This window comes from Streptomyces sp. NPDC058052 (genome assembly GCF_042885515.1).
Classification (GTDB): domain Bacteria; phylum Actinomycetota; class Actinomycetes; order Streptomycetales; family Streptomycetaceae; genus Streptomyces.
Genome location: NZ_JBHVRX010000001.1, coordinates 106,924 through 219,691, shown reverse-complemented (window position 1 = coordinate 219,691; position 112,768 = coordinate 106,924). Strand labels below are relative to the sequence as shown.

General features: G+C 73.0%; 103 protein-coding genes and 1 tRNA gene (2 of these 104 running past the window's edge). 51 read left to right on the top strand and 53 right to left on the bottom strand.

Annotated features, from left to right (window positions below; all coding sequences use genetic code 11):
- Positions 1-657, top strand: the 3' portion of a protein-coding gene (locus ACFVU3_RS01175; RefSeq protein ID WP_390062576.1) for an AIM24 family protein. It extends 129 nt beyond the left edge of the window; only the last 657 of its 786 coding nucleotides appear in the window; its start codon lies off the left edge, out of view; its stop codon occupies positions 655-657.
- A gap of 123 nt (positions 658-780) precedes the next feature.
- The gene (locus ACFVU3_RS01170; protein ID WP_030492580.1) at positions 781-1,257 is read left to right on the top strand and encodes a MarR family transcriptional regulator; all 477 of its coding nucleotides are present in this window, start codon (positions 781-783) and stop codon (positions 1,255-1,257) included.
- Positions 1,258-1,318: 61 nt separating this feature from the next.
- On the opposite strand, the gene meaB is transcribed toward ACFVU3_RS01170, so the two are convergent.
- Together meaB and ACFVU3_RS01160 are read right to left on the bottom strand one after the other, a co-directional pair.
- Positions 1,319-2,275 carry a methylmalonyl Co-A mutase-associated GTPase MeaB gene (meaB, locus tag ACFVU3_RS01165; protein ID WP_390062574.1) on the bottom strand — a complete coding sequence of 319 codons (957 nt, stop codon included), beginning with the start codon at positions 2,273-2,275 and terminating at the stop codon, positions 1,319-1,321.
- 24 nt (positions 2,276-2,299) lie between these two features.
- Complete coding sequence (locus ACFVU3_RS01160; RefSeq protein WP_390062572.1) at positions 2,300-3,502, bottom strand: acetyl-CoA C-acetyltransferase; 1,203 nt, start codon at positions 3,500-3,502, stop codon at positions 2,300-2,302.
- A 137-nt stretch (positions 3,503-3,639) separates the two neighbouring features.
- Between ACFVU3_RS01160 and mce the strand changes: the two genes are divergently transcribed.
- The 7 genes from mce (at position 3,640) to ACFVU3_RS01125 (ending at position 13,717) form a co-directional block, all read left to right on the top strand.
- On the top strand, positions 3,640-4,092 hold the full coding sequence (gene mce, locus ACFVU3_RS01155) for a methylmalonyl-CoA epimerase (protein ID WP_390062570.1): 453 nt from the start codon (positions 3,640-3,642) through the stop codon (positions 4,090-4,092).
- Between the two features lie 211 nt (positions 4,093-4,303).
- A complete protein-coding gene (gene scy, locus ACFVU3_RS01150) occupies positions 4,304-8,596 on the top strand; it encodes a polarized growth protein Scy (RefSeq protein ID WP_390063002.1) in 4,293 nt (1,430 codons plus the stop codon).
- A gap of 114 nt (positions 8,597-8,710) precedes the next feature.
- Positions 8,711-9,646 carry a cellulose-binding protein gene (locus ACFVU3_RS01145; RefSeq protein WP_030492585.1) on the top strand — a complete coding sequence of 312 codons (936 nt, stop codon included), beginning with the start codon at positions 8,711-8,713 and terminating at the stop codon, positions 9,644-9,646.
- Positions 9,647-9,730: 84 nt separating this feature from the next.
- Positions 9,731-10,738: an ABC transporter ATP-binding protein gene (locus ACFVU3_RS01140; RefSeq protein ID WP_390062568.1), complete on the top strand. Its 1,008-nt coding sequence runs from the start codon at positions 9,731-9,733 to the stop codon at positions 10,736-10,738.
- A gap of 3 nt (positions 10,739-10,741) precedes the next feature.
- Positions 10,742-11,521, top strand: coding sequence for an ABC transporter permease (locus ACFVU3_RS01135; RefSeq protein WP_390062566.1), 780 nt, complete (start codon positions 10,742-10,744; stop codon positions 11,519-11,521).
- Positions 11,522-11,732: 211 nt separating this feature from the next.
- On the top strand, positions 11,733-12,884 hold the full coding sequence (locus ACFVU3_RS01130) for an ATP-binding cassette domain-containing protein (protein WP_390062564.1): 1,152 nt from the start codon (positions 11,733-11,735) through the stop codon (positions 12,882-12,884).
- Positions 12,881-13,717, top strand: coding sequence for an ABC transporter permease (locus ACFVU3_RS01125; RefSeq protein ID WP_390062562.1), 837 nt, complete (start codon positions 12,881-12,883; stop codon positions 13,715-13,717). The genes ACFVU3_RS01130 and ACFVU3_RS01125 overlap by 4 nt, the downstream gene beginning before the upstream one ends.
- A 10-nt stretch (positions 13,718-13,727) precedes the next feature.
- On the opposite strand, the gene ACFVU3_RS01120 is transcribed toward ACFVU3_RS01125, so the two are convergent.
- Positions 13,728-14,054, bottom strand: coding sequence for an ATP/GTP-binding protein (locus ACFVU3_RS01120; protein WP_390062560.1), 327 nt, complete (start codon positions 14,052-14,054; stop codon positions 13,728-13,730).
- 197 nt (positions 14,055-14,251) lie between these two features.
- On the opposite strand from ACFVU3_RS01120, the gene ACFVU3_RS01115 reads away from it, so the two are divergent.
- Positions 14,252-15,286: an LLM class flavin-dependent oxidoreductase gene (locus ACFVU3_RS01115; protein ID WP_390062558.1), complete on the top strand. Its 1,035-nt coding sequence runs from the start codon at positions 14,252-14,254 to the stop codon at positions 15,284-15,286.
- A gap of 128 nt (positions 15,287-15,414) precedes the next feature.
- Here ACFVU3_RS01115 and ACFVU3_RS01110 read toward each other — a convergent pair whose 3' ends face one another.
- On the bottom strand, positions 15,415-15,807 hold the full coding sequence (locus tag ACFVU3_RS01110; protein WP_031006219.1) for an SCO5389 family protein: 393 nt from the start codon (positions 15,805-15,807) through the stop codon (positions 15,415-15,417).
- A 227-nt stretch (positions 15,808-16,034) separates the two neighbouring features.
- Here ACFVU3_RS01110 and nucS point away from each other — a divergent pair, with 227 nt between their 5' ends.
- On the top strand, positions 16,035-16,706 hold the full coding sequence (gene nucS, locus ACFVU3_RS01105) for an endonuclease NucS (RefSeq protein WP_362106134.1): 672 nt from the start codon (positions 16,035-16,037) through the stop codon (positions 16,704-16,706).
- A 70-nt stretch (positions 16,707-16,776) separates the two neighbouring features.
- On the opposite strand, the gene ACFVU3_RS01100 is transcribed toward nucS, so the two are convergent.
- The 3 genes from ACFVU3_RS01100 to ACFVU3_RS01090 form a co-directional block, all read right to left on the bottom strand.
- Positions 16,777-19,497, bottom strand: coding sequence for an ATP-binding protein (locus tag ACFVU3_RS01100; RefSeq protein WP_390062556.1), 2,721 nt, complete (start codon positions 19,495-19,497; stop codon positions 16,777-16,779).
- Between the two features lie 217 nt (positions 19,498-19,714).
- Complete coding sequence (locus ACFVU3_RS01095) at positions 19,715-20,038, bottom strand: STAS domain-containing protein (protein WP_390062554.1); 324 nt, start codon at positions 20,036-20,038, stop codon at positions 19,715-19,717.
- Positions 20,039-20,165: 127 nt separating this feature from the next.
- Complete coding sequence (locus ACFVU3_RS01090) at positions 20,166-21,014, bottom strand: 3-hydroxyacyl-CoA dehydrogenase family protein (protein WP_390062552.1); 849 nt, start codon at positions 21,012-21,014, stop codon at positions 20,166-20,168.
- 297 nt (positions 21,015-21,311) lie between these two features.
- Between ACFVU3_RS01090 and ACFVU3_RS01085 the strand changes: the two genes are divergently transcribed.
- Positions 21,312-21,884 carry a cob(I)yrinic acid a,c-diamide adenosyltransferase gene (locus ACFVU3_RS01085; RefSeq protein WP_390062550.1) on the top strand — a complete coding sequence of 191 codons (573 nt, stop codon included), beginning with the start codon at positions 21,312-21,314 and terminating at the stop codon, positions 21,882-21,884.
- Here ACFVU3_RS01085 and ACFVU3_RS01080 read toward each other — a convergent pair.
- On the bottom strand, positions 21,804-22,436 hold the full coding sequence (locus ACFVU3_RS01080) for a hypothetical protein (protein ID WP_390062548.1): 633 nt from the start codon (positions 22,434-22,436) through the stop codon (positions 21,804-21,806). The genes ACFVU3_RS01085 and ACFVU3_RS01080 overlap by 81 nt on opposite strands.
- Positions 22,437-22,608: 172 nt before the next feature.
- On the opposite strand from ACFVU3_RS01080, the gene ACFVU3_RS01075 reads away from it, so the two are divergent.
- The 3 genes from ACFVU3_RS01075 to ACFVU3_RS01065 all read left to right on the top strand — a co-directional run bounded on the left by ACFVU3_RS01075 (position 22,609) and on the right by ACFVU3_RS01065 (position 26,421).
- Positions 22,609-23,805, top strand: coding sequence for a sensor histidine kinase (locus tag ACFVU3_RS01075; RefSeq protein ID WP_390062546.1), 1,197 nt, complete (start codon positions 22,609-22,611; stop codon positions 23,803-23,805).
- On the top strand, positions 23,802-24,458 hold the full coding sequence (locus ACFVU3_RS01070) for a response regulator (RefSeq protein ID WP_390062544.1): 657 nt from the start codon (positions 23,802-23,804) through the stop codon (positions 24,456-24,458). The genes ACFVU3_RS01075 and ACFVU3_RS01070 overlap by 4 nt, the downstream gene beginning before the upstream one ends.
- A 205-nt stretch (positions 24,459-24,663) precedes the next feature.
- Positions 24,664-26,421, top strand: a complete 1,758-nt coding sequence (locus tag ACFVU3_RS01065; RefSeq protein WP_390063000.1) for a glycosyl hydrolase family 18 protein — start codon at positions 24,664-24,666, stop codon at positions 26,419-26,421.
- Between the two features lie 66 nt (positions 26,422-26,487).
- Here the strand turns inward: ACFVU3_RS01065 and ACFVU3_RS01060 are convergent, their stop codons facing one another.
- The 25 genes from ACFVU3_RS01060 to ACFVU3_RS00940 form a co-directional block, all read right to left on the bottom strand.
- Complete coding sequence (locus tag ACFVU3_RS01060; protein ID WP_031006238.1) at positions 26,488-26,934, bottom strand: DUF2550 domain-containing protein; 447 nt, start codon at positions 26,932-26,934, stop codon at positions 26,488-26,490.
- Between the two features lie 147 nt (positions 26,935-27,081).
- A complete protein-coding gene (locus ACFVU3_RS01055) occupies positions 27,082-27,456 on the bottom strand; it encodes a F0F1 ATP synthase subunit epsilon (RefSeq protein ID WP_351104736.1) in 375 nt (124 codons plus the stop codon).
- Between the two features lie 113 nt (positions 27,457-27,569).
- Positions 27,570-29,012, bottom strand: a complete 1,443-nt coding sequence (gene atpD / locus ACFVU3_RS01050; protein WP_390062542.1) for a F0F1 ATP synthase subunit beta — start codon at positions 29,010-29,012, stop codon at positions 27,570-27,572.
- Positions 29,012-29,929 (bottom strand): F0F1 ATP synthase subunit gamma, encoded by a 918-nt coding sequence (locus tag ACFVU3_RS01045; RefSeq protein WP_390062541.1) that lies wholly within the window; start codon positions 29,927-29,929, stop codon positions 29,012-29,014. The genes atpD and ACFVU3_RS01045 overlap by 1 nt, the downstream gene beginning before the upstream one ends.
- 20 nt (positions 29,930-29,949) lie before the next feature.
- A complete protein-coding gene (gene atpA / locus ACFVU3_RS01040; RefSeq protein ID WP_351104742.1) occupies positions 29,950-31,548 on the bottom strand; it encodes a F0F1 ATP synthase subunit alpha in 1,599 nt (532 codons plus the stop codon).
- 137 nt (positions 31,549-31,685) lie between these two features.
- Positions 31,686-32,501: a F0F1 ATP synthase subunit delta gene (locus ACFVU3_RS01035; protein ID WP_390062540.1), complete on the bottom strand. Its 816-nt coding sequence runs from the start codon at positions 32,499-32,501 to the stop codon at positions 31,686-31,688.
- On the bottom strand, positions 32,498-33,043 hold the full coding sequence (locus tag ACFVU3_RS01030) for a F0F1 ATP synthase subunit B (protein WP_390062538.1): 546 nt from the start codon (positions 33,041-33,043) through the stop codon (positions 32,498-32,500). The genes ACFVU3_RS01035 and ACFVU3_RS01030 overlap by 4 nt, the downstream gene beginning before the upstream one ends.
- 44 nt (positions 33,044-33,087) lie before the next feature.
- Complete coding sequence (gene atpE / locus ACFVU3_RS01025; RefSeq protein ID WP_006346597.1) at positions 33,088-33,318, bottom strand: ATP synthase F0 subunit C; 231 nt, start codon at positions 33,316-33,318, stop codon at positions 33,088-33,090.
- 90 nt (positions 33,319-33,408) lie between these two features.
- Positions 33,409-34,218, bottom strand: coding sequence for a F0F1 ATP synthase subunit A (atpB, locus tag ACFVU3_RS01020; RefSeq protein WP_043219694.1), 810 nt, complete (start codon positions 34,216-34,218; stop codon positions 33,409-33,411).
- A 228-nt stretch (positions 34,219-34,446) separates the two neighbouring features.
- Entirely contained in the window at positions 34,447-34,860 is a 414-nt protein-coding gene (locus ACFVU3_RS01015; RefSeq protein WP_390062536.1) for a hypothetical protein, read from the bottom strand.
- Between the two features lie 284 nt (positions 34,861-35,144).
- Positions 35,145-36,458, bottom strand: a complete 1,314-nt coding sequence (locus tag ACFVU3_RS01010; protein ID WP_390062535.1) for an MraY family glycosyltransferase — start codon at positions 36,456-36,458, stop codon at positions 35,145-35,147.
- Between the two features lie 119 nt (positions 36,459-36,577).
- Complete coding sequence (glyA, locus tag ACFVU3_RS01005) at positions 36,578-37,825, bottom strand: serine hydroxymethyltransferase (protein WP_390062533.1); 1,248 nt, start codon at positions 37,823-37,825, stop codon at positions 36,578-36,580.
- A 93-nt stretch (positions 37,826-37,918) separates the two neighbouring features.
- Positions 37,919-38,563, bottom strand: a complete 645-nt coding sequence (locus ACFVU3_RS01000) for a protein-tyrosine-phosphatase (RefSeq protein ID WP_390062532.1) — start codon at positions 38,561-38,563, stop codon at positions 37,919-37,921.
- The gene (locus ACFVU3_RS00995) at positions 38,560-39,207 is read right to left on the bottom strand and encodes an L-threonylcarbamoyladenylate synthase (protein WP_390062530.1); all 648 of its coding nucleotides are present in this window, start codon (positions 39,205-39,207) and stop codon (positions 38,560-38,562) included. Before ACFVU3_RS00995 ends, ACFVU3_RS01000 begins: the two co-directional genes overlap by 4 nt.
- Positions 39,208-39,244: 37 nt before the next feature.
- Positions 39,245-40,090 carry a peptide chain release factor N(5)-glutamine methyltransferase gene (prmC, locus tag ACFVU3_RS00990; RefSeq protein ID WP_189847941.1) on the bottom strand — a complete coding sequence of 282 codons (846 nt, stop codon included), beginning with the start codon at positions 40,088-40,090 and terminating at the stop codon, positions 39,245-39,247.
- 105 nt (positions 40,091-40,195) lie between these two features.
- A complete protein-coding gene (prfA, locus tag ACFVU3_RS00985; RefSeq protein WP_030761594.1) occupies positions 40,196-41,272 on the bottom strand; it encodes a peptide chain release factor 1 in 1,077 nt (358 codons plus the stop codon).
- A gap of 97 nt (positions 41,273-41,369) precedes the next feature.
- Positions 41,370-41,594 carry a 50S ribosomal protein L31 gene (gene rpmE, locus ACFVU3_RS00980; protein WP_390062528.1) on the bottom strand — a complete coding sequence of 75 codons (225 nt, stop codon included), beginning with the start codon at positions 41,592-41,594 and terminating at the stop codon, positions 41,370-41,372.
- 157 nt (positions 41,595-41,751) lie between these two features.
- Entirely contained in the window at positions 41,752-42,849 is a 1,098-nt protein-coding gene (locus ACFVU3_RS00975; RefSeq protein WP_390062526.1) for an LCP family protein, read from the bottom strand.
- Between the two features lie 218 nt (positions 42,850-43,067).
- A complete protein-coding gene (gene rho / locus ACFVU3_RS00970) occupies positions 43,068-45,086 on the bottom strand; it encodes a transcription termination factor Rho (protein WP_390062524.1) in 2,019 nt (672 codons plus the stop codon).
- Between the two features lie 429 nt (positions 45,087-45,515).
- A complete protein-coding gene (thrB, locus tag ACFVU3_RS00965) occupies positions 45,516-46,433 on the bottom strand; it encodes a homoserine kinase (protein WP_390062523.1) in 918 nt (305 codons plus the stop codon).
- Between the two features lie 321 nt (positions 46,434-46,754).
- Positions 46,755-47,825 carry a threonine synthase gene (gene thrC / locus ACFVU3_RS00960; RefSeq protein ID WP_376596040.1) on the bottom strand — a complete coding sequence of 357 codons (1,071 nt, stop codon included), beginning with the start codon at positions 47,823-47,825 and terminating at the stop codon, positions 46,755-46,757.
- A 6-nt stretch (positions 47,826-47,831) separates the two neighbouring features.
- A complete protein-coding gene (locus ACFVU3_RS00955) occupies positions 47,832-49,130 on the bottom strand; it encodes a homoserine dehydrogenase (RefSeq protein ID WP_390062999.1) in 1,299 nt (432 codons plus the stop codon).
- A 138-nt stretch (positions 49,131-49,268) separates the two neighbouring features.
- Positions 49,269-50,660, bottom strand: a complete 1,392-nt coding sequence (gene lysA / locus ACFVU3_RS00950) for a diaminopimelate decarboxylase (RefSeq protein WP_390062521.1) — start codon at positions 50,658-50,660, stop codon at positions 49,269-49,271.
- Positions 50,661-50,675: 15 nt separating this feature from the next.
- On the bottom strand, positions 50,676-51,662 hold the full coding sequence (gene nrtL / locus ACFVU3_RS00945; protein ID WP_390062520.1) for an ArgS-related anticodon-binding protein NrtL: 987 nt from the start codon (positions 51,660-51,662) through the stop codon (positions 50,676-50,678).
- A 136-nt stretch (positions 51,663-51,798) separates the two neighbouring features.
- Positions 51,799-52,269 (bottom strand): response regulator, encoded by a 471-nt coding sequence (locus ACFVU3_RS00940; RefSeq protein ID WP_390062518.1) that lies wholly within the window; start codon positions 52,267-52,269, stop codon positions 51,799-51,801.
- Between the two features lie 160 nt (positions 52,270-52,429).
- On the opposite strand from ACFVU3_RS00940, the gene ACFVU3_RS00935 reads away from it, so the two are divergent.
- A tRNA-Arg gene (locus ACFVU3_RS00935) sits at positions 52,430-52,501 on the top strand.
- A 236-nt stretch (positions 52,502-52,737) separates the two neighbouring features.
- Positions 52,738-53,328, top strand: a complete 591-nt coding sequence (locus ACFVU3_RS00930) for a hypothetical protein (RefSeq protein ID WP_390062517.1) — start codon at positions 52,738-52,740, stop codon at positions 53,326-53,328.
- A gap of 92 nt (positions 53,329-53,420) precedes the next feature.
- On the opposite strand, the gene ACFVU3_RS00925 is transcribed toward ACFVU3_RS00930, so the two are convergent.
- The 3 genes from ACFVU3_RS00925 to ACFVU3_RS00915 form a co-directional block, all read right to left on the bottom strand.
- Complete coding sequence (locus ACFVU3_RS00925) at positions 53,421-54,401, bottom strand: MASE1 domain-containing protein (protein WP_390062515.1); 981 nt, start codon at positions 54,399-54,401, stop codon at positions 53,421-53,423.
- Positions 54,402-54,494: 93 nt separating this feature from the next.
- Positions 54,495-55,340, bottom strand: a complete 846-nt coding sequence (locus ACFVU3_RS00920; protein ID WP_390062514.1) for a PP2C family protein-serine/threonine phosphatase — start codon at positions 55,338-55,340, stop codon at positions 54,495-54,497.
- A 115-nt stretch (positions 55,341-55,455) separates the two neighbouring features.
- Positions 55,456-56,553, bottom strand: coding sequence for a Ku protein (locus ACFVU3_RS00915; RefSeq protein ID WP_390062512.1), 1,098 nt, complete (start codon positions 56,551-56,553; stop codon positions 55,456-55,458).
- 50 nt (positions 56,554-56,603) lie between these two features.
- Here ACFVU3_RS00915 and ligD point away from each other — a divergent pair, with 50 nt between their 5' ends.
- The 8 genes from ligD to ACFVU3_RS00875 all read left to right on the top strand — a co-directional run bounded on the left by ligD (position 56,604) and on the right by ACFVU3_RS00875 (position 67,010).
- Positions 56,604-57,488: a non-homologous end-joining DNA ligase gene (gene ligD, locus ACFVU3_RS00910; protein WP_390062511.1), complete on the top strand. Its 885-nt coding sequence runs from the start codon at positions 56,604-56,606 to the stop codon at positions 57,486-57,488.
- Positions 57,485-58,426: a DNA ligase gene (locus ACFVU3_RS00905; RefSeq protein WP_390062510.1), complete on the top strand. Its 942-nt coding sequence runs from the start codon at positions 57,485-57,487 to the stop codon at positions 58,424-58,426. Before ligD ends, ACFVU3_RS00905 begins: the two co-directional genes overlap by 4 nt.
- A gap of 444 nt (positions 58,427-58,870) precedes the next feature.
- On the top strand, positions 58,871-61,132 hold the full coding sequence (locus tag ACFVU3_RS00900) for a PBS lyase (RefSeq protein WP_390062508.1): 2,262 nt from the start codon (positions 58,871-58,873) through the stop codon (positions 61,130-61,132).
- Positions 61,129-61,590 (top strand): NUDIX domain-containing protein, encoded by a 462-nt coding sequence (locus ACFVU3_RS00895; protein WP_390062507.1) that lies wholly within the window; start codon positions 61,129-61,131, stop codon positions 61,588-61,590. The genes ACFVU3_RS00900 and ACFVU3_RS00895 overlap by 4 nt, the downstream gene beginning before the upstream one ends.
- Before the next feature lie 220 nt (positions 61,591-61,810).
- Positions 61,811-62,629, top strand: coding sequence for a hypothetical protein (locus ACFVU3_RS00890; RefSeq protein ID WP_390062506.1), 819 nt, complete (start codon positions 61,811-61,813; stop codon positions 62,627-62,629).
- Entirely contained in the window at positions 62,626-63,939 is a 1,314-nt protein-coding gene (locus ACFVU3_RS00885; RefSeq protein WP_390062505.1) for an ATP-binding protein, read from the top strand. The genes ACFVU3_RS00890 and ACFVU3_RS00885 overlap by 4 nt, the downstream gene beginning before the upstream one ends.
- 75 nt (positions 63,940-64,014) lie before the next feature.
- A complete protein-coding gene (locus ACFVU3_RS00880; RefSeq protein WP_390062503.1) occupies positions 64,015-65,406 on the top strand; it encodes an FtsW/RodA/SpoVE family cell cycle protein in 1,392 nt (463 codons plus the stop codon).
- On the top strand, positions 65,403-67,010 hold the full coding sequence (locus tag ACFVU3_RS00875; protein WP_390062501.1) for a penicillin-binding transpeptidase domain-containing protein: 1,608 nt from the start codon (positions 65,403-65,405) through the stop codon (positions 67,008-67,010). Before ACFVU3_RS00880 ends, ACFVU3_RS00875 begins: the two co-directional genes overlap by 4 nt.
- 122 nt (positions 67,011-67,132) lie before the next feature.
- Here ACFVU3_RS00875 and ACFVU3_RS00870 read toward each other — a convergent pair whose 3' ends face one another.
- Positions 67,133-68,248, bottom strand: coding sequence for a ferritin-like domain-containing protein (locus tag ACFVU3_RS00870; RefSeq protein ID WP_390062500.1), 1,116 nt, complete (start codon positions 68,246-68,248; stop codon positions 67,133-67,135).
- A gap of 171 nt (positions 68,249-68,419) precedes the next feature.
- Here ACFVU3_RS00870 and ACFVU3_RS00865 point away from each other — a divergent pair, with 171 nt between their 5' ends.
- The 4 genes from ACFVU3_RS00865 (at position 68,420) to ACFVU3_RS00850 (ending at position 71,942) form a co-directional block, all read left to right on the top strand.
- The gene (locus ACFVU3_RS00865; protein WP_390062498.1) at positions 68,420-69,355 is read left to right on the top strand and encodes a diiron oxygenase; all 936 of its coding nucleotides are present in this window, start codon (positions 68,420-68,422) and stop codon (positions 69,353-69,355) included.
- Between the two features lie 61 nt (positions 69,356-69,416).
- Positions 69,417-70,139, top strand: a complete 723-nt coding sequence (locus ACFVU3_RS00860; protein ID WP_390062497.1) for a TetR/AcrR family transcriptional regulator — start codon at positions 69,417-69,419, stop codon at positions 70,137-70,139.
- Positions 70,140-70,176: 37 nt separating this feature from the next.
- Positions 70,177-70,470, top strand: a complete 294-nt coding sequence (locus tag ACFVU3_RS00855; RefSeq protein WP_390062495.1) for a hypothetical protein — start codon at positions 70,177-70,179, stop codon at positions 70,468-70,470.
- Between the two features lie 86 nt (positions 70,471-70,556).
- Positions 70,557-71,942, top strand: coding sequence for a C40 family peptidase (locus ACFVU3_RS00850; RefSeq protein WP_390062493.1), 1,386 nt, complete (start codon positions 70,557-70,559; stop codon positions 71,940-71,942).
- On the opposite strand, the gene ACFVU3_RS00845 is transcribed toward ACFVU3_RS00850, so the two are convergent.
- From ACFVU3_RS00845 to ACFVU3_RS00825, 5 genes are all read right to left on the bottom strand, one after another.
- Complete coding sequence (locus tag ACFVU3_RS00845; RefSeq protein ID WP_390062492.1) at positions 71,915-73,150, bottom strand: styrene monooxygenase/indole monooxygenase family protein; 1,236 nt, start codon at positions 73,148-73,150, stop codon at positions 71,915-71,917. The genes ACFVU3_RS00850 and ACFVU3_RS00845 overlap by 28 nt on opposite strands.
- A 58-nt stretch (positions 73,151-73,208) precedes the next feature.
- Entirely contained in the window at positions 73,209-73,835 is a 627-nt protein-coding gene (locus ACFVU3_RS00840) for an ATP/GTP-binding protein (RefSeq protein ID WP_390062998.1), read from the bottom strand.
- Between the two features lie 67 nt (positions 73,836-73,902).
- Positions 73,903-74,310: a DUF742 domain-containing protein gene (locus ACFVU3_RS00835; protein WP_390062996.1), complete on the bottom strand. Its 408-nt coding sequence runs from the start codon at positions 74,308-74,310 to the stop codon at positions 73,903-73,905.
- Between the two features lie 5 nt (positions 74,311-74,315).
- Complete coding sequence (locus ACFVU3_RS00830) at positions 74,316-74,789, bottom strand: roadblock/LC7 domain-containing protein (RefSeq protein WP_390062995.1); 474 nt, start codon at positions 74,787-74,789, stop codon at positions 74,316-74,318.
- A gap of 62 nt (positions 74,790-74,851) precedes the next feature.
- Positions 74,852-77,899 carry a nitrate- and nitrite sensing domain-containing protein gene (locus tag ACFVU3_RS00825; protein WP_390062491.1) on the bottom strand — a complete coding sequence of 1,016 codons (3,048 nt, stop codon included), beginning with the start codon at positions 77,897-77,899 and terminating at the stop codon, positions 74,852-74,854.
- Positions 77,900-78,260: 361 nt separating this feature from the next.
- Between ACFVU3_RS00825 and ACFVU3_RS00820 the strand changes: the two genes are divergently transcribed.
- Entirely contained in the window at positions 78,261-79,043 is a 783-nt protein-coding gene (locus tag ACFVU3_RS00820; protein ID WP_390062489.1) for a hypothetical protein, read from the top strand.
- A gap of 22 nt (positions 79,044-79,065) precedes the next feature.
- Here ACFVU3_RS00820 and ACFVU3_RS00815 read toward each other — a convergent pair whose 3' ends face one another.
- Complete coding sequence (locus ACFVU3_RS00815; protein ID WP_390062487.1) at positions 79,066-79,656, bottom strand: MarR family winged helix-turn-helix transcriptional regulator; 591 nt, start codon at positions 79,654-79,656, stop codon at positions 79,066-79,068.
- A 204-nt stretch (positions 79,657-79,860) separates the two neighbouring features.
- Between ACFVU3_RS00815 and ACFVU3_RS00810 the strand changes: the two genes are divergently transcribed.
- The 3 genes from ACFVU3_RS00810 to ACFVU3_RS00800 all read left to right on the top strand — a co-directional run bounded on the left by ACFVU3_RS00810 (position 79,861) and on the right by ACFVU3_RS00800 (position 83,338).
- Positions 79,861-80,697: a lysozyme gene (locus tag ACFVU3_RS00810; protein ID WP_390062486.1), complete on the top strand. Its 837-nt coding sequence runs from the start codon at positions 79,861-79,863 to the stop codon at positions 80,695-80,697.
- 365 nt (positions 80,698-81,062) lie between these two features.
- On the top strand, positions 81,063-81,944 hold the full coding sequence (locus ACFVU3_RS00805; protein ID WP_390062485.1) for a lytic polysaccharide monooxygenase: 882 nt from the start codon (positions 81,063-81,065) through the stop codon (positions 81,942-81,944).
- A 242-nt stretch (positions 81,945-82,186) separates the two neighbouring features.
- Complete coding sequence (locus tag ACFVU3_RS00800) at positions 82,187-83,338, top strand: glutamate--cysteine ligase (protein ID WP_390062484.1); 1,152 nt, start codon at positions 82,187-82,189, stop codon at positions 83,336-83,338.
- 63 nt (positions 83,339-83,401) lie between these two features.
- Here ACFVU3_RS00800 and lon read toward each other — a convergent pair whose 3' ends face one another.
- Entirely contained in the window at positions 83,402-85,813 is a 2,412-nt protein-coding gene (gene lon, locus ACFVU3_RS00795; protein WP_390062483.1) for an endopeptidase La, read from the bottom strand.
- A gap of 337 nt (positions 85,814-86,150) precedes the next feature.
- Between lon and ACFVU3_RS00790 the strand changes: the two genes are divergently transcribed.
- The 11 genes from ACFVU3_RS00790 (at position 86,151) to ACFVU3_RS00740 (ending at position 98,151) form a co-directional block, all read left to right on the top strand.
- A complete protein-coding gene (locus ACFVU3_RS00790; protein WP_390062482.1) occupies positions 86,151-86,765 on the top strand; it encodes a hypothetical protein in 615 nt (204 codons plus the stop codon).
- Between the two features lie 54 nt (positions 86,766-86,819).
- Positions 86,820-87,449: an RNA polymerase sigma factor gene (locus tag ACFVU3_RS00785; protein ID WP_390062480.1), complete on the top strand. Its 630-nt coding sequence runs from the start codon at positions 86,820-86,822 to the stop codon at positions 87,447-87,449.
- Positions 87,446-88,333, top strand: a complete 888-nt coding sequence (locus ACFVU3_RS00780) for a zf-HC2 domain-containing protein (protein WP_390062479.1) — start codon at positions 87,446-87,448, stop codon at positions 88,331-88,333. The genes ACFVU3_RS00785 and ACFVU3_RS00780 overlap by 4 nt, the downstream gene beginning before the upstream one ends.
- Complete coding sequence (locus ACFVU3_RS00775; RefSeq protein WP_390062477.1) at positions 88,330-89,124, top strand: ABC transporter ATP-binding protein; 795 nt, start codon at positions 88,330-88,332, stop codon at positions 89,122-89,124. Before ACFVU3_RS00780 ends, ACFVU3_RS00775 begins: the two co-directional genes overlap by 4 nt.
- Entirely contained in the window at positions 89,121-90,449 is a 1,329-nt protein-coding gene (locus tag ACFVU3_RS00770; RefSeq protein ID WP_390062475.1) for a hypothetical protein, read from the top strand. The genes ACFVU3_RS00775 and ACFVU3_RS00770 overlap by 4 nt, the downstream gene beginning before the upstream one ends.
- Complete coding sequence (locus tag ACFVU3_RS00765; RefSeq protein WP_390062473.1) at positions 90,446-91,015, top strand: hypothetical protein; 570 nt, start codon at positions 90,446-90,448, stop codon at positions 91,013-91,015. Before ACFVU3_RS00770 ends, ACFVU3_RS00765 begins: the two co-directional genes overlap by 4 nt.
- Positions 91,016-91,248: 233 nt before the next feature.
- Positions 91,249-91,932 carry a spermidine synthase gene (locus ACFVU3_RS00760; RefSeq protein WP_390062472.1) on the top strand — a complete coding sequence of 228 codons (684 nt, stop codon included), beginning with the start codon at positions 91,249-91,251 and terminating at the stop codon, positions 91,930-91,932.
- A 60-nt stretch (positions 91,933-91,992) separates the two neighbouring features.
- Positions 91,993-92,727: a response regulator transcription factor gene (locus tag ACFVU3_RS00755; protein WP_390062470.1), complete on the top strand. Its 735-nt coding sequence runs from the start codon at positions 91,993-91,995 to the stop codon at positions 92,725-92,727.
- Positions 92,724-93,818: an ATP-binding protein gene (locus tag ACFVU3_RS00750; protein ID WP_390062468.1), complete on the top strand. Its 1,095-nt coding sequence runs from the start codon at positions 92,724-92,726 to the stop codon at positions 93,816-93,818. The genes ACFVU3_RS00755 and ACFVU3_RS00750 overlap by 4 nt, the downstream gene beginning before the upstream one ends.
- A 269-nt stretch (positions 93,819-94,087) precedes the next feature.
- Complete coding sequence (locus tag ACFVU3_RS00745) at positions 94,088-97,882, top strand: multifunctional oxoglutarate decarboxylase/oxoglutarate dehydrogenase thiamine pyrophosphate-binding subunit/dihydrolipoyllysine-residue succinyltransferase subunit (protein WP_390062466.1); 3,795 nt, start codon at positions 94,088-94,090, stop codon at positions 97,880-97,882.
- A gap of 83 nt (positions 97,883-97,965) precedes the next feature.
- On the top strand, positions 97,966-98,151 hold the full coding sequence (locus tag ACFVU3_RS00740; protein ID WP_030190019.1) for a DUF6104 family protein: 186 nt from the start codon (positions 97,966-97,968) through the stop codon (positions 98,149-98,151).
- Positions 98,152-98,340: 189 nt separating this feature from the next.
- On the opposite strand, the gene ACFVU3_RS00735 is transcribed toward ACFVU3_RS00740, so the two are convergent.
- A complete protein-coding gene (locus ACFVU3_RS00735; protein ID WP_390062465.1) occupies positions 98,341-99,156 on the bottom strand; it encodes a hypothetical protein in 816 nt (271 codons plus the stop codon).
- Between the two features lie 187 nt (positions 99,157-99,343).
- Between ACFVU3_RS00735 and ACFVU3_RS00730 the strand changes: the two genes are divergently transcribed.
- Together ACFVU3_RS00730 and ACFVU3_RS00725 are read left to right on the top strand one after the other, a co-directional pair.
- The gene (locus ACFVU3_RS00730; protein WP_390062463.1) at positions 99,344-100,252 is read left to right on the top strand and encodes a DUF4097 domain-containing protein; all 909 of its coding nucleotides are present in this window, start codon (positions 99,344-99,346) and stop codon (positions 100,250-100,252) included.
- A gap of 1 nt (position 100,253) precedes the next feature.
- Entirely contained in the window at positions 100,254-101,174 is a 921-nt protein-coding gene (locus ACFVU3_RS00725) for a helix-turn-helix transcriptional regulator (RefSeq protein WP_390062462.1), read from the top strand.
- A gap of 18 nt (positions 101,175-101,192) precedes the next feature.
- On the opposite strand, the gene ACFVU3_RS00720 is transcribed toward ACFVU3_RS00725, so the two are convergent.
- The 6 genes from ACFVU3_RS00720 to ACFVU3_RS00695 form a co-directional block, all read right to left on the bottom strand.
- Entirely contained in the window at positions 101,193-102,611 is a 1,419-nt protein-coding gene (locus ACFVU3_RS00720) for a cellulase family glycosylhydrolase (RefSeq protein WP_390062993.1), read from the bottom strand.
- An 86-nt stretch (positions 102,612-102,697) separates the two neighbouring features.
- Positions 102,698-103,663 (bottom strand): zinc-binding dehydrogenase, encoded by a 966-nt coding sequence (locus ACFVU3_RS00715; RefSeq protein WP_390062460.1) that lies wholly within the window; start codon positions 103,661-103,663, stop codon positions 102,698-102,700.
- A 76-nt stretch (positions 103,664-103,739) separates the two neighbouring features.
- Positions 103,740-104,348, bottom strand: a complete 609-nt coding sequence (locus tag ACFVU3_RS00710) for a GNAT family N-acetyltransferase (protein WP_390062458.1) — start codon at positions 104,346-104,348, stop codon at positions 103,740-103,742.
- A complete protein-coding gene (locus tag ACFVU3_RS00705; RefSeq protein ID WP_390062457.1) occupies positions 104,345-104,995 on the bottom strand; it encodes a hypothetical protein in 651 nt (216 codons plus the stop codon). The genes ACFVU3_RS00710 and ACFVU3_RS00705 overlap by 4 nt, the downstream gene beginning before the upstream one ends.
- Positions 104,992-105,684, bottom strand: coding sequence for a TetR/AcrR family transcriptional regulator (locus ACFVU3_RS00700; protein WP_390062455.1), 693 nt, complete (start codon positions 105,682-105,684; stop codon positions 104,992-104,994). Before ACFVU3_RS00700 ends, ACFVU3_RS00705 begins: the two co-directional genes overlap by 4 nt.
- A gap of 213 nt (positions 105,685-105,897) precedes the next feature.
- The gene (locus ACFVU3_RS00695; RefSeq protein ID WP_390062454.1) at positions 105,898-107,109 is read right to left on the bottom strand and encodes an NADP-dependent malic enzyme; all 1,212 of its coding nucleotides are present in this window, start codon (positions 107,107-107,109) and stop codon (positions 105,898-105,900) included.
- A 548-nt stretch (positions 107,110-107,657) separates the two neighbouring features.
- Between ACFVU3_RS00695 and ACFVU3_RS00690 the strand changes: the two genes are divergently transcribed.
- Genes ACFVU3_RS00690 through ACFVU3_RS00680 form a run of 3 tightly spaced genes read left to right on the top strand, consistent with a single transcriptional unit; the run spans position 107,658 to position 110,370 of the window.
- Entirely contained in the window at positions 107,658-108,617 is a 960-nt protein-coding gene (locus ACFVU3_RS00690; protein ID WP_390062452.1) for an ABC transporter substrate-binding protein, read from the top strand.
- Positions 108,618-108,658: 41 nt separating this feature from the next.
- On the top strand, positions 108,659-109,606 hold the full coding sequence (locus ACFVU3_RS00685) for an amino acid ABC transporter permease (RefSeq protein WP_390062450.1): 948 nt from the start codon (positions 108,659-108,661) through the stop codon (positions 109,604-109,606).
- On the top strand, positions 109,603-110,370 hold the full coding sequence (locus ACFVU3_RS00680; RefSeq protein WP_390062449.1) for an amino acid ABC transporter ATP-binding protein: 768 nt from the start codon (positions 109,603-109,605) through the stop codon (positions 110,368-110,370). The genes ACFVU3_RS00685 and ACFVU3_RS00680 overlap by 4 nt, the downstream gene beginning before the upstream one ends.
- A 65-nt stretch (positions 110,371-110,435) precedes the next feature.
- Here ACFVU3_RS00680 and ACFVU3_RS00675 read toward each other — a convergent pair whose 3' ends face one another.
- Positions 110,436-111,185: a class I SAM-dependent methyltransferase gene (locus ACFVU3_RS00675; RefSeq protein WP_390062992.1), complete on the bottom strand. Its 750-nt coding sequence runs from the start codon at positions 111,183-111,185 to the stop codon at positions 110,436-110,438.
- A 115-nt stretch (positions 111,186-111,300) separates the two neighbouring features.
- On the opposite strand from ACFVU3_RS00675, the gene ACFVU3_RS00670 reads away from it, so the two are divergent.
- Positions 111,301-111,930, top strand: a complete 630-nt coding sequence (locus tag ACFVU3_RS00670) for a CGNR zinc finger domain-containing protein (protein WP_390062447.1) — start codon at positions 111,301-111,303, stop codon at positions 111,928-111,930.
- Here ACFVU3_RS00670 and sodX read toward each other — a convergent pair.
- Positions 111,834-112,259, bottom strand: a complete 426-nt coding sequence (gene sodX / locus ACFVU3_RS00665) for a nickel-type superoxide dismutase maturation protease (protein WP_390062446.1) — start codon at positions 112,257-112,259, stop codon at positions 111,834-111,836. The genes ACFVU3_RS00670 and sodX overlap by 97 nt on opposite strands.
- Before the next feature lie 142 nt (positions 112,260-112,401).
- Between sodX and sodN the strand changes: the two genes are divergently transcribed.
- A protein-coding gene (sodN, locus tag ACFVU3_RS00660; RefSeq protein ID WP_030207400.1) for a superoxide dismutase, Ni crosses the window boundary here: on the top strand, positions 112,402-112,768 show its 5' portion. Its footprint extends 29 nt past the window's final position; the window shows 367 of its 396 coding nt (coding positions 1-367); it begins with the start codon at positions 112,402-112,404; its stop codon lies off the right edge, out of view.

Genomic DNA, 112,768 nt, shown 5'->3' with positions numbered 1-112,768 from the left:
GGGCGGATCGAGTTCAACGGCATCGGGCACGGCCGGCTCGACCGGCTGGTGCGGACCGCCTTCCACTCGCCGCTGCACGCGAGCGACTGGGTGGTGGCCGAGGGCACCGGCAAGATGCTGCTGGCGGACCGGGCCTTCGACGTGAACTCGTACGACCTGGACGAGGGCAATCTGACGATCCGCTCGGGGAACCTGCTGGCCTACCAGCCGACGCTGGCGCTGAAGCAGTCGATCGTGCCGGGGTTCGTGACGCTGATCGGCACCGGAAAGTTCGTCGCCGCGTCCAACGGGCCGGTGGTCTTCATGGAGCCGCCGCTGCGGGTGGACCCGCAGGCGCTGGTCGGCTGGGCGGACTGCCCCTCCCCCTGTCACCATTACGACCACGCCTACCTGACGGGCGTGATGGGCGGCGTACGGGCCCTGACCGGCATCGGGGGCTCCTCGGGCGAGGAGCACCAGTTCGAGTTCGTGGGCGCGGGCACGGTGCTGCTCCAGTCGACGGAGCTGCTGATGGCCGACCGGAACACCGGCGGACCGCCGGCCCAGGCCGGGGTGCCGGGCGGGCACGGTGCGCACGGTTCCGGCCAGGCGGCGCAGGGGGCGGTGCCGCGCCTTCCCGGCCAGCTCGGTGACCTGCAGCGACGCTTCGGGCTGTGAGCGGTAGTCTGCGGAGCGTGACGCCTCGAACGGCCGCGCGGGGACCGCGGCCGGTCCGGCGGGTGCCGAGCGTCACCCCGCAGATTTCGTCAAGTATTCAACTTCTTAGGTAGAATCCACATCATGGACACCGAGACGGCCACACCCTGGCTCACCGACGCCGAGCAGTGCGCGTGGCGCACCTTCCTCGACGTCCAGAGAATGCTGACGCATCAGCTGGAGCGCGACCTCCAGCCCTTCGGCCTGACGATGAACGACTACGAGATCCTCGTCAACCTCTCGGAGTCCGCCGACCGCAGGCTCCGCATGAGCGACCTCGCGGCCGCCACCCTCCAGTCCAAGAGCCGCCTCTCCCACCAGATCACCCGGATGGAGAACGCCGGCCTGGTGGAGCGGGTCAACTGCGAGTCCGACCGGCGCGGCCTCTACGCCGTCCTCACCGACCACGGCATGGAGACCATGCGCAAGGTCGCCCCGCACCACGTGGAGTCCGTCCGCGACCACTTCATCGACCGGCTCACCCCGGAGGCGCTCGGCGACCTCCACGAGTCGCTGAAGCCGGTCGCCGAACGGCTCCGCGGCAAGCGCGGGAAGCCGTGACCTGACAGAGATGCGCCGAAGGGCCTCCCCGGACGGGGAGGCCCTTCGGCGTTCCGGCCGCTCAGTTCCCGGTCAGGCTCGCCAGGAGCTCGTCGGAGGCCGCGTACGGGTCGAGCGCGCCGGTCGCGATCCGCTCGGCCAGCGCGTCGAGCCGCCGGTCCCCGTGCAGGTCGCCGATCCGCTCGCGCAGCGCCGTGATGGTGATGGTCTCCACCTCGCGGGCCGCACGGGCCCGCCGGCGCTCCGCCAGGACCCCGTGCTCCTCCATCCAGGCCCGGTGCTTCTCCAGGGCCTCCACGACCTCGTCGACGCCCTCGCCGCGCGCCGCCACCGTCTTCACGATCGGCGGCCGCCAGTCGCCCGGCCCGCGGGCCTCGCCGAGGCCCAGCATGTGGTTGAGCTCGCGCGCGGTGGCGTCGGCGCCGTCCCGGTCCGCCTTGTTGACCACGTACACGTCGCCGATCTCCAGGATGCCCGCCTTGGCGGCCTGGATCCCGTCACCCATGCCCGGGGCCAGCAGCACCACGGAGGTGTCGGCCTGCCCGGCGATCTCCACCTCGGACTGGCCGACGCCGACGGTCTCCACCAGGACCACGTCGCAGCCGGCCGCGTCGAGGACGCGGATGGCCTGCGGGGCGGCCCAGGCGAGGCCGCCCAGGTGCCCCCGGGTGGCCATCGAGCGGATGTAGACGCCGGGGTCGGAGGCGTGCTCCGACATCCGCACCCGGTCGCCGAGGAGCGCACCGCCGCTGAACGGCGAGGACGGGTCGACGGCGAGCACGCCGACCCGCTTGCCGGCCCGGCGGTACGCGCTCACCAGCGCCGAGGTCGACGTGGACTTGCCGACCCCGGGCGAGCCGGTCAGGCCCACCACGTAGGCGTTCCCGGTGAGCGGGGCCAGCGCCGCCATCACCTGGCGCAGCTGCGGGGACGCCCCCTCCACCAGCGAGATGAGCCGGGCCACGGCGCGCGGCCGGCCCTCCCGGGCCTGGGCGACCAGAGCGGGGACGTCCACCATGCTGCGTTCTCCTGTCGGAAGTGCTTACTTGCCGGCCACGCGGATGATCAGCGCGTCGCCCTGACCGCCGCCGCCGCAGAGCGCGGCCGCGCCGATGCCGCCGCCGCGCCGCTTGAGCTCCAGGGCGAGGTGGAGCACCACACGGGCGCCGGACATGCCGATCGGGTGGCCGAGCGCGATGGCGCCGCCGTTGACGTTCACCTTTTCCGGGGACACGCCGAGGTCCTTCATGGACTGTACGGCGACCGCGGCGAACGCCTCGTTGATCTCGATCAGGTCGAGGTCGTCGACGGACAGGCCGTCCTTCTTCAGGGCGTGCCGGATGGCGTTGGACGGCTGCGACTGGAGCGAGTTGTCCGGGCCGGCCACGTTGCCGTGGGCGCCGATCTCGGCGATCCACTCCAGGCCCAGCTCCTCCGCCTTGGCCTTGCTCATCACGACCACGGCGGCGGCGCCGTCGGAGATCTGCGAGGAGGTGCCGGCGGTGATGGTGCCGTCCTTGGCGAAGGCCGGGCGGAGCTTGCCGAGGGACTCGACGGTGGTCTCGGCGCGGACGCCCTCGTCCTTGGCGAAGATCACCGGGTCGCCCTTGCGCTGCGGGATCTCGACCGGGGTGATCTCGGCCTCGAAGACGCCGTTCTTCTGGGCGGCGGCGGCGCGCTGGTGCGAGAGGGCGGCGATCTCGTCCTGCGAGGCGCGGTCGATGCCGAGGCGGGTGTTGTGCTTCTCGGTCGACTCGCCCATCGCGATGTTCTCGAAGGCGTCGGTGAGGCCGTCGTACGCCATCGCGTCGAGCATCTCGATCGCGCCGTACTTGAAGCCCTCGCGGGACTTCGGGAGCAGGTGGGGGGCGTTGGTCATCGACTCCTGGCCGCCGGCGACGACGATGTCGAACTCACCGGCGCGGATCAGCTGGTCGGCCAGCGCGATGGCGTCCAGGCCCGACAGACACACCTTGTTGATGGTGAGGGCGGGGACGTTCATCGGGATGCCGGCCTTGACGGCGGCCTGGCGGGCGGGGATCTGACCGGCGCCCGCCTGGAGCACCTGGCCCATGATCACGTACTGCACCTGGTCGCCGCCGATGCCGGCCCGGTCCAGGGCGGCCTTGATGGCGAAGCCGCCGAGGTCGGCGCCCGAGAAGGACTTGAGCGAGCCGAGCAGGCGACCCATGGGCGTGCGGGCGCCCGCGACGATCACTGAGGTGGTACCGGTCGTTCCAGACATGAGGCACGGCCCCTTGGGATGAGGAGTGAACGAGGGTTTACCGCCAATGTACTGAGCGGTGCGGCGCCGGGTCACCGGCCTGCCGGTGTGACGGCGCGCACGTTGCGTAACCATCCCGGCGGGGGTGCACTGGAGCCATGCTGACGCGTATCGACCACATCGGGATCGCCTGCTTCGACCTGGACAGGACCGTCGAGTTCTACCGTGCCACGTACGGCTTCGAGGTCTACCACTCCGAGGTCAACGAGGAGCAGGGCGTCCGCGAGGCCATGCTGAGGATCAACGCCACCGACGACGGCGGCGCCTCCTACCTCCAGCTCCTGGAGCCCACCCGCGAGGACTCCGCGGTGGGCAAGTGGCTGGCCAAGAACGGCGAGGGCGTCCACCACATCGCCTTCGGCACCGCCGACGTCGACGGGGACGCCGAGGCCATCCGCGGCAAGGGCGTCCGGGTCCTCTACAACGAGCCCCGGATCGGCTCCATGGGCTCCCGGATCACCTTCCTCCACCCCAAGGACTGCCACGGCGTCCTGACCGAACTCGTCACCTCCGCACCCCCTTCCGCTGACCACTCCTCAGCGGAGCACTGACCTCCGTATTCCCGGCCCGGTAGAGTGGGCGACTCCGGGCCGGGGCCGGTCGGGGCCGCTTCGCGCGGCGCCGAAGTCGGGATGTCGGGGTCGTCCGATCTGCCACGATTCCCCGGGGGGCCGTTCTGTCGGGTGAACGGTCTCGTCGGAATGTTGCGACCAGGTTGGGGTCTCCCCTGCTCGCAGAGCTCGGGGAAGGATGGACCGCGCAGTGCGGGGCTACGAACGCCAGGAGAGCCACCGAGCTGAAGACGACCATCTCTCGCGGTTCGAAGCCGAGATGGACCGGCTGAAGAAGGAACGCGAGAAGGCCGTCCAGCACGCCGAGGACCTCGGGTACCAGGTCGAGGTCTTGCGTGCCAAGCTCCACGAGGCCCGGCGCACCATCGCGTCCCGGCCCGCCTACGACAGCGCGGACATCGGCTACCAGGCCGAGCAGCTGCTGCGGAACGCGCAGGCGCAGGCCGAACAGCTCCGCCAGGACGCCGAGCGGGAGCTGCGCGAGGCCCGGGCGCAGACCCAGCGGATCCTCCAGGAGCACGCCGAGCACCAGGCGCGCCTCCAGGCCGAGCTGCACACCGAGGCCGTGCAGCGCCGCCAGCAGCTCGACCAGGAGCTGAACGAGCGCCGCCAGACCGTCGAGGCCCACGTCAACGAGAACGTGGCCTGGGCCGAGCAGCTCCGCGCCCGCACCGAGTCCCAGGCCCGCCGCCTGATGGAGGAGGCCCGCGCCGAGGCCGAGCAGTCGCTCACCGCCGCCCGCACCGAGGCCACCCGCGTCACCGAGGAGACCGGCCGCCGCGTCGGCGCCGAGGCGGAGGCCGCCCGCGCCGAGGCCGAAGCGATTCTGCTGCGCGCCCGCAAGGACGCCGAGCGGCTGATGACGGCCGCCTCCACCCAGGCCCAGGAGGCCACCGGTCACGCCGAGCAGCTGCGGACCACCGCCGTCGCCGAGACCGACCAGGCCCGCCGCCAGGCCACCGAACTCTCCCGCGCCGCCGAACAGCGGATGCAGGAGGCCGACGAGAAGCTGCGGCAGGCCCGCGCCGAGGCCGACAAGGCGCTCGCGGAGGCCAAGGAGTCCGCCGCCAAGACCCTCGCCTCCGCCGACTCCGTCAACGAGCAGCGCACCCGTACCGCCAAGTCCGAGATCGCCCGCCTCGTGGGCGAGGCGACCGAGAAGGCGGAGCAGCTCAAGGCCGAGGCCGAGGAGAAGCTCCGCGAGGCGACCGCCCACTCCGAGAAGCTGGTCGCCGAGGCCACCGAGAAGGCCCGCACCGCCGCGGCGGAGGACTCGGCGGCGGCGCTGGCCAAGGCCGCCCGCAGCGCCGAGGAGGTCCTCAGCAAGGCGTCCGAGGACGCCGCCGAGACCACCCGCAAGGCGTCCGAGGAGGCCGAGCGGATCCGCCGCGAGGCCGAGACCGAGGCCGACCGGCTGCGCTCCCGCGCCGAGGAGCAGGCCGACGAGCTGCTCGGCTCGGCGAAGGACGACACCAAGGAGTACCGGGCCAAGACCGTCGAGCTCCAGGAGGAGGCCCGGCGGCTGCGCGGCGAGGCCGAGCAGCTGCGCGCCGAGGCCATCGCCGAGGGCGAGCGGATCCGCGGCGAGGCCCGCCGCGAGGCCGTCCAGCAGATCGAGGAGGCGGCGAAGACCGCCGAGGAGCTGCTGGCCAAGGCGAAGGCCGACGCCGACGAGCTGCGCACCCACGCCGGCGCGGAGAGCGAGAAGGTCAAGTCGGAGGCGATGGAGCGCGCCCAGACGCTCCGGACCCAGGCCGAGGAGACCCTGGAGCGGACCCGGGCCGAGGCGGAGCGGCTGCGCGCCGAGTCCGAGGAGCAGGCGGAGTCGGTCCGGGAGGCCGCCGAGAAGGCCGCCGAGGGGCTGCGCGCGGACGCCGAGCGGGCCGCCGAGGCCCGTCGCGCCGAGGCCGCCGAGGAGCTGACCCGGCTGCACACCGACGCCGAGGCGAAGGTCGCCGCGGCCGGGCGGGAGCTGACCGACGCCCGTGCGGAGGGCGAGCGGATCCGCCGCGAGGCCGCCGAGGAGACCGAGCGGCTGCGGACCGAGGGCGCCGAGCGGATCCGGACGCTGCGGGAGCAGGCCGAGACCGAGGCCGAGCGGCTGCGGACCGAGGCCGCGGCGGACGCCTCGGCGGCGCGTTCCGAGGCCGAGACGACCGCGCAGCGGCTCACCTCCGAGGCGGAGGCCGAGGCCGAGCGGCTGCGGTCGGAGGCCCAGGAGAACGCCGACCGGGTGCGGGCCGAGGCCGCGGCCGCCGCCGAGCGGGTCGCCGCCGAGGCCGCCGAGGCGCTGGCCGCCGCGCAGGAGGAGGCCGTACGGCGCCGCCGCGAGGCCGAGGAGACCCTGGAGTCGGCGCGTTCCGAGGCCGGCCGGGAGCGCGAGCACGCCCGCGAGCAGTCCGAGGAGCTGCTGGCCGCCGCCCGCAAGCGGGTGGAGGAGGCGCAGGCCGAGGCGCAGCGCCTGGTCGAGGAGGCGGACGCGCGGGCGACCGAGATGGTCGGCGCCGCCTCGCGGGCCGCCCAGGAGGTCCGCGACTCGGTCGCCGGGCTGCGCGAGCAGGCCGAGGAGGAGATCGCCGGGCTGCGCTCGGCCGCGGAGCACGCGGCGGAGCGGACCCGCACCGAGGCGCAGGAGGAGGCGGACCGGGTCCGCGCCGACGCGCACGGGGAGCGGGAGCGGGCGTCCGAGGACGCGGCCCGCACGCGGGCGCGTGCCCAGGAGGAGTCCGAGGCCGCGAAGGCGCTGGCCGAGCGGACGGTCGGGGACGCGATCGCGGAGGCGGAGAAGCTCCGCGCGGACACCGCCGAGTACGCGCAGCGGGTGCGGACCGAGGCGACGGACTCGCTGGCGTCGGCCGAGCAGGACGCTGCCCGTACCCGGGCGGACGCCCGGGACGACGCCAACCGGATCCGTTCGGAGGCGGCCGAGAAGGCCGAGGGCGTGGTCGGCGAGGCGACGGCGGAGGCCGGGCGGATCGCCGCCGAGGCCGAGCTGGTGCTCGACGAGGCCCGGCAGGCCGCCGACAAGCGCCGCCAGGACGCGGCCGAGCAGGCCGACGCCCTGGTCGGCGAGGCGACCTCCGAGGCCGAGCGGATCGGCGCGGAGGCCGCGCAGGTCCTGGACGAGGCCCGGCAGGCCGCGGACAAGCGCCGCCAGGACGCGGCCGAGCAGGCCGACGCCCTCGTCGGCGAGGCGACCTCCGAGGCCGAGCGGATCGCGGCCGAGTCGGCCGAGCTGCGCGAGACCACCGAGCGGGACGCGACCCGGCTGCGGGCCGAGGCCGAGCAGGTCAAGACGGACGGCGAGGCGCACGCCCAGGCGCTGCGGACGGCGGCCCTGGCCGACGCCGAGCAGATCCTGGACGAGGCCCGGCAGGCCGCCGACAAGCGCCGCCAGGACGCGGCCGAGCAGGCGGACGCCCTGGTCGGCGAGGCGACGACGGAGGCGGGCCGGATCACCGACGAGGCCATCGAGCTGGCCGACGCGGTGACCGCCGACGCCCGGACCGAGGCCGAGCGGACCCTGTCCGACGCGGCCGGCGAGGCCGAGCGGCTGCGGGCCGAGGGCGCCGGGGAGCGGGAGTCCGCCCTTCAGGACGCCGAGCGGATCCGTGCGGAGTCGGCGCGGGTCGAGGAGGAAGCCGGGGCGGCGGCCGAGCAGATGCGCTCGGACGCCCGCGCGGAGGCCGACCGGACCCTGGACGAGGCCCGCGAGGCGGGCGCGAAGAAGCGCGCGGACGCCGCCGAGCAGGCCGACCAGCTGGTCGCCAAGGCCCAGGAGGAGGCGCTGCGCGCCACCGCGGAGGCGGAGACGCAGGCGGACACGATGGTCGGCGCGGCCCGCAAGGAGGCCGAGCGGATCGTCGCCGAGGCGACCGTGGAGGGCAACGCGCTGGTGGAGAAGGCGCGGACCGACGCGGACGAGCTCCTGGTCGGGGCGCGGAAGGACGCGACCGACATAAGGGAGCGGGCCGAGGAGCTGCGGGGCCGGATCGAGGGCGAGATCGAGGAGCTGCACGAGCGGGCGCGGCGCGAGTCGGCCGAGCAGATGAAGACGGCCGGCGAGCGGGTCGACAAGCTGGTGAAGGCCGCCGAGGAGCAGCGCGCCGAGGCCGAGGAGAAGGCCAAGGAGATGGTCTCCGAGGCGAGTTCGGAGGCGAGCAAGGTCCGGATCGCGGCCGTGCGGAAGGCGGACGCGCTCCTCAAGGAGGCCGAGCAGAAGAAGAGTTCGCTGGTGTCCGAGGCGGAGCGGATCAAGGCGGAGGCGGAGGCCGAGGCGGAGCGGCTGGTCGAGGAGGGCCGGCGCGACCTGGAGGTCCTGACCCGTCGCCGGACGGACATCAATGCCGAGATCTCCCGTGTCCAGGACGTGCTGGAGGCGTTGGAGTCATTCGAGACTCCGTCGGCGGGGACCAAGGACGGGCTCAAGGCGGGCGCTTCCTCGGGTTCCACTCGTTCGAGTGGCAAGTCCCAGGACGGCTAGCCACTCAAAAGGCTGGACATTCTCCAGATCAAACGGGCATACGCTCGATGACACGCCGCTTCGGCCCCTAGGATTCCCTCTAACACCTCACCGGTCTCATTCGACAGGAACCCCATGAGCGACACTTCCTCCCCCTTCGGCTTCGAGCTCGTGCGGCGTGGTTACGACCGCGGTCAGGTGGACGACCGCATTACCAAGCTCGTCGCCGACCGTGACAGTGCTCTGGCCCGGATCACCTCCCTGGAGAAGCGCATCGAGGAACTCCACCTCGAGACGCAGAACGCCCAGGCGCAGGTGAGCGACGCGGAGCCGTCGTACGCCGGTCTCGGCGCGCGCGTCGAGAAGATCCTCCGTCTCGCCGAGGAGGAGGCGAAGGACCTGCGCGAGGAGGCCCGTCGCGCCGCCGAGCAGCACCGCGAGCTGGCCGAGTCGGCCGCCCAGCAGGTGCGGAACGACGCGGAGTCGTTCGCGGCGGAGCGCAAGGCGAAGGCCGAGGACGAGGGCGTCCGGATCGTCGAGAAGGCGCAGGGCGAGGCGAACTCGCTGCGTGCCGAGGCGCAGAAGGACGCGCAGTCGAAGCGCGAGGAGGCGGACGCCCTCTTCGAGGAGACCCGCGCCAAGGCCGCCCAGGCCGCCGCGGACTTCGAGACCAACCTGGCCAAGCGCCGCGAGCAGTCCGAGCGCGACCTGGCCTCCCGTCAGGCCAAGGCCGAGAAGCGCCTCGCCGAGATCGAGCACCGCGCCGAGCAGCTCCGCCTGGAGGCCGAGAAGCTCCGTACGGACGCCGAGCGCCGGGCCCGCCAGACGGTGGAGACCGCGCAGCGCCAGGCCGAGGACATCGTGGCCGACGCGAACGCCAAGGCCGACCGGATCCGCTCGGAATCGGAGCGCGAGCTCGCCGCCCTGACGAACCGCCGCGACTCCATCAACGCCCAGCTGACCAACGTCCGCGAGATGCTGGCCACGCTGACCGGTGCCGCGGTCGCCGCGGCCGGCTCCCCGCTGGACGAGGAGCGCTCGGCGGGCGTCCCGGCCCAGCAGACCCGGTAAGCCCCGGCGGAGCCGGTAGCGCGTGTTCCCAGCCCCCCGTCACTCCGGTGGCGGGGGGTTTCGCACGCCCTTAGCTTGGTACGCATGATCGAGCTTGACGGACTGACGAAACGGTACGGGTCGAAGACGGCGGTCGATCATCTCTCCTTCCAGGTCCGGCCGGGCATGATCACCGGCTTCCTGGGGCCCAACGGGGCGGGGAAGTCGACCACGATGCGGATGATGCTCGATCTGGACAACCCGACGAGCGGGACGGTGCGGATCGACGGCCGGCACTACCGCGAGCTGGACGAGCCGCTGAAGTACATCGGGGCGCTCCTCGACGCCAAGGCGATGCACGGGGGCCGGTCGGCCTACAACAACCTGCTGTGTCTCGCGCAGTCGAACCGGATCCCGGAGCGCCGGGTCTCCGAGGTGCTGGACCTGGTGGGTCTGACGGCGGTGGCGCGGAAGAAGTCGAAGGGTTTCTCCCTCGGGATGGGGCAGCGGCTCGGCATCGCGTCGGCGCTGCTCGGCGATCCCGAGATCCTGATGTTCGACGAACCCGTCAATGGTCTGGACCCCGAGGGAATTCACTGGATCCGCAATCTGATGAAGTCCCTGGCGGCGGAAGGCAGGACGATCTTCGTCTCCAGCCATCTCATGAGTGAAATGGCGCTGACGGCAGATCATCTGATCGTGATCGGGCAGGGAAAGCTGCTGGCCGACACGTCGATGGCGGATTTCATCCAGCAGAATTCACGGAGTTTCGTCCGGCTGCGCTCTCCGCAGCAGGAACGGCTGCGGGACGTGCTCCAGGCCAACGGATTCGTGGTGGTCGAGGCGGGCAACGGGACCCTGGAGGTCGATGGGGCCACCACCGAGAAGCTGGGCGAGCTGGCGGCGGAGCACCAGCTGACGCTGCACGAGCTGAGCGCCCAGCGCGCCTCCCTGGAGGAGGCGTTCATGCAGATGACGGCGAGCGCGGTGGAGTACCACGCGCACGGCACCGACGTGCACGGCGGCGGGCCGCGGGCCCCCGGCCCCGCGTGGGGCGCGAACTCCGGCTGGGGTCCCGCCCCGGGCTCCGGCTCGACCACCGAGGGGATCTGACAGATGGCAGCGGTACCGGCGGTCCTCCAGTCCGAGTGGACCAAGATCCGGACGGTCTCGTCGACGGTCTGGACCCTGGCGAGCGCGCTGATCGTCACGGTGGCGATGGGCGCGGCGCTCTCGGCGGTCCTGAAGGCGAGCTTCGACGACCTGTCCGACCTGGAGCGGGCGACCTTCGACCCGACCTTCGTCAGCTTCTCCGGGATGGTGCTGGGGCAGCTGGCGATGGTGGTCTTCGGCGTGCTGGTGGTGGGGACCGAGTACTCCTCGGGCATGATCCGCACCTCGCTCGCCGCCGTCCCCCAGCGGGCCACCTTCCTCTTCTCCAAGGTCATGGTGGCCGGGGTGCTCGCCCTCGTGGTCGGCCTGGTGACGAGCTTCCTGTCGTTCTTCCTCGGGCAGGCGCTGCTCGGCGAGCACCGGACGACGATCGGCGCGGACAACGTGCTGCGCGCGGTGGTCGGCGGCGGGATCTACATGGGGCTGATCGCGATCTTCTCGATGGGCGTGGCGACGATGCTCCGCTCCTCGATGCTGTCGCTCGGCATCCTGGTGCCGTTCTTCTTCCTGATCTCCCAGATCCTGTCGGCGGTGCCGAAGGCGAAGGAGGTGGCCAAGTACTTCCCCGACCAGGCCGGCTCCAAGATCATGCAGGTGGTGCCGGACGCGCTCGGCACGGAGAAGGCGCCCTACGGGCCCTGGGGCGGGCTCGGGATCATGCTCGTCTGGGTGGCTGCCTCGCTGCTCGGCGGCTATCTGGTGCTGAAGCGGCGGGACGCCTGAGCCGCCGCCCGTACGGTCCCCGGACGCCCCGGAACCCCCGAAGCGGGGTCCGGGGCGTCCCGGATTTCTCCCGGAGGTTTCGCTTCGGTCTCGCTTCACCCGAGCGGGAACCGTCAACGGCTGGATAAGCTCCTGACTCGTACGGGGGCCTTCCGGCCGCGCGCCGTCATGCCCCGATCGCACACCACCGAGCTGTCGATGGGGCTGGAGAATGATCGAGGCAGTCGGCCTGACCAAGCGCTACGGCGCCAAGACGGCCGTGTACAACCTTTCCTTCCAGGTGAGGCCGGGTGTCGTCACCGGCTTCCTGGGACCGAACGGCTCCGGCAAGTCGACCACCATGCGCATGATCCTGGGCCTGGACCGGCCCACGGCCGGCCAGGTGACGATCGGCGGCCACCCGTTCCGGCAGCTGCCGAACGCGCCCCGGCAGGTCGGCGCGCTCCTCGACGCCAAGGCGGTGCACGGCGGCCGCAGCGCCCGCAGCCACCTCCTGTCGCTCGCCCAGCTGGCCGGCATCCCGGCCCGCCGGGTGGACGAGGTGCTGGGCGTGGTGGGCCTCCAGGACGTGGCGAAGCGCCGTTCCAAGGGCTTCTCGCTCGGCATGGGGCAGCGGCTCGGCATCGCGGCGGCGCTGCTCGGCGACCCGCAGGTGCTGCTCTTCGACGAGCCGGTCAACGGCCTGGACCCGGAGGGCATCCTCTGGGTCCGGAACCTGATGAAGAAGCTGGCCGCCGAGGGCCGCACGGTCTTCGTCTCCAGCCACCTCATGAGCGAGATGGCGCTGACGGCGGACCACCTGATCGTCATCGGCCGGGGCCAGCTGCTCGCCGACATGCCGGTGAAGCAGTTCATCTCGGCGAACTCGGCGGACTTCGCGCGGGTCCGCACCCCCGCGGGCGACCCCGGGCTGCGGGACAAGCTGTCCGGCGTGCTCGCCGAGGCCGGCGGCCAGGTCCTCTCCGAGCCGGACGGGGCGCTGCGCGTCACCGGGCTGCCGCTGCCGAGGATCAGCGACCTGGCGCACGAGTCGGACGTACGGCTCTGGGAGCTGTCCCCGCACCAGGCGTCGCTGGAGGAGGCGTACATGCGGCTGACGCAGGGCGCGGTGGACTACCGCTCCTCCGACGACAAGCTGGCCCACCTCCAGGCCCCGGCGCAGCCCGGTCAGCCGGGGTACGGGATGCCGCCGCAGCCACCGGTCCCGGCGGACGTGCCGCAGCAGGGCTGGTACGCCCCGCCGCCGCCCGGCCAGAACCCGTACGCCGCCCCGCAGCCCCCCGCGGCCCCTGCCGCGCCTCCGCAGAGCACTCCGCAGCCGAGCCTCCAGAAGCCGAGCGACACCACCGAGGACGCCCGATGACCGCCCCGACGCCGACCCCGACGCCTGCCCCGCCGTACGGCTACGTCTCCCCCATCCCGGTCCGCCGGGCGCATCTGGGGGACGCGCTGGCCTCGGAGTGGACGAAGATCCGCTCGGTGCGGTCGACGATGTGGACGCTGGGCACCATGGTCCTGCTGATGCTCCTCATCGGCCTGGGCGTGGCCGCGGTCGCCGCCGGCGAGGGCGGGAACATGGGCGACGAGTCGGCGCTGCCGCTGGGCTTCTTCGGGATGCTGCCGGCCTCGATCTGCGTGATCACGCTGGGCGTGCTGACCATCTCGTCCGAGTACGGCACCGGGATGATCCGGACCACGCTGACGGCGTGCCCGAGCCGGGCCCGGGTGCTGACGGCGAAGGCGATCGTCTTCTTCCTGCTGGTCTTCACGGTGACCCTGGTGGTCGCGTTCGTGGTGGCGACGGCGCAGGTGGCGATGGTCGAGGCGGCGGAGCCGACGGGCGCGGAGTGGGCGCGGGCGACGGTCGGCGCGGCCGGGTTCCTGGCGGTGCTGGGCCTGCTGTCGATGGCGGTCGGGGCGCTGGTGCGCCACTCGGCCGGGGCGATCACGCTGATGATCGGCGTGCTGCTGCTGCCGCTGGTGGCGGCCCTGTTCATGTTCGCGCCGGCGCTGAAGGGGATCCAGGAGGCGCTGTTCACCTACTCGGTGCCCTCGCAGATGATCGCGCTGTACAGCGCGCAGCCGCCGTTCAGCGAGAGCGGTCCGGCGGGCTGGGAGGCGCTGTTCATCCTGACGGGCATCACGGCGGCGGTGCTGGCGGGCGCGTACGCGCTGCTGAGCAGCCGGGACGTGTGAGCCGGCCGGTCTAGTACTTCGGCGCGTTGCGGGACCGCTGCACCCGGGAGGTGCGGCGGTCCTTCGCGTTCCAGCACGCCTTGTGCCAGTGGCGGCGGTCGTCGACGCCGCCGAACTCGGGCCAGGCGACGACGTGCGGGGCGCCGGCCGGGATCTCCTGGTCGCAGCCGGGGCAGCGGTAGCGCTTGCCCGGCGAGCTGGCGCCGGCGACGAGGCGTACGTACCATTCCTCGCCCTGCCAGCTCTCGGTGCGCTGCGAGCCGCCGTACCGGTCGTCGCGGTCGTCCTGCGCCTCGGGCTTGGCGCCGCGGCGGGAGCGGTGGTGACGCGGGGACACAGCACACCTCACGGGGTCGGGGAACACGGACCGTTCCTTCCAGCGTACGGGCCGCGACACGGTGGCCGGGGCCCCGATCCCGGCGCCCGGGCCGAAAATCGCAAGAACTTCATGTTCGGCCGTTGCCTTTGGCACGTGTCAGGCGTTGTTGCCGTACGAGGGGGATGAACGCGTCGGCCGCGAGGAGGCAGAAGGCGATGCGCGTAGGAACGTTCGTACTGGCGGCTCAGTTTCCGGGCCAGGGGCAGGGAGAGGCGCTGCACCGTGCGGTGCGGACCGCCGAGGTGGCCGAGGAGGCGGGCCTGGACTCGGTCTGGCTGGCCGAGCACCACTTCGTGCCGTACGGGGTGTGTCCGTCGGCGGTGACGCTGGCGGCGCTGCTGCTGGGGCGCACCCGGCGGCTGCGGGTGGGGACGGCGGTGAGCGTGCTGCCGAGCGTCCACCCGGTCGCCCTCGGCGAGCAGGCGGCGCTGCTGCATGTGGCCTCCGGCGGCAGATTCACCCTCGGGGTGGGCCGCGGCGGGCCCTGGGTGGACCTGGAGGTGTTCGGCGCGGGTCTGGAGGCGTACGAGCGCGGCTTCCCCGAGGCGCTGGACCTGTTGCTGCGCTGGCTGACCGAGGCCCGTGTGGGCGCGGAGGGAGAACGGTTCTCCTTCCGTGAGGTGGCGGTGGTGCCGCGGGCCGGCGAGCTGATCGGCGGCGAGCCGTCGCCGGAGGTGGTCGTCGCCTGCACCTCGCAGAAGAGCGTGCGGCTGGCGGCCGAGCGCGGGCTGCCGATGCTCCTCGGCATGCACTGCGGCGACGAGGACAAGGCGGAGATGGTCACGGCCTGGGCCCGCTGGGCGCGGGAGGCCGGGCGGGATCCCGGCGAGATCGCGCGGATCGGCGCCGGGCACGTCTCCGCGGGCGTGGTGCAGCTCGCGGACCGCACGCAGGAGGCGGCGGAGACCCTGGTGAAGGCGATGCCGGGCTGGCTGAGACAGGGCCTCGACGCGCATGTGACGGTGGACGGCCGGCACCGGGCGATGCGGGACCCGGTGGCCTACACCGAACTGCTCTGTGCGCTCCATCCGGTCGGCACCCCGTCGCTGGCGGCCGACCGGCTGGCGGCGACCGCCGAGCGCACCGGCATCACCCGCTTCGCCCTGCTCGCCGAGGGCTCCGGCGATCTCGCCGGCACCGAGGAGAACCTGCGGCGGCTCGGCGCCGAGGTCCTCCCCCGGCTGGGCTGAGCGACGGGACACGCCGCCGCACCCGCGTCCCCGCGTGGCGGTGCGCGTCGACACGCACCGATCGCGGCTCCCGCGACGCGGAGCGGCGGCGTTCGGGTCCCGGCGGATCCCGGTGGCGACGGCCGGGCTCAGCAGTCGCGGAGTTCCGGAGACTGGTTGAGCAGCTGGCCCCGTATCGAGGTGAAGCGGGCGAGCCGCTCGTCCACCGCCGGGTCCAGCGGGAAGACCGCCACGCGGTGGCAGTTCTGGAAGGCGAGACGCACCCCGAAGTGGCGCTGGAGCGCACCGCGGATCGCGTCGCTCGCCAGTGCGCGCAGCAGCTGACCGCGTGCCTGCTCGTTCGGCGGGGGCGTCTGGTTGTCGGCGAACTCTCCGCCTTCCACCTCCAGCTGGGCCACCAGAGAACTGATCATCTCCCACGCGAAGGGCAGGGAGGTCCGGACGCAGTCGACGAAGGCGGCTTCGTCGACCTCGCCTCGCTCGGCCTGTTCCAACAGTGCCGGTGAGACGTCGAGCGACATGGGTTCTCCTCTCGCGACCCCGCGGACGGGGTCTGTGCGGGCAGGGACGAGGGCCGACGTACGCCACGCAGCGTGCACGGACGACGACCTCCAGCTTCCACGGTAAGCGCGCGGTGCTGCCCGCACCAGGAGAATGGGCACACAACAGGCCGATAACCGACGGGTGTTCGGCTCATGCCGATGCCCGAATCGCGTAGAAGGGCGCTCCTCTTGTAGCGTTGGCGACCATGCGTCTCGTCATTGCCCGTTGCTCCGTGGACTACGCGGGCCGGCTCACGGCCCATCTGCCCTCCGCGCCCCGTCTGATCCTGATCAAGGCAGACGGCAGCGTCTCGATCCACGCGGACGACCGGGCGTACAAACCGCTCAACTGGATGTCGCCGCCGTGCACCCTGAAGGAAGGCGCCGACGGTGAGGCCGGCGTCTGGACCGTGATCAACAAAGCGGGCGAGAAACTGATCATCACGATGGAGGAGATCCTCCACGACTCGTCCCACGAACTGGGTGTGGACCCGGGTCTGATCAAGGACGGCGTCGAGGCCCACCTCCAGGAGCTGCTCGCCGACCGCATCGAGACGCTGGGCGAGGGCTGGACCCTGGTCCGCCGCGAGTACCCGACGGCCATCGGCCCGGTCGACATCCTCTGCCGGGACGCGGACGGCGCGACGGTGGCGGTCGAGATCAAGCGGCGCGGCGAGATCGACGGCGTCGAGCAGCTGACCCGCTACCTGGAGCTGCTCAACCGCGACCCGCACCTCGCCCCGGTGAAGGGCATCTTCGCGGCGCAGGAGATCAAGCCGCAGGCGCGGGTGCTCGCGACGGACCGCGGGATCGGCTGCGTGGTGCTGGACTACGACGCCCTGCGCGGCATCGAGGACGACAAGCTGCGGCTGTTCTAGCCGGACGGTACGACGAGGGGGACGGCCCCGGGCGCGACGCGCGCCCGGGGCCGTCCCCCTTTCCGTGGTCTCAGCTGATCGTGGGGGTGCCGGAGGCGGTGGGGGCGCCGTCGAGGGTGGCCGAGGCCGAGTTGCTCGGGGCCTGCTCCTCCGTGGACGGCTCGGTCGTCGGCGGCTCGGTCGTCGGGGTCGTCGGCGGCGTGGTGGGCGGGGTCGTCGGAGGGGTCGTCGGCGTCGTCGCCGTCGGCTTGGTCGGCGAGGGCGGCGTGGTCGTCACCGTGGGCGAGGACGGCGGCCTGGTGGTCGTCGGCCGTCCCGGCGCGGTCGTCGCCGGCGGCGTGCCCGCCGGGTCCGTCTCCGTCCCCGGGGCGCTCGTCGCCGTCGGGTCCGGCTCGCCGGAGCCGGTGGCCGACGGGGAGCCGGTCGCCGCCGGGTCCGTACCGGTCGCCGAGGGCGTCGTGCCGGGGGTGGTGGCGCCGGGCGAGCCGGAGGTGGTGGGCGTGCCGGTCTCGGCCGGGTCGTCGCCGGTGTCGCCCTCCGCGGGGGCGCCGTCGTCGGTGTCCGGGGCCTCGCCGGCGCCGTCCTGGCCGGCGGTGCTGTCGGTGGTGACGGTGCCGGAGGTGGGGGTGTCGTCGGTGCCGGAGGTGGCGCCGAGGGTGACGACGGTGCCGAGGACGGCGACGAGGAGGGCTCCGGCGCCGACGGCCGCGAGGTTGCGGCGGGTGCCGTCGAGGATGCCCGCCTTGAGGCTCCTGCGCGGTCCGTCCGCCGGTGCGGCGGCCCGCGAGACGACCGTGGGGCCCTGCTCCGCGAAGTCCGGGAAGGCCGGGAAGGCGGGCGGCGCGGCGGCGGGGACCGGCGGCAGCAGCTCGGTCGGCGGCTCGGCGGGGGCCGGGTGGGCGGCGGCGCGGGCCACCGGCAGGCCGCGGGGCGGGGAGTCGGTGCGGGACGGCAGGGGGGCCGCCGGGGGCTCCTGTCCGCGGGCGAGGTCGGCGACGAGGGCGAGGGCCCGGCGGCCGGCGACGGTGCCGCGCTTGTCGGCGAGGACGCCGCGCAGTCCGATGGACGCCTCCAGTTCGGCGCGGGCCCGGCCGAGGTTGCCGGCGCAGACGGCGAGGACGCCGAGTTCGTGGTGGAAGTACGCCTCCTCGGCGACGTCCCCGGCGAGCCGGGCGGCCTCCTGGCCGGAGCGCAGGGCACGCTCCCAGGCGCCCCAGTGGAGGCCGGCGGCGAAGGCGGGCGCGGCGGCCCGGGCGAGGGCGACGGCGGTGGCGCGGGGGTCGACCCCGGGCTCGCCGCCGGTGTCGCCGGCCGGGCCGTGCGGCGGGCCGCCGGCCGTGGCACCGGTGTCGCCGCCGACGAGGGCGCCGAGGGCGGCGAGCAGGGCGTCGGACTCGGCGGCGGCCCGCTCGGGCCCGACCGAGGGGTGTCCGGCCCACCAGGCGTAGTGCTGGGCGGCGGCGTGGACGCGGTCGGCGGCGTCGTGGCCGTAGCCGTGGGCGAGGAGCTGGGTGAGGACGCCGCCGGCGAGCCGGTGCCGGGCGCCGACGGGGGTGAGGAGGCCGCAGGCGCGGAGCTCGCCGAGGGCGGCGTCGGCGTGGGTGTCGCCGACGAGCGCCGGGAGGTGGGCGTGGTGCGGGACCTCGCCGCCGAGGGCGACGGCGAAGCGGAGGGTGGTCTGGGCGGAGCGGCTGAGCCGGGAGGCGAGCAGCGCGGCGGGGGCGGCGCCCTCGCCGAGGCTGGGCAGCGGCACCTCGTGGAGCTCGACGTCGGGGTCCTCGTACGGGTCGAGGCCGGGGGCGGCGTCGGCGGGGCCCGTCCCCGGTGCCGTACCGGAGGGGCCGAACGCCTCCTCCAGGGCGCCGAAGGCGTCGAACTCGGCGGGCGTGACGCGCAGCCGGTCGCGCTGCCGGAGCAGGGCACCGGCCTGGACGAAGCGGAGCGGCAGGCCCTCGGACTCGAACCAGAGGTCGCCGGCCCAGTTGGCCTCCTCCTCGCCGAGGCGGCGGCCGACGGCGGCCTCCAGGAGGGCGAGGGAGGCGGCGCGGCCGAGGCCGGGGAGGGGGACCTCCTCGATCGGGGCCTCGGCCGAGGGGGCGGCGACGCCGGGGGCGGCGGCGAAGAGGAAGGCGCACTCGGGGGCGGCGGAGAGGAGCTCGTCGAGGGCGGCGCCGCCGAACTCCAGGTCGTCCACGATGACGACGGCGCCGACGGTGGCGAGGTCGGCGCGCAGTCCGTCGCGGTCGGGCCGGTGGCCGGGGGCGTGCAGCACGGCGGCGCGGAGCTCCTGGAGGAGTTCGCCGGCGGTGCGGTGGTGGCCGGAGAGGCGGACGACGCCGTCGGGGGCGAGCGAGGCGCAGTCGGCGGCGACGGCGTCGAGGAGGGCGGTGCGGCCGGAGCCGTCGGGGCCGGTGAGGCGGGCGCTGCGGCCGCGGGTGAGGGTCTCGGTGAGCCGGGCGCGCTGCTCCTCGCGTTCGAGGAGGGGCAGCTCGGGGGCGGCGGGGCCGGGCGGCGCGGGCACGGCGGCGGCGGCGCGGGCGGCCTCGGCGCGTTCCTCGGGGGTGCGGCGGCGGGCGGGCGGGGGTTCCTCGCCGGGCGGGCATGCCTCGATCTCGCTGCCGTCGACGGGGTTGACGGTGAGCAGCAGCTCGCCGGAGACGATCCGGGTGACGCGGGCGCGGGCGGGCGTCGCGGCGGCGCGCTCGGGCAGGACGGCGGGCTGTGCGGGGCGGGCGTCCTCGGCCGCTGTGTCGTGACCGGACTCGTCCGGCCCCCGGTGTATCGGGTCCATGGTCAAAGCCCCCAAGAGCGGTGGTGCGGAGCCCGCCGGGTGGGTCCGTCGTCGGGTGCGGGCGACCGAACCCTAGACGGTCGCGGGACCCCCGGGAACAGGCGGGGTGCCGTGGAGACCAAGACGTCACGGTCTTGTGAGGATTGAGCGTGACGCCTGGTTCGCACAGGGGCTTCACAGACGGTTCACCCGGAGAGGGCGTACGCGGAGCGCCGGTTCAGACGCGGGGCAGGGACTCCAGGGGGAGGCCGCCCTCGATGGCGAGGATGCGGTGGAGGCGGGTGGCGACGAGGAGCCGCTGCATCTGCGGCGGCACCCCGCGCAGGACGAGCCGGCGGCCGCAGCGGCCGGCCCGTCGGTGCGCGCCCATGATCACGCCGAGGCCGGTGGCGTCCCAGGAGTCGAGTCCGGTCAGGTCGAGCACCAGGTCGCCGACTCCGTCGTCGACGGCCGAGTGCAGGACCGTACGGGCGTCCGCCGCGCTCCGGACGTCGAGGCGGCCCCCGACGACCAGCTCGGCATGGTCGCCCCTGATGTGCATAGTCGCTCCCCGGGAAATGCTCCGTCTTCGCAACAACTGACTGCTGCCTCGGCAGATACGTTGCGCCTTGTCGTCGAACCGATACCTGAATTCACTCCATGGAGTGAGGTGGTGTGGCCGAACGCGATCAGTACGTGTAGAAGCCCTGCCCGCTCTTGCGGCCGATGTCACCCGCGTCCACCATCCGGCGCATCAGCTCCGGCGGCGCGAACTTCTCGTCCTGGGTCTCGGCGTAGATGTTGCCCGTGGCGTTGACGAGGATGTCGACACCGGTGAGGTCGGTGGTGGCGAGGGGGCCCATGGCGTGGCCGAAGCCCAGCCGGCAGGCGAGGTCGATGTCCTCGGCGGTGGCGACGCCCGACTCGTACAGCTTGGCCGCCTCGACGACGAGGGCGGAGATGAGGCGGGTGGTGACGAAGCCGGCGACGTCGCGGTTGACGACGATGCAGGTCTTGCCGACGGACTCGGCGAAGGAGCGGGCGGCGGCGAGGGTGGCGTCGCTCGTCTTGTAGCCGCGGACGAGCTCCACCAGCTGCATCATCGGGACCGGCGAGAAGAAGTGGACGCCGACGACGGCCTCGGGGCGCTCCGTCACCGCGGCGATCTTGGTGATCGGGATGGCGGAGGTGTTGGAGGCGAGGACCGCGCCGTCCTTGGCGATCTTGTCGAGGGAGCGGAAGATCTCGTGCTTGACCTCGATCTTCTCGAAGACGGCCTCGACGACGATGTCGGCGTCGGCGACGGCGTCGAGGTCGGTGGTGGCGGTGATGCGCCCGAGGGCGGCCTCCGCCTCGGCGGCGCCGAGCTTGCCCTTGGCGACGAACTTCTCGTACGAGGACCTGATGCCGTCGGTGCCGCGGGTCAGGGCGGCGTCGGTGACGTCCCGCAGGACGACGTCCCAGCCGGCCTGGGCCGAGACCTGAGCGATGCCGGCTCCCATGAGTCCGGCACCGATGACGGCGAGCTTTCCGGCCACGAATTCCACCCCTTAACACCTGTTCACTTCTGGCTCTCCGGCGGAGATTAGCGGGCGCGGGGCGTCATGTGACCGCGAAGTAATGCGCGTCACGCTCTCTTTGACGGACGTCACACTCGCGACACTCCCCCCGGACTCCTCCGGGCTCCGGGAGCGGTTCCCGGCGACGCCGGAGCGGGGGCCGGGAGCGCGAGACCGGGGCCCGGGCCGGACGGCGGCGGCCCCCGCGCGGCGACGCCGCCGTGACGGTCGGCACACGCGCGGTGCGGAAGGCCCGTGGCTCACTAGGCTGGCCCCATGGTCAATCTGACGCGCATCTACACCCGCACCGGCGACCAGGGCACGACGGCCCTGGGCGACATGAGCCGCACCGCCAAGACCGACCTCCGGATCGCGGCCTACGCGGACGCCAACGAGGCCAACGCCGTCATCGGCACCGCGCTCGCGCTGGGGCGGCTGGAGGAGGAGGTCGCCTCGGTCCTCACCCGCGTGCAGAACGACCTCTTCGACGTGGGCGCCGACCTCGCCACCCCCGTCGTGGAGGACCCGGAGTACCCGCCGCTGCGGGTGGAGCAGTCGTACGTCGACAAGCTGGAGGCGGACTGCGACCGCTTCCTGGAGGAGCTGGAGAAGCTCCGCTCCTTCATCCTGCCCGGCGGCACGCCCGGTGCGGCGCTGCTGCACCAGGCGTGCACGGTGGTCCGGCGGGCCGAGCGGTCGACCTGGGCGGCCCTGGAGGTCCACGGCGAGACGATGAACCCGCTCACGGCCACGTACCTCAACCGCCTGTCAGACCTGCTCTTCATCCTTGCCCGGACGGCGAACCGTGAGGTCGGGGACGTGCTCTGGGTCCCGGGCGGGGAGCGCTGAGGAGTCACCGGACGTGGGCTCGGGGCCCTTCTGCGGCCAGAGCGCGTAGCTGAGGGCGATCAGGCCGTGGATGCCGACGGCCTTCCAGACGCCGTTGATCCAGCCGCTGAGCCCCGAGGTGTCGCCGTCGTCGCCCACGTACCAGACGGCCGCGAGGAGCAGGACGGAGGCGACGGCGCCCGCGACCAGCGAGCCGAGCCAGATCGCGCCCTCGTGCCGGGCCCGGCCCTTGCCGTAGCGGGGCGGCTTCGGGGGCGGCGGGGCGTCGCCGAAGCGGTGGGCGGCGTGGCCGTCGAGCCACTTCACGGTGCGGTGGCCGTGTCCGACGGTGTAGCCGATGTACACGGCGGCGAGGCCGTGCCGCCAGCTCGGTTCGGCACCGTTCTTGAGATCCATCGCGGTGACGACGAGGAGCAGCACCTCCAGGAGCGGCTCGCACAGCAGCAGCGCCAGGCCCAGCCTGGGCATCCGCAGGACGTAACGGGCGCCGAGCCCGGCGGCCAGCAGGACCCAGAATCCCACCTCGCAGACCACGATCAGCGTGACGATCACGACGCTTCCCCTTTCGCTTCCCCCTTCGGTGCTCCCAGCCTCCCGTGCGGACGGCGCCGGATCGTCGTCGCCGGTGACGAATCGCGACTACATCCTTCGGCGGAGGCACGGACGGGCGCGGATCGGCCCCGGCGCCGAGGCCCGGGGGCCGCCGGGCGTGTTGGATGAGGACGTGACCCTCCCCCGTCCGCACCGCGTCGATCTGCTCATCGCCCTCGCCGGGCTGGCCGCCGGACTGCTCCTGTGGTCGTTCGGGCTCTACACCACGGGCGACCGGCTCTTCGACCAGCGCTGGGCGGCGCTCGTCCCGCTGACCGTGATGGCCGCGGCGGAGGCGCTGCGCCGGGTGGCCCCGCAGACCGCGCTGGTCACGGGGACGCTGGCCATCGTGGCCGACCAGTTCACCAACGGGAACCTGGCCACGGTGCTGATGTTCACGGACATCGTCTACGCGGCGGTCGTCTACGGCACCCCCGCGCAGGCCCGCCGCATCCCGTACACCACCGCGCTGGTCACGGCCGGCACCACGGTGGCCTTCCTGGTCTGGTGGCAGAACGCGTTCGCGCTGCTCGTCGGGATGATCACCGGCATCGTCGCGTTCCTGCCCGCCGTCACCGGCTCCATCGTGCGCAACCACCGCGAGGCCGCCGAGTCCGCCCGCCTGCGGGCCGAACAGACGGCGCTGCTGGCCGAGATCGACCGGGCGCAGGCGGTGGTGGCGGAGCGGGCGCGGATGGCGCGGGAGCTGCACGACATGGTGGCCAACCACCTCTCCGCGATCGCGATCCACTCGACGGCGGCGCTCTCCCTCGACGACCCCGGCACCACCCGGCAGGCGCTCACCGTGATCCGCGAGAACAGTGTGGCGGGCCTCGCGGAGATGCGGCGGCTGATCGGGCTGCTGCGGGACAGCGGCGCGGAGACGGAGCCGGCCGCGACGGCGACCCTGGCGGGGCTCGACGCCCTGGTGGAGCAGGCGCGGACGAACGGTGCCGGAAGCGGGCTGCGCTTCGCCCTGGACGACGGCCGCCGGGACGGCCCCGGGCTGCCGGCGCCGGTGGAGCTGGCCGCGTACCGGATCGTGCAGGAGTCGCTCACCAACGCGCTGAAGCACGCGGCGCCCGGCGAGGTGCGGGTGGTCCTGGCGCACCAGGACGGGGCGCTGTGGGTGACGGTGACGAGCCCGTACGGGGAGCGGCCCGGGCCGCGCGCGCCGGGTTCGGGGGCGGGGCTGGTCGGCATGCGGGAGCGGGTGGCGCTGCTCGACGGGTCGCTGGACGCCGGTCCGGTGGCCGTGGACGGGGGCACGAAGGTGTGGCGGGTACGGGCGGAACTGCCCGTGGGAGCGAGCGAGGAGGAGCGGGCATGACGGTGCGGGTGGTGGTGGCCGAGGACCAGGGCGCGGTACGGGCCGGTCTGGTGCTGATCCTGGGCAGCGCCCCGGACATCGAGGTGGTCGGCGAGGCCGAGGACGGTGAACGGGCGGTGGAGCTGGCCCGGGAGCTGCGGCCGGACCTGGTGCTGATGGACGTGCAGATGCCCCGGATGGACGGGGTGACGGCGACCCGGCTGGTGGTGGCGGAGGGGCTCGCGGACGTGCTCGTGCTGACCACCTTCGACCTGGACGAGTACGTCTTCGGGGCGCTGCGCGCGGGGGCGTCGGGCTTCCTGCTGAAGAACGCGGACGCCCGGGAGCTGATCGAGGCGGTGCGGACGGTGGCGAGGGGCGAGGGGCTGATCGCGCCGGCGGTGACCCGGCGGCTGATCGCGGAGTTCGCGACGGCGGGCGCGGCTCCCCGGCCGGCCCCGGGGCGGGACGCGTCCTGTCTGGAGCCGCTGACGCCGCGGGAGCGGGAGGTGCTGGCGGCGCTGGGCGCGGGTCTGTCGAACGCGGAGGTGGCGGTCCGCCTGGACATGGCGGAGACGACGGTGAAGACGCACGTCAGCAAGGTGCTGGGGAAGCTGGGGCTGCGCAGCCGGGTCCAAGCGGCCGTGCTGGCCCAGGAGTTGGGGCTTCGGTAGAACGGAACCGACGTTGGTCTGGACCTCTTGACGATTGGTCCAGACCTTCCTACGCTCGCGGGGCGCGCAACTCTCACGGACCACCCCCACCAGAACGTCCGCAACTTGAGGAGCACCGTTGAGCACTCAAGCACCGACGCGCCGAAGAGGATTCAGGGCACGGGCCGCGGCCGCCGTGACCGCCCTCGCCCTCCCGCTCGCCGCCATGGTCGGTCTCGCCACCCCCGCGGAGGCGGCCACCTCCGCCACGGCGACCTACACCAAGACCCAGGACTGGGGCAGCGGCTTCGGCGCCAGCTGGACCATCAAGAACACCGGCACCACCACGATCAGCTCGTGGAACCTGGAGTGGGACTACCCCTCCGGCACCCGCGTCACCTCCGCGTGGGACGCCACCGTCACCAACACCGGTGACCACTGGACCGCCAAGAACGTCGGCTGGAACGGCACCCTGGCCCCCGGCGCCTCCGTCTCCTTCGGCTACAACGGCGCCGGATCCGGCGCCCCCACCGGCTGTAAGATCAACGGCGCCTCCTGCGACGGCTCCACCGTGCCGGGCGACAACCCGCCCTCGGCCCCCGGCACCCCGGTCGCCTCGGACATCACCAACACCTCGGTGAAGCTCACCTGGGGTGCGGCCACCGACGACAAGGGCGTCAAGAACTACGACGTCCTGCGCGACGGCACCAAGGTCACCACCACCACCGCCCTGAACTGGACCGACCAGGGCCTCACCGCCGGCACCGACTACACCTACTCGGTCGTCGCCCGCGACACCATCGACCAGACCGGCCCCGCCGCCGGCCCGACCCCGGTCCGCACCACCGGCGGCGACACCCCGCCCCCGCCGAAGGCCGTCAAGCTGGGCTACTTCACCAACTGGGGCGTCTACGGGCGCAACTACCACGTGAAGAACATCGTGACCTCGGGCTCCGCGTCCAAGATCACCCACATCAACTACGCCTTCGGCAACGTCCAGGGCGGCAAGTGCACCATCGGTGACGCCTACGCCGACTACGACAAGGCGTACACCGCCGACCAGTCCGTCGACGGCGTCGCCGACACCTGGGACCAGCCGCTGCGCGGCAACTTCAACCAGCTGCGCAAGCTGAAGAAGGCGTACCCGAACATCAAGATCCTCTGGTCCTTCGGCGGCTGGACCTGGTCCGGCGGCTTCGGCCAGGCCGTGCAGAACCCCGCCGCCTTCGCCCAGTCCTGCTACGACCTCGTCGAGGACCCGCGCTGGGCCGACGTCTTCGACGGCATCGACCTCGACTGGGAGTACCCGAACGCCTGCGGTCTCACCTGCGACACCAGCGGCGCCGCGTCCTTCAAGAACATGATGCAGGCCATGCGCGCCAAGTTCGGCGCGAACAACCTGGTCACCGCGGCCGTCACGGCCGACGCCTCCGCCGGCGGCAAGATCGACGCCGCCGACTACGCGGGCGCCGCGCCGTACTACGACTGGCTGAACGTGATGACGTACGACTTCTTCGGCGCCTGGGCGGCGAAGGGTCCGACGGCGCCGCACTCCCCGCTGACCTCGTACGCCGGCATCCCGCAGGCGGGCTTCAACTCCGCCGAGGCGATCGCCAAGTTCAAGGCCAAGGGCGTCCCGGCCAACAAGCTGCTGCTCGGCATCGGCTTCTACGGCCGCGGCTGGACCGGCGTCACCCAGTCCGCGCCCGGCGGCACGGCGACCGGCCCGGCGACCGGCACCTACGAGCAGGGCATCGAGGACTACAAGGTCCTCAAGGCCACCTGCCCGGCCAACGGCACCGTCGCCGGCACCGCCTACGCCCACTGCGGCACCAACTGGTGGAGCTACGACACCCCCGCCACCGTCAACTCCAAGATGGGCTGGGCCAAGAACCAGGGCCTCGGCGGAGCCTTCTTCTGGGAGTTCAGCGGTGACACCACGAACGGCGAGCTCGTCAACGCCATCAACGGCGGCCTGAGCTAGCACCCCGGGAACGACGGAGCGGGGGACGGTGCAGCACACCGTCCCCCGCTTCCGTACGTACAGCCGTCAGGCCACATTCACCCTCTGGCCGGGAGGCGCCGCCTCCAGCCAGGCCATGAAGCCGGTCCGGGCGTCCTCGCTCATCGCGAGCTCCAGCCGGACCCCGTTGTACATGCAGGGCTGGATCACCGAGTCGGAGAGGAGCGCCAGCTCCTCCTCGCCCTCCGGCATCCGGCGCTCCAGGGCCACGATGGCCGAGCGCTCCAGGAAACGGCGCGGTCGGGGCGCGTACGAGAAGACCCGGAACCAGGCGATCTCGTCACCGCTGTACCGGGCCACGCCGTACACCCAGCCCTTGCCGGACAGGTCCGGCTCCTCCGGGACGTCCCAGCGCAGCGAACAGTCGAAGGTGCCGCCGGCCCGCTGGATCAGCCTGCGGCGCAAGCCGAAGACGAAGAGCCCGATCACCACCAGTGCGACGACCAGGCCGCACACGAGCAGCGTGAGGAACATCTTCACCGACCTCCTCGCTGCGTCCCGTGACCGGCGCCGCCGGCCTCACCGAATACAACCTGCATCTGCATCGCCTCAGCCGCGGCACGGTCTGGAACATTCCAGCCGTGCCGCGGCTGAGGGCACTACTCTTCGGTCGCGGGTCCGCTAGCGGACCGCTACCGCGCGCAGCCGGACCTCGGCGCGCCGCTCGGCGGCGGCGTCCTCGCCCGACTTGGCACGCTCCAGCGCGCGCTCGGCGCGCTGGGCGTCGATCTCGTCCGCCAGCTCGGCGATCTCCGCCAGCAGCGACAGCTTGTCGTCCGCGAAGGAGATGAAACCGCCGTGGACGGCGGCCACGACGGTGGCGCCCTCGCTCGTACGGATGGTCACCGGGCCCGACTCCAGCACACCGAGCAGCGGCTGGTGACCGGGCATGACGCCGATGTCGCCGGAGGTGGTACGCGCGATGACCAGGGTGGCCTCGCCGGACCAGACACTCCGGTCCGCGGCGACCAGCTCGACGTGCAGCTCAGCAGCCAAGGGTGGCTCCTCGGGTCACCACCCGGCGGTGCTGCCGGGTGTTGGGATCAATTCTAGGGGGCGTGGTGGAGAGGGCGGGAACGGCTCCCGCCCTCTCCGGGCGAGCACGGGGCTCAGGAGACGCCGAGCTCCTTGGCGTTCTTCTTGAGGTCCTCGAGACCACCACACATGAAGAACGCCTGCTCCGGGAAGTGGTCGAACTCACCGTCGCAGATCGCGTTGAACGCGGCGATCGACTCGTCGAGCGGAACGTCCGAACCGTCCACACCGGTGAACTGCTTGGCGGCGTGGGTGTTCTGCGACAGGAAGCGCTCGACACGACGCGCACGGTGCACGACGAGCTTGTCCTCCTCGCTGAGCTCGTCGATACCGAGGATCGCGATGATGTCCTGGAGGTCCTTGTACTTCTGCAGGATGCCCTTGACGCGCATGGCGGCGTCGTAGTGGTCCTGCGCGATGTAGCGCGGGTCCAGGATCCGGGACGTGGAGTCCAGCGGGTCCACGGCCGGGTAGATGCCCTTCTCGGAGATCGGACGGGAGAGAACCGTCGTCGCGTCGAGGTGGGCGAAGGTGGTCGCCGGCGCCGGGTCCGTGAGGTCGTCGGCGGGGACGTAGATCGCCTGCATCGAGGTGATCGAGTGACCACGGGTCGAGGTGATGCGCTCCTGGAGGAGACCCATCTCGTCGGCCAGGTTCGGCTGGTAACCCACCGCGGAGGGCATACGGCCGAGCAGGGTCGACACCTCGGAACCGGCCTGGGTGAAGCGGAAGATGTTGTCGATGAAGAACAGCACGTCCTGCTTCTGCACATCGCGGAAGTACTCCGCCATGGTCAGACCGGCGAGGGCCACACGGAGACGGGTGCCCGGGGGCTCGTCCATCTGGCCGAAGACCAGCGCGGTCTTGTCCAGAACGCCGGACTCTTCCATCTCCGCGATGAGGTCGTTGCCCTCACGGGTGCGCTCGCCGACGCCGGCGAAGACGGAAACGCCCTCGTGCAGCTTGGCCACACGCATGATCATTTCCTGGATCAGAACGGTCTTGCCGACACCGGCGCCACCGAACAGACCGATCTTTCCACCCTTGACGTACGGGGTGAGAAGGTCGACGACCTTGAGGCCGGTCTCGAACATCTCGGTCTTCGACTCGAGGTCCGCGAACGCCGGGGCCTTGCGGTGGATGGACCAGCGCTCGCCGACCTCCGCCTCCGCCTCGGGCTCGTTCAGGATCTGACCCAGCGTGTTGAACACGCGGCCCTTGGTGACGTCGCCGACGGGCACGGTGATGCCGTCGCCGGTGTCGACCACGGGGGCCTGGCGGACCAGACCGTCGGTGGGCTGCATCGAGATGGTGCGGACGACGCCGTCACCCAGGTGCTGCGCGACCTCGAGGGTCAGCGTCTTGAGCGCGCCCTCCTCGGCCGGGTCGGCGACCTGGACGTGCAGGGCGTTGTAGATCTCCGGCATCGCGTCGACGGGGAACTCCACGTCGACGACCGGGCCGATGACCCGGGCGACGCGGCCCGTGGCGGCGGCCGTCTCAACAGTGGTCGTCATTACTTGTCACTCCCCGCGGTCGCGTCGGCCAGGGCTGCGGTGCCACCGACGATCTCGCTGATTTCCTGGGTGATTTCGGCCTGGCGGGCCGCGTTGGCAAGTCGGGAGAGGTTGTTGATCAAGTCTCCCGCGTTGTCGGTCGCCGACTTCATCGCACGCCGCGTCGCGGCGTGCTTCGACGCCGACGACTGGAGCAGCGCGTTGTAGATGCGGCTCTCGACGTAGCGCGGCAGGAGGGCGTCCAGGACGTCCTCCGCCGACGGCTCGAAGTCGTACAGCGGACGGAGCGTGTCCGACTCGCCGGCCTCCTTCGCCACCTCGTCGAGGCTGAGGGGCAGCAGCCGGGCCTCGACCGCCGTCTGCGTCATCATCGAGACGAACTCGGTGTAGACGATGTGGAGCTCGTCCACGCCGCCCTCGGCCGTGACCTTCTCGATCGCCTCGATCAGCGGCTCGCCGACCTGCTTGGCGTCCGCGTACGACGGCTCGTCCGTGAAGCCGGCCCACGTGCCGGCCAGCTTGCGCTCACGGAAGTTGAAGTGCGCGATGCCACGGCGGCCGACGACGTACACGTCGACCTCCTTGCCCTCGCTCTCCAGCCGCTTGATGAGCTGCTCCGCCGCCTTGATGGCGTTGGAGTTGAAGGCGCCGGCCAGACCGCGGTCGCTCGACAGGAGCAGAACCGCGGCGCGGGTCGGGTTCTCGGCCTCGGTGGTCAGCGGGTGCTTGTCGTTGGCGCCCGTGGCCACCGCGGTCACCGCGCGGGTGAGCTCGGTGGCGTACGGGGTCGACGCCTGCACCTTGCGCTGAGCCTTGACCACGCGCGAGGCGGCGATCATCTCCATCGCCTTGGTGATCTTCTTCGTCGCGGTGACGGATTTGATGCGACGCTTGTAGACCCGGAGCTGCGCTCCCATGAGTCAGGTCCCTTCCGTCGTCACTTCGAGACGTTGACGGCGGCAGGGGCGTCCTCGCCGAGCAGCTTGCCGTCAGAGGTCTCGAACTGCTTCTTGAACTCCGCGATGGCGTCGGCGACGGACGTCAGGGTGTCGTCCGACATCTTCTTGCCCTCACGGATGGAGGTCATGAGACCGGAGTGGTTCTGGCGGAGGTACGCCAGGAGCTCGGCCTCGAAGCGACGGATGTCGGCGACCGGGACGTCGTCCATCTTGCCGGTGGTGCCGGCCCAGACCGAGACGACCTGGTTCTCCGTGGGCATCGGCTGGTACTGAGCCTGCTTGAGCAGCTCGACCATCCGCTGACCGCGCTCCAGCTGCGCCTTCGAGGCCGCGTCCAGGTCGGAACCGAAGGCCGCGAAGGCTTCCAGCTCACGGAACTGGGCGAGGTCCACGCGGAGGCGACCGGCGATCTGCTTCATGGCCGGGTGCTGGGCGGAGCCACCGACACGGGAGACCGAGATACCGACGTTCAGGGCCGGGCGCTGGCCGGCGTTGAACAGGTCGGACTCCAGGAAGCACTGGCCGTCGGTGATGGAGATGACGTTGGTCGGGATGAACGCCGAGACGTCGTTCGCCTTGGTCTCGACGATCGGCAGACCGGTCATCGAACCGGCACCCAGCTCGTCCGAGAGCTTGGCGCAGCGCTCGAGCAGACGGGAGTGCAGGTAGAAGACGTCACCCGGGTACGCCTCACGGCCCGGCGGGCGACGCAGCAGCAGCGACACGGCGCGGTAGGCGTCGGCCTGCTTCGACAGGTCGTCGAAGATGATCAGGACGTGCTTGCCGTCGTACATCCAGTGCTGGCCGATGGCCGAGCCGGTGTACGGGGCGAGGTACTTGAAGCCGGCCGGGTCGGACGCCGGGGCCGCGACGATCGTCGTGTACTCGAGCGCACCGGCCTCCTCCAGCGCGCCGCGCACGGACGCGATGGTGGAGCCCTTCTGGCCGACGGCGACGTAGATGCAGCGGACCTGCTTGTTCACGTCGCCCGAGCGCCAGTTGTCGCGCTGGTTGATGATCGTGTCGACGGCCAGGGCGGTCTTGCCCGTCTGGCGGTCGCCGATGATCAGCTGACGCTGACCACGGCCGACCGGGGTCATGGCGTCGACGGCCTTGTAGCCGGTCTCCATCGGCTCGTGCACCGACTTACGGGCCATGACGCCCGGGGCCTGCAGCTCGAGGGCGCGGCGGCCCTCGGTCGCGATCTCGCCGAGACCGTCGATCGGGTTACCGAGCGGGTCGACGACGCGACCCAGGTAGCCCTCGCCGACGCCGACGGAGAGGACCTCGCCGGTGCGCTGCACCGACTGACCCTCCTCGATGCCGCTGAACTCGCCGAGGACGATCGCGCCGATCTCGCGCTCTTCCAGGTTCAGCGCGAGACCGAGGGTGCCGTCCTCGAACTTCAGCAGCTCGTTCGCCATGGCCGAGGGAAGACCCTCGACCTTGGCGATGCCGTCGCCTGCCAGGCTGACCGTGCCGACCTCCTCGCGCGAGGCCGCGTCCGGCTGGTACGACTGGACGAAGGTCTCCAGTGCGTCCCGGATCTCCTCCGGCCGGATCGTGAGCTCCGCCATCTGGGTTCCCTGCTCTCCTTGTTGGGCCCGAAGTTTCTTAAGGGGTCTGGGGGCCGACCCCCAGGAATCTTCTGCAATCTCTGCACGGCCCAACCGGGCCGCTGTGATGCGTGTTGTGTTGCCGGCGGCTGCTGCCGTCAGCCGGCCAGCCGCCGCTTCGCCTCGCCGAGGCGCTCGGAGACCGTGCCGTCGATGACCTCGTCGCCGACCCGCACCGAGATCCCGCCGAGGACCGCGGGGTCCACGTCCAGGTTCAGGTGCATCGCACGGCCGTACAGCTTCGCCAGTACGGCGCCGAGGCGCTGCTTCTGCTGGTCGGTGAGGGGCACCGCCGAGGTGACGACGGCGACCATCCGGTCCCGGCGCGCCGCGGCGAGCTTGGACAGGGACTCGAGTCCCGCTTCCAGGCTACGTCCCCGGGGCTGGGTCACCAGACGGACGACCAGGCGCTCGGTGGTGGTGTGGGCCTTCCCGCCGAGCAGGCTGCGCAGCAGCTCGCCCTTGGCGGCGGTCTTCGCGGCCTTGTCCGTCAGCGCCGAGCGGAGCTCGGGGCTGGAGGACACGATCCGGCCGAACCGGAACAGCTCGTCCTCGACGTCGTCGAGCGATCCCGCCTTCTGGGCCGCGGTGAGGTCGGCGATGTTCGCCAGCTCCTCGACCGAGTCGACCAGGTCGCGCGAGCGCGACCAGCGGGACCGGACCATGCCGGAGACCAGGTCGACGGTCTCCCCGCCCACCTGACCGTTCAGGAGTCGCTGCGCGAGCGCGGCCTTGGCCTCACCCGACTGAGCGGGGTCGGTCAGAACCCGGCGCAGCGACACCTCGCGGTCCAGCAGGACGGTGACTGCGGCCAGCTCGTCCGCCAGCTTCGCCGCGTCGACCGAGGTGTTGTCGGTCAGTGCGTCGAGGGACTCGCGGGCGGCAGCCAGTGCCTCACGGCTCGCTCCGTTCATCGGACGGCCTCAGCCTTCTCCTCGAGCTCGTCGAGGAAGCGGTCGATCGTGCGGCTCTGGCGGGCGGTGTCCTCGAGGGACTCGCCGACCAGCTTGCCGGCCAGGTCAGTGGCGAGCTTGCCGACGTCCTGGCGCAGCGAGGCGGCCGCGGCCTTGCGGTCGGCCTCGATCTGCGAGTGACCGGCGGTGATGATCTCCTCGCGCTGGCGCTGGCCCTCCGCCTTCATCTCCTGGATGATCGCGGTGCCCTGCTCCGTCGCCTCCTGGCGGAGACGCGCGGCCTCGTGGCGGGCCTCGGCAAGCTGTGCCTTGTACTGCTCCAGCACACTCTGAGCCTCGATCTGGGCCGACTCGGCCTTCTCGATGCCACCCTCGATGGCCTCGCGGCGCTCGACCAGAACCTTGTTGATGTTCGGGAGGAGCTTCTTGGCGAGGAAGCCGAAGACGATGACGAAGGCGATCAGGCCGATGACGAGCTCGTCAAGATGCGGGAGGAGGGGGGGCTGGGGCTCCCCCTCGGCCGCAAGAAGCAGAGCGTTCACATCAGTGCCTTCCGTGAAAATGTGGCTGTCGTCGAAAAACAGGCTTAGTAGACGAAGCCCATGACGATGCCGATGAGGGCGAGCGCCTCACAGAAGGCGAAACCCATGATCTGGTTGGTACGGATCAGGCCGGCCGCCTCGGGCTGGCGGGCGAGGGCCTGGGTGCCGTTACCGAAGATGATGCCGACGCCGACGCCGGGGCCGATCGCGGCGAGGCCGTAACCGATGGCGGCGACGTTGCCTTCGACAGCAGCAAGGGTCTGGAGAGCGGACATGCCGGTTCTTCCTTCTCTTTCAAGGACCCGGTGGGGGTTGGCCACCGGAGACTGCGGGGTGGGTGGTGGAGCTGGTCCGTGGCAGGGGGCTCAGTGGTGCTCGGAGAGCGCGCCCTGGACGTAGCTGCAGGCCAGGAGGACGAAGACGTACGCCTGGACGGCCTGGATGAAGAGCTCGAAGGCCGTCATGACCAGCACCATCACGAAGGACGTGCCGGCGTAGATGACGCCGATGCCGTTGAGCAGGTACCAGGAGGCCAGCGAGAACATCACGATCAGCAGGTGACCGGCGAACATGTTCGCGAACAGTCGGACCGCGTGCGTGAAGGGCCGGATGATCAGGTTCGAGAAGAACTCGAGGACGACGACCAGCGGGAGGATCGGGCCGAGGGACTTGTCCCAGCCGACGATGTTCTTCCAGCCGCCGACGAAGCCGTGCTTCTTGAAGGTCAGCGAGACCCAGAGCACGTAGACGATCAGCGCGAGGGCCGCCGGGAAGGCGATCAGCGACGTGACCGGGAACTGGGCCAGCGGGATGATCGACCAGAGGTTCATCATCCAGACGAGGAAGAACATCGAGACCATGAAGGGGACGTACTTCTCGCCGTCCTTCTTGCCGATGATCTCGTAGACGATGCCGCGGCGCACGAAGTCGTAGCCGGCTTCGCCGATCATCTGCATCTTGCCGGGGACCAGCTTCGGCTTGCGGAAGGCCGCCCAGAAGAAACCGACCACCACGACGGAGCTCAGGACCGCCAGCAGCATGGGCTTGGTCAGCTCGAAGCTGCCCCACGTCGCGATCGGCTCGTAGATGAACGTGTGCAGGCCCGGAGCCGGGAAGCCGCATCCGGTGAAGATGTGGCAATCCGGGTCGAAGGCAAGCGTCTGGTCAGCACTCACCGCGGGCTCCTTCAGCGTGGCGCATAGGTACGGCAACCTCGTTGTGTCGGCGCGGCGCGCAGCCGCGGGTCGGCACTGGACTGGTGGTCTTACGGATAAGGGGGCGGCGGTTCGGCATCGAGCCTCGCGCTGGGACAGGCGCCTCTTCGGATGCCCGCGCCCGCAGTGCCGCAGTTGGCACCGGACGATAGCAGGAAGCCGAACGCGTCTTTATCCCGGCCCTACCCTTCACGACTTCGAACCCGTTTTCTCGGGCTCGACGTACGCGATCTTGGCCTTCATGTAGGCACGGGCCTGGGCCGCGACCCACACCACGGTCGCCGCGAGCAGCGTGAAGGCGAAGGCCTTGAAGTCGAACACCGTGGTGCTCTTCAGCAAGGCCAGGAAGACGAAGAGAACCAGCAGCTGGGTCGTGTAGAGCAAGAGCCCCATGGCCTGGAACAGCTGCGGAAGTTTCTTTGCCGTCCGCTGCAGCACCAGCATCCCGATGCCCATGAAGAGGAGCACGACCAGGGTGCCGAGAACGGCGCCGACAGCTCCCTTCCCGCCGGCGACGATGCCGCTGATCACCGTGGCGATGGCGCCGACGGCGGCAGTGGGTACGACGGCCGAGAGAAGAAGGCGTGCGTCGCTGGAAGGCATGGCGGTGTCTCCGCTGTGATGGAGGGGGCGATGGTGTCGTCAGGGACGAGCGTAAGCCCGGTCCGAGGTGGGTCTCGGGGCCAACAGACCGTCGCACTACGGTCTTTCGGCACTGTCGCCGGGTCTCGTGAACCGTATCACAAACTATTTGAATAGGTCTTTACTCATGGGGTGTGCCAACTGTCACACATGAGGGTTACAACGCGCGGTTGTGCGCGACAGCGGGGCGTCTTGTCTGGTATTGGCCCCGACTGAGGCATTCGGAATCCGTCAGTGACGTGGCGTCAACTGGGCGTTCCGGCCTTCCTCCGGTCGGAGAAGCGCGAACGGTGACCGATGGCCGTGGAACCGTGCAGTCCGGCCGGCACCGGCACCCGCTCCTCCTCCTCCGCCGCCATCGCGTGCTCCGGCTCCGGCTCCGGGACCGGCTTGCGGCGCCGGTAGCGCGGCGGGACGACGGCCTCCGCCCAGCGGGGCGCCCGCGGCGAGAAGCGCGGCAGCAGGAGCAGCACCAGACCGATGGCGCTCAGCACGGTGATGACCAGCACGATCCACATCGACGTCGAGTGCACCGAGTACGCGAGCGTGCCGAAGGCGATCAGCGCCGACCAGAAGTACATGATCAGCACGGCCCGGCTGTGCGAGTGGCCGATCTCCAGGAGCCGGTGGTGCAGGTGGCCGCGGTCGGCCGCGAAGGGCGACTGGCCCTTCCAGGTGCGCCGCACGATCGCCAGGACCAGGTCGGTCATCGGGATCGCGATGATGGTCAGCGGCAGAATCAGCGGGATGAAGACCGGCAGGGCCGCGTGGGTCGCCTCCCGGGTCGAGCCCTCGAAGATCTTCAGGGTGTCGGGGTCCACCTGGCCGGTGATCGAGATGGCGGAGGCGGCCAGGATCAGGCCGATCAGCATCGAGCCGGAGTCGCCCATGAAGATCCTCGCCGGGTGCATGTTGTGCGGCAGGAAGCCCAGGCACATGCCCATGAGGATCGCGGCGAAGAGGGTCGCGGGGGCCGCGGCCTCGATCGTGTAGCCGTACCAGAGCCGGTACGCGTACAGGAAGAAGGCGCCGGTGGCGATGCAGACCATGCCGGCGGCGAGACCGTCGAGGCCGTCGACGAAGTTGACCGCGTTGATCGTGAGGACGACCAGGGCCACCGTCAGCAGCGTGCCCTGCCACTGGGTCAGCGCGACCGTCCCGACGCCGGGGATCGGCAGCCACAGGATCGTCAGACCCTGCGCCACCATCACGCCGGCCGAGATCATCTGGGCGCCCAGCTTGATCAGCGCGTCCAGCTCGAACTTGTCGTCCAGGACGCCGATCAGCCAGATCAGCGCGGCGCCGGAGAGCAGCGCCCGCGGCTCGTTCGACTGCTCGAAGACGCTGTTGAGGTTCTGGAGGTGGTCGGCGACCAGCAGGCCCGCGCACAGCCCGAAGAACATGGCGATGCCACCGAGCCGCGGAGTCGGTTCTCGGTGTACGTCACGCGCGCGGATCTCGGGCATCGCGCCGGTCGCGATGGCGAACTTCCGCACCGGACCGGTCAGCAGATAGGTCACCGCGGCCGTGACACAGAGCGTCAGCAGGTAATCACGCACGGGCTGTCCCCACAGGAATCGCTGGCCATCTCAGCCCCACACCCTAGCCGTGCCGTCCATGTGGTTGGAGACACCAGGGGCCCCGGAACGGTTGCGGCCGCTCCACGGCCGTCTTCCGTTCACCGTCCATACGGGGGAAAACTCCTGGTCAGCTCCCGTACCTCGGCCCGTACCCGAGCCGTCTCCTCCGGTTCGTCGCGCAGTGCCGCGGTGAAGAGCGCGGCGATCCGCGCCATCTCCGGGGCGCCCATCCCCTGGGTGGTGACCGCCGCGGTGCCGAGCCGGATGCCGCGCCCGTCCCCGTACGGCAGGGCGCAGGTGTCCAGGACCATCCCGGCCGCGGAGAGCCGGGCCCGGGCGGTGCGGCCGTCGACGCCCAGCGGCGAGGGGTCGGCGGTGATGAGGTGGGTGTCGGTGCCGCCGGTGGTCAGCACGAAGCCCTCGGCGGAGAGCGCGGCCGCCAGCACGCGCGCGTGCTCGACCACCCGATGGGCGTACGCGGTGAAGACCGGAGTGGACGCCTCCCCCAGCGCCACCGCCTTCGCCGCGATGGTGTGCATCTGGGCGCCGCCCTGGGTGAACGGGAAGACGGCCCGGTCCACCCGCGCGGCCAGCTCCTCCGTGCACAGCACCATCCCGCCGCGCGGACCGCGCAGCACCTTGTGGGTGGTGGCGCAGACGATGTCGGCGTACGGGACCGGGTTCGGCGCCGCTCCCCCGGCGACGAGCCCGATGGGGTGCGCCGCGTCGGCGATCAGATAGGCGCCGACCTCGTCGGCGACGGCCCGGAAGAGCGCGTAGTCGGGGTGGCGGGGGTAGGAGATCGAGCCGCAGACGATCGCCTTCGGCCGGTGGTGGCGGGCGAGCGCGGCGAGCTGCTCGTAGTCGATGAGCCCGGTCTCGGCGTCGACGCCGTACGGGACGAAGTCGAACCAGCGGCCGGAGAAGTTCGCCGGCGAACCGTGCGTGAGGTGCCCTCCGTGGTCCAGGCCCATGGCGAGGACCGTGTCACCGGGCCTGAGAAGGGCCGCGTACGCCGCCAGGACGGCCGAGGAGCCCGAGTGCGGCTGGAGGTTCGCATGATCGGCTCCGAAGAGCGCGGTGGCCCGTTCCACGGCGATCCGCTCGGCGGCGTCGGCGTACTCGCAGCCGCCGTGGTGCCGGGCGCCCGGATACCCCTCGGCGTACTTGTTGGCGAGCGGCGAGCCGAGGGTGGCGAGCACCGCCGGCGAGGTGAAGTTCTCCGCCGCGATCAGCTGGAGCGTCTCCGCCTGGCGCCGCCCCTCCCCGAGCAGCACGTCGGCGATCTCGGGATCCTGCCGCCGCAGGACGTCGAGGACCTCTTCGGGGGGCGCGCTGACCGACATGGCTGACTCCGTGCCTGGAGGGACGTAGCACCAATGTAGGCGCGCCCTCCCCCGCACGCCCCCCGGACGCCGCCGGCCGCGCCGGGACGCCCGTCAGTCCTTCGTCGGGACGCCCGTCAGGGCCGTGACGACCGGGTCCAGGGCTTCCTGGATCTCGTCGCCGATGGAGCGGAAGACGGTGATGGGGGCGCCGTAGGGGTCGTTGACCTCGTCCGCTTCGGCGGAGGGGGCCAGGAGCCACCCGCGTAGAGCGGCGGCCGCCCGGACCAGGGCGCGTGCGCGTTCGACCACGCCGTCGCGCGGATCCGGGAGGGTGGCGGGGTCGATGGCGCGGACCAGCCGGGTGAACTCCTTCAGGGTGAAGGTGCGCAGGCCGGCCGAGTGGCCCATCGAGATGACCTGCGCGCGGTGGTCGCGGGTCGCGGTGAGGACGAGGTCGGCGCGGATGACGTGCTCGTCGAGGAGCTCGCGCCCGACGAAGCCGCTGTGATCGGCGCCGAAGTCGGCGAGGACCAGCTCCGCGTTGGTCTCCATGGGGGCGCCCTCGTGCCCCCAGGTGCCGGCGCTCTCCACGATGAGGCCCCGGCCGAGCCCGTCGCCGAGCCGCTCGCCCAGGGCGTGGCGGGTCAGCCGCTCGGTGATGGGCGAGCGGCAGACGTTGCCGGTGCTGACGTGGAGGATGCGGAAGGTGCCGACGTGCTCGTACCCCGCTATGCCACGCCCCTCAGGGGCGGTCAACTGGCCACCTCGAGGTCGGGTACGACCTTGCGGAGCTCCTCCGGTGACAGCGCGCCCTCGCGCAGCAGCACCGGGATCTTGCCCGTGACGTCGACGATGGAGGAGGGGACGATGCCGGGCGTCGGGCCGCCGTCGAGGTAGACGGAGACGGCGTCGCCGAGCATCTGCTGGGCGGCGTCGCAGTCCTCCGGCGCGGGGTGCCCGGTGAGGTTGGCCGAGGAGACGGCCATGGGGCCGACCTCGGTGAGCAGCTCGATGGCGACCGGGTGCAGCGGCATGCGGATGGCGACGGTGCCGCGGGTGTCGCCGAGGTCCCACATGAGGGACGGCTGGTGGCGGGCGACCAGGGTGAGCGCGCCGGGCCAGAAGGCGTCGACGAGCTCCCACGCGTGCTCGGAGAAGTCGGTGACGAGGCCGTGCAGGGTGTTCGGGGAGCCGATGAGGACGGGGGTGGGCATGGTGCGCCCCCGGCCCTTGGCGGTGAGCAGGTCGGCGACGGCCTCGCCGGAGAAGGCGTCGGCGCCGAGCCCGTACACGGTGTCGGTGGGGAGCACGACGAGCTCGCCGCGGCGGACGGCCGACGCGGCTTCGCGCAGGCCGGTCGCGCGATCGGTCGACTCGTTGCAGTCGTATCGGCGTGCCATCAGTCGCGCTCCTCCTCGGTGGTGGTGCGGTGCCGGCTCATGGCATCGCCTTGCGGGCGGTCGCGAAGCGCGGCCGGTTGTTCAGGTCGGGGTGGTCGGCGGCGTCCGCCCAGCCGGCCTCCTCGTTGAAGATCCACGGGACCTGGCCGCCCTGGGTGTCGGCGTGCTCGATGACGACGAGGCCGCCGGGGCGGAGCAGCCGGTGGGCGGTGCGCTCGATGCCGCGGATGGTGTCGAGGCCGTCCTCGCCGGAGAAGAGCGCCATCTCGGGGTCGTGGTCGCGCGCCTCGGGGGCGACGTACTCCCACTCGGTGAGGGGGATGTACGGCGGGTTGGAGATGACCAGGTCGACCTGGCCGTTCAGCTCCGGGAGCGCGGTGAGCGCGTCGCCCTGGTGGACGGTGACGCGGGAGCCCTCGGCGTTCTTCCGGGTCCAGACGAGCGCGTCGTCGGAGAGCTCGACGGCGTGGACGCGCGAGCGCGGCACCTCCTGGGCCATCGCGAGGGCGATGGCGCCGGAGCCGGTGCAGAGGTCGACGATGAGCGGCTCGACGACGTCCATGGCGCGCACGGCGTCTATGGCCCAGCCGACCACGGACTCGGTCTCCGGGCGCGGCACGAAGACGCCGGGGCCGACCTGGAGCTCCAGGTAGCGGAAGAACGCCCGGCCGGTGATGTGCTGGAGCGGTTCGCGCGCCTCGCGGCGGGCGATGGCCTCCCAGTAGCGGGCGTCGAAGTCGGCGTCCTTGACGTTGTGCAGCTCCCCCCGCTTGACGCCGTGCACGAACGCGGCGAGCTCCTCGGCGTCGAAACGCGGTGAGGGAACGCCGGCGTCGGCCAGCCGCTGGGTGGCCTGGGCCACCTCGGCAAGCAGCAGGTTCACGCTGGTCCTCCGTGGTGCGGGGTGGGGCTGGAGAGGGGCCTTACGCGGGCGCCGGGGCGCCGGGGCGCCGGGGCCCCGGTCGGGGGTCCCGGCGGCGCGGACGGCTCAGGTGGCGGCGAGCTTCGCCGCCGAGTCGGCGTCGACGCACGCCTGGATGACGGCGTCGAGCTCGCCGTCGAGGACCTGGTCGAGGTTGTACGCCTTGAAACCGACGCGATGGTCGGAGAGGCGGTTCTCCGGGAAGTTGTACGTCCGGATCTTCTCGGAGCGGTCGACCGTGCGGACCTGGCTGCGGCGGGCGTCGGCGGCCTCGGCCTCGGCCTTCTCCTGGGCGGCGGCGAGAAGGCGGGAGCGCAGGATGCGCATCGCCTGCTCCTTGTTCTGGAGCTGGCTCTTCTCGTTCTGGCAGGAGGCGACGATGCCGGTCGGCAGGTGGGTGATGCGGACCGCGGAGTCGGTGGTGTTGACCGACTGGCCGCCGGGGCCGGACGAGCGGTAGACGTCGATGCGCAGGTCGTTGGCGTGGATCTCGACGTCGACCTCCTCGGCCTCGGGCGTGACGAGCACGCCGGCGGCGGAGGTGTGGATGCGGCCGGCCGACTCGGTGGCGGGCACACGCTGCACGCGGTGGACGCCGCCCTCGTACTTGAGGCGGGCCCAGACGCCCTGGCCGGGCTCGGTGGCGCCCTGGCCGCCCTTGGTCTTCACGGCGACCTGGACGTCCTTGTAGCCGCCGAGCTCGGACTCGGTGGCGTCGATGATCTCGGTCTTCCAGCCGACGCGCTCGGCGTAGCGGAGGTACATGCGGAGCAGGTCCCCGGCGAAGAGGGCGGACTCGTCGCCGCCGGCGCCGGCCTTGATCTCCAGGATGACGTCCTTGTCGTCGCTGGGGTCGCGCGGGACCAGCAGGAGGCGGAGCTTCTCGGTGAGCTCCTCGCGCTGCTTCTCCAGCTCCTTGACCTCGGCGGCGAAGTCGGGATCGTCGTGCGCGAACTCGCGCGCGGTCTCGATGTCGTCCCCGGTCTGCTTCCAGGAGCGGTACGTGCCGACGATCGGGGTCAGCTCGGCGTAGCGCTTGTTCAGCTTGCGCGCGTTGGCCTGGTCGGCGTGGACCGACGGGTCTGCGAGCTTCTTCTCGAGATCGGCGTGTTCGCCGACCAGTTCCTCGACCGCCTCGAACATCTTCGGGCTCCTGGTTTCGTCAGTTGCTACGGGGACGCCAAAGCGCCGGTCCCGGCCGCCCCGCGCGGGGGCGGCCGATGACCGGCGCGGGGGCTCGCTACTTCGTGGCGGAGCCGGCGGCCTTGCCGAAGCGGGCCTCGAAGCGGGCGACGCGGCCACCCGTGTCGAGGATCTTCTGCTTGCCCGTGTAGAACGGGTGGCACTCGGAGCAGACCTCGGCACGGATGGTGCCCTCGGTGAGGGTGCTGCGGGTGGTGAACGACGCGCCACAGGTGCAGCTGACCTGGGTCTCGACGTACTCGGGGTGGATCTCGCGCTTCAAGGTGTCTCCTAGTTCCGGGAGGGCTCCGGGTCGTCGCCGCGGGTTGCGGCGGACGTGAACCGGGGCCGACGTACCAGTCTGCCAGGACCGGCCGCATCTCCCCAAACCGGGGTGGGGCCGCCGGTATTCCCCGGCGCCCGCGCGCCGCGTCCCGCGGCTACCGCACGACGCCCTCGGCCTTGCCTGTGGCGGTGTCCTCGGTGGCCGCGGCGGGGATCGGCAGATCGCCCTCCAGGGCCTTCCAGACCTGCTTCGCCTTCGCCTCGACGGGGACGACCCGGTTCGGGTCCTGGGGGTCGTACCGGACGGGCAGGGTCACCATGTGGACCTCGTCGGCGGAGATGCCGGTGAGGCCCTGGGCGAAGCCCATCAGCTCCTGGACGGAGTCGAGCTCGGAGTCGGGCCTGATGGCCTTGGTGGCGGCGTCGGCGAGGTCGAGGAGCTTCTTGGGGTTGGTCCCGACGCCGACGTCCTTGATCTGGTCGATGAACGCCTTCATGAACGCCTGCTGGAGCTGGATGCGGCCGAGGTCGCTGCCGTCGCCGACGCTCTTGCGGGTGCGGACGAGGCCGAGGGACTGCTCGCCGTCGAGGGTGTGGGTGCCGGGCTCCAGGTCGAGGTGGCTCTTGGAGTCCTTGATGGCCTGGGTGGTGGTGATCTCCACGCCGCCGAGGGTGTCGATGAGCTTCTTGAAGCCGGTGAAGTCGACCTCGATGTAGTGGTCCATGCGGATGCCGGACATGGCCTCGACGGTCTTCACGGCGCAGGCGGGGCCGCCGACCTCGTACGCGGTGTTGAACATGGCGCGGGTCTCGCCGGCGGCCTCGGTCCCCTGTTCGCCGGCGCAGGCGGGGCGGTCGACGAGGGTGTCGCGCGGGATGGAGACGACGCTCGCCTTCTTGTGGCCCTCGTAGACGTGGACGACCATCGCGGTGTCGGAGCGGGCGCCGCCCTCGTCCTTGCCGTAGGCGCCGTTGTCGCCGGAGCGGGAGTCGGAGCCGAGGACGAGGATGTCCAGGGAGCCGTTGTCGACGTTCTTGGGGCGGTCGGTGCCCAGCTGGGCGTTGATGTCGACGCCCTGGATGTTGCCGTCGAGCTTGAGGTACACGTAGCCGAGTCCGGCGCCGGCCAGGACGAGCACGGCGGTGGCGCCGGACACGGCTATGCCGATCCGGCGGCGGCGTTTGGCGGGCGGTTTGCGGCGGCGTCCGGTGGCGCCTCCGCGTGCGCGCCCGCTGCTGTTCTGCTCGGTCATCGTCTTCCCTCGGCCTATGGTTCACCTTTTGTGACGGCGAAGCATCCGAAAGGGTTGCATAGCGACCTGTGAGGTTTCGGTGGGCACACTGGCGACAACGCACTGTGCCCACCGCTCGGGGAGCGGTGGGCACAGTGTTTGCGCAGGTCACGAACGGATTACGGCGCGAGGGCCGTCACCCGCGGTGTGACACGGGTCTCCCCGCGTCACCGACGACGTCAGTCGTTGTTGCCGCCCGGCGTCGTCTTCTGGATCTGCAGCAGGAACTCGGCGTTCGACTTCGTCTGCTTGAGCTTGTCCAGGAGCAGCTCGATCGCCTGCTGCTGGTCGAGCGCGTGCAGCACGCGGCGGAGCTTCCAGGTGATGGCGAGCTCGTCGCTGCCGAGGAGGATCTCCTCCTTGCGGGTGCCCGAGGCGTCGACGTCGACGGCCGGGAAGATCCGCTTGTCGGCGAGCTTCCGGTCGAGCTTGAGCTCCATGTTGCCGGTGCCCTTGAACTCCTCGAAGATCACCTCGTCCATGCGCGAGCCGGTGTCGACCAGCGCGGTGGCCAGGATGGTCAGCGAGCCGCCGTCCTCGATGTTGCGCGCCGCACCGAAGAAGCGCTTCGGCGGGTAGAGCGCGGTCGAGTCGACACCACCGGACAGGATGCGGCCGGAGGCGGGCGCCGCGAGGTTGTACGCGCGGCCCAGGCGGGTGATGGAGTCCAGCAGGACGACCACGTCGTGACCCAGCTCGACGAGACGCTTGGCGCGCTCGATGGCCAGCTCGGCGACGGTGGTGTGGTCCTCGGCCGGGCGGTCGAAGGTCGAGGAGATGACCTCGCCCTTGACCGACCGCTGCATGTCGGTGACCTCTTCCGGACGCTCGTCGACCAGGACGACCATCAGGTGGCACTCGGGGTTGTTGTGGGTGATCGCGTTGGCGATCGCCTGCATGATCATGGTCTTGCCGGTCTTCGGCGGGGCCACGATCAGACCGCGCTGGCCCTTGCCGATCGGCGACACGAGGTCGATGATCCGCGTGGTCAGCACACCCGGGTCGGACTCCAGACGGAGCCGGTCCTGCGGGTAGAGCGGGGTCAGCTTGTTGAACTCGGGGCGGCCGCGGCCGGAGTCCGGCGCCATGCCGTTGGTCGAGTCGAGGCGGACCAGCGCGTTGAACTTCTCGCGGCGCTCGCCCTCCTTCGGCTGGCGGACCGCACCCGTGAGGTGGTCGCCCTTGCGCAGACCGCTCTTGCGGACCTGGGCGAGGGAGACGTACACGTCGTTCGGACCGGGCAGGTAGCCGGAGGTCCGGATGAACGCGTAGTTGTCGAGGATGTCGAGGATGCCCGCGACGGGGATCAGGACGTCGTCGTCGGAGACCTGCGGCTCGCCGGCGGCGAACTCGTCACGCCCGCGGCGCCCGCGGCGGTCGCGGTAGCGGCCGCGACGGCCACGGCGACCGCCGTCGAAGTCGTCGTCGTCCTGCAGACCGCCCTGCGGACCCTGGCCCTGGCCCTGGCCCTGGCTCTGCTGGCCCTGACCCTGGCCCTGGCGCTGCTGGTCCTTGCGCTGGCCGCCGCCCTGCTGCTGGTCGTCGCCCTTGCCGCGCTCGCGCTGACGGTCACGGCGATCCCGGCGGTCCCGGCGGCTGCGGCCCTCGGCGCCGTCCACGGCGGCCTCGGCCTTGTCGCCCTGCGGCTCGCCCTTGGCCTCGGTGCGCGGCTCGGTCTTCACGGCCTGCGCGGCGCCCTCGGCACCCTCCGGCGAACCGGCGGGGGCGGTGGCACGGCGGCGGCGGCGCTCGCCGGCCGGCTGCTCGTCGGCCTGCTCGGCGGCGGGCGACTTCGACGGCTGGCCCGGGATGTCGATCTGCTGCTGGGCCGGGGCCTGCTCGGTCTTCTCCGCCTTGGGCTCAGCGGCCTCGGCGGTCTCGCCCGTGCGGGCCTTGGAGGTGGCGCGGCGCTTCGGCTTGGTCTCGGCGGCGGCCTCGGTCTTGGCGGGGGCCGCGGCACCGCCGCCGGCCTGCGCCTCCTTGATGACCTCGATCAGCTGGCTCTTGCGCATCCGCGCGGTGCCCCTGATGCCGAGGCCGGACGCGACCTGCTGCAGCTCGGCCAGGACCATGCCCTCGAGGCCGGTGCCGGAGCGGCGGCGCCGTGCGGTGCCGCCACTGGCAGCACCTGCGGCGGGCGCGGTGGCGTCGACGGTGTCGTCGGCAGTCACGCCCATCAGATCGGTGGTGTCGCTCACGAAGGGTCCTTCCCTGGAGCGGACGTCGGCCCTGTGGCTCGGCGACCGGTTGTGCTGTCCGGCAGCGGTCCTGGTTGGCGGACCGTGTCCGGGGCGGTGGTCCCGCCGGGATGCGGCGAGAGGAGTGAAACGTGCTGTGGGTCCGGCCCGAGCGCCCCCTGCTCGGCCCTCGCATGGAATGAGCGAGGGGTGTCGTGCCGGTTCCGGAGCGTGCTCGAAACTGCTCAGGCAGGCTGCTCAGGCAGTTGGGGAGGCTCCCGGAAGAATGGGTGGTCCCTGAGGGGACACTCCGCACCGCTCCACAAAGAGGTCGGGTGCAGACTTGAGGTTAACACTACCGGCTCCAACAAACATTCCCCCTCTCACTCACCGGCAATCGCGTGTTCAGGACGCTGCCCGGCGTCCCGTACGGCGTCCGCCGCCGCGCCGTCAGGGCGCCAGCGGCAGCACGCTCGCTCCGGACTCGTCGAGGTCGAGCCGGTTGGCGGCCCAGCCCTCGCCCGCGAGCAGGGCGACCTTGTCGGCCGTCCCGTTGTCGGCCAGCGCGAGGACCGTGGGGCCCGCGCCGGAGATGACCGCGGGCACTCCGTCCGCCCGCAGCCGGTTCACGAGGGCGATGCTCTCCGGCATCGCGGGGGCCCGGTACTCCTGGTGCAGCCGGTCCTCGGTGGCCGCGAGCAGCAGCTCGGGGCGGCGGGTCAGGGCCTCGACGAGGAGGGCGGCGCGACCGGCGTTGGCGGCGGCGTCCACGTGCGGGACGGTGCGCGGCAGCAGGCCCCGGGCGGTCTCCGTCAGCACCGGCTTCCCGGGGACGAAAACCACCGGAACGATGGAATCCGAGGGCTCCATCCTGATCGCCCTGGCGGCGCCGGCCTCGGTCCACGCGAGGGTGAAGCCGCCGAGCAGACAGGCGGCGACGTTGTCGGGGTGGCCCTCGATCTCGGTGGCCAGCTCCAGCAGGGCGGCCTCGTCGAGCTTGGCGTCCCCGCCTATGGTCACGGCGCGGGCGGCGACGATGCCGGCGCAGATGGCGGCGGAGGAGGAGCCGAGTCCGCGGCCGTGCGGGATGCGGTTGGCACACACGACCTCCAGGCCGCGCGGCTGCCCGCCGAGCAGGTCGAAGGCCGTACGCAGCGAGCGTACGAGCAGGTGGCTCTCGTCGCGCGGGAGCGTCTCGGCGCCCTCTCCGGCGATGTCGACGTGCAGCCCGGAGTCGGCGACCCGGACGACGATGTCGTCGTAGAGGCCCAGCGACAGGCCGAAGGCGTCGAAGCCCGGGCCGAGGTTGGCGCTGGTGGCGGGGACGCGCACCCGTACGGCGGCGGCGCGGAACGCGGGACCGGCCATCGCTCGATGACTCTCCTTGACTGCGGCAACGGGGTGTTCAAGAGAAGTGCTGGAGAACCCGGGGGACCGTTTCGGCCGTTCGGTCGCGAGGAGGCGACAACGGCAACGACACCGCGCATATGCGCCGGGGCGGGTTCGGTACAGCCTATCGAAGGAAGGTTCTGTGGCGACATAGGGCGCACGGGAGGCGCACGATGCGTGTCGCGCGCCAACCTGTGCGCCTATGTACGTTCCTGATCGGGTTTCGACCAGGAGCCTCACCCCGTCGGGGGAGTTTCCGCTCGTTCCCGAGCATCCGCTCCCCCGTCCGGGGCATCGGGATCAGGCCAGTCCGAGCCGCTCCGCGGCGGCCGCGGCGTCCACCGGGACGGTGACCGGCTGCGGGGCGCCGGCGACGGCCCAGTCGGGGTCCTTCAGGCCGTTGCCGGTGACGGTGCAGACGATCCGCTGGCCCGGGTCGACCTTGCCCTGCTCGGCGGCCTTCAGCAGACCGGCGACCGAGGCGGCCGAGGCGGGCTCCACGAAGACGCCCTCCTGCGCGGCCAACAGGCGGTAGGCGCGCAGGATCTCACGGTCCGTCACCTCGTCGATGAAGCCGCCCGACTCGTCCCGCGCGGCGATCGCGTACTGCCAGGAGGCCGGGTTGCCGATGCGGATCGCGGTGGCGATGGTCGACGGGTCCTTGACGACCTCGCCGCGCACCAGCGGGGCCGAACCGGACGCCTGGAAGCCCCACATGCGCGGCCGGCGGGTCGCCAGACCGTCGGCGGCGTACTCGGTGTAGCCCTTCCAGTAGGCCGTGATGTTGCCGGCGTTGCCGACGGGCAGCACGTGGATGTCGGGGGCGTCCCCGAGCATGTCCACGATCTCGAACGCGGCGGTCTTCTGGCCCTCGATGCGGACCGGGTTGACCGAATTGACCAGCGCCACCGGGTAGTTCTCGGAGAGCGACCGGGCCAGCGTCAGGCAGTCGTCGAAGTTGCCGTCGACCTGGAGGATCTTCGCGCCGTGCACGAGGGCCTGGCCCATCTTGCCGAGCGCGATCTTGCCCTGGGGCACCAGGACCGCGGAGACCATCCCGGCCCGCACCGCGTACGCGGCGGCGGAGGCGGAGGTGTTGCCGGTGGAGGCGCAGATGACCGCCTTGGCGCCCTCCTCCTTGGCCCGGGTGATGGCCATGGTCATGCCCCGGTCCTTGAAGGAGCCGGTGGGGTTGGCGCCCTCGACCTTGAGGTGCACCTCGCAGCCCGTGCGCTCGGAGAGGACCTGAGCGGGGACGAGCGGCGTACCGCCCTCACGGAGCGTGACGACCGGCGTCGTGTCCGTGACCGGAAGACGGTCCCGGTACTCCTCGATGATGCCGCGCCACTGGTGGGTGCCCTTGTTGGTCATGGGTCCTTACTCCCCTTCAACACGCATGATGCTGGCGACACCGCGCACGGTGTCGAGCTTGCGCAGCGCCTCGACCGTCCCGGAGAGGGCGGCGTCGGGCGCGCGGTGGGTGACGACGACGAGGCTGGCCTCGCCGTCTCCGTCCTGTCGACCGTGCTGGCGCACGGTGTCGATGGATACACCGTGCTCAGCGAAGACCGTCGCGACCTGGGCGAGGACGCCCGGCTTGTCGGCCACGTCGAGACTGATGTGGTACCGCGTCACCACGTCGCCCATGGGGCTCACGGGCAGCTGGGTGTACGCGGACTCGCCGGGGCCCGTCGCCTCGTTGAGACGGTTGCGGCAGACGGCGACGACGTCGCCGAGAACGGCCGAGGCGGTCGGCGAGCCGCCGGCGCCGGGGCCGTAGAACATGAGCCGGCCCGCGGCCTCCGCCTCGACGAAGACCGCGTTGTACGCCTCGCGGACGGAGGCCAGCGGGTGGCTCAGCGGGATCATCGCCGGGTGCACGCGCGCGGTGACGGACTCGCCGTCGGCGGCCCGCTCGCAGATGGCGAGCAGCTTGATGGTGCAGCCCATCTGCCTGGCGGAGGCGAAGTCGGCGGCGGTGACCTCGGTCATGCCCTCGCGGTAGACGTCGTCGAGGCGCACGCGCGTGTGGAAGGCGATCCCGGCGAGGATGGCGGCCTTGGCGGCGGCGTCGAAGCCCTCGACGTCGGCGGTCGGGTCGGCCTCGGCGTAACCGAGCGCGGTGGCCTCGTCCAGGGCCTCCTGGTAGCCGGCGCCGGTCGAGTCCATCTTGTCGAGGATGAAGTTCGTGGTGCCGTTGACGATGCCCATCACGCGGTTGATCTTGTCGCCGGCGAGGGACTCGCGGAGCGGGCGGATCAGCGGGATGGCGCCGGCGACGGCGGCCTCGTAGTAGAGGTCCCGGCCGTGCTGCTCGGCGGCGGCGTAGAGGGTCGCGCCGTCCTGGGCGAGCAGCGCCTTGTTGGCGGAGACCACCGAGGCGCCGTGCTCGAAGGCCGTGGTGATGAGGGTGCGGGCCGGCTCGATCCCGCCGATGACCTCGACGACGACGTCGATGTCCCCGCGTTTGACCAGGGCGGTGGCGTCGGTGGTGATCAGCTCGGCGGGGATGCCGCCGCGGACCTTGTCGGGCCGGCGGACGGCGACGCCGGCGAGCTCGATCGGCGCGCCGATGCGCGCGGCGAGGTCGTCGGCGTGCGTCGTCATGATGCGCGCCACCTCGGAGCCGACAACTCCACAGCCCAGCAGCGCCACCTTCAGCGGACGCGTACGCATCATCCGACCTCGTTTCTCGTACTTCTGATTCGTATCTCTACGGTTCTGACGGGGGTGGAACAAGTCTCACTCACCGGACGGAGTATGCAGCCCTCTGTCCGGATCCTGAGACATTGATTCCACCACCCGACTATTTCATCAGCCGACGTCGAGACGCAGGAGATCTTCCTCCGTCTCGCGCCGGACGATGACCCTTGCTTCGCCGTCCCGGATCGCCACGACGGGCGGCCGGAGGGCGTGGTTGTAGTTGCTCGCCATGGAGCGGCAGTAGGCGCCGGTGGCGGGCACGGCGATCAGGTCGCCGGGCGCCAGGTCGGCGGGGAGGAAGGCGTCGCGCACGACGATGTCGCCGCTCTCGCAGTGCTTGCCGACGACCCGGGAGAGCATCGGCTCGGCGTCGCTGACGCGGGAGACCAGGCTGACGCTGTACTCGGCGTCGTACAGGGCGGTGCGGATGTTGTCCGACATGCCGCCGTCCACGCTCACGTACGTGCGCAGCCCGTCCAGGGGCTTGATCGTGCCGACCCGGTACAGCGTGAACGCGGTCGGTCCGACGATGGCGCGGCCCGGCTCGACCGAGATCCGGGGGGTGCGCAGCCCGGCGGACTCGCACTCGCGCGTGACGATCTCGCTGAGCGCCTTGGCGATCTCGTGCGGCTCGCGCGGGTCGTCCTCGGAGGTGTACGCGATGCCGAGGCCGCCGCCGAGGTCGATCTCGGGCAGCTCCACGCCGTGCTCGTCGCGCACCTCGGCGAGGAGCTGGACGACGCGGCGGGCCGAGACCTCGAAGCCCGCCATGTCGAAGATCTGGGAGCCGATGTGCGAGTGGATGCCGATGAGCTCCAGGCCGTCGAGCTTCAGCGCCCGGCGCACGGCCTCCGCGGCCTGCCCGCCGGCGAGCGCGATGCCGAACTTCTGGTCCTCGTGGGCGGTGGCGATGAACTCGTGGGTGTGCGCCTCGACGCCGACGGTCACGCGGATCTGGACGCGCTGCCGCTTGCCGAGCGAGTGGGCGATGTGGGCGACCCGGACGATCTCCTGGAAGGAGTCGAGGACGATCCGCCCGACGCCGGCCTCGACGGCCCGCCGGATCTCGCCCTCGCTCTTGTTGTTGCCGTGGAAGGCGATCCGCTCGGCGGGCATCCCGGCGGAGAGGGCGGTGGCGAGCTCGCCGCCGGAGCAGACGTCGAGGTTGAGCCCCTCCTCGTGGAGCCAGCGGACGATGGCGCGGGAGAGGAACGCCTTGCCGGCGTAGAAGACGTCGGCGTCCGGGCCGAACGCCTCGGCCCAGGCGCGGCAGCGGGCCCGGAAGTCGGTCTCGTCCAGGAAGTAGGCGGGGGTCCCGAACTCCTCGGCGAGGTCGGTGACGCGGAGTCCGCCGACGGTCGCGATCCCCTGCTCGTCCCGGTCGACGGTCCGCGCCCACACCTTGGGGTCGAGCGTGTTCAGGTCGGCGGGCGGCGCGGTGTAGTGCCCCTCGGGGAGGACGTCGGCGTGGCGGGGGCCGGCGGGGTGGGCGGAACGGCTCATGTCTGGTCAGCTCTTTCAGATCCGGTCGGGTGCGCTGATGCCGAGCACGGAGAGGCCGCCGGCGAGCACCGTCCCGGCGGCTTCGGCGAGCGCGAGCCGGGAGCGGTGGGCGGCCGAGGGTTTCTCGTCGCCGAGCGGCAGAACGGTGTGCTGGAAGCCGAGCAGCGCGTCGGCGACGGCTTCGAGGTGCCGCGCGACCCGGTCGGGGGCGCGGTGGCGGGCGGCGGCGAGAAGGACGTCGGGGTGGTCGCGGAGCAGCGCGGAGAGCGGGTCCTCGGCGTCGGTGCCGTGCGCGGCGCCGGCGCCGGTCCCGTACGCGGGGAGGACGCCGAGCTGCGCTCCGTTGACGAGGAGGCGCCGGGCGCGGGAGTGGGCGTACTGGACGCGGAAGAGCGGATTGCGTTCGTGCCGTACGAGGAGCGGGGGTCCGTCGAGGGGCCGGTCGTGGGGGGCGGCCCGCAGCAGCCGCCACCGGGCGGCGTCGGTCCCGAGCAGCGCGGTCTCGTCGGCGCCGGGGTGGACGTACGGCCGCTCGCCGCCGGCCTCGACGCCGGCGTCGGCGCCCTGTCCGCGCAGCAGCCCGGTCAGGCAGTCGACGACGACGGAGGCGCGGGCCTCGGACGGGGGGTCGAACCGCACGGTCTGTCCGGCGAGGGCGTCGCCGCGTCCGTACGCGAGCCCGGCGGCGCGGACGGCCCGGACGAGTCCGGCGCCGCTCTCCGGCCGCAGGGTGAAGTTCAGGAAGCCGGGTCCGGTGATGTCCACGGCGAGGATCCCGGCGGCGCCCTCGAGACGCGCCTTCAGCACGGAGGCGACGTCGAGCGCGGGCCGTCCGGCGGGCCGGGCGAGGGAGAGGGCGACGCTGCTGGCGTACTCCCCCACCCCTCCGGGCCTGGCCCTCTCGACCTTGACGCGCGGAGGGACGTCGACCCGCAGCGCACCGTCGTCGACCGCACGGCGCACGGCGTGCTGCACGGTGAGGGAGAGGTCCGCGGGGGTCACGGTCCCAGCCTAGGGGAGGAGGGGGGTCGGAACGCGAACCGGTTTCGCCATCCGGGCACCCGCGCCGACGCCCTGGGAGAACCCCCAGGTCAGATGGGCCCGGCGAAACGCCGCCGCACCGGGCGCGGGCCCTCCCTCACCACCCGGGGCGCATGCTCCCGGCGGCCGGTCTTCCTGAGGTCCCGTCCCCTGCGGACGGCTCCTCTCCCGCGTCGGGCCCACCGGCCTGGCGCCGCTGCCGGGGCTCCCGGTGCAGCAACTGCCGGACGACCCGGACGAGCTCCGCCGGCTCGAACGGCTTGGCGAGGAACGCGTCCGCCGCCGGAGCGGCCTCGCCCTCCCCGCAGGCACTGATGATCGCCACGGGCAGATGCCGGGTCCGCGGATCCTCCCGCAGCCGCTGGGCGGTCTTGATGCCGTCGAGCCGCGGCATGACGACGTCGAGCGTCACGACGTCGGGCCGCACCTGATGCACGACGTCCAGACACTCGGCACCATCGGCCGCGGTCACGACCTCGAACCCCTCGAGTTCGAGATTGACCCTGATCAACTGCCGGATGACCTTGTTGTCGTCGACAACGAGCACCCGCCCGGACACTCCTGACACGTGAACGAGAGTAGGCCGCCCCGAGAGGCTGCGTCCGGGTTTTGCCCACTTCCGACCCGTGCGAGCGAACACCCCCCTGGTGACGCCCCGGAAATACCTGTTCACAGGCACCCCGAGAGAGCTGGTAAGGTTTCACCCGTCGCCGCCGATCAACGGCGAAGCCCCCGTAGCTCAGGGGATAGAGCAACGGCCTCCGGAGCCGTGTGCGCAGGTTCGAATCCTGCCGGGGGCACTTCGCAGGAAGTGCCACACAGACCCCGTGATCAGCGGAAACGCTGAGCACGGGGTCTTGTTGTATGTGCGGGCGTGTGCCGGGGTGGGCGGCCGTATGGCAGGGGTCGCGGCCTATTCGCGGCCTGGGCCGTGGGGTGTCGGCGCAGGTCAGGGCCGGGGGTCGGGCCGACGAACGAGGGGAAGCAGCGGATGGGTTCGGGAGCCGGGGAGAGAACGACGGAGCCGGTTCGACCGGTGTGGGTGCTGACCCCGCTGGAGAGCGTCGGTCCGCTGCGCTTCGGCATGTCCGCCGACGAGGTCCGGGGCGCTCTTCCGGAAGCCGTCGAGTTGAGCCGTTTCTCCGCCGAGCCCTTCCACCCGGAGATCTACGGCCTCCAGCTCGGCTTCCATCCAGCGGTGCCGGCTGTCTACGCGTACTTCGAGGGCACCGGCCGCCTCTTCTGCGTGGCTGCCGACGCCGCCCATGGACCGCGCGTGACTCTGGACGGGCTGGAGCTGACCGGACGCGTGCCTGCCGTACTCCAGGAGACCGTCCTGGACCTTCATTCCTCGGGCACTCACCACGTGTCGTACGGTCCGCGAGGCAACCCGGGGATCAACGACGTCGGCATGGTCCTGCGCGTCCAGGACACCGAGGACGGGATCCTGACCCGGCCCGTTCTCGTGGGCCGCGAGTGGGCGGACCGCTGCACCGACGACTGGGAGGGATCCATTCCCGAGTGCGAGTGGCTGGGCCGTCAGTGGTACGTGCACGAGGGCTCGGACATGTACCCCCATCCCCGATACGCGACGAACTGGCCGGCCGGGTGGACTGCCCCGTTCTAGGCGGAGACGGCGTGGAGGAACGACCGGGCCTGCTCGGGATTGGCTGCGACCCGCGGGTCCACCTCGGGGAGCCTCCGCAGGTGCGGGGGCGGTCAGGGGGGTGGGGGGCGGGACGATCCCGCGGTGAGGTGCTCCAGGACTTCGAGGAGTTCCTCGCAGGCCCGTTCCACCGAGCGGCGCATGGTGAGCTGCTCGGTGATCACGGCGGAGAGCAGGAGGGCCGTGAGGGCCGTGGTGCCGTTGAAGGTCTGGAGTTTGATCATGACTTCGACCTGGGTCAGGCCCGTGAAGGGACCGGTCCGGTCCGTCGCGGCGACGGTGGCCATGACGGAGGCGTACAGGGCGCACAGTGTGCTGCCGACGAGCTGGAAGCTGAGGGCGGCCCAGATGAGGAGGGGGTAGACGAGGTAGAGGAGGCTCATGCGCCCGTGGGTGGCGATCCAGACGCCCACGAGGGTGACGGCCGCGAGACCCACGGCCTCCTTCCAGCGCCCGACGCGGAAGGGGGGCCTGACGTCCTTCAGGAGGAGCAGGACCGGGGTGACGATCAGGACGCCCATGGCGTCGCCCACCCACCAGGCGAGCCAGACGGCCCAGAAGTCGTCGGCCGGGAGGCGGTCGGTGAGGACCTGGACGCCGACGCCGGCGGTCGCGCTGATCGTCATCGCCGCGAACGCGCCGAGGAAGACCAGGGCCAGGCCGTCGCGGAGCCGTTCCAGGCGGGTGCTGAAGCCGACCCCGCGCAGCATGAGGCAGGCGCACACCGGGGCGGCGGTGTTGCCGAGGACGTTGACCAGGGCCACGGGGCGGAGCGTGGCGATCGACGCGATCACGAGGAGGGCGCCCAGGGCCACGCCGCCCCAGACCCGGAGGCCGAGGATCAGGAAGGCCGCGAGCGCGACACCCGTGGGCGGCCAGATCGGGGTGTAGATGGCGCCTTCGACGACGAGCTGCCGGGTGAGCCCCAGCCGGCCGGCGGCGAAGTAGACCGCGGCGACCGCGAGGGTCTGGACGGCCACCAGCGCCGCCCGGCGACGCGGATCGAGCTCCTTGGCAATCGGCACATCAGCCATCAGACAACGGCCCGGGCCCGGCGGCGAGGGGAGAAGCCCTTCCGTCCCCCTGCCCGGGTGAAAACCCGTCGGCGAGGGCGGTCGCGGCAGGCGCTACGACCACGCGTACGCGGGGGGTTCGCCGCGTTCGTCGTGGCCCACGACCAGGACCGCCGCGTCGTCCTCCTGGCCCACGCGTTCGGCACCCCTGATCACGGCGGCGGCGACGGAGTCCGGCGGCAGACCCGCGACGGCGGCGATGCCGGCGAGCCGGACGGCCTGGTCGAGGCCCTCGTCGACGGGGAGCGAGGGGCCCTCCACGACGCCGTCCGTGAGCAGGACGAAAATCCCGCCCTGGGTGAGGCGGTAGCGGGTGACCGGGTACTCGGCGCCCGGCAGGATGCCGAGCGGGGGCCCGCCGGCGTCCTGCGACGTCCCGGATCTGCCGTCGGCCGTCGCCCAGACGAAGGGGAGGTGGCCGGCCCGCGCGCTCTCCAGGAGGCCGCTGTCGGGGTCGAGGCGCATGAACGTGCAGGTGGCGAAGAGGGTGCCGCCGAGGGAGAGGAGGAGGTCGTTGGTGCGGGCGAGCAGTTCGCCCGGTTCGCCGCCGACCGACGCGAGCGCGCGCAGGACGACCCGCACCTGGCCCATGAGCGCCGCGGCCTCGATGTTGTGGCCCTGGACGTCGCCGATGGAGAGCCCGAGGCGGCCGTCGGGCAGGACGAAGGCGTCGTACCAGTCGCCGCCGACGTTGAGGCCGGTGCAGGCAGGGGCGTACGCGACGGCGAGCCGGAATCCGGGCACCTCGGGCAGTTCCGAGGGCAGCATGTCGCGCTGGAGGGCGAGCGCCAGCTCGACCTGGGAACGCTGCAGTTCCGCGTGCCTGCGCGCCTGGGCGGTCAGCGAGCCCAGGCGGGCGAGCAGCTCGTCACCGTTGCCCGAGTGGTGCTTGTGGGACATCGCTCGCGACCTCAAGGTGGGCAAGTCACCTGAAAAGGGGTATTTCCCGCTTCTACACCGTAGTACATGAAACGTTTCCGCGGCGGGTGAGGGGTGCGGGTGGGGAACAGCGGGGTCAGGCGGGGCGCTTGCGGGGGGTGCTCTTCCGGGCGGCCGCCGTCCGCTTCTTCGCGGGCTCCTTCCCGGCCGCCGACCGACTCGTCGTCCCCTTCTCCGCCCTCCCCTTGCCCGTCGTCCCCTTCTCCGTCGTCCCCTTCTCCGTCGTCCCCTTCTCCGTCGCCCCCTTCTCCGCCGGGGACGTCTCCGCCGCCTTCTTCGCCGCGGTCCTCTTCGCCGTCGTCTTCTTCGCCGCGGTCTTCTTCGCGGACGACTTCGACGCCGCCCTCTTCGCCGGGCGGCTCTTGATGTCCGTGACCTCCGCCGGCTCGCCCCGGGCCTCCTTGGCCTCGCGGACGCTCTTCTCCAGCGCCGCCATCAGGTCGATCACCTGACCGCCGCCGCCCTCCTCGCCGGGCTCCGGTGGCGCCACGCCCTCGCCGCCCGCCGCCTTCGCCGCGATCATCTCCTCGACCGCCTCGCGGTAGTCGTCGTGGAGGGTGCCGAGGTCCACCTCGCCGAGGGTGGCCATCAGGGCGTCGGCCAGGTCGAGTTCGGCGTCGCGGACCGTCACCGGGGTCTCCGGGGCCACGCCCTCCGGAGCGCGGATCTCGTCAGGCCAGAGCAGTCCGTGCATGGCGATCACGTCGTCCACGACCCGGAGCATGCCCAGCCGTTCACGGCCGCGCAGGGCGAACTTGGCGACGGCCACCTTCTCGCTGCGCTTCAGGGCCTCGCGCAGGAGGGTGTACGGCTTGGCGGCCGGCACCCCGTTCGCCGAGAGGTAGTACGCGGCGTCCATCTGGAGCGGGTCGATGTCGCCCGCCGGGACGAAGGCGACGATCTCGATCGTCTTGGCCGTGGGCAGCGGCAGCGCGGCCAGGTCCTCGTCGGTGATCGGGATCATGGTCCCGTCGGCGTCCTCGTACGCCTTCCCGATCTCGGCCGGCGCGACCTCCTCGCCGTCCAGCTCGCAGACCTTGCGGTAGCGGATCCGGCCGCCGTCCTCGACGTGGACCTGGCGGAAGGAGACGGACCGGCTCTCGGTGGCGTTCACCAGCTTGATCGGGATGCTGACCAGGCCGAAGGATATGGCGCCGTTCCAGATAGATCGCACGCTTCATTCCCTTCGTACCGGTATGGCGGGAAACGTGGGAATCTCATCGTATGACGCCCCTCACGGAGGTGGCGGGGCGGCTCATCACGCTCCGCAACCTCGGCAAGGTCATCCACCCCGCCACGGGCACCACCAAGGGCGAGCTGCTCCACTACTACGCCACCGTCGAGGCCGCGATCCTGCCGCATCTGCGCGACCGGCCGGTCTCCTTCCTGCGCTATCCGGACGGGCCCGGCGGGCAGCTCTTCTTCACCAAGAATCCCCCGCCAGGTACGCCCGCCTGGGTGGCGACGACGCCGGTGCCGCGCACCGAGGACCCCCGCGCCCGGCAGGTGATGGTGCAGGACCTGCCGTCGCTGGTGTGGGCGTCCAACCTGGTCGTGGAGTTCCACACCCCGCAGTGGACCGCCGCCTCCCCCGCCGTCGCCGACCGGCTCGTCCTCGACCTCGACCCGGGGCCGCCCGCGACGGTCGTCGACTGCTGCCGGATCGCCCTCCACCTGCGCGAACGGCTCGCGCGGGACGGCCTGGACGCCTTCGCCAAGACCTCCGGCGCCAAGGGGCTCCATCTGCTGGTGCCCGTGGTGCCGACACCGTCCGAGCGGGTCTCGGCCTACGCGAAGCGGCTCGCCGTCGAGGCGGAGGCCGAGCTGCCGCGCCTGGTCACGCACCGGATGGCGAAGGCCCTGCGCGCCGGGAAGGTCTTCGTCGACCACAGCCAGAACGCCGCCGCCAAGACCACCGCCACCCCGTACACCCTGCGGGCCCGCGAGCGGCCCACCGTCTCCGCGCCGGTCACCTGGGAGGAGGTCGGTGCGTGCGCCGACCCCTCCGACCTCGCCTTCGTGATGGACGACATCGCGCCACGTCTGGAGCGGTACGGGGAGCTCCTGGGGCCCCTGTTCGACGCGGGGCGGGCAGGGGAGGTGCCGTGAGCGGCGGCCGGGGCGGGGGGAACGGCCGGAACGGTGAGGACGGCGGGGTCGTGCTCCGGCCGCCGGTGGACGTCATGCGGCCGCGGGCCGCGGAGGCGATTCCCGGCCAGGCGCCGCCGCCGCGCGAGCTGCAGTACTCCCTCAAGCTGGACGGCTTCCGGGCGCTCGCGTTCGTCCTGGAGGGCGGGCGGGTGGTGCTCCAGTCGCGGTCGCGGCGCGACCTCTCCCCCGAGTTCCCGGACATCGCGGCGGCGCTCGCGGACCGGCTGCCGCCCGGGATCGTGCTGGACGGCGAGCTGTGCGCGTACCGCGAGGGGCGGCTCAGCTTCACCGACCTGCTGCGTTCGCACGCCGACCGGGTACGGACCGGGGTGCCGGTCTCGTACATCGCCTTCGATCTGCTCGCCGTGCCCGGCCGGGACGTCCGGGCACTGCCGCTGCGGGACCGGTGGGAGCTGCTCGGCACGGCGCTGAGCGGGGCCGGGCCGCCGCTCCAGCGGGTGCTGGCCACGGAGGACGAGGAGACCGCGCGCGCCTGGTTCCGTGATCTGCGGGACGCGGGCGTGGAGGGGGTCGTGGCCAAGGCGATGGGCTCCGCGTACCGCTCCGGATCCACCTGGTCCTGGCGGAAGGTCCGGCACTCCGAGACCGTGGACGCCGAGCTGATCGGGCTCGTCGGGCCGGCCGCCCGGCCCCGGGCGCTGCTGGTCCGGCTGCCCGACGGGCGCACCCTGACGACGACGCCCCGGCTCACCGCCGCGCAGGCCCGGCAGGTCGCCGCCCGGGTCGCGGAGACGGGCGGCGGGGTGACGGCGGAGACCGACCCCGAGCACGGGCCCGTGCTGCGGATCGCCCGGCCGCCCGCGGTCGAGCTGCGGCGGATCGCCGGGCGGCACGGGTCCCCCTCGTTCGTACGGTTCCGGGGCGAAGGGGTGTGAGGAGGGCGCCGCGTGGGGGGCGGGAGGTGAGTGACCTGCGGTGGGAGCACGTGCGCGACCGGCGGCGGGAACAGGTGGCGTGACCGGCGGCGGGAAGACGGTGGGACCGGGGCGGGAAGAGGCGGAGGCGCCGGCGGTGGACGGCGTCCCGTGGCGAAATCGCGACCCACGCGCGCGTGGGGGCGTTCCGATGGGGCCCGCCCGGGGCGGGGGCGTACCGGCGGGAGCACGCGCGCGTGGTGCCCACGCCGGGGGCAGCGCATGCGCGGGGTCCGTCCCGGGGGCCGAATCGTGGGTGACGACCGGTCCACGCACCGTACATGGCGCAAACCGAGCGCAACGCTCCCCGGTCGTGGGGCGGGTGGCGTCGGACCGGCGTCGACGCCCCTCCTGTGGTGCACACTTGCTGCCTGGTAGAGGGCTCACGGGGAAGGCGGCCTGGCAATGCTGACGGGGATCGAGGAGGTCGACTGGGCCTCGCTGGGGCACGCCTACGGCCCCGCGGACGACGTTCCGGCACTGCTCCGCGGCCTCGCCTCGCCCGACCCCGCCGAGAGGGAGGCCGGCCTCGACGGCATGTACGGCGCGGTCCACCACCAGGGCGACGTGTACGACTCCACGCTCGCCTGCATCCCCTTCCTCCTGGAGCTCGTCGCGGACCGCGCGGTGCAGGACCGCGGCGGCATCGTCGAACTGCTCACCAGCATCGGCGGGATCGAGCTCGACGACGAGGACGACGACCTGGACGGACCGGCCGGACCCGGCCCTGACGACGCCGAGTTCGTCCCGGCCGCGAACTTCGCGATGGCGGCCGCCGCCGTGGCCGCCGGCGCCGGCGTCTTCCTGGGGCTGGTCGACGACGCGGATCCCGAGGTGCGGCTCGCCGCGCCGGTGGCGCTGGCGTCGCTGCACCCGGACCCCGCGCGCGTGCTGACCCTGCTGCGGGAGCGGCTGACCGTGGAACCGGACACGGAGGTGCGGCTGGCGCTGGTCGAGGCGGTGGGGCGGATCGCGCTGCGGCACGCCTCGCTGCGGGCCGAGACCGTCGACTGGCTGGCCTGGCTGGGGCGGGCGGCGCAGGACCCGGGGCTGCGGCTGGCGGCGCTGGCGCAGCTCGCGCGCTGTTCGCCGGGGCGGATCCCGGACGACATCGTGGGGCGGGTGACCGAGCTCCTGGAGGAGATCCGGACGGCGCCGGACGACGGGGGCGGCGAGTCCGCCGCCGCGCGGATGCCGGTGACGCTCGTGGGGCAGGTGCGCGAGCTGCTGGAGGAGCACGTGGCGGGGCGGCGGACGCCGTGGACGGAGGAGCTGCTGCGGACCCTGCACGGCGCGCTGGACGACCGGGTGGACGACCGGATCGCGCTGATCCAGGCGCAGTTGCGCAGCCCGGACCCGGGGCAGCGGTCGGACGCGATCTGGCTGTGCGGCGGTCTGATACGGCTCTGGCGGGGACGGTACGAGGAGGTCGTCCGGCTCGTCGGCGCGCAGCTCGCGGATCCCGACACCCGGCTCCGCGAGGCCGCCACGTCGTTCCTGGAGCGTCTCTTCGAGCTGGGCGCCCCGGCGGCCGACGCGCTCGCCGGTGTCCTCGCCGAGGGGCCGGGCGGGGCGTCGGCGCGGGCCGGCGGCCTGGCGGAGCTCACCGGCAGGACCGGGCGGGACGGGGCGCTGCTGGCGCTGGCGCGGAGCGGCGACGCCCGTGCCGTACCGCTGCTCGCGCGGGCGCTGGAGGGGCCGGGCGAGGTCCGGCGCGAGCTGCTGTACGCGGTCGACGGGCTGGGCCCGGCCGCGACGGGGCTGGCGCCGCTGCTGCGGCGGCGGCTGGCGGCGGTGGAGCCGGACGAGGACCTGTACGACCGTGCGGCGCCGCTGCTGTACGCGCTGGCGGCGGTGCGGGGCGGCCAGGCGCTGCCCGAGGTACTGCGGGTGCTGCGCGCGGCCCCGGAGCACCGGCGCGAGCGGGTGCGGGAGGCGGCGGCGCGGACGCTCGGCGCGTTCGGTCCGGCGGCCCGGGAGGCCGTGCCGGAGCTCCGGGAGCTGCTCGGCGCGGACTCGGCGGCGGTCGCCACGGCGGCGGGGCGCGCCCTGTGGGAGGTCGAGGGCGACGCGGACGCGGTGGTGCCGGTCCTGGTGCGGTGGCTGCGGCCCGGTACGCCGGGCGCCGACCGGTGCGCGGCGGCGCAGGCGCTGGGCGCGATCGGCCCGGCGGCGGCCGGGGCGGCGCGGGCGCTGCGTCCGGGGCTGACCTCGCGGGACCTGTGGGAGCGGGTGCGGTGCGCAGCGGCCCTGTGGCGGGTGTCCGGGGAGACGGAGCGGACGCTTCCGGTGCTGCTGGCCGCGTGGGAGGAGAACCGGCACGCGCGCGTGGAGATCGCGGCGTGCCTCGCCGAGATGGGTCCGGCCGCCGCCGCGGCGCAGCTGCCGATCCTCACCGAGCTGACCCGGCGGCGCCGGCACAACGCGCGTGAGGGCGCCTCGGGCAGCCATGACATCCACCAGGACGAGAAGCTCATGACCCTGTGCCGGGCGGCGCTGGCCCGGATGGAGCGGCCGGGGGCGTGGCAGGAGGGGCCGCCGGCGGGGGGCCCGGGCGCCTCCGGGGGCCCCGCCGGAGCGGTGGACCCGGCGGGAGCGGTGGACCCGACCGGAGCAGTGGACCCGGCCGGAGCGCTGGGCGATGGCGCGGAAGGGGGCGGCGTATGACCGGGCGGGTGCGGACGCGGGTGTCGGCGTACGCCCTCGCGGTGCGCGAGGGCCGGATGCTGCTGACCCGCCTCTCGGACGCCTCACCGGTCTTCGCCCCGGGACTGTGGCACCTGCCCGGCGGGGGCGTCGATCCGGGCGAGCAGCCCGCGGAGGCGCTGGTCCGGGAGATCCGTGAGGAGACGGGCCTGGAGACGACCGGGGCCGAACTGCTCGACGCGCGCGGCTACACGGTCGTGCGGGGCGGGGTGGACTGGCACCTGACCGCGCTCTTCTACGCCGTCGACCTGGCGGCGGCGCGGCCTGCGGTCACGGAGTCCGGTGGCTCCACGGACGCCGTGGCCTGGGTGCCGCTGCCCGATCTGGCGGACGTCCCGCTCTCCCCGCCCGCCGCGGACGCGCTGCGGCTGCTGCGGGCCCGGGGGACGGTGCCGACTCCGTTCCCGGACGGCGCCTGACGGACACGCGGCCGGCCCTCGGCGGCGACGGCCGACGGGCACGGACCGACCCCACGGGGCCGGCCACACGACACGGCGGCCCACGGGTACGGTCCCCTGGCACGGCGGCCCACGGGCGCGGGGTCCCCGGCCCGGTGGCGCGCGCATTTCCCGAAGGGGATGTCCTTCTCTATTTGGACATATGGTCTTTCCGAGACCGCCCGCCCGACCTGGGAGCCCCGTGAGAGTCCGTGCCGTCCCCGTCGCCGTCGCCGTCGCGCTCGTGGCGGTGGCCGGCTGCGGGACCGGTGGCGGGGTCCAGAGCGCCGGGCCGACGCCGGTCGCGGTGGGGCCCGTGCGGCTCTGGCCGGAGCTGCCGCCCGCCTCGGACCCACCGGCCGACTACGGGGAGACGGACACCGAGCGGGTGCCGGGGATCACCGTGCGGAACGCCGACGTGCGGTCCGTGGACCCGGTCGCGGTGGTCCGCGCCGAGGTGGCCGCGCACCCCGACACGTACACCGGCGGCGACGGCCTGTACGAGGAGACCGCCCGCGCGATCCTCGCCTGCGACACCGCTCCCGCGGCGTGCCCGGTGCTCCCGCCGTACTACCGGGACCTCACGGGGAACGGCCGGGAGGAGCTGATCGTCGGGATCCGGATGCCGGAGCAGCAGGTCGCCGTCCGGGTGTACCTGGCCGAGCGGGGCGGGCTCACCCGGGTCATGTCCACCGTCGAGCAGGTGATCAGCGTGGAGCTGGCCGGACGGGACCTGATCGTGCGGGCGGCCTCGGCGGGGATCCCGGGGTACGAGTACCGGACCGCGTGGTCGTGGGACGAGCGGCAGCACAGCATGCTTCCGGCGCGGGACGAGATCGTGCCCGTACGGACGCCCCCGGGCGCCCCGGCGACCGGCTCGCCGGCCCCGACGCCCACTCCGGATCCGGTCCCGGAGCCCACCGCGACGCCCACACCGGAGCCCACGGCGACGCCCACACCGGAGCCCACCGCGCCGCCGGCCGCCGGGTCCGCCCCTCCGCCCCCGGAGCCGGCGTCGTGAGCCCGCGCCGCGCCCGGCGGCCCCGGCGGCCGCGGACGCCCGCCTGGACCGCGACACTCACCTGGAAGGCCGCGGTCTTCATCGCCGTGATGTGCTGCGCGCTCGCCGCGCTGCTCGGCACCCTGGTGCACGTCTCGGTCACCGGGCAGACGGTGCGGGACGCCCGGGAGAAGGCGCTGTCCCGGCTCACGGACGTGACCCGGCTGTACGAGGCGGGTGAGCCGCTGCCGCCGTTCGCCGGGCTCGACCCGGACGGGCTGCCGGTGCGGCTGCGGGAGCTGACGGCGCGGGGCGAGCGCGGCACGACGGTCGCCGACCACGAGGGCCGGCCCACCATGTGGGCAGCGGGTCCGGCGGACGGGCACGCGCTGGCCGTGCGGGTCGACCACAGTCTGGGCGCCGGGACCATCGAGGCCCTGGACCGGTCGATCGTCGGCTCCTCGATCCTCGCGATCGCGGCGACCCTGGCCGTCGGCGTCGTGGCCGTCACCCGGGTCACCCGGCGGCTCCACGCCACCGCGCAGGTGGCCCGCCGGATCACCGCGGGGGACCTGGACGCGCGCGTGGACGACCCCAGGACGAAGGACCCGCGGCGCCCCCAGGACGAGGTGGCGGCGGTCTCCGGGGCCCTGGACACCATGGCCTCCTCGCTCCAGCGCAAGCTCCAGAGCGAGCAGCGGTTCACGGCGGACGTGGCGCACGAGCTGCGCACCCCGCTGACCGGGCTCTCGGCCGCCGCCGAGCTGCTGCCGGAGGGGCGGCCGGCGGAGCTGGTGCGGGACCGGGTGAGGGCCATGCGGGGGCTGACCGAGGACCTGCTGGAGATCTCCCGGCTCGACGCCCGCAACGAGACCGTCGATCTGGCCGTGCACGAACTCGGTCCGCTGGTGGAGCGGGTGGTGCGGGCCTCGGGCACGGAGACGGAGGTGCGGATCGTCCGGGACGCGACGGTCGAGACGGACCGGCGGCGCCTCGAACGGGTGCTGGGGAACCTGGTCGCCAACGCCCACCGGCACGGCCGGCCGCCGGTGGTGGTGACCGTGGACGGGGCGACGGTGACGGTACGGGACCACGGGCCGGGCTATCCGGAGTACCTGCTCGCCTCGGGGCCGCAGCGGTTCCGCACCGAGAGCGGCGGCAAGGGGCACGGGCTCGGCCTGACCATCGCGGTGGGGCAGGCGGAGGTGATCGGCGCCGATCTGGTCTTCGGCGGGGCGGGGCAGGACGGCGCGGAGGGCGGCGGAGGCGCGGAGGCGCGGATCCGTCTGCCGGAGTACGTGCGGTTCGAGGAGACCGGCCCCGCGGGCTGACCCGGCACCGACAGGCCCACGGCACACCGTCACACAAAAGGGACATACGGCATACGGCTTGCTACGTTGCCGAGCATGACCGCACCTCGGACCACGGACGCGCCCCCGGACGCGCCGCCGCCCGGTGTCCGGGTCCCGAAGCGGCGCGGGGTGGAGCTGGTGCTGCTCGTCGGCGCCGTCCTCATCTCCGTCTGCGGATACGCCGAGGTGGGCCTCGCGCACGACGGCGCCGTGCCGCCGGACGCCGCCCGGTACGGCGCGGGGCTCGGCCTCCTCGCGCTGCTCGCGCACCTCGCCGTGCGGTTCCGGGCCCCGTACGCCGATCCGCTCCTGCTGCCGATCGCCCTGCTGCTCAACGGGCTCGGTCTGGTGCTGATCTACCGGCTGGACCTGGAGACCCCCCGCGACCAGGCGGCCACCCCCCAGCTGGTGTGGTCCACGCTCGGGGTCGCGCTCTTCATCGTGGTCGTGGTGCTGCTGCGCGACCACCGCGCCCTCCAGGGGTACGCGTACGTCTCCGTCGCCGCCGCGCTCGCCCTGATGATCCTGCCGATCTTCTTCCCGGCGGTGAACGGGGCCCGGATCTGGATCCGGATCGGCGGGCTCTCCTTCCAGCCGGGCGAGTTCGCGAAGATCCTGCTCGCGGTCTTCTTCGCCGCGTACCTCTCCGCCAACCTCAGCGCGCTCGCGTACGCCGGCCGCCGGATCTGGCGGTTCCAGTTCCCGACCTGGCGGGTGCTGGGGCCGATCGTGGCGATCTGGCTGCTGAGCGTCGGCGTCCTGGTCCTGGAGCGGGACCTCGGCACCTCGCTGCTCTTCTTCGGCCTCTTCGTGATCATGCTGTACGTGGCGACCGGCCGCACCGGCTGGATCGCGATCGGGCTGCTGCTCGCCGCCGCCGGGGCCTTCCTCATCGGGTCCGTGGAGCCGCACGTGCACAGCCGGGTGGAGGACTGGCTCGATCCGTACGCCTCCATCCGGGCCGGCGACGGGCCCGGGCAGCTCGCCCAGTCGCTCTTCGCCTTCGCGGCCGGCGGGATGCTCGGCGCCGGCCTGGGGCTCGGGCAGTCGGTCCTCATCGGCTTCGCCGCCAAGTCGGACTTCATCCTGGCGACGGCCGGCGAGGAGCTGGGGCTCGTCGGACTCACCGCGCTCTTCCTGCTGTACGCGCTCTTCGTGGCGCGCGGCTACCGGGCCGGGCTCGCGCTGCGGGACCCCTTCGGGCGGCTGCTCGCGGTCGGGCTCGCGTCGGTCGTGGCGCTCCAGGTCTTCGTGATCGCGGGCGGGGTGATGGGGCTGATCCCGCTGACCGGCATGGCGATGCCGTTCCTGGCGCAGGGCGGTTCGTCGGTGGTGACCAACTGGGTGATCGTCGCGCTCCTCGTGCGGGTCAGCGACTCGGCGCGGGCTCCGCAGCCGGAGTCCGCGGACACGGGCGAACTGGCGCGGGTGGAGGCGGGCCGTTGATCCGGTACATCCGGCGCGCCGCCGCGCTCTGCCTGATCCTGTTCGTCGCGCTGCTGGTGAACGCGGCCCGGGTGATGCTGGTCGAGGCCGGCGAACTGGACGCGAACCCGGCCAACCGGCGGACCGCCATCGCCCGCTGGTCCGAGCCGCGCGGCGAGATCGTCGTGGACGGGAAGCCGGTGACCGGCTCCCGCGACAGCGGCCAGCAGCTGCGCTGGGAGCGGACCTACCGCCGGGGCCCGCTGTACGCGCCGGTCACCGGCTACGCCTCCCAGACCTACGGCACCACGATGGTCGAGCACGCGGAGGACGCGCTCCTCTCCGGCGCCGACCCGATGCTGGCGCCGCTGCCGCTGTGGAACGACCTGACCCGCGGCCGCTCCCCCGGCGGCGACGTGGTGACGACGATCCGCGCCCCGATGCAGGAGGCCGCCTACCGGGGCCTCGACGGCAAGCGCGGCGCGGTCGTCGCGCTCGAACCGTCGAGCGGCCGCATCCTGGCACTGGTCTCCTCCCCCTCGTACGAGCCCGGCGTGCTCTCCGGCACCGGCGCGGACGTGAAGGACGCCTGGACCCGGCTGACCGCCTCGCCGAACCAGCCGATGCTGAACCGGGCGCTGCGCCAGACCTATCCGCCCGGCTCCACGTTCAAGATCGTGACGGCGGCGGCGGCGCTGGACGCGGGCGTGGTGCGGGACGTGGACGCGCCGACGGACACGCCGGACCCGTTCGTGCTGCCCGGGACCCGGCAGGTGCTGCCCAACGAGGCCCGGGGCTGCGAGGACGCCTCGCTCGCGTACGCCCTCCAGTGGTCCTGCAACACGGTGATGGCCGGACTCGGCGTGGACGTCGGGCTGGAGGGGATGGTCGAGGCGGCGGAACGGTTCGGCTTCGACGACACGACCCTGAGGGTGCCGTCCTGGGTGGCGAGGTCCAACTTCGACCGCGACATGAGCCCGGACCAGCTGGCCCTGTCGTCGATCGGGCAGTTCAACACCACGGCGACCCCGCTCCAGATGGCGATGGTGGCGGCGGCGGTCGCCAACACCGGGGAGGTCGCGCAGCCGTACCTGGTGGACCGGACGACGACCGACGGCGGCACGACCGTGGACCGCACACCGCGCCGCAGCTACCGGCAGGCGATGAACCCGTCGACCGCCCTCCAGCTCCAGCGGCTGATGCTGAAGGCGGTGGAGGAGGGGACAGGCACGAACGCGGCGATCCCCGGGGCGCGGGTCGGCGGCAAGACGGGCACCGCGCAGCACGGCCTCGGCAACACGGGGACCCCGTACGCCTGGTTCATCGCCTGGGCGCAGGCGGAGGACTCGGCGCGGCCGGCGGTGGCGGTGGCGGTGGTCGTGGAGGACGCGGAGGCGTCGCGCACGGACATCAGCGGGGGCGGCAGCGCGGCGCCGATCGCGCGGGACGTGATGCGGGAGGCGCTGCGCCTCGACGCGGAGTCCCGGGGCGCGCCGGGACCGCGTGGCGAGCGGCCCCCGAAGGCGAAGGCGAAGGCGCCCCGGCCCGTCGGACCGCCCGGCGGTCGTCCGGCGGCGGAGGCGGAGAAGGCGACGGCGACGGCGACGGCGCGTCCGGGACGGTGAGCCGTCGCCGGACGCGCGGCACCCGGGCGCGGCACCCGGGCGGTCCGCAGGGTGCGGTCCCGGGCCGGCGGGCGGCCCGGGCCGGGGCCGCCGCCGCCCGCGCCGTCGCCGACGAGCCGCCGTTATCCGGCGGAGCCGTCCGCGATCGCCTGTTCCACCTCGGCGACCCGCTCCCGCTCCTCCGCCGCGAAGCGTTCCGCGTCCAGCCGCTCCGCGATCTCCTCGTCCTGGGTCATGAGCAGGTCGAGGTTGGAGTCGCCGAGGTCGAAGACGCCCATGTCGAGGTATGCCTTCTGGAGGCGTTCGCCCCAGAGGCCGATGTCCTTGACGCAGGGGACTATCCGGCTGAACAGCAGCTTCCGGAAGAGGTGCAGGAACTCGCTCTGCTCGCTGAACTCCTCCGCCTCCTTGCGCGGGATGCCGAAGTTCTCCAGGACCTCGACGCCGCGCAGCCGGTCGCGCATCAGGTGGCAGCCCTCGATGACGAACTCCTCGCGTTCGCGCAGTTCGGCGTCGGTGAGCTGCTGGTAGTGGTCGCGCAGCGCCATCCGGCCGAAGGCCACGTGCCGGGCCTCGTCCTGCATGACGTAGGCGAGGATCTGCTTCGGCAGCGGCTTGTCGGTGGTGTCGCGGATCATGCCGAAGGCGGCGAGGGCCAGGCCCTCGATGAGCACCTGCATGCCGAGGTAGGGCATGTCCCAGCGGGAGTCGCGGAGGGTGTCGTCGAGGAGGCTCTGGAGGTGGTCGTTGATCGGGTAGAGCATCCCGATCTTCTCGTGGAGGAAGCGGCCGTAGATCTCGGCGTGCCGGGCCTCGTCCATGGTCTGGGTGGCGGAGTAGAACTTGGCGTCGAGGTCGGGCGCGGACTCGACGATCCGGGCGGCGCAGACCATGGCGCCCTGCTCGCCGTGGAGGAACTGGCTGAAGTTCCAGGAGGCGTAGTGGCGGCGCAGCTCGCCCTTGTCCTTCTCGGTGAGCTTGGCCCAGTGGCGGGTGCCGTACAGGGCGAGCGCCTCGTCGGGGGTGCCGAGCGGGTCGTACGGGTCGACCTCCAGCTCCCAGTCGATGCGGCGGGCGCCGTCCCACTGCTTGTCCTTGCCCTTCTGGTAGAGGGCGAGGAGCCGGTCACGGCCGGCGTCGGCCATGTCGTACTCCCAGGAGAAACGGGCCTCGCCGGTGGCCGGGATCTCCCGGCCGGGTCCGGACGGGGGACTCACGTAGAGCTGGTGCGTCGACATCGACCACTCCTTCCGGCATCCGGCGTTCCCGCCGCCGTCAGCAGGCTCACACGTTGCTGGACGAAGCGTCAACAAGTCGCGCAGGAAGGATTGACGCACTTGCTGACGGGCAGTCTGATAGCGAGTGACCGACGGTAACTCCCTTTCGACGCCAGCGAGGTGTCCCCCGCCATGAGCCCCTTCACCGAGCCCGACTTCACCCTGCTGCGGGACGCGCTGGGACCGCTCCGCGACCGTGAACGGCTCGCCGAACGGCTCCTGGAGTCCTCCCGCAAGCACTCCCACGACCCCGACGCCGAACTCGACTGGGACGCGCCCTTCGAGGACGGACGGTGGTACTGGCCGCCGGAGCTGGTCTCGCTCTACGGCACGCCGATGTGGCGCCGGATGTCCGAGGAGCAGCGGATCGACCTCTCCCGCCACGAGGCCGCCTCGCTCGCCTCGCTGGGCATCTGGTTCGAGATCATCCTGATGCAGCTGCTCGTCCGGCACATCTACGACAAGTCGCTGACCAGCCATCACGTGCGGTACGCGCTGACCGAGATCGCGGACGAGTGCCGGCACTCCATGATGTTCGCCCGGCTGATCCGCAAGGGCGCGACCGGCGAGTACCCGGTGCCCCGGGTCTACCACAACCTCGCCCGTGTCCTGAAGACCGTCTCCACCACCCCCGGCTCCTTCGCCGCCACCCTCCTCGGCGAGGAGATCCTGGACTGGATGCAGCGGCTGACCTTCCCGGACGAGCGGGTCCAGCCGCTGGTGCGCGGGGTGACCCGGATCCACGTGGTGGAGGAGGCCCGGCACGTGCGGTACGCCCGCGAGGAGCTGCGCCGCCAGATGGTGACGGCGCCGCGCTGGGAGCGGGAGTTCACCCGGATCAGCTGCGGCGAGGCCGCCCGCGTCTTCTCCACCTGCTTCGTCAACCCCGCCGTGTACGACGCGGTGGGCCTGGACCGCCGGCAGGCGGTGGCCCAGGTCAGGGCGAGCGGCCACCGGCGGGAGGTCATGCAGGCCGGCGCCAAGCGCCTGACCGACTTCCTCGACGACATCGGCGTCCTCCGCGGCCCGGGCCGCCGCCTGTGGCGCTCGTCCGGGCTGCTGGCCTGAGCGTGACGGCCGGTTCCGGACGGGGGTCCGGAGCCGGAGGTACCGGGGTTACGCTGCGGGCATGACGAGCGCCGCCTCCCCCGCGTACCGCCGGCTCAGTGTCGAGCAGCGGCGCGGCCAGCTGCTGGAGGCCGCCCTGGGGCTCTTCGCGCACCGGGCTCCCGAGGACGTGTCGCTCGACGACGTCGCCGAGGCGGCCGGGGTCTCCCGGCCGCTGGTCTACCGCTACTTCCCGGGCGGCAAGCAGCAGCTGTACGAGGCCGCCCTGCGCTCCTCCGCCGACGCCCTGAACCGCTGCTTCGCCGAGCCGGAGGACGGCCCGCCCACCGAGCGCCTCGGCCGGGTCCTCGACCGCTACCTGGCCTTCGTGGACGGCCACGACGCCGGTTTCAGCGCGCTGCTGCGCGGCGGGAGCGTGGTCGAGACCTCCACCACCTCGGCGATCGTGGACGAGGTGCGGCGGGCCGCGGCCGAGCAGATCTTCCGCCACCTGGGCGCGGAGCGGCCGGGCGGGCGGCTCGGGATGCTGGTCCGCACCTGGATCGCGGCCGTCGAGGCGGCCTCCCTCATCTGGCTCGACGAGGGCAAGCGGCCGGCCGCCGGCGAGCTGCGCGACTGGCTGGTCGACCACCTCGTCGCCCTGCTGGCCGCGAGCTCCGCGAGCGACCCGGGGACCGCGGAGGTCGTACGGCGGCTGCTCGCCCAGGAGACCGCCGAGGGGCCGGTCGCCGGACTCGCCCGCCGCCTGGTACCGCTCGCCGGGGAGGCGGCGCACCTGCTGTGACCTCCCGCGCCGCGGACGTCCGGGAGAGACTGGTGGGGTGAGAAGCGAGAACACCCCCTTCCGCGGCGGCCCGCTCGACGGGCGGGTGCTGCCCATCCTGCTCGGCGCGACCGGGCACCCGCCGAAGTGGTACGAGGTGCCGGTGCCGGCCCACGACGGCCGGCCGCCCATGCTGTACACGTACCGGCGCGAGCCCGCGGGCCACACCAGGCGGCTCGGGCTCCAGCGCGGCTGGGTCTACGCGTACGCCCCCGAGGGCCGCGAGCGGCGCGAGCTGAAGTGGCCGTGGTCCAAGCCGGGCCCCCGGCCCGACGGGGAGCCGAACGGGTGAGCCGGAAAGGCGCGCCCCATTTCGTACGGTAATCGGATGAATCCGCGCGCCATGATGCCTCCGGAGCCCGCTCTGGAGGTGGTGACGTGTCGCGAAGGCTGCTGCGCACGGTCTGTACGGGAGCACTGGCCGCGCTGACGGCCCTGACCGGCCCGGCGGCGGCCGTGCCCGCGCCCCCCGGCCCCCCGGCGGACCCACCCGCCGGCTCCGCTCCCATCGCCTGGGCCGACCCGGCGGCGGAGCCGGTGGGGCCGGTGGACCCGGACACCGTGCCCGCCGAGCCGGCGCCCGCGGACACCGGCACCGCTCCGGCGGACACCGGGCCCCCGGACGCGTCGGACCCGGACCCGGTGGACCCCCAGGCCGCGGACCCGGCCCCGGCCCCGGCCCCGGACGACGACGCCGCCGCGCTCGCTCCCTCCGGCGGGGACTCCGTCGCGACGCTGCTCCACCGGCTCCGCACCCTCTACCGGGAGGCGGAGGAGGCCACCGAGCGGTTCAACGCCGCCGAGGAGGCGCTGCGGCTCCAGAACGCCGACACCCGGCGGGTCACCGCCGACCTGGAGTCCGCCCGCGCCTCCCTGGCGGACGGACGCGCCGAGGCGGGACGGCTCGCCCGGGAGCAGTACCAGGGCCGGACCGGATACTCCTCACCGCTGCGGCTGCTCTTCGCCCAGGACCCCCAGTCGGCCCTCGACGCCCGGCATCTGATGGACCGCACGGCCCGCGACCGCGCCTCCGCCGTCCCCCGGCTCCGGGCCACCGAACGCCGCGCCGCCGCGCTGGCCGCCGCCTCCCGCACCGTCCTCGACCGGCAGCGGAAGCTCGCCGCGCGGCAGCGGGCCCGGCGGGACGACGTACGGAAGAAGCTCGCCGAGGTCGAGGGGCTGCTCGCCTCGCTCTCCCCCGAGCAGCTGGCGCGCGTCACCGAGCTGGAGCGGACGCAGACCGCCGGCGCCCAGCGCGAACTCCTCGGCTCCGGCGTCCTCGACCTCGCCCTCACCCCCTCCCGGGCGGGCGCGGAGGCGCTGCGCTTCGCCGTCGGCCAGCTGGGGAAGCCGTACGTGTGGGGCGCGGAGGGCCCCGACTCCTACGACTGCTCGGGCCTCACCCAGCGGGCGTGGGCGGCGGCCGGCCGCCCGATCCCGCGCACCAGCCAGGAGCAGTGGGCGGAGCTGCCCCGGGTGACGCTGGGCGAGCTGCGCCCCGGGGACCTGGTGGTGTACTTCCCCGGGGCCACGCACGTGGCCCTCTACCTCGGCGAGGGCCTGGTCGTGCAGGCCCCGCGGCCGGGCGGCCGGGTGAAGGTCTCCCCGCTGGCGGCGAACCCGCTGCTCGGGGCCGTACGGCCGGACCCTGGGGGCACGGCCCTGGAGTCGTACGCACCGCCGGACCTCCCGGAGGGGGCCCGGGAGGGTTCGGACGAGGGGTACGACGGGGGCGGTCAGGCGCCGGCGACCGAGGCCAGGTAGGCGGTGGCCTTCCCGGGGTCGAAGAAGAACTCCTCGAAGTCGGCCGGGTCGTCGAAGCCGTTGGCGAAGCGGTCGGCGACCGGCTGGAGCTGTCCGGCCGCGCCGAGCAGGTTCAGGACGTGCTCCGGCGGCGGCGCCAGCATGGCGTTGGTCCACTTGGTGACCGGCTCGGCGATCTTCCAGTAGCGGTCGAAGGCGGACCGCATCCACGCCTCGTCGAAGGGCTTGTCACCGTGCTCGACGATGGCGGAGAGGTAGGCGGCGGCGCACTTGGACGCCGAGTTGGAGCCCTGGCCGGTGATCGGGTCGTTGGCGACCACGACGTCGGCGACGCCGAGGACCAGACCGCCGCCGGGGAGCCGGCCGATCGGGTTGCGGACGGTCGGCGCGTACCGGCCGGCGAGGGTGCCGCCGGCGTCGGTCAGTTCGACCTTGGTGGCGCGCGCGTACTCCCACGGCAGGAACTTCTCCATGAGCTCCAGCGTCAGCGCCAGGTGCTCGGAGGGGTCCTTGACGCCCCGGAAGGCGTCGACGGGTCCGCCGGGGACGCCCTCCCAGAAGAGGATGTCGGCGCGGCCGCCGGTGGTGAGGGTCGGCATGACGAAGAGCTCGCCGACGCCGGGCACGATGTTGCAGCGGACCGCGTCGAAGTCGGGGTGCTCGGGGCGCGGACCGAGCCCGTGCACGTACGCGACGGCGAGCGCGCGCTGCGGCTCGGCGTACGGGGAGCGCTCCGCGTCGCGGCCGAACATGGAGACCAGCTCGCCCTTGCCGGCGGCGACGAGGACGAGGTCGTAGCGGCGGGCGAAGAAGTCGAGGTCGCCGACGGCGGCGCCGTGGATGACGAGCTGACCGCCGCGCTGGGAGAAGGTCTCCAGCCAGCCGGCCATCTTCACGCGCTGGTCGACGGACTGGGCGTGGCCGTCGAGCCGGCCGACCCAGTCGATGAGGCGGGCCGCCTCGGGGCCGGCGACGGAGACGCCGAGGCCCTCGATCCTCGGGGCCTGGGACTCCCAGAAGTTCAGGCCGAGGTCGCGCTCGTGCTGGAGCGCGGTGTGGAACATGCACTGCGTGGACATGACGCGGCCGGAGCGGATCTCGTCCGCGGTCCGGTTCGACATGAGGGTGACCTCGTACCCCTGGGACTGGAGGCCGAGGGCGAGCTGGAGACCGGACTGTCCGGCGCCGACTATGAGTATCTTCCGCATGGGCGGGGCTCCTGGCGAAGACGAAGGTGGTGCGGGGGGGGCGGCTGGTGGTGCGCGGCTACTCGGGCGTGGCCGAGAGCGCGTGCTCGACCATCGCGAGCAGCGTCTCGACGACGCTGTAGCGTTTCCGCGCGTCCATGATCACCACAGGGACCTCGGGGGTGATCGTCAGGGCCTCCCTGACGTCCTCCGGAGCGAACCTCTCGGTGCCCTCGAAGTGGTTGACGGCGACGACGTACGGCAGCCCGCAGCTCTCGAAGTAGTCGAGCGCCGGGAAGCAGTCGGTGAGCCGGCGGGTGTCGGCGAGGACGATCGCGCCGATCGCGCCGCGCACGAGGTCGTCCCACATGAACCAGAAGCGCTGCTGGCCGGGGGTGCCGAAGACGTACAGGACCAGGTCGTTGTCGAGCGTGATCCGGCCGAAGTCCATCGCCACGGTGGTGGTGAGCTTGTCCGGGGTGGCGGTGAGGTCGTCGGTCTCCTCGCTCGCCCGGGTCATCAGCGCCTCGGTCTGGAGCGGGGTGATCTCGGAGACCGCGCGGACGAAGGTGGTCTTGCCGACGCCGAAGCCGCCCGCGACCACGATCTTCGTCGCGATCGGGGCGCGGGAGTGGTCCAGCTGCCAGTCCCGGGCGCCGTCCTCGGGGTCGGGTTCCCCGGTGGAGGGCCCGGGCTGGGCGGGGATCGCGGCGGTGGGGACGGTCTCCGCCGGAGAGGCGGCGGGGGTGTCGACGGTGTCGACGGCGGTGGCGTCAGAGACGACGGAGTCCACTCAGCACCCTTTCGAGGAGCGCGCGGTCGGGCTGGCCGGTGCCGTGACCGGTCCCGTACACACGGATCTTTCCCTGGTCGGCCAGGTCGCTGAGCAGCACCCGGACGACACCCAACGGCATCTTGAGGAGGGCCGAGATCTCCGCCACGGTCCGCATCCGGCGGCAGATCTCGACGATGGCGCGCATCTCGGGCATCAGCCCGCGGGCGCCGGAGCCGCCGTCCGTGAGGACCTTGCGGGCGATCGGCGCCTCCAGGGCGGCCACGAAGGTCTCGACGAGCAGCACGTGCCCGAACCGGGTGCGGCCGCCGGTCAGCGAGTACGGGCGTACGCGCGCGGGGCGCCGCCCCTCGCCCCGGACGGGCAGCCGGTGGGCGGCGGCGGTCAGCGAGGTCACCGGTAGCTCTCCATCGACTTGCGCAGTTCGCTGCGGACTTCGGGGGTGAGGACGTGTCCCGCGCGGCCCACGAAGAGCGCCATGTGGTAGGCGACGACGCTCATGTCGCAGTCGGGAGTGGCGTGCACGCCGAGCAGCGAGCCGTCGCTGATCGACATGACGAAGACGCTGCCCTCCTCCATGGCGACCATGGTCTGCTTCACGCCGCCGCCGTCCATGAGCCGCGCGGCGCCGACGGTGAGGCTGCCGATGCCGGAGACGATGGTGGCCAGGTCGGCGCTGGAGCCGCGCGGGCCCCGGGGGCGGGCGGCCCCGTCGACGGCCTGGCCGGGCCGCTCGTCGGGGTCGGAGGAGAGCAGCAGGAGCCCGTCGGAGGAGACGACGGCGACCGAGCGGACGCCCGGCACCTCCTCCACGAGGTTGCCCAGCAGCCATTGCAGGTTGCGGGCCTCCGTGCTCTGTCCGTACATCCCGGTGGCGCCGGTGGCTGCGGACGTGCTGGTCGTGCTCGTCGTGCTCGTTCCCGTGGCGGTCAACTGCGTGCCTCCTCGACTGTGTCCCCCGTCATCTCCTCTGTGCGTGTGGTGCTCTCGGCGGCTATCTCCGCCTCGACGTCCCTGCGCCCGGCCACGGCGCCCTGGTGGAAGCCGCCGAGCCGGCGGCGGAGTGCCTCGGCGTCGACGGAGCCCCGGCGGCCGGCGGCGGGCGCGGCGGGGGCGCGGACCACCTGGGGGGTCCGCTTGGGCAGCCCCTTGTCGGTCACGCGCTCCCACTGCGCGGGGCGCGGCCCGGGGACCTGCGCCTCGTCGGCGGGACCGGCCTGCTCCGGCACGACCGCGATCGGGGGCTCGGCGGCGCGCTCGTGGCTGTCCGGCTCGGGCGGCGGGTCCGGAAGCCGCACCTGGAGCGTGGTCTCGGAGACGGACTCGTGGACGGGCTCGGCGTGGGCCGCGGGCTCGACCGGGAGTTCCGGCTCGGTGTACGGGACGGGCTCGGCGTACGCGGCGGGCTCGGGCCGCGGCACGGCGGCCGGCTCCGGCCCGGCGTACGGGACGGGCTCGGCGTGCGGTACGAGGGGCGGTTCCGGCTCGGCGTGGGCGGCGGGCTCGGAGCCGTACGACTGCTCGAACACGCTCTCCGTCGCCGGCGGTCCGGCCTCGGCCACGACCGGTCCGGGCGTCCGCCCGGTCTCCTCGGCCGCCGCCTCGAAGGCGCGCTCCGCCGCTTCCACGAGCGGGTCGCGGCTGCGGGACGGGAGGGCGTTGGAGTTGGCCTCGGCCTCCGAGCCGGGGAGGTGGAGCACGGGTACGGTGCCGGTGCCCGCGGCCCGTACCGGCTCGGGCACGGCGACCGGGGGCGCGGTCGGCAGCAGCGGGAGCGGCAGCACCACGACGGCGGCCGTGCCGCCCGGCTTCTGCTCGCGCAGCTCGACGCCGACGCCGTGGCGGGCGGCGAGCAGGGCGACGACGCGCATGCCGAGCCCCTCGCCCTCGAACGCCTCCGGGTCGGCGGCGGCGAGGCGGGCGTTGAGGTCGGCGCGCCGGTGCTCGGGGATCCCTATGCCGGAGTCCTGGACGGAGAGCATGATCTCGCCGGTCTCCAGGAGCCAGCCGGAGAGCTGGACCTCGGCGTCCGGCGGCGAGAACGAGGTGGCGTTCTCCAGGAGTTCGGCGACGAGGTGGCTGAGGTCGTCGGCGGCGAAGCCGGCGAGCTGGGCGTGCGGGGGCAGCGACTGGATGGTGACCCGCTCGTACCGCTCGATCTCGCTGACGGCGGCGCGCAGCACGTCGACCAGCGGGACGGGGCCGGTGTGGCCGTGGACGTGCTCGTGGCCGGCGAGGACCAGCAGGTTCTCGCTGTGGCGGCGCATGACGGTCGCCATGTGGTCGAGCTTGAAGAGGGTGGCGAGGCGGTCCGGGTCCTGCTCGCGCTCCTCCAGCTTCTCGATGACGGCGAGCTGGCGGTCGACGAGACCGAGGCTGCGCAGCGAGAGGTTGACGAAGGTGTGGTGGACGGTGCTCCGGAGCCGTTCGAGGTCGGCGGTGAGCACGGCGATCCGGCCCTGGAGCTCGGCGCGCTGGGCGGCGAGCTCGGCCTCCGCGGTCTCCCGGGCGGTGACGAGGCCGGTCCGCTCGCCGGTGAGCCGGCCGGTGTGCGCGGCGAGCGCGGAGAGCTGCCCGTGGAGGGTGTTGAGGGAGCGGACGACCTGGGCGAACTCGTCGTTGCGGCCGGTGAAGCGGACGGCTTCCTCGGCGGCCGGGTCCGGCGCGGCGGCGAGCCGGGCGGCGCCGAGGCGGAGCACGGCGAGCGGCCGGGTGAGGCTGCGGGCGACGTAGGTGGAGACGCCGACGGCGAGCAGCAGGCAGCCGCCGAGGAAGGCGAGGCGCAGTTCGAGGGCGGTGACGTCCTCGTCGCGCAGGGCGGTGAGCCGCTCGACCCGCTTGGCGGCGAGGGTGGACTCGACGCCGCGCATCTGCTCGATGCGGGCGGAGAGCGCGGACTCCAGGCCGGACGGGGAGGTGCGGGTCTCGGCCTCGGAGAGGGTGGGCTGGTCGGTGAGCCGGCCGAGGGCCTGTTCCGCGGTCTTGACCTCGGGTCCCGCGACGGTCCCGGCGAGGGAGTCGCGGGCGGCGGGTCCCGCGGACCGGTCGAAGTCGCCGAGGGCGGCGAGTTCGCGGACGCGGGCCTGCTGGGCGGCGGCGCTCAGCAGGTCGCGGGCGCGCTCGGCCTCCTCCTTGCCCTCGGGCTCGTCGGCGACGTAGGTGCCGGTGGTGGCGTCGTAGTGGAGGTCGCCGCTGGGCTCGGGCTGCGGGACGGCGAGCGCGGCGAGCAGGAGGCCGCGGGCGGCGGACGCCTGCTCGACGGCGCGGCCGAGGTCGGCGGGGGCGCGCCCGGCGCCGGTGAGGGCGGGGTCGGCGGCGCGCGGCGGGGTCCGCTCGGCGAGCTCGTCGGCGAGGTCCTGGAGCTTGGCGATGACGTCGGTGTACGCCTTGTGGGCCTCCAGGGCCGTGCCCTTGCCGGTGACGGCGGCGCGGCGGACGGAGGCGACGCCGGCCAGTTCGCGGCGGAGCGCGTCGGGGGCGGCGGACCGGATCTCGTCGATCTGGCGGTCGACGCGGGCCGACTTGGCGGGGGTGACGGTCCGCCGGTTCTTCCTGGGGCCGGTCTGCTCGTCGCGGCCGGCGGCGACGAAGGCGACGACCTCGTCGCGCTCGTCGGCGAGGGAGTGCGCGAGCGTGACGGCCTGCCGGTCGAGCTCGGCGAGGGTGACCAGGCGCCGGGACTCGTTGAGTTCGGTGGAGGCGGTGAGGACGGCGGGGGCGCCGGCGCCCAGGACGATGACGCCGACGAGGGCGACACCGACGACGAGGCGGGTCCGTACGCGCTTGGAGCGGCCGCCGGGGGTCGGCGCGGGTGCGCCCGTGCCGGCCCCGTTGACGGCTCCGGATCCGGTGCCGGTTCCGGTCGGGAGCGGGCTTCCCGTGCTCGGCGGGGTGCCGGGGGTCGGCGGCTCACCGGGGGTCTGGCTCCGCGCGCCGTTCATGCTCCGAGGCCGCTTCTTCTGCACCGGTGCTCGCATTCTTGACTCGTCCGCCCACACAGCAGAGGTGACGGCCGGTCACGAGGTTCCGCCCCCACCCCTGGTACGGCTTCCGACCATTCCAGCGCTATCTCGGCAGGGGACGGGCATCGGCCGCTCCGCCACCCGAACGAGTGAACAACACTCCTGAGTTGGCGAACAACTTCCGGCGGCCGCCGCCGGGGGCCTCGACCGGGCCCCGGCTGGATCTTCGGGGCGGGCTTTGGCAGGATGCCCGCCCGCAGCTCGCCGGAGCTGGCGATTCCGCCCTCAGGAGCGGCCACCGCCGGTTGGTACAGGCCATTTTCGGCCCTTTGCAGGTGTTGTGAAGACACCGCGCGAGCCGGGCACACTGGACATCATGCGCAGCGAAGTCGCCACCCTTCCCGGCAGCCCCGAACGCCCCAACGAGGACTGGGCCGCCGCAGCTCTGCCCGCCTCGGGCGACGGAGGGGCGCTCGTCCTCCTGGACGGGGTCACCCCTCCCGCGGGTGATGTCGGTTGTGTGCACGCGGTGCCGTGGTTCACCGCGCGGCTCGGCGGCGCTTTGACCGAACTGTCCGCTTCCCGGCGCGATCTGACGCTGTCCGAGATCCTGTCCCTGGCAATCCGGCGCACCGCCGAGCTCCACGCGGACACCTGTGACCTTTCTCACGTGCGTACGCCTCAGGCGACCGTGGTCCTCGCGCGGTGGGACGCCGACCGGGTCGAACACCTCGTCCTCTCCGACTCGGTGCTGCTGATCCAGGCGCCGGACGGGTCGGTCCGGGCGGTGCGGGACGACCGGCTGGACCGGCTCCCGCGCGAGGTGCTCCGCTCGCACGAGGCGACGGACCGGCTGCGGAACAGGGAGGGCGGTTTCTTCACGGCGGCGGCGGACCCGTCGGCGGCGGAGCGGGCGGTGACCGGGACGACCCCGGCGGCGGAGGTCCGGGCGCTGGCGGCGCTCACGGACGGGGCGAGCCGCTGGGTGGAGCTGTTCGGCGCGGGCGACTGGACCGGGTGCGCCGAGGTCCTGGCGAAGGAGGGGCCGGCGGGGCTGCTCCGGCGGGTGCGGGAGCTGGAGACGGTCGACGCGGCGGCGGGAGGGGCGCGGCGCTGGAAGATCCACGACGACGCGACCGGCGTGTACGTGGCCTTCTGACCCGGCCCGCCCCCGCGGGGGCTCAGCCCTCGGAGCGCTGGTTGAAGTGGTGGAGCAGCCGGGCCAGTTCGGCGACCTCGGCGCGGTCCCAGTCGGCGAGCTTGCGGACGTACCGCTCGCGCCGGGCGTCACGGACGTGCCGGAAGCGGTCGCGGCCCTCGTCGGTGAGCCGGACCAGGGAGGCGCGCCCGTCGGCGGGGTCGGGGTCGCGGGCGACCAGACCGAGTTGTTCGAGGGCGCGCAGCTGGCGGCTCATGGTGGCCTTGCCGACGCCGAAGTAGGCGGAGAGCTCGGTGGCGCGCTGGGCCCCGGCGTCGTCGAGCCGGACGAAGAGGCCGTACGCGGAGGACTCCAGCTCCGGATGGACCTCGCGGGCCATCTCCCCGGACTGGGCCCGGGCCCGCCGCAGGAACACCGCGAGCTCCCGCTCCAGCGCGAGGAACTCCCGCTCCGTGGAGGCCGGACCGGGGCCGGCGGCGGTGGCGACGGCGGGGGCCTCCGGGGGTGCGGCGGGGTGGACGGCGCCGGGCGGGACGACGTCGGCGCCCTGGGGTGCGGCGGGGCTCTCCCCCGGCGTGGCACCGTCTTCACCGGCCGTACCGCCTGCGCGCACGTCGCACCTCCCACACGTGTTTCGTCGGCTGAAAGTTTCCCGCCCCGGCGGGCATCGCCGCAGCTCCTTCAGTATTTCGCAGGAGTAGACCAACGGCGGAACCCGGGCCCTCTTCCACCGTGCCTGTCTACGTGCGTAGAGTCGCCGTCGAGCACGTGACTGACATGTCCACACCACCCCCACCGCCCCCTCGGGAGTCACGCCATGCGTGTGCGCAGATCCGTCCCCACCACCCTGCTCGCCGGCCTCGCGGCCACCGCCCTCGTCCTTCCCCTGGCCGGCCAGGCCGGCGCCGCCGCCGACCCGGGCGACCGCGCCGCCGCCCCCGCGCGCGGCACCGCCCACATGGGCATGGGCGTCGTGAAGCACGACGGCAGGGGCGCGGCCCCCTCCGGCGGCGTCTCGGCCCTCGCCACCTGGACGGAGGGCGTCGACGTCTCCAGCCACCAGGGCAACGTCGCCTGGTCCACGCTCTGGAACAGCGGCGTCAAGTGGGCCTACGTCAAGGCGACGGAAGGCACGTACTACAAGAACACCTCCTTCACGCAGCAGTACAACGGCTCGTACAACGTCGGCATGATCCGCGGCACGTACCACTTCGCCACCCCGGACACGACCACCGGCACCGCCCAGGCCGACTACTTCGTCAACAACGGCGGCGGCTGGTCCAAGGACGGCAGGACGCTCCCCGGCGTCCTCGACATCGAGTGGAACCCGTACGGCGCCACCTGCTACGGCAAGACCCAGTCCGGGATGGTCACCTGGATCCGCGACTTCCTCAACCGGTACAAGGCCCGCACCGGCCGCGACGCCGTCATCTACACGGCGACCAGCTGGTGGAAGCAGTGCACCGGCAACTACTCCGGCTTCGCCTCGACCAACCCGCTGTGGATCGCGCGGTACGCCTCCGAGGTCGGCGAACTCCCCGCCGGCTGGCCGTACTACACGATGTGGCAGTACACCTCGTCCGGCCCGACGGTCGGCGACCACAACCACTTCAACGGCGACCTCTCGCGGGTGCAGGCACTCGCGAACGGCTGACACGACGGCCCGACTGACACGACGGCCCGGGCGGCCCGGACGGCACGCCCGGGCCGGACGATACGACGGCCCGGACGCACGACGATCCGGCCGACAGGACGACCCGGCCGGCACGACGGGCCGGCCGGCACGACGGGCCGGCGCGACGGGCCGGCGCGACGGGCCGGCGCGACGGCGGTTCCAGGGATGCGGCGGCTTCCCCGGGACCGCCGTTCCGCGTGCTCGGGGGCTTTTTCCGCCCACCCCCTTGCTCATTGGTATGGACCAATGCGAGTCTCTACCCCGGTCGCACGGAATTCAACTTCCGCGTGCCCCGCGCGCGTTGCTCGTTCCGTACTCCCCCACGCACGAGAGAGAGCCCCCGCATGTCGTCCTCCCGCCGTACCGCCGCCGGCGTCGCCGCCCTGTCCGCCGCCGCGGCCCTCGTCGGCCTCACCCCCACCACCGCCGCCGCCCACGGAGCCGTCTTCAACCCCGTGAGCAGGGTCGCCGCCTGTTACGCCGAGGGTCCGGAGAGCCCCGACTCGCAGGTGTGCAAGGACCTCGTCGCCGACTCCGGCACCCAGCCGCTGTACGACTGGAACGAGGTCAACATCGCCAACGCCGACGGCAACCACAAGGCCCTCATCCCCGACGGCAAGCTCTGCTCGGCCAACCGCGAGAAGTACCGGTCCCTGGACTGGGCGCGGACCGACTGGCCCGCCACCGCCGTCTCCGCCGGCGCCTTCGACTTCCGGATCCGCGCCACCGCCGCCCACTCCGGCACCATGACGATGTACGTCACCAAGGCGGGCTTCGACCCGACGCAGCCGCTCAAGTGGTCCGACCTCGACGCCACCCCGGCCGCCGTGTACAACACCACCCGCACCGCGACCGACGGCTACTACTCCTTCACCGGCACCCTGCCGGCCCGGACCGGCCGCCACATCGTCTACATGGTCTGGCAGCGCAACGACAGCCCCGAGGCGTTCTACAGCTGCTCGGACGTCACCTTCGGCGCCCCCGCCGCGGCCGCGGCCGCCAAGGCCGAGGCGCCGACCGAGGCCGAACTGGCCGCCGGTGCCGAGCTGTCCACCGTGAGCCACGCGGGTCACGGCGGCGACGAGCAGCCGCCCGCGCTCTCCGCCGAGGCCGCCGCCGCCCCCGGCTCCCCGCTGCCGCTCGCCCTGGCCGGCGCGGGCGCACTCGCCGTCTTCGGCGCGGGCAGCCTGCTCCTGGGCCGGCGCCGCGACTCCTCCGCCTCCTAGGAGCCGGAGGCCGGCGGGAGGGGAGAGCGCGGGGCGGGGCCCCGCCCACCCCTCCGGCGGCCCCCAGGGAAACCCGCCCCTCCCCTCCCGCCCACCTCGCCCCCCGGACCTCGTCCGGGGGGCGATTTCGCGCCATCTGTGCGGGGACGGGTGGAAGCCGGGACGTTCGTGGACAGCCTTGGAGAAAGCTCGTTCGAACGGCCGTCAGCGCACCACCGTCCGACCGTGAAGGAGAGCGCTCCATGCGGAACCAGCAGCGGTGGGTCTACCACCGCGGGGAAGGACCGCGCACGTTCGGGGTGGAGGAGGAGCTCCTCCTGGTCGATCCCGAGACCGGGCTCCCGCAGCCCCTCGCCGGCACCGTCACCGAGATCGCCGCCTGGCACGCCGACGCCGGGCCGCGGACCGAGGGCCCGGAGCCGGCGAAGCCCGAGTTGTACTCCGAGCAGCTGGAGATCGGAACCGCCCCCTGCGTCACCACGTCCCAGCTCGCCGACCAGCTGCGACGGGCCCGGCTCGCCGCCTCCGCGGCCGCCGAGGAGGCCGGCGTGGCGGTCGCGGCGCTCGCGACCGCCCCCGTGGACTTCGGTCCGCTGCTCACCCCGGACGACCGCTACCGGCGGATCCACGACCGGTACGCGCACCTGGTCGACGAGGAGTTCGCCTGCGCCTGCCACGTCCACGTCCACCTCGCCTCGGCGGAGGAGGGGGTGGGCGTGCTCGACCGGATCCGGCCGTGGCTCGCCCCGCTCCTCGCGCTCAGCGCCAACTCCCCCTATTTCCAGGGCGTGGACACCGGGTACGCGAGCTGGCGCCACCAGCTCTGGCAGCGCTGGCCGATGTCCGGCCCGAGCGAGCTCTACGGCGACGTGGCGGCGTACGAGCGGACCACGAGCGAGATGCTCGCCAGCGACGTCCTCGTCGACGACCACATGGTCTACTTCGACGCCCGGCTCTCCCGCCGCTACCCGACGGTGGAGATCCGGGTCGGTGACGTCTGCCTGGACGTGGAGGACACCGTCGTGCTGGCCGTGCTGAGCCGCGCCCTGGTGGAGACCGCGGCCCGGGAGTGGCGGCGGGGGCGGCTCCCCGACCCGGTCTCGACGGTGGTGCTGCGGCTCGCCGCCTGGCGGGCCAGCCGGTACGGGCTCGGCGGCGAGCTGCTCGACCCGCGCAGCTGGCGGCCCGCCCCGGCCGGCGAGGTGCTGTTCACCCTGCTGGACCACGTGCGCCCCGCCCTGGAGGACGCGGGCGACAGGGAGCGCGCCGAGGCGGGGGTGGAGCGGCTGCTCGCCCGCGGCACCGGCGCGGACCTCCAGCGGGCCGCCCACGCCGGCGACCCGTCGCTGGCCTCGGTGATCGTCGAGGCGGTGCGGCGGACGACCCCGGCGTGAGAGCCCCTCCCGCGCGCGAGGACCCCGGTACGCGCGCGTACCGGGGTCCTCGTCCCCGCCGGGTCAGGCCGCGGCCGCGACCGGGATCTCCGCCGGGGCCAGGGCGATCTCCAGGACCTGGCGGACGTCGGTCACCGGGTGGACCTCCAGCTTCTCCAGGACCTCGGCCGGGACATCGTCCAGGTCGGCCTCGTTCCGCTTCGGGATGACCACCGTGGTGATCCCGGCCCGGTGCGCGGCGAGCAGCTTCTGCTTCAGGCCGCCGATGGGCAGGACCCGGCCGGTGAGGGAGACCTCGCCGGTCATGGCCACGTCGGTGCGGACGGTACGGCCGCTGAGCAGCGAGGCCAGCGCGGTCGTCATGGTGATGCCCGCGCTCGGGCCGTCCTTCGGGACCGCGCCCGCCGGGAAGTGGATGTGCACGCCCCGGTCCTTCAGACCGGTCACGGGCAGCTCCAGCTCCGCGCCGTGCGAGCGGAGGAAGGAGAGCGCGATCTGCGCGGACTCCTTCATCACGTCGCCCAGCTGGCCGGTGAGGGTCAGCCCCGCGGCGCCGGTCTCCGGGTCGGCGAGGGACGCCTCGACGAAGAGGACGTCGCCGCCGGCGCCGGTGACCGCGAGGCCGGTGGCCACGCCGGGGACGGCGGTACGCCGCTCGGCCGGGTCCTGGGCGGACTCGGGCACGTGGTGCGGGCGTCCGATGAGGCCCCGCAGGTCCTCGGGGGTGATGGTGAACGGCAGCTCGCGGTCGCCGAGTTCGTGCTGGGCCGCGACCTTGCGGAGCAGCCGGGCGACGGCCCGCTCCAGGGTGCGGACGCCGGCCTCCCGGGTGTACTCGCCGGCCAGCTTCCGCAGCGCGGCCTCGTCCAGGGTCACCTCGTCGGCGCCCAGGCCGGCCCGCTCCAGCTGCCGGGGCAGCAGGTGGTCGCGGGCGATGACGACCTTCTCGTCCTCGGTGTAGCCGTCGAGACGGACCAGCTCCATGCGGTCGAGCAGGGCCTCGGGAATGGCCTCCAGGACGTTGGCCGTGGCCAGGAAGACCACGTCGCTCAGGTCGAGTTCGACCTCCAGGTAGTGGTCGCGGAAGGTGTGGTTCTGCGCCGGGTCGAGGACTTCGAGCAGGGCCGCGGCGGGGTCGCCGCGGAAGTCGGAGCCGACCTTGTCGATCTCGTCGAGGAGCACCACCGGGTTCATGGACCCGGCCTCCTTGATCGCGCGGACGATCCGGCCGGGCAGGGCGCCCACGTACGTCCGCCGGTGGCCACGGATCTCGGCCTCGTCCCGGACGCCGCCGAGGGCGACGCGCACGAACTTCCGGCCCATCGCGTGGGCGACGGACTCGCCGAGGGAGGTCTTGCCGACGCCGGGCGGGCCGACGAGCGCGAGCACCGCGCCGCCGCGCCGTCCGCCGACGACGCCGAGTCCGCGCTCGGAGCGCCGCTTGCGCACGGCCAGGTACTCGGTGATGCGCTCCTTCACGTCCTCCAGGCCGGCGTGCTCGGCGTCCAGGACGGCCTTGGCGCCCTGGATGTCGTACCGGTCCTCGGTCCGCTCGTTCCACGGCAGTTCGAGGACGGTGTCGAGCCAGGTCCGGATCCAGGAGCCCTCGGGCGACTGGTCGCTGGACCGCTCCAGCTTGTCGACCTCCTTGAGCGCGGCCTCGCGGACGGACTCGGGCAGCTCGGCGGCCTCCACGCGGGCGCGGTAGTCGTCCGACTCCTCGCCGTCCTTCTCGCCGTTCAGCTCGCGCAGCTCCTTGCGGACGGCTTCGAGCTGGCGGCGGAGGAGGAACTCGCGCTGCTGCTTGTCGACGCCCTCCTGGACGTCCTTGGCGATGGTCTCGGCCACGTCCTGCTCGGCGAGGTGCTCGCGGAGCTGGGCGGTGGCGAGCTTGAGGCGGGCGACCGGGTCGGCGGTCTCCAGGAGGGCGACCTTCTGCTCGACGGTGAGGAAGGGCGAGTACCCGGAGTTGTCGGCGAGCGCGCCGACGCCGTCGATCTGCTGGACGCGGTCGACGACCTGCCAGGCGCCGCGCTTCTTCAGCCAGCTGGTGGCGAGCGCCTTGTACTCCTTGACCAGTTCGGCCACGGAGCCGGGCAGCGGTTCGGGGACGGTCTCCTCGACCACGGTCCCCTCGACCCACAGCGCCGCTCCGGGTCCGGTCGTCCCGGCCCCGATCCGCACGCGTCCGATGCCGCGGATCAGGGCGCCCGGATCCCCGTCGGCGAGGCGTCCCACCTGCTCGACGATCCCGAGCACACCGGTCCCGGCGTACGTCCCGTCCACCCGCGGCACCAGGAGCACCCGCGGCTTCCCGGTCCCGCCGCGGGCCGCGGCCTGGGCCGCCTCGACGGCGGCCCGCACGTCGTTGTCCGACAGATCGAGCGGCACGACCATCCCGGGCAGCACGACCTCGTCGTCGAGCGGCAGCACGGGCAGAGTGAGCGGCACGGACGGCTTGGACTCAGAAGCCATGATCTCCCCTTCGGCAGTCAAGTTGAGCTATGCCGACTCAATGCATGTGAGCGCGGGAATGTTCCCCCACCCCTGTTCGCTCTGAGCGATCACCCGGCCCCGCCCCCGCGGAGGCGGGAGCGTGGCCCCCGCGGAGGCGGGAGCGTGGCCCCGTGGACGTGGACGCGTTCCTGGCCCGCCCCCCTGGTGGCACGGGTGGAGACGACCGGGCCGGAGGGCGCGCCGGAACGATCCGCTTCACCCCGGACCGGCCGCCGCGGCCGCGGGACTTCTTCTGGTGACGGCACCTGCCGCGTTCCGGCTGCGCGGGGGCGTGCGGGCGGGCATGCTCGGGCGCATGGAGAGTGCGGAGCGCAAGCGCGGGCGCGCGTGGGGCGCGGTGCCGGCGGTGGTGGCGGCCCTGGTCGTCGGAGTGAGCGGATGCGCCGACGCCGACGTCCCGGTCCCGTCGGACGGGGCCCGGAGCGGGAGCACGGCGAGCGCGGGGACCACACCCGGCCCCGGCGCCTCCGCGACCACGCCGGCGCCGACGCACACGAACTCGGCGGGTACGCCCACGGCTTCGCGCACGGCCCCGCCTGGGGAGGCGTCGACGGCGGACCCCCGGTCCGCGGCCGTGCTCGTCGAGGTCGTGGTGAACGGCGGCATCGCCGGGGTGACCAACCAGCTCGTGGTGCGCGAGGACGGGAGCTGGACCGTCAGCTCCCGGGACAAGGAGTCGCGCACCGGCCGGATGACCGCCGCCGAACTGGCCGGACTGCGCGCCGCGCTGGAGGACCCCGCCTACGCGCGCGTGCCCGGACGCCCGAGCGGACCGACGGTCGCCGACGGGTTCCAGTACTTCGTGACGTACGACCACCGGCTCGTCGTCGCGGGCGACGGCGACCGGCCCGCGGCCCTCCAGCGCGTCTTCGACGCCCTCCCCGAAGGCGGCCCCCCGACCTCTCCGTGACGCCGGTCCCCGCGCCCGCGAACCGCGCGGGGCCCGCCGCGCGATAGAGAGGGTGTGAGACTGTCACGCCCCGCACGGGGAGGCCCCTCCGGGGGCGAGGGGGAGGACCCGGCCGACGACGCCACGCTGCTGCGCGCCGTCGCACGTGGCGACACCGAGGCCCTGGCGCTGCTCCACGACCGGCACGCCGGCTGGCTGTACGCCCGGCTCGCCCGCCGCTGCCCGGACGAGGAGACGGTCCGGGAGGTCCTCCAGGACACCTTCGTCACCGTCTGGCGCTCCGCCGGCGGCCACCGGGGCCGCGGCGAGGCCGGCGGCTGGCTGTGGGTGATCGCCGCCCGCCGGCTGGTCGACGCCCAGCGGGCCCGGGCCCGCGCCGGCCGCGCCGAACCCGCCGGGGCCGTACCGCCCGGACCGCTGCCCGCCGTCCCCTCCGCCGAGGAACGGGTCCTCGCGGGGCTGGAGTACGGGGACGTGGGCGCCGCGCTGGACCGGATCTCGCCCGAGCTGGCCGAGGTGCTGCGGGCGACCGTCGTGGACGGGCTCACCACCCGCGAGGCCGCCCGGCTGCTCGGCATCCCCGAGGGCACCGTCAAGACCCGTGCCCAGCGCGCCCGGCGCGAACTGCGCGCCGCCCTCGCGCACCTTCCGCAGGGCCCGCACCCCCTGGGAGGCACCGCGTGACGACCCCTCCCGCCCCGTGGCACGTGTCCGCCGCGCTGGCGGCCCGGTACGCCGAGGGCTCGGCGCCCGAGCCGGACGCCTGGTCGCTGGAGAAGCACGTCGAGTCCTGCGGGCCCTGCGCGGCCCGCGTCTCGGCCGCCGTCCGCGCGACGTCCCCCGCCGGCCCCGTCCTGGAGACGCTCCGGGCCGACCTCCTCCGCGCGGTGGGCCACCGGGAACCGGCGGCCGTCCCGCACCCGGCTCCGGAGCACCGCCGCCCCGCGCGCGCGTGGGTCCCCTTCGTCCGGCTGTGGTGGGCCGTCGGGCCCGCCCTGCGCGGTTCGTGGCTGGCGGCGCTGGCGCTGGTGCTCGGGGCGGCGTTCGCGCTGTCGCACGGCGCCGGGCTCCCGGCCGGCCGCACCTGGCTGCTCGCCGCCGCGCCCGTCCTGCCGCTCGCCGGGGTCGCCGTCTCGTACGGCCCGCGCACGGACCCGCTCCACGAGATCGCCGCGTCCACCCCGGCCGGCGGCCTGCGCCTGCTGCTCACCCGCACGGTCGCCGTCCTCACCGTGTGCGTACCGCCGCTCACCGCCGCCGGGGCGCTGCTGCCGCCCGCCGCGGGGCTGCCGGGGGCGGCGGCCTGGCTGGCTCCGGGCCTGGCGCTCACCGTGGGCACCCTCGCGCTCGGCTCCTTCGTCGGGTGCCGGGCGGCCGCGGCGACCCTGGGCGGCGGCTGGCTGCTCGCCGTCACGGGGCCGCTGCTCGGGCCGGCCGGACCCGCCTCCGTACCCCTTCCGTACGCCGCCGGTCCGGCCGCGCAGGCCGGCTGGGCGGCCGCCGCGCTGGCCGGGACGGCCCTGCTGGCGCTGCGGCGCCGTTCCTTCGACCTCCTGGAGCCCCGGTGACCCCACCGCGTCCGACGACCGTGGCCGTGACCGGCCTGACCGTCCGGCACCGCCGTACCCGCACGCCCGCGCTCGACGGCCTCGACCTGCGGCTCTCCCCCGGCGTCCTGGGCCTGCTCGGCCCCAACGGCGCCGGGAAGACGTCCCTCGTCCGGGTCCTCGCGACCGTCGCCGCGCCGTCGGCCGGCCGGGTCGAGCTGCTCGACCGGGACGCCGGCGACCCGCGCGGGCGGACCGCGATACGGCGCCGGCTCGGCTACCTCCCGCAGGAGTTCGGGCACTATCCGGCGTTCACCGTGCGGGAGTTCGTGGCGTACGTGGCCTGGCTGAAGGAGCTGCCGGCCGACCGGGTCCCGGCGGCCGTGGAACGCGCGGTGGCCCGCGTCGGACTCGCCGACCGGATCGACGCCCGGCTGCGGACGCTCTCGGGCGGCATGGTCCGCCGCGCGGGCATCGCCCAGGCGATCGTGAACGAGCCGGAGCTGCTGCTCCTCGACGAGCCGACGGCCGGCCTCGACCCGGAACAGCGCGTGGAGTTCCGGGCGTTGCTGCGCGACCTGGGCACCGACGCGACGGTGGTGGTCTCCACCCACCTGGTCGAGGACGTGGCCGCCGCCTGCACGGAGGTCGCCCTCCTGGAGGCGGGCCGGCTCGCCTTCCGGGGCACGACGGACGACCTCACGGCGCTGGGCGCGGACGCACCGGCCGACGACCCGACGGCCAACGCCATCGAGCGCGGCTACACGGCCGCGCTGCGCTCCCACCGCGCGCGGGCGGGGGCGGCCCGATGACGGCCCCGGCGCCCGCCCCGCCGCGCGACGGCGCCGGCCGGACCGCGCGGTCCGCGCCCGGCCCGCTCCGCACCGAGCTGCGCCGGGGTCTCGGGCCGTGGACGGGCGCAGCGATCGTGGTCACGATGCTGGTCACGATGTACGCCAAGGCCCCGGAGTGGCAGATCCGCTGGCAGGACGCGGAGAACCTGCTCCACCCGCTCGCGGGGCTGCTGTGCGGGCCGCTCGCGATGGCGGCGGGCTGCCTCCAGGGCGGCCGGGACCGGCGGCTGGGCACCGAGGACCTGTGGGCGTCGGTACCCCGGTCCCCGCTGCCGCGGCTCACGGTGGCGGCGGCCCCGTCGGCGCTGTGGCCGGCCGCCGCGGTGCTGCTCGGCGACGCCGGGGTGCTGCTGGCGGTGTGGCCGTACGCCTCCTGGGGCCGGCCCGCGCTCGCCCCGCTGCTGGCGGACGCGGTGGCGGTGGGCGCGATGGGGCTCGTCGGGCACGTGGTGGGGCGGGTGGTGCGGTGGCGGCTGACGGCACCGCTGCTGGCCGTGGCCGGCTACACCGGCTTCGCCTACGCGGACTTCACCTCCGCGTCCGCGCGCTGGCTGCTCCCGAGCGCCCAGTTCTCGGCGGCCGAGTACCGGCAGGTGTGGTGGTACGCGCCCGCGTCGGCCGCGTGGACGGCCGGCCTGGCGCTGGCCTTCCTCCTCGCGTACGGGCTCCGCTCCTCCCGGGCGCGTCTCCTCGCGCTCGTGCCGCTGACGGTGGCGGCCTGCGCGGCGGCGGCGATCCTGCGGCTCCCCGCGGACGGCGGGCCCTGGCGGATCGATCCGGCGGCGGTCCGCCCGGTCTGCGACGACGGCACGCCCCGGGTGTGCGTGGTCGCCCTGGACGCCCGGCTGCTGCCGGCCCTGACGGAGACCCTGGAGCCGGTGAACGAACGGCTCCGGGGGCTGCCGGGCGCCCCCGCCCGCTGGGCGGTGGGAAGGATGGAGGAGGAGCCGGGGGACGTAACCCTTCTGGACATCGCCCAGGACGTCGTCCGGAACCGGATCGAGGACCCGGCCCTCTACCGTCACTACGCGGTGATGCAGCTGTTCTCGAAGGAGTGCCGGGAGGGCGACCTGACGGGGCCGCACGCGGAGCGGGCGATGGACATCCACCTCGCGGTCGCCCAATGGCTCGCCCCCTCCCCGCCCGGTTACGGCCCCCATGCCCCCGGCACCCGGGCGCACCTGGACCGGCTGCGGGCGAAGTCCCCGGCCGAGCAGCGCGCGTACCTCGTCCGGTACCTCGCGGCGAACGGCTGCCGTCCCGGCGAGGTGCCCGTCCCGTGAGGCTCTACCTGCGCTCCCGCGCGGTGCCGGGCACGCTCGCCGTGCTCCTGGCGGCGGTCGCCGCGGTGTGGGTGCTCGCGCCGGAGGAAGGGTCCCCCCACGCGCGCGTGCCCGTGCTGATGGCGCCGCTGCTGGTGGCGGCGGCGATCGGGGCCTCGCTGCACACGCCGAGCGACGAGCTGGACCGGACGGCGGTACGGCCCTGGTGGCCGCTGCGCCTCGGGCACGTCCTGGTGCCGGTCGCGCTGGCCGCGGGCCTGTTCGCCCTCGTGCTGCCGGGGCATCCGGCGGAGTTCGGCGCGCCCGCCGCCGTACGCAACACCCTCGGCCTCACCGGCCTGACGGCCGGAGCGGCGGCGCTGGCCGGAGCCCGGGCGAGCTGGCTTCCCCCGGTGACGTACACGGCGGCGGTCTACCTGACACCGCCGGACGCGGGCGCGGCGGCCTGGTGGGGGTGGGCGCTCCGGCCGGCCCCGGAGGGCGCGGCCTGGACGGTGGCCGGCGCGCTCCTGTGCGCGGGAACGGTCCTGTTCGCCTGGCGCGGCCCCTGGCCGGGGAGGGGTTAGGGCTCGGCCGGGGGCCGATCACCTGGGACCGCGCCTACGGGACCCCGGTCGACGCCCGCCGCGGGCTGAAGGCGGTCCAGCGGTACGTGGAGCGCGACGCGCCGCGCCCCTGGCGTCTGGCGGCGCCCCAGCGTCATCCCGTGACTCCAGAACGTGTTTGTCCCGGCCGCCCGTGCTCGGCGAGGATGGCCGGGACGACGCGTAGCGCACGACGAGACATGGAGTGACCGCCCATGAACAACCCCGTCACCCTCGACCGCCGCGAGGGCCCCTACGGCGAGGTCGTCCTGCGGCGCCGGGACGCCGGCGCCCGCACCGACTTCGAGATCATCGCCAACGGCACCTTCCTGATGGACACCTCCGACGGACGCTCCGAGCGTCTGCTCGTCGACGCGGCGATGGAGGCGCTGCCCGAGCCCGCGCGCGCGGGCGCGTCCGTCCTGATCGGCGGCCTCGGCGTCGGTTTCTCCCTCGCCCACGCCGCCGCCGACCCCCGCTGGGGCCGGATCGCGGTGGTCGAGCGGGAGGAGGCCATCATCGACTGGCACCGGAGCGGCCCGCTCGCGTCGCTCTCGGGGCGCGCCCTGGCCGACGAACGGACCGTGATCCTGCACACGGACCTCGTGGCGTACCTGGAGACGTCCCCGGACACCTATGACGCGCTGTGCCTGGACATCGACAACGGTCCCGACTGGACGGTCACCGAGGACAACGAATCCCTTTACGGCGCAAGGGGGTTGGCGTCCTGCGCGGCACGGTTGAACCCCGGCGGGGTGCTCGCCGTGTGGTCGGCGCGGCCGTCCGGCGATTTCGAGGAGTCCTTGCGGAATGCCGGATTCAACGGGGTACGGACGGAAGAGATCCCCGTTGCCCGGGGCGTCCCGGACGTGGTCCACCTCGGCGTCCGGCCTGCGTAGCCGGGACGCCGCCGGTACCTCTAGGCTGCTGCACCGACATCGGCGACGCGAGGCGGGGCAATGGAGCAGACACACACCACTCACCAGGGTGCGGCGACTCCGGGGGCCCAGCGGCGCGTCCTGGTCGTCGAGGACGACCCGACGATCGTGGAGGCGATCTCCGCCCGGCTGCGCGCGGAGGGCTTCCTGGTCCAGACGGCCACCGACGGCCCGGCGGCCGTGGAGGCGGCCGAGGCGTGGCAGCCGGACCTCATGGTGCTCGACGTGATGCTGCCCGGCTTCGACGGCCTGGAGGTCTGCCGCCGGGTGCAGGCGCAGCGCCCGGTGCCGGTGCTGATGCTCACCGCGCGGGACGACGAGACCGACATGCTGGTCGGGCTCGGCGTGGGCGCCGACGACTACATGACGAAGCCTTTCTCCATGCGCGAGCTGGCCGCCCGGGTGCACGTGCTGCTGCGCCGGGTGGAGCGTGCGGCGCTCGCCGCCGTGACCCCGCGCAGCGGGATCCTGCGCCTGGGCGAGCTGGAGATCGACCACGCGCAGCGCCGGGTCCGGGTGCGGGCGGAGGACGTGCACCTGACACCGACCGAGTTCGACCTGCTGGTCTGTCTGGCCAACACCCCGCGCGCGGTGCTCTCCCGGGAGCAGTTGCTGGCGGAGGTGTGGGACTGGGCGGACGCCTCCGGCACCCGGACCGTGGACAGCCACATCAAGGCGCTGCGCCGGAAGATCGGCGCCGAGCGGATCCGCACGGTGCACGGGGTCGGGTACGCGCTGGAGACCCCGGCGTCGTGAGCCTGCCGGGGCGGCGCACCGGACGGTCCCGGCGCCGGATCGTGATCTCGATCAAGACGAAGCTGGGCGCGCTGGTCGTCGGCGCGGTGCTGCTGACCTCCGGCCTGGCGCTGGTGGCGATCCGCACGTCCACCGAGTTCCGGTACATCACGATCTTCGCGATGATCGCGACGCTGCTGATCACGCAGTTCGTGGCGCAGTCGCTGACGGCTCCGCTGGACGAGATGAACACGGTGGCGGGGTCGATCTCGCGCGGTGACTTCTCGCGGCGGGTGCGGGGCGCGGACCGGCGCGACGAACTGGGCGACCTGGCGTCGACGATCAACCGGATGGCGGACGACCTGGAGGCGGTGGACCGGCACCGCAAGGAGCTGGTCGCCAATGTCTCGCACGAGCTGCGCACGCCGATCGCGGCGCTGCGGGCGGTGCTGGAGAACGTGGTCGACGGGGTCTCGGAGGCGGATCCGGAGACGATGCGGTCGGCGCTGAAGCAGACCGAGCGGCTGGGCCGGCTGGTGGAGACGCTGCTCGACCTGTCGCGGCTCGACAACGGTGTCGTACAGCTCCGGGCGCGCCGTTTCGAGGTGTGGCCGTATCTGTCCGGGGTGCTGCGGGAGGCGAATCTGGCCGCCGCGCAGCGCGGGCTCCCGTCGACGTCGGGTCTGCACCGGCGTACGGACGTGCATCTGCACCTGGACGTGTCGCCGTCCGACCTGACGGCGTACGCGGACGTGGAGCGGCTGCACCAGGTGATGGCGAACCTGATCGACAACGCGGTGAAGCACTCCCCGCCGCACGGGCGGGTGACGGTGCGGGCCCGGCGCGGTCCGTACCCGGAGTCGCTGGAGCTGGTGGTCCAGGACGAGGGTCCGGGCATCCCCGAGCAGGAGCGGCACAAGGTCTTCGAGCGGTTCAACCGGGGCACGGCCCCGGACCGGCAGGGGCCGGGGAGCGACGGGGGCACCGGTCTGGGGCTGGCGATCGCCCGCTGGGCGGTGGATCTCCACGGTGGCGGAATCGGCGTGGCCGAATCTTCACGCGGGTGCCGCATCCGCGTCACTCTTCCGGGCAGCCTTCCCCTGCGCGATTGACGTAGGGTTCGAACCGGAAGCGAACGTTCTGCGTGAACAAGGGCAGGACGTGGTCAGGGATGCGGCCGAAGACGGCCGTAGCCGCGCTTTTCCGTACCCTCACACCTGTGGAACCCCGCTTGTTTCCCGCCATTCACGGCGTCGAAACACCCCGTCAAGTGTGACTTGCGCGACGTTGGAGTGCCCGGCCTGCACGTCCCGGCCGGACAGGCGTAGCCTTTATTTCCGCTGTCCATCACCTTGCGAAGCGGAAGAGGGCGGTTGCCGCCGTGTCGTCTCAGTCCCCCAGTACCCCGAGCTCCCCGGCCGACCAAGACGGGCGTGGCGTGAGCCCCGCAGCCGCCTTCGGTGCCAACGAGTGGCTCGTCGACGAGATCTACCAGCAGTACCTCCAGGACCCGAATTCGGTCGATCGTGCCTGGTGGGACTTCTTCGCCGACTACAAGCCGGGTGCGGCGGAGACCCCGTCCGCCCCGGCCGCCACCACGACGGCCGCGCCCTCGGCGCAGCAGGCGGGCCCCGCACAGGCCGCACCTGCCGCTCCGGCCGCCGCCGTGCCCGCCCCGGCCCCGGCGCCCGTCGCCACTCCGGCCGCGGCACCGGCGAAGCCCGCCGCGGCCGCTCCGGCCGCCGTGAAGCCGGCCCCGGCCGCCGCTCCGGCGCCCGTCAAGGCCGCGCCGGCCGCCGAGGCGCCCGCCGGCCCCGAGCTGATCACGCTCCGTGGCCCGGCCGCCGCGGTCGCGAAGAACATGAACGCCTCGCTGGAGGTGCCGACGGCCACGTCCGTCCGCGCCGTCCCGGTGAAGCTGCTCTTCGACAACCGGATCGTCATCAACAACCACCTGAAGCGCGCCCGGGGCGGGAAGATCTCCTTCACCCACCTCATCGGCTACGCCATGGTGCAGGCGATCAAGGCCATGCCGTCCATGAACTACTCCTTCGCGGAGAAGGACGGCAAGCCGACCCTGGTCAAGCCGGAGCACGTGAACTTCGGTCTCGCCATCGACCTGGTGAAGCCGAACGGCGACCGCCAGCTCGTCGTCGCGGGCATCAAGAAGGCCGAGACGCTCAACTTCTTCGAGTTCTGGCAGGCGTACGAGGACATCGTCAAGCGCGCCCGCGTGGGCAAGCTGACGATGGAGGACTTCTCCGGCGTCACCGTCTCCCTGACCAACCCCGGCGGCCTCGGCACGGTCCACTCCGTGCCGCGTCTGATGCCCGGGCAGTCGGTCATCATGGGCGTCGGCTCGATGGACTACCCGGCCGAGTTCCAGGGCACCTCCCAGGACACCCTGAACAAGCTGGGCATCTCCAAGGTCATGACCCTGACCTCGACCTACGACCACCGGGTCATCCAGGGTGCCGCCTCCGGCGAGTTCCTGCGGATCGTCGCGAACCTCCTCCTCGGCGAGAACGAGTTCTACGACGAGATCTTCAAGTCGCTGCGGATCCCCTACGAGCCGGTCCGCTGGCTCAAGGACATCGACGCGTCGCACGACGACGACGTCACGAAGGCCGCCCGCGTCTTCGAGCTGATCCACTCCTACCGGGTCCGCGGCCACGTCATGGCCGACACCGACCCGCTGGAGTACAAGCAGCGCAAGCACCCCGACCTGGACATCACCGAGCACGGCCTCACCCTGTGGGACCTGGAGCGCGAGTTCGCGGTCGGCGGCTTCGCCGGCAAGTCGATGATGAAGCTCCGCGACATCCTCGGCGTCCTGCGCGACTCGTACTGCCGCACCACCGGCATCGAGTTCATGCACATCCAGGACCCGAAGCAGCGCAAGTGGATCCAGGACCGCGTCGAGCGTCCCCACGCGCGCGTGGAGCGCGAGGAGCAGCTCCGCATCCTCCGCCGCCTGAACGCGGCCGAGGCGTTCGAGACCTTCCTGCAGACGAAGTACGTCGGCCAGAAGCGCTTCTCCCTGGAGGGCGGCGAGTCCGTCATCCCGCTGCTCGACGCGGTCATCGACTCCGCCGCCGAGTCCCGCCTGGACGAGGTCGTCATCGGCATGGCCCACCGCGGCCGCCTCAACGTCCTCGCGAACATCGTGGGCAAGTCGTACGCGCAGATCTTCCGCGAGTTCGAGGGCAACCTCGACCCGAAGTCGATGCACGGCTCCGGCGACGTGAAGTACCACCTGGGCGCCGAGGGCACCTTCACCGGTCTCGACGGCGAGGAGATCAAGGTCTCCCTGGTCGCCAACCCCTCCCACCTGGAGGCGGTCGACCCGGTCCTGGAGGGTGTCGTCCGCGCCAAGCAGGACGTCATCAACAAGGGCGGCACGGACTTCACGGTCCTGCCGGTGGCCCTGCACGGCGACGCGGCCTTCGCGGGCCAGGGCGTGGTGGCCGAGACCCTGAACATGTCGCAGCTGCGCGGCTACCGCACCGGCGGCACGGTCCACATCGTCATCAACAACCAGGTCGGCTTCACGGCGGCTCCCGAGTCGTCCCGCTCCTCCATGTACGCCACCGACGTGGCCCGCATGATCGAGGCGCCGATCTTCCACGTGAACGGCGACGACCCGGAGGCCGTGGTCCGCGTCGCGCGGCTCGCCTTCGAGTTCCGCCAGACGTTCAACAAGGACGTCGTGATCGACCTCATCTGCTACCGCCGCCGCGGTCACAACGAGGGCGACAACCCGTCGTTCACCAACCCGCAGATGTACAACCTGATCGACAAGAAGCGTTCGGTGCGCAAGCTGTACACCGAGTCGCTCATCGGTCGCGGCGACATCACCCTCGAAGAGGCGGAGCAGTCGCTCCAGGACTTCCAGGGCCAGCTGGAGAAGGTCTTCGCGGAGGTCCGCGAGGCCACCGCCGCCCCGGCGGCGACGACCGTCCCGGACGCCCAGGCCGAGTTCCCGGTCGCCGTCACCACCGCGGTCTCCCAGGAGGTCGTGAAGCGGATCGCCGAGTCGCAGGTCAGCATCCCGGAGCGGGTCACCGTCCACTCCCGCCTGCTGCCGCAGCTCCAGCGCCGCGCGGCGTCGATCGACGACGGCACCATCGACTGGGGCTTCGGCGAGACCCTCGCCATCGGCTCCCTGCTGATGGAGGGCACCCCGGTCCGCCTGTCGGGCCAGGACACCCGCCGCGGCACCTTCGGCCAGCGCCACGCGGTCCTGGTCGACCAGGAGACCGGCGAGGACTACACCCCGCTGCTCTACCTGGCCGAGGACCAGGCCCACTTCAACGTCTACGACTCGCTGCTCAGCGAGTACGCGGCGATGGGCTTCGAGTACGGCTACTCGCTGGCCCGCCCCAGCTCCCTGGTGGTCTGGGAGGCCCAGTTCGGCGACTTCGTCAACGGCGCGCAGACCGTCGTCGACGAGTTCATCTCCTCGGCCGAGCAGAAGTGGGGCCAGACCTCCGGCGTCACGCTGCTCCTGCCCCATGGCTACGAGGGCCAGGGCCCGGACCACTCGTCCGCGCGCCCGGAGCGCTTCCTCCAGATGTGCGCCCAGGACAACATGACGGTCGCCATGCCGACGCTGCCGTCGAACTACTTCCACCTGCTGCGCTGGCAGGTCCACAACCCGCACCACAAGCCGCTCATCGTCTTCACCCCGAAGTCGATGCTGCGTCTGAAGGCCGCGGCGTCCAAGGTGGAGGAGTTCACCACCGGTGGCTTCCGCCCGGTGATCGGCGACTCGACCGTGAACCCGGCCGACGTCCGCAAGGTCGTCTTCTGCGCCGGCAAGGTCTACTACGACCTGGAGGCCGAGCGCCAGAAGCGCGGCGACACGGAGACCGCGATCATCCGTCTGGAGCGCCTGTACCCGCTGCCGGGTGCCGAGCTCCAGGCCGAGATCGCCAAGTACCCGAACGCGGCGAAGTACATCTGGGCGCAGGAGGAGCCGGCGAACCAGGGTGCGTGGCCGTTCATCGCGCTCAACCTGATCGACCACCTCGACCTGGCGGTCGGCGCGGACATCCCGGCGGGCGAGCGCCTGCGCCGGATCTCCCGCCCGCACTCCTCGTCCCCGGCGGTCGGCTCGGCCAAGCGTCACCAGGCGGAGCAGCAGCAGCTGGTCAACGAGGTCTTCGACGCCTGACGTCGGCACCTCGTCCGGAGGCCCGGCACCCCACCAGGGGTGCCGGGCCTCCGGCCTGTCCGGGCGGGCCTATCCTGGATCGCATGTACTTCACCGACCGTGGCATCGAGGAACTGGAGAAGCGGCGCGGCGAGGAGGAGGTCACCTTCGAGTGGCTCGCCGAGCAGCTGCGGACGTTCGTCGACCTCAACCCCGACTTCGAGGTGCCGGTCGAGCGCCTCGCGACCTGGCTGGCCCGCCTCGACGACGAGGACGAGGACGAGGAGTAGGACGAGCAGGACGAGCAGGACGACGCGTGGGGCGCGCAGGACGCGCAGGACGCGCGGACGCCTGAGGCCCCCTCCCGTGCGGGAGGGGGCCTCAGGCGTTCCGGTACGCGCGTGCGCGCCCTTCCGGTGCGTACGCGCGCGTGCTCTCCGGTACGCGTGTGCTTCCGGCGCGTGCGCGGGTGGGACGGGTCAGTGGTCGCGCAGGCGGTCGTAGGCGAGGCCGAGGGCGCCGTGGGCGACGAGGAGGGCTCCCGCCGTCGTCCAGCCGCCGCTGCGGCGGCCGAGCCCCCAGAGGAGCAGCGGGACGCCCGCGGCGAGCTGGACACCGCCGAGGACGCGCGCCTTCGGGCCGCGCAGGTACGGGCCGAGGGGGCCCTCCTCCACGACGTCGAGCTCGGCGAGGACGGCGTCGCGCCAGCCGGGCCATTCCAGCTGCTCGGCGCCGGCGGCGAGGGCGGCCTCGCGGAGCCGGCCGGGGGCGTCGCCGGGGTCGACGCCGGCGGGCAGGCCGAGCCCGGTGCGGGCGAGGACGGCGACGAGGCCGAGGAGGCGGGAGCGGGCGTCGGCCCCGGGGTCGGGGAGGGTGAGCGGCTCCAGGGCCTGGACGTCGAGGACCGGGTCGAGGGCGAGGCGGTCGGCGAAGGTCCGCATGGCCTCGTCCTCGCCGACCGGGGTGCCGTCGGCGAGCCAGGTGTAGCCGACGGTGCGGCGGAAGCCGGCGGCGAGGGTGACCCCGGCGCGGTCCCCGTCCCACCAGAGGGCGAGGACGGGCCAGGTGGCGGCGGAGACGGCGAGGGCGGTGGCCCAGCCGGTGACGACCCGCTCGACGGGCTCCCCGCCGTCCTGCCAGGGCTTCCCCTCCGGTACGAGGACGCTCCAGTCGGCCCCGGCGGGGGCCAGGAGCAGCCGCTCGCGCAGGAGCTGGGCGGGCGGCCGGACCGTCGGGGGGTCGGCTCGGCACAGCAGCAGCGCCCCTGCGGGGCTCGGTCCGGATGTCGCGTTCATGGGCCCTACGCTAGGTCAATTTGTCCGTGTACGGCGGTGATTGCGCCGACCCTGTCAGGGATGAATCAGGGTTGACTCCGCCCCACCGCGATATATCGTGAATCTCGAAGTCGCGATATGTTGCGTCGCCAGGCGCTGCTCGACGAGAGCTTCGAGGAATGCTTCGAGGAAACGGGAGGTCCGCACCATGACCGAGTGGTCCGTCACCGAGCCGGTGAAACTCGCGCCCACCGACCCCGTGACACGGCTGCGCATCCGCGTCGTGGGCGGCGCGGTGAACGTGGTGGGCACCGACGAGAGCACGGCACGGGTGGAGATCTCCGAGATCGACGGCCCGCCCCTGGTCGTCACCCAGGAGGGCTCCACCCTGACCGTCGCCTACGAGGACCTGCACTGGAAGGGCATCCTCAAGTGGATCGACACCAAGCCCCACCGGCGGCGGGCGGTGGTCTCGGTCGCCGTCCCGGCCGGCGCCGAGGTCGAGGTGGGCGCGGTCATGGCGGACACGGTGGTCTCCGGCCTGCGGGGCCGCACCGAGGTGCGCGGGGTGACCGGTGCCACCACGCTCGTGGGGCTCTCCGGTCCGGTCCGCGCCGAGACCGTCTCGGGCGCCCTGGAGGCCCAGTCGGTGACCGGCGCGCTGCGGGTGACCTCGGTGACCGGTGACGTGACGGTGATCGAGGGCTCCGGCTCGGCGGTACGGGCGGAGACGGTCAGCGGGGACATGGTCCTCGACCTGGACCCGGCACCGGCCGGGGCCCCGCCGGCCGACATCCGGCTCACCAGCGTCTCCGGCGAGGTCGCCATCCGGCTGCCGCACCCGGCGGACGCCCGGGTCGAGGCGAGCACCACCAGCGGCGCGGTGTCGAACGCCTTCGAGGACCTGCGGGTGGGCGGCGAGTGGGGCACCAAGTCCATCACCGGCACGCTCGGCGCGGGCAGCGGCACGCTCAAGGCGACCACGGTCTCCGGATCGATCGCCCTGCTCCGCCGCCCCGAGTCCGCCGAGGAGCCGGAGTCCCCGTCCGCCGGCCCGGCCGGCCCCTCCGCCGGCCTCACCGACCCCACCGCCCCCGCGTCCGGAAAGGTGCTCTGACATGTCCCCCGTCTTCGCGCACGGCCGACTCCGCCTCTACCTGCTCAAGCTGCTCGACGAGGCCCCCCGTCACGGCTACGAGGTGATCCGGCTCCTGGAGGAGCGCTTCCAGGGGCTGTACGCGCCCTCCGCCGGCACGGTCTACCCCCGGCTGGCCAAGCTGGAGGCCGAGGGGCTCGTCACCCACACCAGCGAGGGGGGCCGGAAGGTCTACTCGATCACCGACGCGGGCCGCTCCGAGCTGGCCGGCCGGGACGCCGAACTCGACGCCCTGGAGCGGGAGATCCGGGACTCCGTCGCGGAGCTGGCCGCCGAGATCCGCGAGGACGTCCGGGGCGCGGCGGGCCGGGTGCGCAGCGAGATGCGCGCGGCGGCGAGCCGGACCCGGACGGCGGAGGGCTCCTCCTTCGCCGACGCCAGGGAGGAGCTGCGCAAGGCCAAGCGGGAGTGGAAGGAGCAGGCCCGGCAGGCGAAGGAGGAGGCGCAGTCCGCGAAGCTCCAGGCGAAGGAGTTCCAGCGGATCGCCCAGCAGGTGCAGGACGAGGTCCAGAGCCGTTTCGCCAGGGGCGAGTGGCCGCAGACCGTCTGGGAGGGCCTGTCGGGGATCACCGCGCAGCTGGGCGACCTCGTCCAGGGCCACCACTCTCGGGGCCGCGCCGGGGCCGCGGACGCCCCCGCCGCGGCCCCGGAGGCGGGGACGCGCGCGGAGGCGGCGGAGGCGCCCGCGTGGGCGCGGGACACGGCGGGGTCGGGCGAGCCGGCCCGGGACCTGGACCGGCTGCTCGACCGGTTCCGGGACGAGATCCGGGACGCGGCCCGCGACCAGGGGGTGACGGACACCCAGCTGGCGGCGGCCCGCGACCACCTGGCCACGGCGGCGACCCGGATCACCGGGCTGCTCCACCGCCGCCCGGGCGTCTGAGCGGCGCCCGCCCCGGCGTCAGGGGCGGGCGGCGGCCCGGGTCACGGTGACGGTGACCCGGGCGTCCGGCGCGGCGAGGACGCGGACCTTGCCGCGGTCCCGGTCGCGCAGGACGAGGGCCCCGCGGGCCGTGACCTTCCAGTCGCCGGACGGGAGGGCCAGTTCGGTGACGCGGGAGCCGCGGCGCCCGGCGGCGTCGTACTCCAGGCGGTAGACGCCGGCCGCCGGGTCGTAGGCGGAGGCGCGGACCCGGCCGGCGACGGCCTCGGCGTACGGCTCGGCGGTCAGCTCCTTGTTGGTGCGGAAGGCACCGGTGCCGTCGACGGCGCAGTAGCCGCCGCCGTAGCACCACTCCCAGCCGGTCCAGCCGGAGCCGTACCGGCCGAGGGAGGCCATGGCCTCGCGGTAGAAGCGGTTCATGTTCGGGAGGGAGTTGTTGAGCGGCCCCCACTCCCCCACGAGCACGGGGACCTTGTACTCCTTGGGGTAGAGGGTGACCGCCGCCTCGTAGTTCTCGATCCAGCGGGCCGCGGGGTCGTAGTCGCCGCCCACCTCCATCGCGCTGTTGTAGAAGTGCGGGGCGTAGACGACCTTCGGGTCGTCGATCCGGCCCAGCCCGGTCGGGACGCCCTCGCCGACGATCGGGGTCGGCTCGACAAAGATCCAGGAGTCCTGGTCGACCGAGCGGATCGCGTCCGCGATCCGGTTGTACATCGGGGTGATCTGCTCCCGCTCGATGCGCCGGGCGGCCGTCGCCAGGTCCTCGCCCTCGCGCAGCTCGCCCATCGGTTCGTTGATCAGGTCGTAGCCGAGGACGGCCGGGTGGTCCTCGAAGCGGTCGGCGAGCACCTGCCACATGCGGGCCTGGGCGCGGCGCAGGTCCTCGTCCTCGTAGAGGTGGGTGAAGGCGCGCTGGACGGCGGGCTCGAAGTACTCGGAGAACCAGTCGTCGGGGTGCGGGGTGAAGGGCAGCCCGTCGGTCCGGGTGGCCCAGGCGGGGATGCCCCGGTGGTCGAAGGCGGGGCCGAAGACGTCCTGGTGGGCGTCGAGGATGACCTTGACGTCGTGCTTCGCCGCCCAGTCCAGGACCCGCTCGATCTTGCGGAGGTAGGGCCGGCTGTACTGCCCGGGGCGGGGCTCCAGGTCGTCCCAGAAGACCAGCAGCCGGGCCGTGTTGAAGCCCTTGGCCCGCATGTCCCGGAAGTGCTTCTCGGTGACCGAGGAGAGGGCGGCGTCACCGCTGTGCGCCTTGTCGCCGACGTTCCAGCCGCGCAGCGTGAGGACGCGGCCCCGGGAGTCGGTGAGGGCGGGGATCCCGTCCCCGCCGGTGCCGCCCTCGGCGCGGGCCGTGGTGGTGCCGGTGGCTCCGGCGGTGGGGGCGAGGGGGGCGAGCAGGGAGGCGGCGACGGCGGTCGCCACGAGGGTGGTGCGTGACAAGCGGGACACGAGGACCTCCGGCACGAGGAAGTGAGCGTTGTTCACGTTTCACGTGCCGGAGATCTCATCAGGTCGACCGACCTGTATCAAGAGGTCGTCAGCACGATCTTTCCGAAGAGGTCGCCGGCGGCCATCTTCTCGAAGCCCTCGCGGGCCCGGTCCAGCGGCAGCACCTCGTCGATCACCGGGCGGACGCCGGTGGCCGCGCAGAAGGAGAGCAGGTCCTCCAGCTCGTCCTTGGAGCCCATCGTCGAGCCGACGACCTTCAGCTCCAGGAAGAAGATCCGGGTCAGTTCGGCGTGCGAGGGACGGTCGCCGCTGGTGGCGCCGGAGATCACCAGAGTGCCGCCGGGGCGCAGGGACTTGACCGAGTGGGACCAGGTGGCGGCGCCGACGGTCTCGATGACGGCGTCCACCCGCCGCGGCAGCCGCGCCCCGGGCTCGTACGCCTCGACGGCGCCGAGCTCCACGGCCCGCTTCCGCTTGGCCTCGTCCCGGCTGGTGGCGAAGACCCGCAGGCCGGCGGCCTTGCCGAGGACGATCGCGGCGGTGGCGACGCCACCGCCCGCGCCCTGGACGAGGATCGAGTCGCCGGGGCGGACCCCGGCGTTGGTGAAGAGCATCCGGTAGGCGGTCAGCCAGGCGGTGGGGAGGCAGGCGGCCTCGGCGAAGGAGAGCTCCCTCGGCTTGGGCAGGACGTTCCAGCTGGGGACGGTGACGCGCTCGGCGAAGGTGCCCTGGTAGCGCTCGGTGAGGATGGAGCGGGGCTCGTCCGGCCCGACGCCGTGGCCGGTCTGGCCGATGACGGAGTGCAGGACGACCTCGTTGCCGTCCTCGTCGATCCCCGCGGCGTCGCAGCCGAGGATCATCGGCAGCTTCTCCTCGGGCAGTCCGACCCCGCGCAGCGACCACAGGTCGTGGTGGTTGAGCGAGGCGGCCTTGACGGTGACGGTGGTCCAGCCGGGACGCGCCTCGGGCTCGGGGCGTTCGCCCAACTCGAGTCCGTTCAAGGGCTGGTCGCGGTCGATTCGGGCGGCGTAGGCAGCGAACATGGCCCCGACCCTAGGCGGCGGCGGGGACCGCGCGGAACCACGCGCCGGTGTGACGCATGTCCTGACGGCCCGGCCCTCATCCGCCGCCCGCCGGCGCCGGCGCCGGCCGCCCCATCGCGGCGGTCACCAGGGGGCCGATCGGGACGCGCTCCAGGAGCGTGAAGCCGAAGCGGCGGTACAGCGGGACGTTCGCGGGGTCTGCGGTGGTGAGGAAGACACCGGCGCCGGCCGGGAGGGCCCCGAGGACGTGGTCGAGGAGGAGTCGGCCCGCACCCCGCCCGGCCGCCTCGGGCACCACCCCGACGAACTCCAGGGTCCAGGCGCCCGGGGGCGCGAGGCGCTCGGCGGCGTGGAGGTGGCGGAGCGTGCGGGCGAGGGCGGCGGGTCCGCACCGCGCCGCCACCCGCGCCGTCCACGCCCCCGCGGCGAGGGGGCCGGGACCGGCCCCGGGCGGGGTGAGCACGGCGGCGGCGACCGGCGCGCCGGAGGCGTCGGCGAGCAGATGGCGGCGGGCGCCGGGCAGCGCCTCCTGGGTGCGGAGGGTGGCGTCGAACCACGCGTGCCGCACCCGGCCGGAGCCGCCGGTGATCCAGCGGACGGCCGGTTCGCGGACGAAGGCGGCGGCGAGCACCCGGACGCACTCCGCCGTCCCCGGACGGTCGTCGACGGCGTGCGGCCCGGTCACCGGGTGTCCTCCCGGCCCCCGGCCGGAGGTGCGGCGGGCTCGGCCTCCGGCACGAGGTGGCAGACGAGCAGCTTCAGGAAGAACAGCGGGCCGAACCAGATCAGGCCGGGCGGCACGGTCAGCCAGAAGAAGCCGGTCAGGACGGCGGCGGTGTACGCGCCCATCGCCACCGGCCGGCGTACCGGGGCGGGTGAGAACTCGACGAGGAGGGCGCCCGCGGCGAGGAGCGCGGCGTTGCCGAGGAACCAGCCGGGGTCGCCGTCGAGGAGCAGGGCCGCGACGACGGCGAGGTGGAGGAGGTGGGCGGAGACGAAGAGCAGGCGGGTGCGGCGGGCGCCGGGCCGGGGGCGGTGGTACCAGCGCTTGGCCGCGTTCGTCGCGTTGGTGAGGACGCCGCCGAGGAGGTCGAGGGCGATCAGGGCGGTGACCGCGAGCTGGAGTCCCGACCAGCCGCGGAGCGTGCCACCGGACCACGTCCCGGCGGCGAGGAGGACGGCGCAGACCCCGACGCCGGCCGCCTCCACGACGGACTCGGCGCGGGTCTTGCCGGGGCCCATGAAGCGTTCGAGCCGGCCGAGGAGGCCGGGCGGGGCCGGCGGCGTCCGGTCGGGAAAAAGGCCCGCGGGCCCCCGGTCCGTACCGCTCATGCCCGCCCGCCTCCCCACAGCCCGGCGAGGAGCTCGCGGACCTGGCCGGCGCCGGACCCGTCCGGCCCTCCCGGCCCGCCCGGCCCTCCCGGCCCGCCCGGCCCTCCCGGCCCGTCCGGCCCTCCCGGCCCGTCCGGCCCTCCCGGTCCGCCCGGTCCGGCCGGTCCGTCGGCCGCCCGGGCGAGGGCCCAGAGGTCCGCGGCCCGCAGCACGGCCTCGGTGGCGCCGACCAGCAGGTCCCGGTCGATGTCGGTGCGGATGACGCCGAGGCGCTGCCCGTCCGTCACGAGCGCCTCGAACCAGCCGGTCCAGCCGCCACGCGCCCCGTCCGTCTCCCGGACGGCGCGGGCGGCGAGGGCGAGGTCGTCGGGGTGGTCCCGCAGATGGGCGGCGAGCGCCCCCGTACCGGCCTCCAGGCCCGCCCAGAGGCCGGCGGCGTCGGCGGCGGGCGCCCAGGGGCCCAGGGCGGCGAGCAGGCGCTCCAGCACGTCGGCCAGGACGGCGCCGAGGAGGTCGTCGCGTCCGTCGAAGTACTGGTAGGCGGCGGTCTTCGAGATGCCGGCGGCCTCGATGATCCGGTTGTACGAGGCGGTGTCGGGCCCGTCGGCGGCGAAGTGCGCGCGGGCGACGTCCAGGATGGCGGCCCGGCGCTCGGCGGGGAGGCGGTGGAAGCGGGGCAGAGGGCTCATGAACCGATAGTACGCACCACCAGGGTGCACCACCAGTACACCCAGTCGGTCCGCCCCGGACGGGCCGAAGAACCCGCCCGTTCGGCCCACTCTCTCCGGACAGGCGCAGGGTCCGCCCGTTCGGCCCACTCCCCTCCGGGCACGCCGAAGGGCCCCGCTCGGTCCGATGCGGCGGACCGGGCGGGGCCCTTCCAGGGGCTTCCGCGGCTGGTGTCAGCGGCGGGCGACGCCCTCGGCGCGGGCGGCGGCGGCGACCGCGGCCGCGACGGCCGGGGCGACCCGGTCGTCGAACGGCGACGGGATGACGCAGTCGGCGGCGAGCGCGTCACCGACGACACCGGCGATGGCGTCGGCGGCGGCGATCTTCATGCCCTCGGTGATCCGGGAGGCCCGGACCTGGAGCGCGCCGGCGAAGATGCCGGGGAACGCGAGGACGTTGTTGATCTGGTTGGGGTAGTCCGAACGGCCGGTGGCCACGACCGCCGCGTACTTGTGCGCGACGTCCGGGTGGACCTCGGGGTTCGGGTTGGCCATGGCGAAGACGAAGGCGTCCTTGGCCATGGAGGCGACGGCCGCCTCGGGGACCGTGCCGCCGGAGACGCCGATGAAGACGTCGGCGCCGGCGAGGGCGGTCTCCAGGGAGCCGGAGAGGCCCGCCTTGTTGGTGAGCCCGGCGATCTCGCGCTTGACGTCGGTGAGGTCCTCGCGGTCGCTGCTGACGACGCCCTTGCGGTCGGCGACGCAGACGTCGCCGATGCCGGCCTCCAGCAGGAACTTGGCGATGGCCACGCCGGCCGCGCCCGCGCCGGAGATGACGGCGCGCAGGTCGCCGAGGGTCCGGCCGGTCAGCTTCGCCGCGTTCCGCAGGGCGGCGAGGGTGACGATGGCGGTGCCGTGCTGGTCGTCGTGGAAGACCGGGATGTCGAGGCGCTCCTGGAGCTTGCGCTCGATCTCGAAGCACCGCGGGGCCGAGATGTCCTCCAGGTTCACGCCGCCGAAGGACGGGGCGAGCCGGACGACGGTCTCGACGATCTCGTCGGTGTCGGTGGTCGCGAGGGCGATCGGGACGGCGTCCACGCCGCCGAACTGCTTGAAGAGGATCGCCTTGCCCTCCATGACCGGGAGGGACGCCTCCGGGCCGATGTCGCCGAGGCCGAGGACGGCGGTGCCGTCGGTGACGACGGCGACGACCTGGGACTTCCACGTGTAGTCGTGGACCAGCTCGGGCCGCTCGGCGATGGCGGTGCACACCTTGGCGACGCCAGGGGTGTACGCGAGGGACAGGTCGTCCTTGTTACGGACGGGGACGGTGGCCTGGATGGCCATCTTGCCACCGCGGTGGAGAGCGAAAGCCGGGTCGAAGGGCTCCTCGGGAGCTCCTTCCGTTCCGCTCTCGCTGCGAGGATTGACGATCTCCGCTGCCATTTGGGTGAGACCCCTTTTATGTCTGTTGTCGAGGGTTTCCGCTCCTGGTGTGGAGCGGTGGGCGGGTCCCGCGGCCGCCGTGTCGGGCAGCCGCGCGGGCGCGCCGCACAACGCGCCCTGAGCCCCGGATGAGGGGTGTAAGGATCCTTCTTACCGGACAGACGGCACCGCAGACGAGTCCGTATCCGCTCGGTGACGCGACTCATACCGAGTGCTTCCGGACGCGGACGGAGAACGACTCGTCACCCGATATCAGGAAACATGCCGGCAGCGCCCGTTTGGCTCTCTTCGTGCCGTCCGAATGGCGAGATCAACCGCAGATTCTTCGGTGAAACGGGAAGGGTACGAAAGATGATCCGGCCTTGATGTACCGGCCTGTCGGGGTTCGGGCGCGACCCGTTACCCGATTTTGACATCCGTGGCCGTCGGTTTGAGGCGGTCCGAATGGCAAGATGCCGTAATCACACGAGGTCGCGACACTCGAAGATGCGTACGCGACCAGTGGCAACGCCTATGGCAACTCCCTCATACGCCGGAGGATCCCGACCATGACCGCACGCTCCACGCGCTGTACGACCGCCGCCAAGACCCGCACGTCCCGTCTTGCCGCGGTCGCCGCCATCGCGGTCGCCGGCTCCGTGCTGCTGACCGCCTGCGGCGACCAGACCGACAGCGGTTCCACGAAGGAGAGCGGCACCGCCGCCAACTCCGCCCCGCTCTTCTCCAAGCTGCCCGCCGACATCCAGAAGGCCGGCGTCATCAAGGTCGGCACGGACGCCTCGTACGCCCCGATGGAGTTCACCGAGAACGGCAAGATCGTCGGTGTCGACCCCGACATCGCCGCCGCCCTCTCCAAGCAGCTCGGCGTGAAGCTCGAGTTCACCTCGGGCACCTTCGACGGCCTGATCACCGGCCTGGAGTCCGGCCGCCACAGCCTCGTCATGTCCTCCATGACGGACAACAAGAAGCGCCAGGAGGGCCTGGACGACGACGGGAAGAAGATCGGCAAGGGCGTCGACTTCGTCGACTACTTCTCCTCCGGCGTCTCCCTGCTGGTCAAGAAGGGCAACCCGCAGGGCGTCAACTCCCTCGACGACCTCTGCGGCAAGACCGTCGCCGTCCAGCGCGGCACGATCTACGAGGACACCTTCAAGGCCCAGGCCGAGAAGTGCGGCTCGAACAAGCTCACGATCCAGGCGTTCGACACCGACGCCGAGGCCCAGACCCGCGTGAAGGCCGGCGGCGCCGTCGCGGACCTGAACGACTACCCGGTCGCCGCGTACATCGCGAAGACCTCCGGCGGCGGCAACGACTTCGAGGTCGTCGGCAACCAGACCGACGTCGGCCTCATGGGCATCGCCGTCTCCAAGGACGACACCCAGCTGCGCGACGCCGTCAAGGAAGCGCTCGACGCGATCATCAAGGACGGCACCTACGCCGAGGCCCTGAAGAAGTGGGACGTCGAGGACAGCGCGGTCAAGTCGGCCACCGTCAACGCCGGCAAGTGACCTGCCCGCTTCCCCCCTCGCACCACTGAAGGGCAGTCGTCATGACTGACAAGCTCAGCAAGGACCCGGCCCCCACGCCGGGCTCCGGCTCCCCGGCCACGCCGTACGAGGCCATCAAAGCCGTCCCCGTACGCCACTACGGGCGCTGGATCAGCGCCGTGGTGGTCGTGGTCCTCCTCGGATGGCTCGTCTACGCCTTCTCCCAGGGCAAGATCATCTGGGCCACGGTGTGGGACAAGCTGTTCGACGCGTCGATCATCGACGGCCTGTGGAACACGATCATCATCAGCGTCGCCTCGATGGCGCTCGGCCTGGTGCTCGGCATCGTCTTCGCCGTCATGCGCCTGTCGAACAACCCGGTCACGGGCGCGGTGGCGTGGCTCTACATCTGGTTCTTCCGCGGCACGCCGGTCTACGTCCAGCTGCTGGTCTGGTTCAACCTGTCGCTGATCTTCGAGTACATCAACCTCGGGCCGATCTACAAGAACGAGACCGTGGACGTCATGACGCCGTTCATGGTCGCCCTCCTGGGCCTCGGCCTGAACGAGGGCGCCTACATGGCGGAGATCGTCCGCGCCGGCATCCAGTCGGTCGACGAGGGCCAGACCGAGGCGGCGCACGCGCTCGGCATGTCCCAGACGAAGACCATGCGCCGGATCGTGCTGCCGCAGGCGATGCGGGTCATCGTGCCGCCGACGGGCAACGAGTTCATCAACATGCTGAAGACCTCGTCGCTGGTCTCGGCCGTGCAGTACACCGAACTGCTCCGCGCTTCCTCGAACATCGGCAGCACCTCCAGCGCCGTGATGGAGATGCTCTTCGTGGCCTCCATCTGGTACCTGGCGCTGACCAGCGTGTTCAGCGTGGGCCAGTACTACCTGGAGCGCCGTTTCGCCCGGGGTTCGCTCCGCAGCCTGCCGCCCACCCCGTGGCAGCGGGTCAAGACGAACCTCGCCACCTTCAAGCGCTCCCCGGAGGCGACGCGATGACCGGTCAGCTCATGGTCAAGGCGGAGGGCGTCCACAAGTCCTACGGCGCCGCCCACATCCTCCGCGGCATCGACCTGGAGGTCCGCAGCGGCGAGGTCTTCTGCCTGGTCGGCCCGTCCGGCTCCGGCAAGTCGACCTTCCTGCGCTGCATCAACCACCTGGAGCGCATCGACGGCGGCCGGCTCTCGGTCGACGGGCAGCTCGTGGGCTACCGCCAGAAGGGCGACAAGCTCTACGAGCTGAAGGACAGCGAGGTCGCGGCCCAGCGCCGGGACATCGGCATGGTCTTCCAGCGCTTCAACCTGTTCCCCCACATGACGGCCCTGGCCAACGTGATGGAGGCACCCATCCAGGTGAAGGGCGAGTCCAAGGCCGTCGCCCGCGAGCGGGCCGAGCGCCTGCTCGACCGGGTCGGCCTGAGCGACCGGATGGGCAACTACCCGTCCCAGCTCTCCGGCGGCCAGCAGCAGCGCGTCGCCATCGCCCGCGCGCTGGCGATGGAGCCGAAGCTGATGCTCTTCGACGAGCCGACCTCGGCGCTCGACCCGGAGCTCGTCGGTGACGTCCTCGACGTCATGCGGGACCTGGCCGAGTCGGGCATGACGATGATCGTCGTCACCCACGAGATGGGCTTCGCCCGGGAGGTCGGCGACTCGCTGGTCTTCATGGACGGCGGCGTGGTGGTCGAGTCCGGCCACCCGCGGGAGGTCCTGGGCAACCCGCAGCACGACCGGACGAAGGCGTTCCTGTCCAAGGTGCTGTAACGGCCGATGCGGAAGGGGCGGTGCGGGCCTGGTGCCCGTACCGCCCCTTCCGCGCGTCCGGCGGCCTACTTCACGGCCAGCAGCAGGGTGTCCGAGGGCGAGCACCAGACCGGGCGGGCCTCGCCGAAGCCGGCGGCCCGCAGGGTGTCGGCGTGCCAGCCGGCCGAGGGCATGTCGCCGTCGGCGTGCTCGCCGTAGATCTCGAAGCGCCGGGCGGTCGGCTCCGCGAGGACCGGGTCCTTCGCGGCGAGCGCCCACCACTCGGCCCAGTCGAGGACGCCGGCGGCCTTCTCCTCGTCCATCCGGGCGTGCCGACGGGCCCGCTCGGCGGCGTTGATGCGCGGGGTGGCCTGGTCGATCATGTGGTCGGCGTTCATGAAGACCCCGCCGTCCCGGACGAGCCCGGCGACCTGCCCGTAGAGGGTGGTGAGGGGCTCGCTGTGCAGCCAGTGCAGGGCGGTGGCGGTGAGGACGGCGTCGTACGTGTCGTACGGCAGCGTCTTCGTCCACTCCGGGTCCTTGAGGTCGGCCGTCACGAAGGTGACGCGCGCGTCGCCCTCGAAGGTGCCGCGGGCGATGGCGAGCAGCGCAGGGTCGAGGTCGACACCGGTGGAGACCGCGTCCGGGAACCTCCGGAGGAGCCTGTCCGTGATACTTCCCGTACCGCAGGCGAGGTCGAGGACGCGGGGCTCCGGCCCCACCAGCGCCTCGACCATGTCGAGCATGACGCGGAACCGCTCCTCGCGGTCCGGCATGTACCACTCCTGCTGACGGTCCCAGCTCTGCTGCCAGCCCGCCCAGTCGGTGTCGCCCATGTCCGTACCCTCCGTCGTCTTCACCGCGGAACACCAGAGAACGTAATACCCTCGAAGGGGCAACACCGGTTACCCCCTCGCCGCCGACCCTAGCCCGCCAGAGTAAGGACTACAAGTGGAACTGGCCTATTACTCGGATTACGCCGTGCGTCTCGTCAACACCGAGGAGCCGGCCCGCGGCAGGGACAGTCTCGGCTCCGTCGAGGCGATCAAGGAACTCTTCGGCCCCGCCGGGCAGATGGCCCGCCGGGTCACCGAGGCCGACCTGCCCCGCTTCCGCGCGATCCGGACCCGGCTGCGGGCCATCTTCACCGCGGCGGACGAGGGCGACCACACCGGCGCGGTCGACCTGCTGAACTCGCTCCTCCTGGAGTTCCCGGTCAGCCCGCAGATCTCCGGCCACGACCACCTCGACGACGAGGGGCGGCCCCGCTGGCACATGCACCTCGCCGACCACTCGTCCAACGCGACCACCGGCTACGCGGCCATCTCCGCGATGGGACTCGCCTTCCACCTCACGGAGTTCGGCGCCGACCGGCTCGGCCTCTGCCAGGCCCCGCCCTGCCGCAACGCCTACCTCGACACCTCCACCAACCGCTCCCGGCGCTACTGCTCCGACCGCTGCGCCACGCGCGCCAACGTGGCCGCCTACCGGGCCCGCAAGCGCCTGGAGGCCGAGCGGTCGGACCTCACCGGCCGCACCGCCGAGAACAGCCAGGAGAGCACCACCCCGGCCGATCGCTGACGCCCCCGCGTCACCGGCCGGTAGCGGCCCAGCACCCGCCCGAGCACCAGCTCGGGCGGCACGGCCCCGAAGACCCGGCTGTCCCCCTCGGCGCCCGGATTGTCCCCGAGCACCCACCAGCCGGCGTCCCGTCGCTCGACCAGCCGCTTCACGACGAGCAGATCCTGCTGGAGCGGATGGCGCAGCACGACGACGTCCCCGATCCGCACGCGCCCGCCGTACCGCACGAGCAGCCGGTCCCCGTGCAGCAGCGTGGGCACCATCGACACCCCCGTCACCTCGGCGATCCCGAACGGCGCCTCGGCCGCCGCGGTAGCCTCCCGCTCCACTCCTGCTCCCCTCGTCGACTCGTACACGAGTCTCAGCCGAACCCCGGACTTTTGACCTAAGCCCCAGGGGGCGCTCGCGAAAACGCCCTTCTCACCGAGTAATCTCCCACTTGAGAAGACGATCACGAGGAAGGACGGCTCAATGCTCTCCCGCCTGTTTGCCCCCAAGGTCAAGGTCAGCGCCCACTGCGACCTCCCCTGCGGCGTGTACGACCCGGCCCAGGCCCGCATCGAGGCCGAGTCCGTCAAGGCTGTCCAGGAGAAGTACCAGGCGAACGAGGACCCGCACTTCCGGGCCCGCGCCACGGTCATCAAGGAGCAGCGCGCGGAGCTCGCCAAGCACCACGTCTCGGTGCTCTGGAGCGACTACTTCAAGGCCCCGCACTTCGAGAAGTACCCCGAGCTCAACCAGCTGGTCAACGACACCCTGAAGGCCCTCTCGGCCGCCAAGGCGTCGACCGACCCGAAGACCGGTGAGAAGGCCCTCGAGCTCATCGCCGAGATCGACC

Excerpts from the sequence above, each read along its gene's own strand:
- ACFVU3_RS01125 (WP_390062562.1), top strand. The coding sequence starts at position 12,881 with ATGACCGCCCCGACGCCGACCCCGACGCCTGCCCCGCCGTACGGCTAC.
- ACFVU3_RS00955 (WP_390062999.1), bottom strand. The coding sequence starts at position 49,130 with ATGCGTACGCGTCCGCTGAAGGTGGCGCTGCTGGGCTGTGGAGTTGTC.
- ACFVU3_RS00690 (WP_390062452.1), top strand. The coding sequence starts at position 107,658 with ATGACCGCACGCTCCACGCGCTGTACGACCGCCGCCAAGACCCGCACG.
- ACFVU3_RS00800 (WP_390062484.1), top strand. The coding sequence starts at position 82,187 with ATGCGGAACCAGCAGCGGTGGGTCTACCACCGCGGGGAAGGACCGCGC.
- ACFVU3_RS00685 (WP_390062450.1), top strand. The coding sequence starts at position 108,659 with ATGACTGACAAGCTCAGCAAGGACCCGGCCCCCACGCCGGGCTCCGGC.
- atpD (WP_390062542.1), bottom strand. The coding sequence starts at position 29,012 with ATGACGACCACTGTTGAGACGGCCGCCGCCACGGGCCGCGTCGCCCGG.
- ACFVU3_RS00925 (WP_390062515.1), bottom strand. The coding sequence starts at position 54,401 with ATGGCTGATGTGCCGATTGCCAAGGAGCTCGATCCGCGTCGCCGGGCG.
- ACFVU3_RS00860 (WP_390062497.1), top strand. The coding sequence starts at position 69,417 with ATGACGAGCGCCGCCTCCCCCGCGTACCGCCGGCTCAGTGTCGAGCAG.
- ACFVU3_RS00700 (WP_390062455.1), bottom strand. The coding sequence starts at position 105,684 with ATGAGCCCTCTGCCCCGCTTCCACCGCCTCCCCGCCGAGCGCCGGGCC.
- ACFVU3_RS01160 (WP_390062572.1), bottom strand. The coding sequence starts at position 3,502 with ATGTCTGGAACGACCGGTACCACCTCAGTGATCGTCGCGGGCGCCCGC.
- ACFVU3_RS00725 (WP_390062462.1), top strand. The coding sequence starts at position 100,254 with ATGTCCCCCGTCTTCGCGCACGGCCGACTCCGCCTCTACCTGCTCAAG.
- ACFVU3_RS00730 (WP_390062463.1), top strand. The coding sequence starts at position 99,344 with ATGACCGAGTGGTCCGTCACCGAGCCGGTGAAACTCGCGCCCACCGAC.
- ACFVU3_RS00735 (WP_390062465.1), bottom strand. The coding sequence starts at position 99,156 with ATGAACGCGACATCCGGACCGAGCCCCGCAGGGGCGCTGCTGCTGTGC.
- ACFVU3_RS01140 (WP_390062568.1), top strand. The coding sequence starts at position 9,731 with ATGATCGAGCTTGACGGACTGACGAAACGGTACGGGTCGAAGACGGCG.
- ACFVU3_RS01045 (WP_390062541.1), bottom strand. The coding sequence starts at position 29,929 with ATGGGAGCGCAGCTCCGGGTCTACAAGCGTCGCATCAAATCCGTCACC.
- ACFVU3_RS01060 (WP_031006238.1), bottom strand. The coding sequence starts at position 26,934 with ATGTTCCTCACGCTGCTCGTGTGCGGCCTGGTCGTCGCACTGGTGGTG.
- ACFVU3_RS00865 (WP_390062498.1), top strand. The coding sequence starts at position 68,420 with ATGAGCCCCTTCACCGAGCCCGACTTCACCCTGCTGCGGGACGCGCTG.
- ACFVU3_RS01135 (WP_390062566.1), top strand. The coding sequence starts at position 10,742 with ATGGCAGCGGTACCGGCGGTCCTCCAGTCCGAGTGGACCAAGATCCGG.
- ACFVU3_RS00770 (WP_390062475.1), top strand. The coding sequence starts at position 89,121 with ATGACGGCCCCGGCGCCCGCCCCGCCGCGCGACGGCGCCGGCCGGACC.
- glyA (WP_390062533.1), bottom strand. The coding sequence starts at position 37,825 with ATGTCGGTCAGCGCGCCCCCCGAAGAGGTCCTCGACGTCCTGCGGCGG.
- ACFVU3_RS00825 (WP_390062491.1), bottom strand. The coding sequence starts at position 77,899 with ATGCGAGCACCGGTGCAGAAGAAGCGGCCTCGGAGCATGAACGGCGCG.
- nucS (WP_362106134.1), top strand. The coding sequence starts at position 16,035 with ATGCGTCTCGTCATTGCCCGTTGCTCCGTGGACTACGCGGGCCGGCTC.
- ACFVU3_RS01100 (WP_390062556.1), bottom strand. The coding sequence starts at position 19,497 with ATGGACCCGATACACCGGGGGCCGGACGAGTCCGGTCACGACACAGCG.
- atpE (WP_006346597.1), bottom strand. The coding sequence starts at position 33,318 with ATGTCCGCTCTCCAGACCCTTGCTGCTGTCGAAGGCAACGTCGCCGCC.
- ACFVU3_RS00820 (WP_390062489.1), top strand. The coding sequence starts at position 78,261 with ATGCGCAGCGAAGTCGCCACCCTTCCCGGCAGCCCCGAACGCCCCAAC.
- ACFVU3_RS00715 (WP_390062460.1), bottom strand. The coding sequence starts at position 103,663 with ATGTTCGCTGCCTACGCCGCCCGAATCGACCGCGACCAGCCCTTGAAC.
- meaB (WP_390062574.1), bottom strand. The coding sequence starts at position 2,275 with ATGGTGGACGTCCCCGCTCTGGTCGCCCAGGCCCGGGAGGGCCGGCCG.
- ACFVU3_RS01085 (WP_390062550.1), top strand. The coding sequence starts at position 21,312 with ATGGTCAATCTGACGCGCATCTACACCCGCACCGGCGACCAGGGCACG.
- ACFVU3_RS00995 (WP_390062530.1), bottom strand. The coding sequence starts at position 39,207 with ATGGCACGCCGATACGACTGCAACGAGTCGACCGATCGCGCGACCGGC.
- ACFVU3_RS00900 (WP_390062508.1), top strand. The coding sequence starts at position 58,871 with ATGCTGACGGGGATCGAGGAGGTCGACTGGGCCTCGCTGGGGCACGCC.
- ACFVU3_RS00870 (WP_390062500.1), bottom strand. The coding sequence starts at position 68,248 with ATGTCGACGCACCAGCTCTACGTGAGTCCCCCGTCCGGACCCGGCCGG.
- lysA (WP_390062521.1), bottom strand. The coding sequence starts at position 50,660 with ATGAGCCGTTCCGCCCACCCCGCCGGCCCCCGCCACGCCGACGTCCTC.
- thrB (WP_390062523.1), bottom strand. The coding sequence starts at position 46,433 with ATGGCCGGTCCCGCGTTCCGCGCCGCCGCCGTACGGGTGCGCGTCCCC.
- ACFVU3_RS00895 (WP_390062507.1), top strand. The coding sequence starts at position 61,129 with ATGACCGGGCGGGTGCGGACGCGGGTGTCGGCGTACGCCCTCGCGGTG.
- ACFVU3_RS00740 (WP_030190019.1), top strand. The coding sequence starts at position 97,966 with ATGTACTTCACCGACCGTGGCATCGAGGAACTGGAGAAGCGGCGCGGC.
- ACFVU3_RS01170 (WP_030492580.1), top strand. The coding sequence starts at position 781 with ATGGACACCGAGACGGCCACACCCTGGCTCACCGACGCCGAGCAGTGC.
- ACFVU3_RS01145 (WP_030492585.1), top strand. The coding sequence starts at position 8,711 with ATGAGCGACACTTCCTCCCCCTTCGGCTTCGAGCTCGTGCGGCGTGGT.
- ACFVU3_RS01115 (WP_390062558.1), top strand. The coding sequence starts at position 14,252 with ATGCGCGTAGGAACGTTCGTACTGGCGGCTCAGTTTCCGGGCCAGGGG.
- ACFVU3_RS00760 (WP_390062472.1), top strand. The coding sequence starts at position 91,249 with ATGAACAACCCCGTCACCCTCGACCGCCGCGAGGGCCCCTACGGCGAG.
- thrC (WP_376596040.1), bottom strand. The coding sequence starts at position 47,825 with ATGACCAACAAGGGCACCCACCAGTGGCGCGGCATCATCGAGGAGTAC.
- lon (WP_390062483.1), bottom strand. The coding sequence starts at position 85,813 with ATGGCTTCTGAGTCCAAGCCGTCCGTGCCGCTCACTCTGCCCGTGCTG.
- atpA (WP_351104742.1), bottom strand. The coding sequence starts at position 31,548 with ATGGCGGAGCTCACGATCCGGCCGGAGGAGATCCGGGACGCACTGGAG.
- mce (WP_390062570.1), top strand. The coding sequence starts at position 3,640 with ATGCTGACGCGTATCGACCACATCGGGATCGCCTGCTTCGACCTGGAC.
- ACFVU3_RS01070 (WP_390062544.1), top strand. The coding sequence starts at position 23,802 with ATGACGGTGCGGGTGGTGGTGGCCGAGGACCAGGGCGCGGTACGGGCC.
- ACFVU3_RS00920 (WP_390062514.1), bottom strand. The coding sequence starts at position 55,340 with ATGTCCCACAAGCACCACTCGGGCAACGGTGACGAGCTGCTCGCCCGC.
- ACFVU3_RS00810 (WP_390062486.1), top strand. The coding sequence starts at position 79,861 with ATGCGTGTGCGCAGATCCGTCCCCACCACCCTGCTCGCCGGCCTCGCG.
- ligD (WP_390062511.1), top strand. The coding sequence starts at position 56,604 with ATGACGCCCCTCACGGAGGTGGCGGGGCGGCTCATCACGCTCCGCAAC.
- ACFVU3_RS00755 (WP_390062470.1), top strand. The coding sequence starts at position 91,993 with ATGGAGCAGACACACACCACTCACCAGGGTGCGGCGACTCCGGGGGCC.
- ACFVU3_RS00705 (WP_390062457.1), bottom strand. The coding sequence starts at position 104,995 with ATGAGCGGTACGGACCGGGGGCCCGCGGGCCTTTTTCCCGACCGGACG.
- ACFVU3_RS00805 (WP_390062485.1), top strand. The coding sequence starts at position 81,063 with ATGTCGTCCTCCCGCCGTACCGCCGCCGGCGTCGCCGCCCTGTCCGCC.
- ACFVU3_RS01015 (WP_390062536.1), bottom strand. The coding sequence starts at position 34,860 with ATGCCTTCCAGCGACGCACGCCTTCTTCTCTCGGCCGTCGTACCCACT.
- ACFVU3_RS00695 (WP_390062454.1), bottom strand. The coding sequence starts at position 107,109 with ATGGCAGCGGAGATCGTCAATCCTCGCAGCGAGAGCGGAACGGAAGGA.
- ACFVU3_RS00830 (WP_390062995.1), bottom strand. The coding sequence starts at position 74,789 with ATGTACGGACAGAGCACGGAGGCCCGCAACCTGCAATGGCTGCTGGGC.
- ACFVU3_RS00675 (WP_390062992.1), bottom strand. The coding sequence starts at position 111,185 with ATGGGCGACACCGACTGGGCGGGCTGGCAGCAGAGCTGGGACCGTCAG.
- ACFVU3_RS00680 (WP_390062449.1), top strand. The coding sequence starts at position 109,603 with ATGACCGGTCAGCTCATGGTCAAGGCGGAGGGCGTCCACAAGTCCTAC.
- ACFVU3_RS01130 (WP_390062564.1), top strand. The coding sequence starts at position 11,733 with ATGATCGAGGCAGTCGGCCTGACCAAGCGCTACGGCGCCAAGACGGCC.
- ACFVU3_RS00845 (WP_390062492.1), bottom strand. The coding sequence starts at position 73,150 with ATGCGGAAGATACTCATAGTCGGCGCCGGACAGTCCGGTCTCCAGCTC.
- prfA (WP_030761594.1), bottom strand. The coding sequence starts at position 41,272 with ATGTTCGAGGCGGTCGAGGAACTGGTCGGCGAACACGCCGATCTCGAG.
- ACFVU3_RS01095 (WP_390062554.1), bottom strand. The coding sequence starts at position 20,038 with ATGCACATCAGGGGCGACCATGCCGAGCTGGTCGTCGGGGGCCGCCTC.
- ACFVU3_RS00880 (WP_390062503.1), top strand. The coding sequence starts at position 64,015 with ATGACCGCACCTCGGACCACGGACGCGCCCCCGGACGCGCCGCCGCCC.
- ACFVU3_RS00790 (WP_390062482.1), top strand. The coding sequence starts at position 86,151 with ATGGAGAGTGCGGAGCGCAAGCGCGGGCGCGCGTGGGGCGCGGTGCCG.
- ACFVU3_RS00975 (WP_390062526.1), bottom strand. The coding sequence starts at position 42,849 with ATGACCGAGCAGAACAGCAGCGGGCGCGCACGCGGAGGCGCCACCGGA.
- ACFVU3_RS01065 (WP_390063000.1), top strand. The coding sequence starts at position 24,664 with ATGGTCGGTCTCGCCACCCCCGCGGAGGCGGCCACCTCCGCCACGGCG.
- ACFVU3_RS01110 (WP_031006219.1), bottom strand. The coding sequence starts at position 15,807 with ATGTCGCTCGACGTCTCACCGGCACTGTTGGAACAGGCCGAGCGAGGC.
- ACFVU3_RS01035 (WP_390062540.1), bottom strand. The coding sequence starts at position 32,501 with ATGAACGGAGCGAGCCGTGAGGCACTGGCTGCCGCCCGCGAGTCCCTC.